Origin of the sequence: Furfurilactobacillus entadae (assembly GCF_045862745.1) — a bacterium.
In the GTDB taxonomy this organism is placed as follows: Bacteria; Bacillota; Bacilli; order Lactobacillales; family Lactobacillaceae; genus Furfurilactobacillus; species Furfurilactobacillus entadae.
Genome location: NZ_BQXN01000008.1, coordinates 1 through 86,833 on the forward strand (window position 1 = coordinate 1; position 86,833 = coordinate 86,833).

Sequence of the window (86,833 nt, forward strand, 5' to 3'; positions counted from 1 at the left end):
GGCAGGTTACCCACGTGTTACTCACCCGTTCGCCACTCATCTCAATGTTTTATCAATCAAGTGCAAGCACCGTCAATCAAAAACGAAGATGCGTTCGACTTGCATGTATTAGGCACGCCGCCAGCGTTCATCCTGAGCCAGGATCAAACTCTCAAATTAATGAGTTATTTGAACTAACTCTTGTTTTTGTTACTTGGTTATAAAGTGAATTGACTTCACAATTGTATTGTTTTGAACTTTCGTTCAAAGACCCTACACATTTGATTCGTCGAAACGTTGTTCAGTTTTCAAAGATCTAACTCGTTGCCTCAAGACAACTATTTAACTATATCATTTTGTCTCAATGTCGTCAAGGAAAAGTTTTAACTTTTTTTGATAACCAATTGATTCAAAACCCCGCCGCAACGCTTCTGCGTTAGCAACGAGTAATACTATATCAATTCCAGCTAAACTGGTCAACCCTATTTTGCAAAAAAGTTCAAAATAACGGTTTAATCTAGCAATGGTGCTGAATCAAATTTCACATCCGTGAACAATTCATGCAGTTCATTACCCTGCACAAACGCCATTTGATGGGCTTCTGCACGCTTTTGCAGTGCTTCATCCACCAGTAAGTGATCGAACACAAAAAGCGACACATTATCCGTGCAAATTTGGCAAGATGTCAGCTCGCTTAATCGCAGCCCCTCTAAATCTAAATCTAGTTGGCCCTTTAATTGATCCAAAATACTGGCTAACGCCGTCTTTCCTTCTTCAACACCAGTTGAAAAGAACCCATACATCTGTTCTTTATCACCCTTTGTGACCAAAAAACTTGGCACATTATCTTCAATCGTTAAAATTGTTCCGGCTACTTGCTTCATAACTTACACGAGCTCCTCTTCTACCGTATCGTTAAAAACCGCTGCCGCGCCTCTGCTAACCACGCGGGCATTTGTTCTTCAATTGGCGTAAAGCCAGTTCGAACGTGACGTGTTGTCCAGTACCGTTTATGTTGTTGCCGCGGATTGATCCCAGGGGTTCGTTCCTGGGCGTCCTCCTCTAAACAACGAATGGACAAACTAATTTTCCCTGAATATTCATCAATATCCAGTACTTTTACCGTCACGGACTCCCCCACCTTTAGAAATGCCCGCATATCACTAACAAACCCCACGTGCATTTCCGAAATGTGAATCAGTCCCTGATGATCTTCATCCAGATTAACAAAGGCACCGTACGGTTGAATCCCCGTTACCGTGCCTTTAACAATCTGACCAATTCGATACTCCATCTCACCGGTCTCCTTAACTAGTCGCTAACTGAAACACTGTTAATGAGAATTGGCACATCTGGACGGTCTTCATAATTTGTTGAAACGGCCCCCATTGCATCCACAACGTCCATTCCTTTGATCACCTGACCAAAGACCGTGTGGTGGCCATCAAGCCATGGTGTGCCCCCTTGCTTATACTGGTTAACAACAGCGTCATCAACACCCATTCCGCTTAATTGTTGCAGCATGTCAGCCGGCACCCGTTTTGCTTGAACAATGAAGAACTGACTTCCATTTGTGTTAGGGCCGGCATTTGCCATGGACAATGCGCCACGGAAGTTAAACAGTTGATCAGAAAATTCGTCTTCAAATGATTGACCATAGATACTTTCACCACCAGCACCCGTTCCAGTAGGATCGCCCCCCTGAATCATAAAGTCACTAATGACACGGTGAAAACTCACACCATCGTAATAACCGTTCTTTGCTAACCCAACGAAGTTTGCAACGGTCTTAGGGGCCTGTTCATCAAATAATTGAACGGTAACATCCCCCATTGTTGTGTGCAGTGTTACTTGTGGGCCTTTTGCTGCCTCGAGTTCAAGTTGTGGATACATATTATTGTCCGCCTTCCATTCATCTATATTAGTTTGGATTCATATCGTCAGCCACGGAATCATCCGAAGCGTTTTTAATAATTTCTTTTTCATTGTAAACAACGTCACCGCCACATGCAATTAACGATTACAAATTGGTGTTAAGGTAAGAATTCTAAGTTGCAATTTCCTTAATTTTCTTATGAAACTAAGCTCACTAGTTTTGCCGCCACCGTTTTTCTGATATAGTAGGCCCATTGTCGCATTATGACAAGCCATAATGGTTGATTATTTAAAATTTTAGTTGTGAAAGGATTGCTCATGTCGACCCTCATTGATTTTGTCTTACACATTGACGCGCACCTTGTTTCCATTGTTAATACGTTTGGTAACTGGACGTACCTCATCCTCTTTGCCATTATCTTCGTGGAAACTGGTGCCGTTATTCTCCCCTTCTTACCGGGAGATTCACTGCTCTTTGCAGCCAGCGCCCTCGCTGCCAACCCTGTTTACCATTTGAACATTTGGACATTCGTGATTTTGTTCCTCATTGCCTGTATCTCTGGTGATTCACTCAACTTCTTCATTGGACAGCGCATTGGTCACGCCCTCTCGAACCACTCGATTTTCGGGAAGCTCATCAAAAAGGAGTCGTTAGAACGCTCCGAAGCCTTCTTTAATGCGCACGGTGCCATGGCGATCATCCTGGCCCGGTTTATGCCGATCATCCGGACGTTTGCACCGTTTGTCGCTGGCGGTAGTAACATGCCTTACCGTCGTTTCATTCGGTTCTCACTAACCGGTTGTGTCGCGTGGGTGGCTTTATGTTCTGCCGGGGGCTTCTTCTTCGGTAACATCCCGTTTGTAAAGGCGCACTTTTCAGCCGTTGTTTTGGGAATTATCGTTATTTCATTAATTCCTGCTGTCGTCGGTTACATCCGCGGCAGAATGAATCGCGCTTAATTAATAACAAAAAAGACCGGTCATGGTCGTCTAGTGGTTATTCACTAAACGACCATGACCGGTCTTTTTATTATCGCAAGCTCCGCCGACTAACCAGATAGCCAGCAATAAGCCAGCCTTCTAGTAAGACAAAGAATAGTGCAAAGCAAGCGAGAAAGAACGACTCTGGTAGTGCATTGATGATCGGATCATAACGTGGATCAAACAGCCAATCGTTATTTCGAAACAAGAGATGATGAAACGTAATAAAAAATTGGTCGAAATTAACGGCCATTAACGCCGCAACAACGGGTGGAAGGGGTAACGCAATCTGCATGGGTAACAACAATTGCCATAGCCGCTCCTCATGCCATAGCCACCACAGCCCCCACCCTACGATGGGCAGTGTCACCAAGCACACCAGATTGTTTAGCAAGAGTAACTGCTTTACATCTGCAAAGTGTTTAAGGGCCCCTACGGAATCCACAAAGTTCGGGAGTCTTAGTTGGGTCACCCACGGCCAGTTAAGGTAGTGCAGGAGTTGCATGTAGTTATGCATCATTTGTGCCCGTGTCAATCCCACCTGTTGCAAAACATCCGTATTGCTTAATGTGACGCGGTACACCCACACCGCGTGAACCGTCAGTGTAATTGCACTAGTCAAAATGAACAGCCAGCCACATAAGTAGCGAAACCAATGTCCTAATCGCTGCCACACCTGGCTCACAGTTGCCACTCCGTTAGGTCGTTAACAATGTGGGTCGGCTCAATTTGAAACGTTTTGATCTGTGCCACCGTGGACAATCCGGTCAACGTGAGCAGCGAATCCATCCCGGCGTTATTAGCCGCCTGGATGTCAGTCCGCAAATTATCACCAATCATGAGGACGGCCTCTTTTGAAAGTCCAATCCGTGCTAACGCTTCATTCATGATGATCGTTGACGGCTTGCCAATCGTAATTGGAGTGACATCCGTCGCATACCGAACAAAGTCCACCACCGCACCAGCGCCTGGTAACATCCCCCGCTGATTGGGAATGTTTGTGTCCAAATTCGTCCCGATAAACGTGGCCCCGTTCTGAATGGCCAAAACCGCCTGCACAAACTTTTCATAGGTGACATCGCGGTCTAACCCCACAACAACAAACGTGGGCTGTTCGGCAGCCGTCGCCACCAGTGTAAACCCGCGGCTCGTCAGCGCGTCACGCAACCCCTGTTCGCCAATCACATAAGCAGTCAACGCCTGACCGTCTGCTTTGCGCACCAGGTAGTCAGCTGTCGCCATTGCCGTCGTATACACATGCGCAGCCGTCGTCTCAATGTGATGATTGCGTCGCAAGTTTTCCGCGACCGCTTCGGGACTTCTGGTGGAGTTGTTCGTCACAAAGAGGTAGGGGCGCCCACTTTCAATTAACCGGCTCATAAACGTTTGCGCCGTTGGTATTGCTGTTGTGCCCTGATAAATGGTGCCATCGAGGTCAATAAAGTACCCTGAATACGTGCTCATTAGTTCTTATTCTCCTGCGGCTTTGCTGGTTGGTTCGCGTGGTCACCTTTTTGGCGAATCGTAAAGTGCCGCCGCCCTGGTTTCCGGTTATTTGAGGACGTTGCTTGTTGCCCCGTCCCGGCCGTCGGTGTGAGCGCCTTTGTTACGACCCGTTCTTCCACATGGGCCTGTTGTTTCCGACCACCACGACTACCATTGGCGCCACGACTCTTTTGGCGCGTCTTAAACTGATGTTTCTCAGGTTGTTCCTGGCCTTTTGCTCGCTGATACTGGGCGGCCTTTTGCTTCGGTGCCGCCTTTTTATTACCAGTTGTCTTTGATTGTGTTGACGTTCGTGGTGCTTTCGCCTCAGCCTTAGGCCGCTGTTTCTGTTCATTGGCCGCGCCATGACGCCCATTGCGGCGGCGCCGTGACCGTTTATGCTCAGCTTTTTGTGGCCGATCTTGTTGCTCAATTTCAACATCCAAGTTATGCAGAACAAAGTAGGCACAACCAAAATTACAGTATTCGTACAGATAATCTTGAATTCCTGTCACCGTCTGGCTAACCGGAACGTTTTCCTTATCGGCAACATAAAAACCCTTCAACCGTAGTTGGTCAAAGCCCCAGTCACCCACAATGAAATCATACTTACTGAGCACGGTACTGTACCGCTCAGCAAATTTATGGACATCAAAGGCGTCGTGAAAGTTGGTCACCAGTTCATATGGATGACCGTTAATAAAAAATTGTTCTTCATTTTCCCGGACGACGGTAAAAACGGCCGCCCGTTTTTCAGCTGCTTCCTGTGCTAACTGCTGAATGTGTTCGCGATCGATGTGAATCACACTCCCCTTTTTAAGCGTTCTTAATTAATGACGTTTTTGAAAATCAACGGCCTTACCCGTGATCATTTGTTCAATTTCAGCAAATGAAAACGGTTGACCAAACGGAACCGTGTGGTCAAGATAGGCCACCTCAGGCGTATCCACACCCACGTTAATGTTTTCCTTAGCTGGCATCGCGTAATGATGGATGTGCCCATGAAGATTGATCACATTGCCAACGATTCCTAATGAAAACGGGTAGTGGGTTAAATAATACTGCCGGTGATCATACTTCAAGTACACACCGACATCCTGAAAACTAAACTTCGGTTCCCCATCTGCCATCAGCTCGTTATGAGCTGCTAGGTACTTAAACAGCGCGCGGTTGTCATGGTTTCCCTTGATAAGAACCAGGTGCCCATGCAACCGGTGCAAGATGTCATTCACCGCGGCCATGGAAAGACTAGCCGGTCGCGTGAAGTACATTGCAATGTCGCCAAGGTGGTACACCGTATCGGCATCCGTTACCACTGCGTTCCAATGTTCAATGATGGTTTCGTTCATGTCGTCAACCGTTAAAAACGGTCGGGGCGCAAACTCGTTATAGCCCAATAACTGTTCATGAAAAAAATGTGTATCCGACGTAAAGTAACGCACCTGTTCGACCTCCCGTTGATTCGTTTCCTTATTGTACCACAATCATTAATCTTCACGGTGACGGCGCACCCCAATGTAAAAGCGGTGACAGGCCCATTGCCCATCACCGCTTTTACTTAATCTTGATTAATCTCACCAACCTGTTGTGCTGCTCGGTTAGTCGTTATTGTTTTAATAACAAATAATGCAATGAACCACGCCACCGCACCAAGAAGTGCAATCAACGTTTCAAGCTTCATGGTCATCACCACCGCAACAAAAGCCAAGAATGCAATCACGAAATAGTCAGACCACGGCATGAACGGCGCCGCAAAGTCACCAAATGGTAATTGCTTTGCCTTTAATTGACGCCGATACCGCAAGTGCGCTACCGCGATCAATCCCCAAATGAGTAAGAAACACGTGGTCGCAATGCTTGAAATAAACGTGAACACCCCAGCGGGAAAGAGGTAGTTCAACACAACCGCCACCGCGATAATGGCCGTTGAAAACCGGAGTGCGTTGGCTGGCACTTGGTGCTTCGATAACCGACTCATCCGTTTAGCAAAGTGGCTTTTCCCACCGTACGTCAAGGAATACAGCATCCGCCCGGTCGTAAACAGTGAACTATTACAAGCTGATGCCGCCGCTGTCAGAACCACAAAGTTAATGATTCCGGCCGCCGCCTTGATGCCCACGTTTTCAAACACTTGCACAAACGGACTGCTATCTGGCGATACCGCTGACCATGGATAAATACTCATGATCACTAACAGTGAGCCAACATAGAATAAAATGATCCGCATTGGAATTTCATTAATGGCCTTTGGAATCACGTGCCGTGGATCTGCTGTCTCTGACGCGGTCATCCCAACCATTTCAATGCCGACAAACGCAAAGACCACCATTTGAAACGACAGCATGAACCCCTTCGCACCCTTTGCAAAGAACCCACCGTCCCGAACCAGGTTTCCAAATGAAGCGTGACCAGCTGGTGTCTTGACGGCAAGCAGCACCATCACGACCCCAACCACAATTAGGGCAATGATTGCCACAATTTTAATAATTGCAAACCAAAATTCTGCCTCACCAAACGCTTTGACCGTAATTAAGTTTAGCAATAACAGGAGCACTAAGATGATAAACCCTGGAATCCACTGGGGGATCGTCGGGAACCAAAAGCGGACGTACAGCCCAGCGGCCGTGATTTCGGCCATGGCAATGGTGATCCACGAGATCCAGTACGTCCAGCCCACTACAAAGCTGGTCCGTTCACCAAGGTACCGTTTAATGAAATCAATGAATGAGTGCTGCGTCAAATCTGACATCAGCAGTTCCCCCAGTGAGCGCATCAACAAGAAACACATCAACCCGGTTAGCATGTATACCAGTAAGATTGCGGGACCAGCCAGGTGGATCGATTGACCAGCACCTAAAAACAGCCCGGTCCCAATCGTACCACCAATAGCAATTAGCTGAACGTGTCGACTCTTTAACGCCCGTGATAATTCCTGCTCATTTTCTTGTGTTTCTTTCATCCTGATCGCTTCTTTCTTCCCACCGTTATTATTTCGTCCGTTTAATTGATTCTAGTATACGGGGCAAGTTAACGTTGAACAAACGAAACCATTTCACGTATAAGGTGAAAGAAATTCACCTTAGACAAATCAACCATAAAAAAAGCGGGGTAACCACTGTGGTTACCCCGCTTTTAACACGTCATCAATTTATTTTTTTAACCGTTCAACGTCACGGGCAATCATTAATTCTTCATCCGTTGGCACTAACAGAACCTTTACAGATGAATCATCAGCTGAAATGATGGTCTCTTTACCACGAACATCGTTTCGTTCTGCGTCAATTTTGACCCCCATGTAGCCAAAGGCGTCGGCAATTGCTTCACGCATTTCCTTCGCATTTTCACCAATTCCGGCCGTGAAGACCATGGCATCCACACCGCCCATTTCAGCAATGTATGACCCCACGTATTTCACGATCCGGTTAACAAAAATCTTCATGGCTAATTCTGCCCGGTGTTCGTCACTGTTTTCCAGATCACGCATATCACCAGAAATCCCAGAAATCCCGAGTAACCCAGACTTTTTGTTCAAGATATCAATCATGGCCTCTGGATTCGTCAGCCCCAACTTTTGTTGAAGGAACGTCACTAACGATGGGTCAATGTCACCGGAACGGGTAGCCATTGTGATCCCAGCCAGTGGCGTAAAGCCCATTGAGGTATCAATTGAGTGGCCATTTTGAATGGCTGCTAATGAAGCACCCGCACCCAAGTGCAGCGTAATTACCTTCAGGTCAGCTAATGGTTTGCCAAGCATTTCAGCAGCGCGCGCGGAAACATACCGGTGACTCGTTCCGTGGGCACCGTAACGCCGGGCGCCATACTTTTCGTAATATTCGTAAGGGATGGAGTACAGGTAGTTTTCTTCAGGCATTGTTGCATGGAACGATGTGTCAAACACAGCAACCGCCGTTGCATCAGGCAACACTTCCCGGAATGCCCGGATCCCCGTTGCATTCGCTGGGTTGTGCAATGGTGCATATTCAGCCAATGAGTCAATCTTAGCTAACACATCGTCATCAATGACCACAGAATCCTTGAAGAATTCACCACCAGCAACCACCCGGTGCCCAACACCGGTAATCTCGTCAAAGCTATCGATGATCTTCAAATCAATCAATTCTTTAAGTAAAACACTAATGGCTACTTTGTGATCCTTGAATGGTTGTTCCAGCTTAAAGTGTTCACCATCGCCGTAAGAAATGGTGAAGGAACCTTCTGCCAACCCGATCCGGTCAACAAGCCCCTTTGCGATAACCGTTTCAGCTGGCATATCGAATAATTGGAACTTTAATGTGGAACTCCCTGCGTTAACTGCGATTGTCTTTGCCATGTTTACACTCCTTTAGTTGTCTGCCTGATCTCAATAACGAACGTTAACCATTTGCAACGACCCATGCATCGATTTGTTGCATGAATTGTTGAACTGCATCTGGTTGCTTAAATGATGGAAATTCACCCAGAAGGACTTGCCCAGCTTGTTTAGCCGTGCCACCCTTCTTTTGTAACAGTAAAATTGCCTTTTGCGCAGACTTATTCATAAACAACTCACCCGGTAAGTTTAATAACCCTTGTAAATGAGCGTGTTCTTGAATCCACGCGACCAGCCCCTTTGCCTCACTCGATGTGAAGAGGTCACTTGGAACCAGGAAGATTCCCCAGCCACCAGGTTTCAGCTGGTGCACGGCCTGTTCAAGTAACAAGTGATGAACATATGAGTGGCCCGTTTTGGCGGCCGTTTCAAACGCCTTTGCGTGTTCATCCAACGGATAATACCCAACTGGTAAGTCGCTGACCACAAGATCCACAGCTGGCATCATCAACGGATCCAACGCATCCTGATGAAACAGTTCCAGATCATGGCGTTGAAGGGCACCATCAATGTTGGCCGCTGCCAGCATTGAATCATCATTATCCACACCAAACCCGTGAATCGTCACCGCTGAATCCGTCATTAACTGGTTCATCACCGTCGTCAATAAGTTCCCAGTTCCCACCGCGAGATCAAGCACCGTTAAGGCTTGTTGTGGGAGTAACCGACTGGCTAAATAGGCAACCAAAAAGCCAATCGCGTCTGGCGTCAATTGATGATTTGCGTCAATAGCGTCTGTTTCAACATCCTTCAACAAAACGAGTTGAAGCGCCTGCCGAATCTCCTCTGGCGTTAACTGATCAAGTGAAATCTTTGCGTATAAATCACGCAATGTTGCCGCCGCCTCAGCCGTTGGACGGCCTTCTTCGATGCGAACCGTTCCGCCATCGATCAGGTCATCACCAACTTCGATGAACGCATCCAAATAACTTGTCTCGAGCTGTTCTTGTAATAGTGAAATTGCTTGATTAAGCGTCTCGTAGAGCGCCTGTACGTCTTCTTGTGCCAGCCCACTTCACCTCTTTGATCGTTTACTCTTAGTTTACATCGTCATAAAAACCGGTGTCCTTATTAAGGATACCGATTCGACGCACTTATTTCAACCGTTGATTACGCTCCCAAACGTGGCGCGACGCGGTTTGACCAGACCGTAAATGAATGGAAATTTGTGAATCATTTAACGTTGCTTCCCCGGTTTGAAATGTAAACTGACTTTTCATCGGATTTTTAAGATGTTCGATTGCCGTTTGTTTTGTGATTGTTTGAATTTGCCAGTAGTCCCGCTCACTTCGTAACGCCCGAACCCCGGCCTCGTTTGCCGCAACATGACCTAACATAATTCCGGTCACTAATAGCAACAGAAAAATTGTTGTGGGTAACATGAAGCCCCTCCGATAGATCATGTAGCACCTCCTAACTCAGCCGTTGGTAGCCACACCATCCGCCGAGCCGTTTGCTGATTTAACCACGTCACCGTGAGCGTCAAGCAATGGGCACTATAGGAAAAATGAACCGTTGAAACACGCTCAACTAAAGGCATGTAACCGCCCTGACTCGTCGTCAGCACTAGCTGATGGTGCGTTAAACGAACCCAGTACTGGCTTGGCTTAACCGCCGTGGCTGCAACCCCAGTAAGTTGGATTGCGGTCGCCGTACCGTTTACATAACGCATGTGTTGGCGGTCATCACTCAAATGAATCATCGCATTATCTAATTGCGTTTGGTTAAGTAACCGTGGCTCTAATTGGCGGCGCAGTTGTTGCACCACAAGGCCAATGGTAAAGAGGATCATTAACCCGATCATCAGTGCCCAGACCGTTTCAACTAAGGTGAAACTTGCTCGCGGCCTAGTCACGCCCATCAACCATGGCCCCTAAAACACGACAACTTGCTTCGTAATCCTGCTGTGCCTGGTGCACGTGTCCTCGTTCAATCGTTAACCGGGCACTCATCGACTGGTTTGTCTCCGCAACAAAGAGACAGGTCCCGCTTGCAAGTGTTAACGCAAGAATAGCTTCCATTAAAACAAATCCTGACCGCTCACATTTTTTCCTCCGTAACATGAACAACCCCCCAGCCTAATTGTGGTTTGATGTGGTAACTAACGCCGCGTGTTGTAACAAAGGCAATGTCTTTTGGCGCTGTCATGGCCTGTGCCATCAAGTTGATCCGCCCAACCATGAGGCAACCGTAAACTTTTTGGCATCGCCAACCGGACCGTGTGATGGGAATCAAATTCTTGATAAACAACACCTGCATCCGTAAAGCTCACCTTCACCAAGAAATTTGATTGCGCCGCATGAGCCCGCCCCTGTTCAATGAGCGCCACCGTTGTTGTTAAAAATTGCCGTTCCGTTTGAATCTGCCGCGTTTGGGCAAACGCCTGGGTGCCCCATAGTATCATTAATGTGGTCACAGCTAACACCACCACCATTTCAATCAGCGTAAACCCCGCTCTATTTTTTGGTCGCAACATTATCCGTGATTTCAATACCGGCATCCTTTGCCTTATCAATCTGTTTGCCCGTTAAGTATTTATCCGCCGCTAATTCATCAAACGTCACCGCCTGAGTTCCGTGATCATTCTGGTATAAATCGACCTGGGTCTGCACCACCTGAGTTAAGGCATCCTGGTGGGTTTTCGTGGCGTTTTTACGCGCTGCCGTGATGTTTGGCAAAATAATCAAAATCAATAACGAAATAATGAACAACACCACCGCCATTTCGATTAGCGTAAAGCCGGTGCGTTGTCCCCGTTTTGCCGGCGTCCGTCGCGTCATGATAATCCTCCAATCGCCTGATACATCGGTAACAGTAAACTCAGGTAAAGACCAATGATTCCTGCCCCAATCACTCCAAACAAGAGGGGCTGAACCAAGCCAATGAGGCTTTCGATCCGCGTAAACAACCGTTGATACGTTAGTTGGGCGTCCGCCCGGAGATCCTTAGCAAGCTGTTGGGTTGTTAACCCCTTGCTGAAAAACATGCTAAACGTTGTCGGCAAAAATGCGTACCGATCGACGAATTGCGCGATGGTCGCCCCCTTTTTCAAATGAACATCAAGTTCGTCCGCTAACTGCCGTAACACAGAGCGTGGCTGATACGTTTTGAGTAAACGAAGCACGTCATGCGATTGCAATCCACTTGCAAGTAGCAAGCCCAGATTAAGTGCCAGATAATAGTGCCAATACAACCTCAACAAGCCGCCAAGAATCGGAAAGTGACAACCAATGACGACCCGCTCTAAGCGTGGGTGCCGCCACAAGCGCCAAATGCCAATAAGGATAACAATCATCATCAAACAACCACCGCCTACCCAAACAAGTGACCAGGGGCCCGTTAACGACGACCGGTGTGGCACTAGCTCGCGTAACTCTGGGGCCAACACCTGTTTGACTGCAAGCATTAACAACAGCAACAATCCTAAAATCGCTAACGGATACCGGAGGACGGCCCTAACTTTTTGTTGTTGCCGATGTTTGACCGCTAAGAAATTCCCCAAGTTTGTTAAAACTAGGTCCAGCGCCCCATTTTCCTCCGCAATTTTCAACTGGTAGTAACAGTCAACGTCCACAAATGGTTGCACCGCATTTGAAAACGTCGTTCCCGCCGAAAGTGACACCTGGATGGCCGTAATCGTCACCCGTTGGCGTGGCAACATGATTCGCGCAAAATTAAGGCCCTCACGAAGCGAAAACCCAACCGCTAACACATCTGCCATCAAACTGAAAAACTGTGCGGCCGGTGCGGCGCGTAACGGTTTTACCTTAGCCGGCTCTGTATGCCGTCGCCACGGTTGCTGCCACTTTTCCATCACTAATTGCCTTGCTGAGCGCATCATGCCACCTCCAGGTCATTTGCTGAGTGAGTGAACGTTCTTGGGTCATGTCATTAAATAAATCGGTGGGCTCCAACCAGTCGTATAGCACCACCGGATGAGTCGTCCCCGGTAACAAGCGTTGGTAACAGACTCCCGTAATGACTTGTTGCAAGTCTGCTAAAGAAATGCCGAGTTGATGCAACCGTGGTAACACACCGTGCGCACTTTGCGCGTGAACCGTTGAAAGGACGACGTGTCCACTAAGTGCCGCTTGAACCGCGATTTTTGCCGTTTGTTCATCACGAATTTCGCCGATCACAAACACATCCGGGCGGTGACGGAGTGCGAGTTTTAGCAGGGATTCATAGTCCATTCCGGCGGGCTTATTGACCTGAAGCTGAATGAATCGTGGCTCACTAATCTCAACTGGGTCCTCAATCGTTAACACAACGGCCTGATCAGCCAACTGCTGTGCTAGTTGGTAAATGGTCGTCGTTTTCCCGGAACCCGTTGGTCCACTGAGAATAAACAACCCCCGTTGTTGCGCCAAATGACTAAGTGCCGCCCACTGAGGCCCTTGATGCACGGTTTGTGTCACTGCTTCCAGTGGATAAATAATCCGAATCACCATTGATTCATGATCCTGAAAATCCCCAACTGTCGATAACCGCAAGTGCACGGTTTGCTTTGCTACCGTCATGGATAACGCCCCCAATTGCGGTCGCCTGTGATCACTAATTGACATGTTCGCTTGATACTTAACGTATGCCATTAGCTGTTCAGCCTGACTGGCCGATAGGTTCATTAACTTTTCGACCCCTGCAACCGTGTGAATAATAATTTCGTAACCCGTTACCTTTGGAAACAGATAGATATCGTTGGCTGTCTTTGCCATGGCCCAGATCAACACCTTGATTAATCGTTCAGCAGGTTGCATCTCTTCCTCACTCCCCTCTATACCGACAACATACGCAAGCACCCGCCATTTATTCGTCATCGTTTCAAAAAATTTGACGGTCAACGTAAAAAAAGACGCTGACTCATTTGAGTCAACGTCTTTCATCGTTACGATAACTAGTCTTCAGCAACTTCTGTTACTTCAGCTGCTTCGTAAACATCCGAAACATCATCGTTATCGTTTAATTCATCAATTAAGTTAATGTATTGCTTAGCCTTATCGGCAGGAACCGCCGTCACGTTTTCAGGAATCATTGTGATTTCTGCAGTGTCTAAAGCAAAGCCTTGTTCTTGCAACGCGTCACGGACAGCAGCCAGTTGACTTGGATCCGTGTAAATTTCAAATGCGTCTTCAGTGGTTGTCATGTCGTCAGCACCAGCATCCAGAGCACTCATTAACATGGTGTCTTCGTCAGCGTCAATCCCATCACGTAAAATGACAATGAACCCGCGACGGTTAAACATGTAAGCCACTGAACCTGAAGCACCTAAGGCACCACCATGGTGAGTGAAAGCGGACCGAATTGCTGAAGCCGTCCGGTTTTTGTTATCCGTCAACGTAGCAACCATCACAGCAGTCCCACCAGGGCCGTAACCCTCGTAAGTGATTTCTTCGAACTTTTGACCACCAGCACCAGTTGCTTTATCCAACGCACGTTTAACAACGTCCTTTGGCATGTTAGCAGCCTTAGCTTTATCCATGACTAACCGTAATTGAGCGTTGCCATCAGGGTCGGCACCACCAGCTTTTGCGGCTTGGTATAAGTCACGTGAGATTTTTTGGAAAATTTTTCCACGCTTAGCATCCTGAGCATTCTTCCGCCCTTGGATGTTATGCCATTTTGAATGTCCTGACATAATCGGCAACTCCTTTATTAGTTGGTTTAATGTGTGTATAAAACACCGAATAATAATATACCACTGGAACGACGCGAGTTCAATCGCTTTCAACGATTGTCACCTAATAATCAGTCATTCATTGATCATTGTGGCAAATCTAAAAGACGTTTACAAACGGATGCGTGATTACCCACACACCGTTATGACGAACGGCTATCATAGCAGCATTTTAGCAATCATCGCGGTACTACCATTTTCATAAATTTCGTGGCATCAAAAAAACGAGTTTGAAAATAACTTACCATTTTCAAACTCGTTTTTGTTCGTTAAAAATTACTTTGTCGAATTCCGCTTTTTTAAGCCGTATGGCAGAACAACAGTCCGTTCGCCAATGTCTTCACCATTCATTAACTTTGTTAATAACCGCATGGACACCGCACCAATATCATACAGTGGTTGCGTAATGGAACTCATCCGCGGACGCGTGATTTCCGTAAAGCGGGTATCGTTACTGGTAATAATTTCAAAGTCTTCCGGAACCCGAATCCCGGCGTCTGTCAATCCGTTTAAGACCCCTGCGGCCAGTTCATCGTCACCCACAAAGGCTGCCGTGGCGTTAACATCTTGCAACGCTTTTGCCAACCCAAACCCAGCTTTGTATGAATAGCCCGTTTGGAATACAAGGCCTTCATCATAGTTGATCCGTGCGCCGCTTAGGGCCTGCTTGTACCCCTTCAACCGGTAATCTCGGTTGATGCTATCATCCATTGAACCAGTGACAAAAGCAATGCGCTTGTTGCCCCGGTCAATTAATTTTGTCACGGCCTGTGTTACGGCAGCAACGTAATCAATGTTAACGGATGGGGCCTGGTGCTCAGGATCCACTGATCCAGCCAAAACGATCGGTGCGTTGGACCGCTTAAAGGCAGCTCGTAGGTCATCACTAATCTGGTTCCCCATGTAAATGATGCCGTCCACTTGCTTCGCCATCAGGTTATCGATCACTTGTAGTTCTTTATCATGATTTTCATCAGAAGAAGCCAAAATGATGTTGTACTTGTACATCAAGGCAACGTCATCGATTCCCCGTGCCAGTTCAGAAAAGTACGAGTTTGTTAAATCAGGAATGATAACCCCGATTGTTGTCGTCTTTTTGGAGGCTAATCCACGGGCAACGGCATTTGGCCGGTAGTCCAATTGATCAATTACATCCAGCACTTTTTGCCGTGTTGCTGGCTTCACGTTTGGGTTACCATTCACGACACGCGAAACGGTGGCCATTGAAACAGCTGCTTCACGAGCAACATCATAGATTGTTACAGTTTGCTTATCCATTGTTACATCCTTTCATTCTTGATTTAATTTGTTTTCATTTATTTTCATAGCTTAACTAATATAACAAAGCAGATACATGAAAGCAATCATGAAACCGCTTACTCCAAATATAAATCAAACAACTGCCGGGTGCAAGCCATGCGACGCCATTGTGCTATACTAGGGACAACATTGAATGATTTAGATGTTTGAGTTTCACAATAATTGAAAATGAGGCGATGTTATGGCAGATTACACACAATTAGCACAAGTTCAACAATGGGTGGCCGACCAGGGCGTGGACGTTGCGTACTTTAGCAATTTCCAAACCATTCAATACTTGACCGGGTTCGGTTCCGATCCCATTGAACGTGTTCTTGCCCTCTTTGTATTTCCAGATCAAGATCCGTTCCTATTTTGTCCGGCACTAGAGGTCGAGGCCGTTAAGGACACTGGGTGGCCTTATGGCGCTTACGGGTATCTTGATCATGAAAACGCCTTTGCAATGATTGCGGACCAAATCAAAAACCGCGTGGCGAACCCGAAAAAGTGGGCCATTGAAATGGGCAACCTAACGATTGACCGCTTCAACGCCATGCACGAACAGTTCCCGAATGCGCTATTTGAAACAGACGCAACGGATTACCTTGCTTCATTACGGGTCATCAAGACACCACATGAAATTGACCTCTTAAACGCCGCCGGTGCCGAAGCCGACTATGCGTTTGAAATCGGCTTCAAGGCCGTTGCTGCTGGCGTACCTGAACAACGGGTCGCCGCAGAATTGCAATATGCCTTAATGAAGCGTGGTGTCATGAACATGAGCTTTGAAACATTGATTCAAGCTGGCGCTCATGCTGCCGAACCTCATGGTGCAACCAGTGACCTCAAGATTCAAAATAATGAATTGGTGCTGTTTGATTTAGGGACCGTTCATGATGGTTACATTTCTGATGCCTCTCGGACCGTTGCCGTTGGGACCCTGACTGATAAACAAGCTGACATTTACAAAGTCTGTTTAGAAGCGCAGCTGGCCGCAATGGAGGCTGCCCGCCCTGGCATCACGGCAGCTGACCTTGATAAGGTTGCTCGTGACATCATCACCAAGGCCGGCTACGGCGAATACTTCATTCACCGGCTCGGCCATGGGATGGGGCAATCTGAACACGAATTCCCAAGTATCATGGAAGGTAATGATATGGTTCTAAAGGAAGGCATGTGCTTCTCCATTGAACCCGGGATCTACATTCCAAACGTTGCTGGTGTTCGGATCGAAGACTGTGTTCACATTACTGCTGATGGCTGTGCACCATTTACCCACACCAGCAAAGATTTAACGTACGTGGGTTAACGCTACCCTCACCTAATCATTAAAAAGTAAGCGACCACCACGGAAATTAATTTCTGCGGTGGTTTTTTATGTACCTAATTTTAGTTTAGCTAAAACGTTTTACGTAAAGCCCTTGCGCGAATTCACCCAATCATTTAACCTATGGACTATGTGTTTGCTGATAAAGGGTTCATTAAATAAAGGGGTTAGTCATCATGAAAATTACAAAAAAAGTCTGGTTTGATTCACTTGGGGTGGGATTCTTCACAATCATCTACAGCCTCATCATGACCGGCTTCTCACTCTGGATGGGCGCTGCAGCCTTTGTGGCGGTCTCCTACTTCTTCGGCGCCGGCTTTCCAAAAAACAAGGTGTGGAACATCTTACTGAGCTTTGCATTAGGAATCTTCTGGGGGCTCATTGCGTTTGCGCTTCTCCACGTCCCGGTGACATCCGGTCTGCTTGGTTCCTCAATTATGTTTGGTGTGCTTACGTTCGTTGTATTGTTCCTTCAAGGAACCATCATGCCCTTCACCCTCGTGCCTGCATGGTTAATTGCATGGGGAACGACAATGCTGATCATTACAAACGTTGCCGTTCACAACTGGCCACTGTTTGCCATTGAACTGTTTACCGCCATGTTCTTGGGCATTTTTGTTATCGGGTACGCCTCCGATTACTTTAACAAACTAATGTTCCACTTCTTCCCTGAAAAGGACGCCACTAATCAGGCCGCTAAAACGGCTAAACGTCAGCCTGATCAAGATATTGACTAACAAAAAAAACGTCTGTGACATCGTCACGGACGTTTTTTTTGATGCTGCCATCATTGAGTTACTTGGCAGACTTATCGTCAGCCGGTGTTTCATCAGTTGGTGCTGAACTGTCATCAGCCGCTTTATCTGAAGCCTTTGAATCGTCTTCTGGTGCGGTGACCATGTCATCCACATTAATGACAATATCTTCGTCGTCATCGTCAAGATCAACGCCGTTTAATTCCTCACGTAATGAAGCTGTCTCGTCGTCGAAATCTTCTTGCTGTTGGTGTAACCGACCACGTAAAGAAGCACTCCGTTCCCCCACTGTTGAAGCGAAGTCACGGGCAGAATCAGATGCTGATTCTGAATAGTCCTGGAATGAATCCTTCGCGTCATCAATGGCGTCTGCTGCGTAAAACGCGTAATCAATCGCGCGGTCACGAAGCTTATGGTATTCCGTATCCGCTGTGTCACGTAATGCATCCCGTTGTTCTTCCGTTAACGCACGGTAAGCTGCGTATGCGGCCGCACCACCTAATAACGCACCAATCCAAAAACCTTTAGCCATCTTCATTCTCCTTCTTTCTAGTCATCCGTCGTTCGTTGACGTTTCTTTTCTTGATGATTATTGTACATCTTAAATGCTGAGCTTGCTGCCCGCGCAGCCATCCCAACTTTACCAGCATTTTTCCCCGTGTCTGTCACCCGGTTTGTTAACCGGTGGGTTGCTGCGTTTAAGTCAGATACACTTTCACCAAGATCTGCCGCCGCCTGAAAAACTGGGTCAATGGTTGCGACCTTGTGGTTAACGTCATCCAATAATTCATTGGCGTTCCCCATGATGTCTTCCATTTGCTTGGACAACACGTCAACGTCGCTCGTAATCACGACCATGCTCTTGTTAATTTCACCAAACGTTTTCGTCAGCCGTAGTAAGAAAATCCAAATGATTCCCACCAATAATAAAAATGCTACGGCAGCGATGATGCCTGCAATTCCGCCAAGTGTCATAAAATTGCCTCCAGTATGAAATAAAAACCTGATGTACTTGAGTTCAGGATACCATAAAACGATCGCTGGATAAAACCGTTTCCATTTAGTAATCATGCTAATCAGTTAAACAATAAATGCCACCTGGATCAGCACTACCGTTACTGAGCCGAACGTCCCCTCGCTAACGTGGTCATTTCTTCGTCTGTTAGTGTAATGCTAGCAGCGGCCGCGTTACTAAAGAAGTGTTGAATGTTAGCCGTTCCGGGAATCGGTAAAATAACGTCAGAGCGCTGAAGCAACCACGCCAGTGCAATTTGTGCTGGGGTTGCTCGATGCGCTTGAGCAATTGAAAGCAAGGGACCATCAGCGGCCGTTAACGTCCCCGTCGCCAGCGGATACCACGGAATAAACGCCATGTGGTGGGCTTCTGCGTAATTCAAAACGTCCTCGTCACTTCGATCCGTCAGGTTATAGCGATTCTGAACGGACGCAATCGGGGTGATGGCCTGCGCCGCTTCTAGTTCCGCAACGCTTACCTGACTGAGGCCAATGTGTTTCACCTTGCCCTCACGCTTCATATCCGCCAAAACGCCCAGCTGATCAGCCAGCGGCACCGTTTTATCGATGCGGTGCAACTGAATGAGATCTAATTGGTCCACCCCTAGTGAAAATAGGTTTAATTCAACCTGTTGCCGTAAATAGGCCGGTTGACCGAGCGGTGTCCACTCGTTCGGCCCCTGTCGGGTAAAGCCAACCTTTGTGGCAATCATCTTGTGGTGCCCTTGATATGTGGATAACGCTTGCTTTAGATAGTCATTTGCAAAGAATGGACCGTAAGCATCCGCTGTATCAATGAAATTGACATCACTATTCAACACGGCATCCATCACGGCGACGGCGTTTTCAGGATCAGTACTTGGCCCCCACACACCTGGTCCGGGTAACTGCATGGTTCCATAGCCCAAGCGATTTACCGTTAGTTCTTCGTCAAACGTAAATGTTTTCGTTGTCATTTCGTGTCCTCTCGGGGAAACGTCACCGTTAGTGCTGGAACCACTTGGCCATCGCGTGTGCAAAAACGGACCTCTGTGTGGGTTGGCAGCACATCTACCAGTGCAAACGTCCCCCCTAGATCAGCATACTGACCCCGTGGCTGGCTAATGCTCCCAGGGTTCAGGAAAAGAGTCCCCGCGTTTTCAACGACGCCCAGTTCATGTGAATGGCCAAAGCAAACAAGTGTGGCCTGTTCTTGCCGAGCAGCCAATGCAAGGGCCGTTAGATCGCGTTTGATGTGATACAGGTGCCCATGCGTTAAAAAGACGCGCTGATCACCAATAGTGACTAATTCCTGATCTAAAAACGCAGGGTCAACATCCATGTTGCCACCAACGACGTGCATGGTCTGCCATAACACATCATCAGCAGCCAATTCAGAATCCCCACAATGAAACCAACCGTCGATAGTTCCGGCAAACTGCTGTTGAAGCCGCACTAAAATTTCGCGGTCGCCATGACTATCACTCACCACCAGTAATCGCATTAATCTTCACGCCACCAGGTTGGGAATTGTTCCATCAGTGAGGCAATCGCCCGGCCACGGTGACTCACCTCATTTTTTTCTGCCGTTGTTAATTCAGCAAACGTCTTTTTCTTCTCGGCCACATAAAATAATGGGTCATAACCAAAGCCATCTGTGCCATGTGGTTCACGCAAAATCAGGCCCGAAACGTCACCACTAACAACCAGGCGCTTTCCGTTGGGCTTCACAGCAACAATGGTCGTGTGAAAGTTAGCCGTTCGTTCAGCATCTGGGACGTTATCCATGGCAGCCAGCAACTTAGCATTGTTCGCTGCGTCATCATGATCGCCCGCATAACGGGCTGAGTGAATACCTGGTTGCCCATTCAAAGCATCTACTTGAAGACCTGAATCATCTGCAATAATGGGAAGTTCCACCAGCTTTGCCAATGCATCCGCCTTGATTTGGGCATTTTCTGCAAAGGAAGTCCCGTTTTCTTCTGGAACCTTAACATCTGGGAAATCTGCTAACGTTAACACCTTAATGTTTAATGGTGCCATTCGTTCTTTATATTCCGCAGCCTTACCTGCGTTGTTGGTTGCGATTACAATTGCGTCTGCCATGGTGCGCCTCCAAGAAGTTTATTTATCTACATCACTAATAATGCCCATTTTCAGTAAAAATATCAATCAATGACTGCTTGATTAACGGTCATTCCGGCTAAGCCCAACCACTGGGTGGCAATGGTCTTAAACATGTCCGGCGAGCCGGTGGTAAAGTAACGATCTGGTGTCAATTTTGTTGGCGCCGCCATGTGGTAAATATCCAGCAACGCCTTAATTTCATCAGCCGTCTCGGTGCCCGGGTCAATCAGCGTAACCCGTTCGCCCATCACGTTTTGAATGATGGGGGCCAACAGCGGGTAGTGGGTACACCCTAAAACAAGTGTATCAATGTCCGTTTGCGTCAACGGTTGGAGGGTTTGGGTAACAATCTGTTTGGCCAGTGGGCCCGTGTATTCATTACTTTCAACGAGTGACACGAACTTTGGACATGCTAAACTCGTGACCGTCATCTCGTGCACTTGCTCATGAATGGTTTTTGCATACGCGTCATTTTTGACGGTTCCCTCTGTTGCAATGACCCCGATGTGCCCATTCTTTGTCGTTCGAATGGCGGCCTTTGCACCGGGTTTAATAACACCGATAATGGGAATCGTTAACTGCGCTTGTAAGTCTGGTAATGCGGCTGCTGTTGCCGTGTTGCAAGCAATCACCAACATCTTGACTGGTTGGGCCTCAAGAAACCGCACCATTTCCCAGGTGAACTCACGCACCTGCTCTGCGGGCCGTGGTCCATACGGGAGCCGGGCCTGATCGCCAATGAAGCGAATCGTTTCGTTTGGCAGCTGGCGTAACGTTTCTTTAACGACCGTTAAACCGCCGACACCAGAATCCATAAACCCAATGGGTAATTCCGGTCGTAACCGTGACCGATCAATTTCTACCATGTCTCTGTCCCTCTGTTTCATGATTAATTGAACCTTTAGCATGACGCTTTCCACCGGACTTTTCAAGCATCAGCGATTAAAGTTCGGTGAAACATGATGATTCTCAGATGAAACTTTCTCAGGACCACGCTATAATGAGTAAAATCAAGGCAATTGGGGAGATAATCATGGATCAAGCAACCTACAACAAATTACTTACACAATCAGCGGTTTCTGCACTCGGTGCGGGCTTCATCCGCGATGAGGTGTTACCCACTATCCTGGGTGACGATCAGCTGACCATTCTGTATTGGATCGGCCGCCAGGTTGCCCGCAATAATCCGTTAGCAGATCGCGATGCCATCACACCACTCTTTGCCCAACTCGACTTTGGGACCCTGACGTTGACACATGACAGTCGCCATCAGCAACACTTTGAGTTAAGTGGTGCGCCGGTTGCCCAGCGATTAGCCGCTTTTCCGAAGGCCAGCTTTGACCTTGAGGCCGGTTTTTTAGCCCAACAAATCGAGCTGATCACTGGGGCCGCAACCGAAGGCACCGTTGACGAAGTTCACAAAGATCACGTCACCTTGCTCATTCAAACGGATCCACATGCCATCGTTGGTGATGTCGCTGCTAATGTCCCAACGTTAACGGTTACTGAGCCCAATGAACCCACCGTTGAATCATAATTAAGTGTGACTAACACGCATAACATCAAAAAACGCCTGCCGTCTCAATTGATTTTGAGACGGCAGGCGTTTTTTGATGGCCTTGACCAACCTTATTTAAACGTTGTGAGATTTTGTTGCGTTGGGGCTAACTGTTGCCAGTCTGTAGAGTAGTAACGGTCATCGATGTGATAATCCGTCGTCCCTGTCTTTGTTGATAAGAACGGACGAACACCCTTATCAACGGCAACCCAGCCACGCCACCCGAGGTGGATGGTGTCTTCCATGAAGTACGGTTGCCCGCCATCATGGCTTAAATCTAACACATTGTTAAACCCTTGGCTTGCCAGCTGGTGTTTGATCTTATTGTTCGTTTGATCAATCATCGTCTGGTTTAAGTCAGTGTAATTGGCCCATCGCTGGTTAATTGGTGGCAAAATGAACAGCACATCGGTATGTGTTTTCGCAAACTGGTTCAAAACCAATTCGAAATCACTATACTCAGGTGACTTCCGGTAATCTAAATTCCGTTGTGCCCCCTTCAAATGGGCCATATTACCCCGTAACCGCTTGTTGTAGAACGTGTTACTGATTTCAAGGTTATTACTGGTGGTGTGTGCCTTACCCAGTTTAGCGGCCGTTTTATCCAGTGCTTGGTAGCTGTCTGACTTCGGCAACTGTTTCATCCCGTCATCAATTTTAACCAAGTGCCGGCCCAAACCATAATTTGAAAACAGTTGGTCTTCATGCGTCAGGATCAACGCTTGAATGGACAACTGGAGCCGATCATAGTTTGATAACGACTGCCCCTTAGCCGTCTTTCTGAGCATCCGTGCAATTGCGTGATCAGAATGTCCAGATGGCATTTCGAGGAGCCGTTTAGCAGCGTAGCGATCCATTTCACTATCTTGGGTCTGCTGAAGCCAGTCAACCGTTTGAAGCTTGGAATAATAAAAACCAAAAGCATCTTTACGGGCACCCTTTGGAACGAACCACTGAGGTGAAACAATGAAAACCGCCTTTTTATGCTGCATTTGTGTCGCAATGGTTTGCATTGAATAATACTGAGTCAATGATTGCGTCCCCGCTGCCCCTAAAAGAAACGGCCGGTAATTACGGTCATATTTTGCTGCTAGCACAGACGGATGCAACGGATCCATCCGCGCTAATTCACTGGAACCAAAAAACGGAACGTACTCACCTTCGAGTGCCTGTTTTTTGATCTGCTGGCCCTTAAACACTTGCGGTGCAAGTGACACTGCCGCCTTCTGCTCTGTCTTTTTTGAGTTACTGGCAAAGTTAATTGGTGAAAGCAGTAACGCCACTAAGATTACAAAGGCTGCAATGACCGGGCCGATAACCAACCAGAGTCGTTTTGCAGAAGTCATCTTACCCCACTAATCCTTCCACCTTAGCCACGATCTTGTTAGGTGTGTCCCATTCCGTCCGTTCAAATTCAGAAACAGGAACGTTAACCCCCAACTGACCTTGTAATTCTAACAACAATTGAACTGATCCCATTGAGTCCAACAACCCAGCGTCAAACAGGTTGGTGTCCATTGCTTCTGAAACGTCATTCCCAGTTAAGTCGTTCAAAATTTCTAATACTGTTTCTTTAACATCCATGATAATAATCCCCTTTAATTTATCTTGTTCAGCACCATTACTGCATCACCCCGTTACGGGTGTTTGAACCATAACGTATCTAAGAACCCGGAAAAGAGTAGGAAGCTCACACACACGACGTTGATCGTAAGGAAAATGGCAAAGGCCTCTGTCAATTTATTGTGCGGAATGGCCTCACGGTGTTTCTTCTTAAAGCGTAGCCACCAGTCATTGATGACTAAGCTAATGCCGTGGAATAACCCATAAGCAATGTAATACCACGTTACACCGTGCCAAAATCCCATAATCAACATGTTCAAAACGTACGCGATGTTACTAACTGTCACCCGGCTCTTGAACAGTTTATTCTTCATCATGGCAAACACTAACCGCATGAAGATGAAGTCACGGAACCAAAAAGACAGACTCATGTGCCAACGGTTCCAGAAATCCTTCAGGTTCTTTGACTGGAACGGCCGGTTAAAGTTCATTGGTGTTTCAATCCCCATTAAGTAAGAAATGGCGACTGCAAACAGTGAATAACCTGCAAAGTCGAAGAACAGGTCCAGTGAATAGGTATACATATACCCAATCAACGGCCAGGATAAGCCCTTGCCGCCGTAGCGGAGGGTCAGCATTCCCAGTTTTGGTAGTAACACGGTCCCAAATAAGTAGGCCAGTAAGAACTTATATAAAAAGCCAAGGAAAATGTAATGCACGGCTTTTCCGATCATCCCAATATAGGTCTCGCGATCTGGCACCTTTTCGTAATCATCCAACCACCGCCGATAACGGTCAATGGGTCCAGATGAAATGGTGGGCATGAACAGTAAAAATTCAAGGAAAAGCAACGGATGGAATTCTTTAATGATTCCATCCCGCATTTCCATAATCATGCCGACCGTTCTAAACGTCAGGTAACTGATTCCCAGAAACCCAAACAGTGAGGAATGACTGGCCGCCACCGCGGGGGTGATTTTGACAAAGGCCAGTGGTAAGGCACTGAGTAACACAGCTAGATAAAAGACCCACCGATTGTTCGATCGGTTTCGGTAAGCCATGTACCCGCCAACTAACAACCACTGCCACGCCACAAACCCAATTAGGGCAACACCTTGCTGCCACTTGGCACCATCAAACATTAAGAAAATAAAGGCTAATGAAACGAGGCTTTGATACCACCGCCACCGATGGCCTGTGTACAACCCAATCATCAATGGGAGTAATCCAATCAGTAAGTACACAAAGTACTGTGGATTACCATACGGCTCTAAATTGATCATGCTGGATTCACCTCAGCAATGATGGTCTTAATGTCCACCTTACCGTTAGCCGTCAATGGTAATGACTCTTGGTAAATGAAGCGGTTCGGGACCATATAATCCATCATAACGCCCTTTAATGACTTTTTGATGGCCGTTGTCCGTTGTAAGTCAGAGGTGAATTCCGTCGTTTCTTCGGGCACAACGTAGGCCCACATTTGGCTAACTTTATGATCAGCATCGTATTTTGGCACTGCAACCGCCTGTTTGATCCACTGATTGTCATTCAAGTAGTGGTTCACCTCTTCAAGCTCGATTCGGTAACCGTGTAACTTGATTTGAAAATCGATTCGGCCAAGGTAATGCAGTAAGCCCTGTTCATCCAAGAACCCAAGGTCACCAGAATGATAAGCAGCTTTGCCGGCTTCCGTAAAGAAGGCCCGGGCCGTTTTCTCTGGGTTATTTAAGTACCCTTTGGAAACACTAGGGCCGCTGATAATGATTTCACCCTGTTCACCGGCAGGTAAGCTATTACCCGCGTCATCCACCACCGTAATGGTGGTGTCTGCTTTAACGGTTCCAATGGGGAGCCGGCCAGCGGCAATCAATTCATCCGTGATTTCAACACCAGTCACAGCAACCGTTGCTTCTGTTGGCCCGTACGTATTAAAGATGTGGGCATGAGGGAACCGTTCACGCAGTTTGGTTGCAGTCGAAACGGTTAGTTCCTCCCCACAAAAGAGGAAGTGCGTCAGGTCTGGTAAATGTTCTTCATCAAATGTTGGTTCTAGCAGACAAATGTCAGCAAACGATGGTGTTGCAACGAAAACATTGAGCTTCATCGTCGGCAACGTTTCAAACAGCCGTTTGAAGTCATCCGTCACCACTTTTGGCAAGGCTGCCAACGTTCCACCAAGTGCCAACGTTGGCGCCCAATCCATTACTGATAAGTCAAACGAGTATGGTGGTTGTGCCATAGTAACCGGCCGGTTGGGGAGCTTAAAGTCATCACTTACCATCCAGTTCACGTAGCTCAATAGGTTTGTGTGACTAATTTGAACACCCTTAGGCCGGCCAGTCGTCCCAGACGTAAAGATGATGTAGTACGTCTGATCGCCACTAACTGCGTGATCCGCGTCATAGGCTGTTTCTGGTGCCGTCAACAATGAGGCTAACGTGCCCCCACCCAAAATTGGTTGGTCGCCCACTTCAACAGGCAACGCGTCAACCGCAATAATGGCGGCTGGTTCAGCAATTTCTGCAATCATCGTTAGCCGGTCATTTGGTGAATGCGTATCCACCGGAATGTAAGCGTGACCTGATTTAACTGTGCCAAGGAAACTGGCGATCATAGCAAACTGCTGACCACCAAAGACAACAACAGGTGCACCGGTTGGCAACCCCAAATCGTCTAAGTAGCGCGCAATGTTATCCGATGCCCGCTTTAAATCTGCGTATGTGTAATGTGTTCCTAACTCATCGTAGGCCACAGCTGTCGGTGTCGTCTGTGCCCATTGGTCGATGGTTTTGATCATGTTCTCAATCATGAAGACCCTCCCAGTCGATCTGCCGTTTAAAACTCGTTGTAGATGAACTTGCTTTGGTTCACACCAGAGTAACTGTACAGATATAGTAGCAGTAATAGAATGACGAAATAAAATACTGTTTTTAGGATAAAGGTGACCCACGGCGTCCTTAGCCAGAGTCTTAATCGTGCCATCCTCATTGCCCCCTTCACTTATACCAATATCATCAGTATAGTGATTTATCACCTTAATAGTGGTAAAAAAAGTGTTAAACTTTTTAGTCCATTTTTTAGATTACCGTTAGTGTACCAGAAATCGCACAAAAAAGCCCCATCGCATACCATTACGATTCTGCGAGGGGCTCTCATTATTCTGTCACATATAAAGCGTTAAGCCGTGTACTGCGCCAACGTCTTTTCGATTTGTTCCTTACTGTGGTAACCAACTAATGTATCAACCACCTGGCCATCCTTCTTAACGATCAGGGTTGGAATCCCCATGATGCCAAACTTTGATGGGGTGTTTGGATTTTCATCAACATCCATCTTTGTGAAGGCCACCTTGTCGCCCATTTCATCCGCTAACTGTTCCACAACGGGTGATTGCATCTTACACGGGCCACACCAAGTTGCCCAAAAATCAGTCACGCTAACACCAGCATTGGTGTCGGCTTCAAACGTTTGATCAGTTGTTACATTTACAGCCATTTTAACGGCCTCCTTATCACATTAGTCTTTAATGCACTAACTTTTAGTATGTAAGTTAGTGTACTCTTTTTTTCAGAACACGCAATCAATTTGCCTGGCATTACCCAAGATGAACAACCGTTGCGCCGTCACCACCAGCATTTGCGGGGGCAAAGCCAAAACTTTTGACCCGGGGGTTCGATTGAAGGTACTCGGTAACCCCTTTTCGAAGAGCCCCTGTTCCCTTTCCATGGACAATCGTGACGTCGTTTAAATTAGCTAACAACGCAGAATCTATGAACCGATCCACTTCACTGATGGCTGCATCATACCGATGACCACGAAGATCTAATTGCGCCTGGGCCCGGGCACCAATGTTACTGTGCACCGTTGGCCGACTGGTCCGCTGTTGCTTTTCATTGGCTGTTGGTGCGGCTGACTTTTCAAGGTCATTGTCGTCAACCTTCATTTTCAGCATCCCAAGCTGAACTTCCCATTCGTGGGCACTCAACTTCCGGTTTAACGTTCCGTGTTGTCCATAAGATTTAACGACCACGTTGTCACCAGGATGAAAATTACGCTTTTTCTTTGCCCGGGCGAGGACCTTATTGTTTGCTAACGACGGTTCCTGACGGAGCGCATTTAATTGTCCCTGTGCATCAATCAATTCGTTTTCACGAACACTAGCCCCCTGCTTCACCTCTAATTGGCGCAGGTGGTGAATGATTTTATCCGATTCCTTTTTAGCGTCAGCAACGATGTGATTGGCCTGTTGCTTAGCAACATCCAGCTCATGCGTCTTTTGTTCAGTGAACCGGTCAAACTGAGCCGTCAGCTCTTCTTGAAGCTTTGTGGCGTCCGCTAACTGTTCAGCTAGCGCTGCCGCCTCATCTGTGGCCCGTTTGCGCTGTTCAACTAAATCACCGATCATGTCGTTTAGATCCTGACTATCCTGACTGGTCAACGTTCGGGCCGCCGCAATGATATCGGACCGTAAGCCTAACCGTTGCGAAATTTCCAACGCGTTTGAACGACCGGGAATTCCGAGTAGTAAGCGGTAAGTTGGCTGCAGGGTCTCCGCGTCAAACTCCATGCTGGCATTAATGGTCCGTTTGCGGTCATACCCATACGCCTTTAGTTCTGGGTAGTGCGTCGTCGCCACAACGGCGGCGCCGATGGTTCCAAACGCATCAAGCATGGCGATCGCCAGTGCAGCCCCCTCTTTGGGGTCAGTTCCGGCACCAATTTCATCAACCAACACTAAGCTTTTGGCCGTCGCCTGATCAAGAATGCGGATCAAGTTGTCCATGTGTGAACTAAACGTACTCAACGATTGCTCAATGGACTGTTCGTCCCCGATATCAGCAAAGACATTGTCGTAAATGGCCACGGTACTTTCTTCACGGGCCGGAATAAACAACCCGGACTGAGCCATTAACTGGCTCAAACCTAATGTCTTTAACGTGATGGTTTTCCCACCAGTATTGGGTCCCGTAATGATGATGGCATCGTAATCATCGCCCAGCGTGATGTCATTTGCCACGGCCGTCGTTTGATCTAACAGTGGGTGACGCGCCTGCCGGAGGTTAACCTTTCCGTCGGGGCTCAGCAATGGTTCCGTTGCCTTTAATTGGTGCGCATACCGGGCCTTCGCGTTCACGAAGTCTAAATGGCCAAGCACACTCGCATTCGCTAAGATCTCCTTGCGGTGTGGTGCCAGCATCCCTGACAATTCCTGTAGAACCCGGGCAATTTCATTTCGTTCCTGAACCTGGCTTTGCCGGAGCCGGTTATTTAAGTCCACCACGTCCTCTGGTTCAACGTACAGCGTTTGGCCAGACTGACTTTCATCATGCACGACACCACCGAAACGATTCCGGTACTCCGTCTTTACTGGGACAACATACCGGTCATTTCGCATGGTAATAATCGGCTCGCTCAAATAGCTTGCCTGGCGCCCACGAACGTATGACTGCATCTTGCTCCGAATCAATGCTTCCGTGCCCTTGATGCGGGTCCGGATGGCCGCTAATTCCTCGCTTGCTGCGTCACTAACACGCCCGTCTGGTTCAATGGCCGTGTTGATTCGCCGGGTCAGGTCCGGGAGTGTCACTAACTGGGCAACAATCGTGCTCAGATGACGTAACGTCACGCCCGTTTCATCCAGTTGATTAAAAAAGGTTCGCGTTGAACTTGCCGTTTGTAAAACCCGGCCAACCGCCGCTAGTTCCGTCCCGTTCAGCGCCGCGTCAATGGCTAACCGTTTCATGTGGGGCGTTAAATCTGCCAGTTCAGGCAACGGAATGCCACCCTTTAGCCGGAGAATGTCCGCACCGTCTTTTGTTTCATCTAAACTTTCTTGGATCACCTCAGCGTCTGTTGCTGGCTGCAAAGACGCCAACTCAGCGCGACCGCCGGGTGAACTCAGTAAGCCCGTCATCTGGGCCTTCACTTTTTCAAATTCGAGGATCGTTAATCCACGTTCATTCATCAATTTTATTCAGTCCTTTTTTATCGAGTTAACCACCACTGATAGATCTGTTCTGACAGTAGTGGCGTTTGGTGGAGAATCCACATGCTTAACGGTGAATGCAGCAGTTGGTCATGAATCCAGGTCGCCGGCCAAACGGACGCAATGGCCAAACCGAAGAAAATCAGGATGTACATCAGGATGCCAGCGACCGCAGCCCCGGCAAGTGCATTAACACCATGAATCACTGGTAAATTTGTAAACAGCTTTAACGACCGGGTCAACAACCGCAAAAGGATGATCCCAATAATCATCAGTCCCCAAAAGGCAATTCCGGCCGCCCAGAAATGGTTGACCTGACTGTTTAGAAGCTGGTCGTTGGCCGTGACTTGGTGATTAGCAGGCAGTAGGTGTTGCACCCCCGTCGCGACCGTTGGCGTTAGTAACCGGGCCAGAAGCAAAATAAACAGGTAACCAACAGTGTTGACCAGTTCAACTACAAAGCCACGGTGAAAGCCGCGCCCTAGTGCACTCACCAATAATAAAATGACAACTAACGTTAAAATCATTCGTCTATCCACCCCTTAATAAGCATTATGACACAAGCGGCGTCATACTCCACCTGAGGAATACGACGCCGCTCTGTCAGTTATTTACTGTCGCTCACGCAACGGTTTTTAAGCCATGTTGGAGTCATCGTCAAGGAATGTGTTAAGCATTTCTTCAACCATGTCCCATTCAGCTTCGTCTTCGATCGGTGAAAGTTCGCCTTCTGTGGAGCCATCTTCCTCTGGATCAAAACCGTAAGCCTGGATGTCCACTTCTTCATCATCCGCAGTGCTTGCTGGATATAAAAGAATATAAGACTTGCCATAGTCTTCTGACGTAAACGTGAAGAGCACGTTATATAACGTCTCGTTGCCGTTATCGTCAACGAGCGTGATTTGTTGTTCGTTATCGTTTTCTGATTCGTGGTTGTGTGTTTCAGCCATTTGTTAGACCCTACTTTCTTCGTGAATGATCATGTGTTGTTGTGAATGTCCCAACCGCTACTTGGTTAGTTTACCATTTGCGTCGAGATAATTCTGCAAAATAAAGGTTGCCGCTAATTTATCAATGACTTGCTTGCGCTTTTTCCGTGAAATGTCGGCCTGCTCAATGAGCATCCGCTCTGCTTCCACCGTCGTCAAACGTTCATCAATAAAATCAATGGGTAAGCCAAAGCGTTCCGTCAACATGTCTCCATACCGTTGAGCGGCCTCTGCACGGGGGCCGAGGGTGTTGTTCATGTTCTTTGGTAAGCCCAAAACGAATCCGCCGGCCCCGGTCTCTTTGACTAACTCAGCGATCCGGTCCAAACCAAACTGGCCCTCATCTTCGTTGATCCGCACAATCTCGACACCCTGAGCTGTCCAACCGAAGGCGTCACTAACAGCGACCCCCACGGTCCGGGAGCCCACATCTAATCCCATTAATTTCATTTAGCTGCGTTATCCGCACTCAGATAAGCCCGGACGAGTTCTTCAATGATCTCATCACGTTCATGCTTACGAATTAAATTCCGGGCATCATTAAGACGGGGAATGTAAGCTGGGTCCCCAGATAACAGGTACCCCACAATCTGATTGATCGGATTGTATCCTTTCTCTTCCAAAGCTGCATAAACTGTTGCTAACGTGTCATGCACGTCTTTTTGTTGCTGGTTACTAAAATCAAAGAACATGGTTTTGTCTGTTGTACTCATTCGTATTCCCTCCATGATCAATCAACCAAACGGCGTGTGTTGCTAACCAATCTGCGTTGGTTGCACTTTCCAACTGCACACTCCAGTTACGACCTATTTTACTTAATCCACCGCCAAATAACAATTATCCAGCACGTTGTAACCATATTGTCAAATAAGCAGTTCGTAATTTTAATGATTGATTGACTAAATAATCATAAAAAACGGAACCAGTCGGCAATTTGCCAAGCTGCTTCCGCTGTTAGCGTCACTCATTTGGACGCCCTGACGTTGCTTATTTGGCTAACCATGCCTTTGCTTGGGCCATCGCATCGTCCAGTCCGGCAGGATTCTTCCCACCAGCCTGAGCCATGTCTGGCCGACCACCGCCACCACCATTAATGGCAGGCGCAATGGCCTTGATCAAGTCACCTGCACGACGACCGGCCTTAACCTGGTCTGGTGCCATTGCAACTAAGAGGCTTGCCTTATCATCAACAGCCGTTCCAAGAACCAAAACATCTGACGGTAACTTCTGTTTCCAGTCATCCGCTAATTGACGGAGCTGGCCCATGCCGGCAACGTTGACTGTTTGTGCGATTACCTTCACGCCGTTGATTTCGTCAACGTTCGTAAAGACATCGCCGGCCTGTTGCGCAGCCATTTTGGCTTGCAGCGCCCGTTGTTCTGCTTCTAACTGCTTAACGTCTGCTTGCAACCCAGCGACCTTCCGAGGAACTTCCTTCACTTGCGGTGCCTTAACCATGGCAGCCGTTTCGTTTAAGAGGGCCTCTTCGTTGTTCAAGTAGGCAAAGGCGTCACCAGCCGTTACGGCTTCGATCCGCCGAACACCGGCACCAACCCCTGTTTCAGAAACAATCTTAAACAAGCCGATTTCATTTGTATTGGTAACGTGATCACCACCACAAAATTCTGTGTTGAACTCACCAATTGAAACGACCCGGACCGTCTTCCCGTACTTCTCGGAGAACATGGCAATCGCGCCCATCTTCTTTGCAGATTCAAGGTCGGTTTCTACCGTTTTGACCGGAATTTCAGCAAAAATCTGGTCGTTGACCATCTGTTCAACCTTTTTCAGGTCGTCTTCTGTTACTTGACCAAAGTGGTTAAAGTCAAACCGCAAGTAGTTTGGTTCAACCAAGGAACCTGCCTGCGCAGTGTGCCCGCCCAAGACGTTTCGCAATGATTGATCCAACAAGTGGGTTGCCGTATGGTTCTTTTCGATCTTACTGTGCCGACCAGCATCCACAACCAGTTTGTACGTTGCGTTCTTCTTTAACATCCCTGTTAACTTAACAGTGTGGAGGTTTTGGCCGTTTGGTGCATGTTGAACGTCCGTTACACTAGCGACCACTTTCCCGTCGGCGTCAATGATCTGACCCATATCAGCAATTTGACCACCCATTTCAGCGTAGAACGGCGTTTGATCAAAGATGACCTCGGCCGTTTCGTCACCTTCTTTGGCCACGTCAACCAACGTTTCGTTAACAATGATGTCCAGTAACTTCGCTGCTGGAACCGTTAACGTCGTGTAACCAACGTATTCACTGTCAGACTTGATGTCCGTGAGCAATGCCCGTTGCACACCCATTGACTTAGCAGATGACCGGGCGCCACGAGCACGCGCACGTTGCTTTTCCATTTCGGCCTTAAAGCCCTCCTGGTCCACAGCTAACCCTTCGTCACCAGCGTATTCAGTGGTTAATTCAACGGGGAAACCATACGTATCAAACAATTTGAACGCGTCGGCCCCGGACAGTTCGGCATTGCCAGCTGCCTTGGTAGCTGCAATCGTGTCGTTTAATAGTGACAGTCCTGTATCAAGCGTCACGTTAAACCGGTCTTCTTCAGAGTGGATCACACCGGCAATGTAGTCAGCCTGTTCCAACACTGCTGGATAATGGCTCTTCATGATTTCGCCAACAACCGGCACCAATTTGTACAGGAAGGCTTCGTTAATACCGAGCTTCTTCCCGTTTAAAATGGCCCGCCGAATTAACCGCCGAATCACGTAACCACGGCCTTCATTTGAAGGCAACGCCGTGTCACCAATGGCAAACGTCACGGCACGCGCGTGATCCGCGATGATCTTAAACGACACGTCGTCAGCCGCGTTGTCACCGTAGTGCTTATCCGCTGACAGTTCTTCCGTCTTTTTAATGATCGGCAGGAATAAGTCTGTTTCAAAGTTTGTCCGGGCGTGCTGGAACACAGACACAACCCGTTCGAGGCCCATCCCCGTATCAATGTTTTTATGAGGAAGTGGTTCGTACGTTCCTTCTGGTGTGTGGTTAAACTGTGAGAACACAATGTTCCACACTTCCAAATACCGTTCGTTTTCCCCACCAGGGAAGTTTTCAGGATCATCTTCAGCGACGTTGTTCATTTCTTGACCACGGTCGTAGAAAATTTCTGAATCAGGACCAGAAGGACCCTGACCAATATCCCAGAAGTTATCTTCGGCTTCCAGAATGTGGTCTGCCTTGACCCCGGCGTCTAACCATTCCGCTTTAGCATCCGTATCCTTGGGGTACACCGTGATGTACAACTTGTCAGGATCAAACGCAAACCAATCAGCTCCGGTTAATAATTCCCAGGCCCAGTGAACGGCTTCCGTCTTGAAGTAATCACCCACTGAAAAGTTACCAAGCATTTCAAACAGCGTGTGGTGTCGGGCTGTTCGACCAACGTTTTCAATGTCGTTTGTCCGAATACTCTTTTGTGAACTCGTCATCCGTGGATTGTCAGGCACGACGGAGCCATCAAAGTACTTCTTCATTGTGGCGACCCCAGAGTTGATCCACAACAAGGTTGGGTCTTCAACGGGGACTAATGACGCACTCGGCATAATTTTATGGCCGTGTTGTTCAAAAAAGTCGAGGTACATTTGCCGTACTTGGCTACTACTTAATTCTTTCATGATTGTCCTTTCATCACTTGTGCGTGAAACACAAAACAACACCCCTGCTTGCAAAGACGGTCAAGGACCGCGGTACCACTTTGCTTGCAACGATGTTGTTCGTTAACCCCTCACTCATAACGCCGAGTCGCGTGTTTTTTAAACAAGTGTGTTATCAAATTTTTCTTCAAGGGAGCACAAGAATCGTTACCTCGCTCTTCACACCAACCAGAGCGTCGCTGAAAAATAACTGATTCCAACATATCCTTGACTGCACTTTAGTATAGCATTCACGGCCAACTTGTCAATTGACTTACCGACTCCGGTTGGCACGACTTGCTGCGCCCTGTTGCCGATTTGCCTTACGCTTCCCACGAGCAGCTTCACGCATCTCAACCCGTTTATCCTGTTGGGCCTTCCGCTTAATGGCTGACTTAATTTGGTTCTTGTAGCCAGGCTTAACCTTCTTCTTCTTTTTCTTAACCATACCGACCATGGTTGGATCAAGCTTATTGTGGGTCGCTGTCCGTTTCGTCCGCCGGTTCCGGTCGTATGAATCAACGATTTCACCCTGACGAATATCCTTCGGCGCAAACTTCACACCCAATTTTTCGATTTCAGCAACCTGATCCTCTTCACCAGGACGGTACAACGTAATTGCCGTTCCAGACATGCCGTTACGGCCGGTCCGGCCAACCCGGTGAATGAAAAAGTCTAGGTCTGCCGGAATGTCATCGTTAATGACGTGTGAAACACCCTTAATATCAATCCCACGCGCTGCCAAGTCCGTTGCAACCACGTATTGGTATTCCAGGTTTTGAACCTGTTTCATCACCCGTTTCCGCTCACGTGACGGCACGTCTCCTGAGATCATGGCCACTTTAAGGCCACGTTCCTTCAGGTACGCCGTTAATTCAGCTGTCCGTTGCTTGGTATTACAAAAGACCAACACAAGGTATGGTTCACCCATTGTCAGTAATTCATAAATCATTTCATTCTTTTTGTGCCCCTTGGTTGACATCAACCAGTTATCAATCGTTGGACTGATAATTGACGTTACCGGGATTTCTTCAATCACCGGGTTCGTCAGGTATTTCCGTAAGAATGGTTGCAGCTTCTGGGGAATCGTTGCGGAAAAGACCAACATTTGGAGGTCCTTAGGCAGGGCCCCCGCAATGTGATCTACGTCGTTTAAAAAGCCCATGTCAAGGGTCATATCCGCTTCATCAACAACCAGTTGGTGGGCGGTGTGTAAGCCCAGGTCATGTTCATCCATGAAGTCACGCAACCGTCCTGGGGTCCCAATCACAATTTGGGGTTGGTGCTTACCCAGTTGGCGTTCTTGCCGTGACCGGTCCGTTCCCCCAACGTAGTTTGCGATCCGAATTGGCTGGTCAAAATGACTCGCCAATTGTTTAGCATCCGCGTAAATTTGACTCGCCAATTCACGTGATGGTGTCGCAATAATGGTCTGCACTTCATCTAAATCAGGCTTGAGCTGGTTAAAGATGGGCAGTAAAAAGGCGTGGGTCTTCCCACTCCCCGTTTGTGATTGACCAATAACAGACCGGCCAGCCATGATAACGGGAATCAACCGCGCTTGAACCGGTGTGGGTTTCACGAAGTTAATTTCCGTTAAGGCGGCCATTAGCTCTGGTCGCAAGTTTAGTTCTGTAAATGTTTCCGTCATAGTTTCTCCTTATTGGGCGCTTGTTAAGGCTTCTAGTTGGCTAATGATTGTTTGAACTTCAGCTTTATCTTTCGCCTTCGCACCACTGGCAAGCGGATGGCCGCCACCGTTGTGTTGCCGGGCCAACCCGTTGATCACGGGACCCTTGGACCGTAAACGAACCCGATAACTGTGGTCGTCTTGTTCCTCAAAAATGGCCCAGGCCCGCACTGAATCAATCTTTCCTGGCATCGGAACTAAGCTTGCAGTTCCGGCGTCACCAAGGTCAAACGACTGAATTGTTTCCGCGCTTAACACAACGTACGCTGCACCACTCGCCGTGATCTCCAGGTGCTCATAGAGGTATGCCGATAACCGTGCGACTGGCACTGGCATTTCATCTTCCAATTGGTTGACGGCCACGGCATCGATCCCCGTGTCCATCAGTTGCGCAGCCACGCGCATGGTCGTCGGGGTCGTATCGGAGTAAAGGAACCGCCCGGTATCCCCAACGATGCCCGCGTACAGTGACCGGGCAGCCGTTGCGTCAATCGTTAAGTCAAACCGGTTTGCAAAGGCCACAACCATTTCTGAGGTGCTGGAGGCTTGGTCATCCACCCAGCTAAGATCACCAAACGGATCGTCATCTGGATGGTGATCAATTTTCACAACTTCCCGACCGTCACGCCACCGTTGGTCATCCACCCGCGGTTCGTTTGCCGTGTCGAGGATCAAAATCAGTGCTTGGTCAAATTGTGAATCAGCCACCTGGTCCATTTCAGCTAACCAGGCCAAACCAGGAACCTGCTTTCCAACGATATAAATCTTCTTTTCAGGATAAGCAACCTGCAAAATCCGGGCAAGGCCTGCCTGTGCCCCGACGGCATCTGGATCAGGTCGTTGATGTCTGTGAATGATGATAATGCGGTTGCGATTAATATCGTCAAAAATTGCTTTTTGCACGTCCATGGTTTTTGGCCCCTCTTTTCGCTACAAGTCTCGTACATGCCAGTATAACGGACATTGTGCGTAAATACAAAGCCTCACAGCGATATCTATGGACCATAATCCGGTTAAAATGCGCGTGAAGACGCCGAAGTAAATAGTGGTAACGTCATATTTTCAAAAGAAAGTGGATCTAAATTTGTCATCGTAATTCCTAGCAACCGGACGCTCGCTGCTAAATCAGCTGTTTCGTCGAACAATTCTTTTGCCGTTTCATAAATGATGTCAGCCGAATTTTCAAAAAATTCAGTTTGCGTTCGCCGCTTGGTAACCGTATTGAACTCAGCATCACGGACCTTCAGGACGATGGTTTTTCCGTGCCGTTGCCGGCTAACCAGGTGTTCCACCAGTTCGGTTGCCAATAATTGTAACTGTGTCTCAACATCCGCTTCATTGGTGATCAGGGTATCGTAAGTTTCTTCACGCCCAATGGATTTACGTTCCCGTTGCCACTCCACCGGTCGGTCATCACTCCCCCGAACGTGACGATATAACGCATAGCCCAGTTTGCCAAAATGTTGAATGAGTTCCGGCTCTGAATGTTTTAATAGATCCGCCCCGGTCATAATGCCCAGGTCGTGCATCTTTGGAACCGTCTTTTTTCCTACACCACGAAATTTTTCAATGGGCAACGGGGCGAGGAAGGTCTCGGCGTCTCCTGGTAAGACAACGGTAACGCCCACTGGTTTTGCATAGTCAGAGGCGAGCTTCGCTAAGAATTTATTGTACGAAATTCCCGTTGAACACGTTAAATGAACCGTTTCAAAAATTTGCGCCTGGAGCTGATGTGCAAGGGCCACAGCGGACTCGATGCCCTGCTTATTGGTCGTCACATCAAGGTACGCTTCATCAAACGCAATCGGCTCAATGTGATCCGTATACTGATGAAAAATTTCGTGAATTTGTGCAGAGACCGCCCGATACTTGGGAAAATCCGGCCGTTTAAAGACAGCCTTGGGCGCCAATTTTCTAGCTTCCTGTGCGCTCATCGCAGAATGAACACCTAGTTTACGGGCGACATAATTCGCCGTTGTCACGACGCCGTGTCCACCGGTCTCCCGTGGATCACGCGCAATGACTAGCGCTTGCTGCTTAAACTCGGGGTGGTCACGGACTTCAATAGAGGCATAAAACGCGTCCATATCCACATGAATAATTTTCCGACTGGCATCCACAACTAGTGGAACCTGCATTAACGTCTGCGCCATGAGTCACCCCTCCTTTTTTCCGCTATTTAGGTTACAGTTTATCAAACATATGTTCGTAATAACAGCAAAAACACCGTCCTTCCGCCACTTTATTCTCAATAAATAAAACCGACGGAGAATCCCCATCCACATGAGGGTCTCCGTCGGTTTTATAATTTCACATCGCCATTAAATGGACAAATGATTAGTCTTTTGGTGCTTCTGATTCAGCAGCACTTGTTGCTTCTGAAGTTGCACTTGTTGCTGCGCTCGCTGCTTCTGAGCTTGCACTGCTCATTGGTGCTGCGGCAGCACTCGTCGTTGCTGCTGGCGTTTCTACGTGGTGAATTGACTGTAAGTCAAACACTAAGTAAATGCCGTCAGCATCGATCGTCACTGTCTTCTTTGTTTCGTCAAGTGCGTCAATAACACCGTGTAACCCACCAATCGTCACCACGTGATCCCCAACGTGAATCCCGTTCATCATTTCTTTACGTTGATCTTGTTGCTTCCGGTTTGGCCGCATAATAAAGAAATAAAAGATCCCCACGAAAAGGACAATCATGATGATTGTACTCCACATGTTGTTTTGCCCGCTCTTAGCGGCTGCTGCTAATAAACTTGTCAATTTCTCCACCTCATTCAAATAGATTCCTTAATGTACTGTACCAGACTTAACGAAGGTTGCCAAATGGAATTCGGCAATTAATTTCGGTCTGGGGCGGGAATGTGCAGGTGCTCATACCCGGCTGATGTCACCATTCTGCCCCGGGGCGTCCGTTTAATGAGCCCCGTTTGTAATAAGTATGGTTCGTACACTTCGGCGATGGTATCCGCTTCCTCACCAATGTTGGCCGCAAGGGTCGTTAACCCAACGGGCCCCCCGTTGTAAAAGTCGATCATCGTGTTCAATAGTTTGATGTCCACTTCATCCAGTCCCAACTCATCCACCCCAAGAACACGGAGCGCATGGTCAACAATTGGCGCATCAATGGCAGCACTCCCATCAACCTCTGCAAAATCACGAACCCGTTTTAATAACCGGTTGGCGATCCGGGGGGTTCCCCGTGAGCGGCGGGCAATTTCATGGGCGCCTGCCTTCACGATGTTACTGGCCAAAATGTTGGCTGACCGTAACGTGATCTCCTCTAAGTCAGCCGTCGTGTAGTAGTTCATGTGTTCGACGATGCCAAACCGATCTCGCAATGGCGCAGATAGCAAGCCAGCCCGGGTGGTTGCCCCAATCAAGGTAAATGGTGGCAACGGAAAGTGAACCGGATGGGCAGTTGGTCCCTGGCCCACAACAATATCCACGAAGAAATCTTCCATTGCAGAATACAACATTTCTTCCACCACTTTTGGTAACCGGTGGATTTCATCAATGAATAAAATATCGCCAGGCTGTAATTCGTTTAACAACGCAATGATGTCACCGGGCCGTTCAATGGCCGGGCCACTCGTTGTCTTAATGTTGACCTGCATTTCATTTGCGATCACCATGGCCAGCGTCGTTTTCCCCAGTCCGGGTGGGCCGTACAATAACACGTGGTCCAGTGACTCTTCCCGTGCATTTGCTGCCGTAATGTAGACCGTGAGTTGCTCCTTCACCGTATCTTGACCGATGTACTGCGCCAAGGTTGTTGGTCGAAGCGACCGTTCTAGCGACGCTTCCTGCTCACTAACCGGTTCATTCGACATCACTTCATCATCCATCTTGTCACTCACCTCCCCAACCATTATTTACCATCATTAACGCGTTAATAACGACAGGGCCACACTTAAGTACTGGTCTGTCGACTTGGCGCTCATGGTCGTTAATTGTTTTTCGACTTTTTTCACTTCTGCTGCACTGTATCCGAGTGCCGTCAGAGCTGCCAATGCATCTGTTAAGGCCTGCGATGTCGTTGGGGCAACTTCCAGATCAAGTTGGCCTGGCAACGCCCCAAGATCACTCAGCTTTCCTTGTAGGTCCAGCACAATTTGTTGCGCCGTCTTCTTCCCAATGCCAGGAAACTTCGTTAAAAAGGCCACGTCGTTATTTTCAATGGCGGCCACTAGGCCACTGTGGTCTTCGTTAGCAAGGATGGCCAGCGCACTTTTGGGCCCGATGCCAGAAACATTGAGTAACTTCAAAAACAGCCGCTTTTCATCCTCGTCAACAAACCCAAACAGGTTCATCTCTGTATCACGAATAACCTGGTGGACGTAGATCTGAACCCCCTCGTCACCCTCGTGAAAGCGGTAGGGGTTCGCCGTTTGAATCAGGTACCCCACCCCATTTACATCGAGGACAACGTATGCGGGTGTTACGGCATTAACCGTTCCCCGTAAATATTCAAACATTTGTGTGCCTCCTAAAATTCGTGATCATCAAATTCAGACCAGGCTTCATGACTATCCTGAATCCGTTTAAACATTTTTTCCATATCTGCGTTCGTAAAGTGGACGACCACTGGCCGACCATGAGGACAGTTAAACGGATTTTGCGTTTGGGCTAAGTCATGCAAGAGCGCTTTGGCCTGCCGATCATCAAGGTGATGATTGGCCTTGATCGACCGTTTACAACTCATCATGATGGCCGTTTTTTCACGGAACTTGGCCACCGTCAGCCCACCATCCGTTAACACCCAATCCACCATTTCACGAACCGTGCTCTCTTCCTGCCCTGAGACAAACCACGTTGGGTGTTGCCGGACAATAAAACTGTTAGCACCAAACGGTTCAAGGATCAGTCCTAATGACCGTAACTCATCCGCAGCATCCCTAATTTTCAAGGCATCACTCACCGGGTAATCTAAAACAATCGGTACCAACAAGCTTTGAAGGTCGTCGCTTACCTCACCGATCTTCACCCGGTAATATTCATACTTGATCCGTTCCTGAGCAGCGTGTTGATCAACTAAGTATAACCCGTCAGCGGCCTGCGCAAACAAAAATGTGCCGTGCATTTGACCAATGTACATCAGTTCTGGAAACCGTGGCTGCGTTGTCGTTGGTTCCGCCACTTCGGGAACCATTTCAAGGCGCTCACTTGGCACCGCAACGGCAGGGGCCTCCTCGTTTGCAAACGGTGCAGGCATCGTCTGGGCCTCATAACGCGCATCAAACGCCGTCATCGACGCACTGGTCATGTCATCGCGTTGATGAATCACCACAGGGGCTAACGCCTGGGTTGGGAGCGCGTCAGGTAACGATGGCGCCTGCTCCTCAGGTAACGCCACCGCTTCATCAGCCGGCGCTGGCATACTTGTGGCAGCTTGCACCGTTTTTTGTGGCTGTGCATAAGTCACGTTAATCCGCGCATCGTGAATGGTCGAGGCCTGTGTCAACTGCTCGCCCAGTGCCACCGGATCCACCGTTTGTTCCCCGTGTAAATTTTGATAAGCATCCGGAATCAAGTTTTCCGTTGCCAGCCGGTTGTAAACTGCTTTATCGATCAGGTCAGCCAGTTGTGGTTCTTTACTCAACCGGACTTCCTGTTTTGTCGGGTGAACGTTTACATCCACCAGCAGTGGATCCATCGTTAAGTTTAGAACCGCGATGGGATAACGCCCAACCATGAGCTTTGAGCCATACCCTTTGATCAACGCCTTCGTCAGTTGAAAGTTTTTAATCGCCCGACCGTTGATCAGCACTGAAATGTAGTTTCGTGAGGCCCGCGTCAATTCTGGAAGGGCAACAAAACCCGTCAGTTGAAAATCCGCGTCTTCTGCCTGAATGGCAACCATTTTCCGGGCCGTTTGAACTCCATAAATCCCGGCAATGACCTGTTGCAGATCACCACGCCCCGCCGTTTTCATTAATTCACGCCCGTTATGCCGCAAACTGAATGCAATTTCCGGGTGCCCCAGGGCCAACCGGTTAACCGTATCAACGATATTGGCTAGTTCCGTTTGTGGCGACTTTAGGTACTTTAACCGTGCTGGTGTATTAAAGAACAGGTCACTAACCGTAACCTCTGTCCCCGGCCGGGACGCGCCTGATGTATGGCTTAGGATCTCGCCACCCTTAACGTGGATTTCACTACCGGCACCACGCCCCGTCGCCGTTTTTAACCACACGTCGGCGACTGACGCAATACTTGGCAACGCTTCACCTCGAAATCCTAATGAGTGAACCCGAAATAGATCCTCACGTGAGGTGATCTTACTGGTTGCATGTCGTGAAAATGCAAGCTCAACATCTTCATCGTCGATTCCTTGACCGTCATCCACAATTTGAATGGACTTTAAGCCGGCCTCTTCAATCAGAATATCAATGGTGGTTGCCTTAGCGTCCACCGCATTTTCAACCAATTCTTTAACGACTGAAGCAGGTCGTTCTACCACTTCACCAGCAGCAATTTGATCCGCCAAAATCGTTGGTAGTTCATGAATTTTACTCATTATTTAGATCCTCTCCGATTCGTTATTAACAAACCGGCTTACTTTAATTGTTGCTGAATTTCATAAAATTTATTCATCACGTCCATCGGTGTCATCGCCATCAGGTTCATTTGTTTCAATTCAGCGATGACCACTGCAACCGCCGGATCTTCGCTGGCCGTGTCAAACAAGGCCAACTGTTCGTTTGCTGCCGGTTGATCGGACACGGGCGCTTCACTTAATGGTTGCTCAACATCCACCGGCGTTGGCGTCTCGCCTGCCTGCGCCTCTAACTGCGTCAAAATCGTGCCTGCCCGGGTCAACAGGTTTGTTGGCATCCCGGCTAGTTTGGCAACGTGAATTCCGTAAGATTTATCGGCAGGTCCCGGTTGAATCTGGTGAAGAAAGACCAGCTGGCCATGTTCTTCCACCGCACCCACGTGCACGTTTTTCAGCGCTGCTAACGACTCTTCAAGCGCCGTCAGTTCATGATAATGCGTGCTGAACAACGTCTTTGCATGAACATGATCGTGCACATATTCAATAATTGCCTGAGCGAGCGCCATCCCATCATACGTCGCAGTTCCACGGCCAATTTCGTCAAACAAAATTAAGCTGTTCGCCGTGGCGTTCATCAACGCAGCATTGGCTTCTTGCATCTCGACCATAAACGTCGAGTTCCCAGAAATCAGGTCATCCGCCGCACCAATACGCGTAAAAATTTGGTCAAAAACGGGCATAGTTGCTGCTTTCGCCGGGACAAAACACCCAATTTGTGCCATCACCACGGTTAGTGCGAGTTGGCGCATGTACGTACTCTTCCCGGACATATTTGGACCGGTAATCAGCAGAATTTCCGTGTCATCCGGCATCCGGACGTCATTTGGTACATACTCTTGCTTGCCCAAGACCTTTTCGACAACCGGGTGCCGCCCCGCTTCAATTTCAAGGTCATGCGCCGTGGTTAGCATTGGCCGAACAAACCGGTAATCTTCTGAAACGACTGCAAAACTTTGTAAAACATCCAGACTGGCAACCGCTTTTGCTAACCGTTGAAGCCGCTCAATGGCGTCTTTAACAACGTTGCGAACCTTCGTAAACAGCTGATATTCCAGTGCTGTGGATTTATCCTGCGCTTCTAAAATCAACGTCTCTTTTTCTTTCAACTCCGGCGTTGAGAACCGCTCAGCATTGGTCAACGTTTGCTTGCGTTCATAACGATCCGCCGGAAGCTTCGCCAAGTTCGCTTTCGTCACTTCGATGTAATAGCCAAAGACCCGGTTATAGCCAATCTTCAACGTGCTGATCCCGGTCGCCGCCCGTTCCTTTGCTTCTAACGCCGCGATCCACTGCTTTCCGTTCTTCATGGCGTCACGGTAGGCATCCAGCTGTTCGTTATAGCCATCCTTGATCACACCACCATCCGTGACGCCAATTGGTGGTTCGTCCATGATGGCCCGTTCAATCAAATCAGCCACATCGTCAACGGGATCAAGATCCGTTACAAGCGAACCAAAAATCGTCTGATCCAGTTCAGCCAACACGTACTTCAACTTTGGAATTTGCAATAACGACGTTTTTAACTGAATCAAGTCACGCCCATTTACGCTCCCAAACGCCACCCGGCCGGCTAACCGTTCCAAGTCGTAGACCTTCACCAGCTCTTCTTGTAGACTTGCCCGTTCAAAGTAGTGTGCCAACAACTCAGCCACCTTATCTTGCCGCGCCTGAATGTCCGTTAGTGATAAGAGCGGCCGGTCGATCCATTGTTTCAACAAACGGCCACCCATGGCTGTCTTTGTTTCATCCAACAACCACAATAACGTGCCCGACTTCTTGCCCGTTCGACTATTGATGACCAGTTCAAGGTTTCTCTTGGCGTGGTGATCCATCTTAAGAAAATAGGAGGGTTCATACGCCACGGCCCGTTGTAAATGCGCAAGGTCCCGTTTTTGCGTTCCCAATAAATAACTCAGCAACATGGTCACGGCTGCGACCTTTGTGTGATCGTCTAACCCCTGGGTTACAAAACTTACCTCAGCGTTCGCCATCATGTTCGTTTGGTGAGACACTAAAATCCCTAGTGGTGCAAACCCCGTTAACGCATCATCCGTCAAGGTATCGTCCACCACGACCTCTTTTGCTTCCACAGCCATGACTTCGTTCATCACAGCCGCAATCGTAGTCAACGTCGCTGTTTGGACTTCACCGGTAGACACATCCGCGTAAGCAAAACCATACTGGTCACCTTGTTTGGTAACGCCAGCAAGATAATTGTTTTGCTTGGCGCCCTTCACACCAGTGGCCATCCGCGTGCCTGGCGTGATCAATTGGATGACATCCCGCTTAACCATGCCCTTAGCAACCGTTGGATCTTCTAACTGTTCACAGATGGCCACTTTATCCCCGTGGTCCACCAAAATATCAATGTAATTTTGAACCGCGTGGTGCGGCACACCACACATCGGGATTGGATCTGCCGCATTATGATTTCTGGCTGTTAACGTCAACTCTAATAACTGTGAGCCCTTCACTGCGTCGTCATTAAACAGCTCATAAAAATCTCCGATTCGATAAAACAAGAAGGCGTCTGGATATTGATCCTTGATGGCCTGATACTGCTTCATCATCGGCGTTTCCATACTTTCTTGAGCCGACTTTTTTGCCATGTGTTCAAACCCCTTTTTCTTCGTTTGTTAATCCTTAAAGCACAGCCCAAACGGATGCTTTAACTCGTTAACCACTTGATTGCAATGTCATAATTTTACCATTTTTTAGCTGGACTGTCTGGTCTCACCACACTGTGCGTAACCACAGCAACATAAAAGAACGACACCCCCACTGCCGCTAAGCAATGTGAGTGCCGTTCAATGATTAATCGTGACTACTTGGCGTATTCAACCGCCCGTGTTTCACGAATAACGGTCACCTTAATGTGACCTGGATACTCAAGATCATTTTCAATTTCGTTCTTAACGTCCCGTGCAATGACGGTCGCTTGCAGATCATCAACGTCTTGTGGTTTAACGATGACCCGCACTTCACGACCAGCTTGAATGGCATAACTATGTGACACACCATCATGCTGGTTCGCGATTTCTTCCAACTGCTTCAACCGTTGAATGTAGTTTTCCAACGATTCAGACCGGGCACCCGGCCGGGCAGAGGAAATTGCGTCCGCTGCGCCGACGAGCACCGCGATGATGGATGTTGGTTCCACATCTCCGTGGTGAGAAGCAATTGTGTTAATAATAACTGGGTTTTCATGGTACTTCGTTGCCAATTCAACCCCTAGTTCAACGTGAGACCCCTCAACTTCGTGGTCCACGGCCTTGCCAATATCGTGTAATAATCCTGCGCGCTTCGCCAGCGCAACATCCTCACCAAGTTCAGCAGCCATCACAGCTGTGAGCTTTGCGACTTCAATGGAATGGTTCAAAACATTTTGACCATAACTCGTCCGGTAATTCATCCGACCAATTGTCTTAATTAAATCTGGATTCATGGACCGAATGCCCAAATCAAAGACGGTTTGTTCACCAATTTCACGGATTTTTTCATCCATTTCCTTACGTGCTTTTTCAACCATTTCTTCAATTCGTGCAGGGTGGATCCGGCCGTCAGCGATGAGTTTTTCCAACGCTAACTTTGCAATTTCACGCCGAACGGGATCAAACCCACTCAGCACAACCGCTTCCGGTGTATCGTCAATGATCAAATCGATTCCGGTTAAGGTCTCTAAGGTCCGAATGTTCCGACCTTCACGACCAATAATGCGGCCCTTCATGTCATCATTTGGCAACGTCACAACGGTCACAGTGTTGTCGGAAACAGTGTCCGCAACACTCCGTTGAATTGCCGTCACGATCAGGTTTTTGGCCTCTTTATCAGCCGCCGCCTTGGCTTCTTCTTCACTTTCTTTGATCAGAACGGCTCGCTCATGAGCAAGCTCATCCTTTGTCTCTTTAATAATCAGGTCGCGGGCATCATCTTGTGATAACGCCGCCACCCGTTCAACTTCTTGTTGCCGTCGATCGATGAGGTCTGCTGCTGCTTGCTGTTGCTGTGAAAGCACATCCCGATCACTGGCCAACTTGTCCTCTTTACGAGTTAACTGGGCTTCACGCTTTTCAAACGTGGCGTCCTTGTGGTCTAATGACTCTTCACGCTGCAATAAACGGTCTTCTTGCTTTTGAACTTCCGCACGTCGATCCTTTAATTCATGTTCGACATCCGTCCGGTACTTGTGGTTTTCCTCACGGGCCTCAAGCAAAGCTTCTTTTTTGGCTGTTTTTGCATCCTGATGAGCTTGATCAAGAATGGCCTTAGCAGATTTGTTGGCATTGTCAATATCGCGTTCCTGACGCTTTTTGGCAACTTCAAGTCCACTGTACAGACCGGCAATAATAGCGATGAGCACGAGGATAATAGTGATAATCACCATTGTAAAGTCCCGCCCTTCATCAAAAATGGCTGACCGCAAAGCCAGCCGCAAACTTTTAAAGATGTTAAATTGATTATTTACACAAGTTCAGTTTACTGATAAATCAGCGCCCTGTCAATAAAAGGAACAACCCTACCCCCAACGTAATCGCAAGAGCTGATTAAAACCGTAACTAATCGCAAGACCAAGGCCGACAAAAACTAAATTTGTCACGATCAAATTCCCCGGATACTGCATTCCGTGGGTTCCGTGAAAACCAAACATCAACCGAACGATTGGTCCCACCCAAGTGTCCATGTAGGAGGTATCGATGCCAGTCATCGCTTTGGCTAACAGTGTTAACATCGCAAGACCCGTGGCACCGCCCGCAACCATGAGAACCATTTTTCCCCGCCAAGCAAACAAACTCATCACGGAGCCAAACACCATTCCAGCGGCCATAACCAGTAACAGCACGCTTAATGAACGGCCCCACTGCCATAACAGTGGTTGAATTTCCTGAACCAGCGGCCGAACCAAACAGTGTCTTACCAACGGCCGCATATGAAGTGGCCCCCAACGGAATCGCCACAAATGCCCGGTACATAACCGCTATCAGCGACGCCAGTAAAGCGATTGTACTTAAACTAGCCACCTTACTTAGCCAGTAAGTCCGCCTTGACAGTCCGTTTTGCATAAAGAGACTGTAGCCCTGATACACCAGCGCCCCCATCGCAAAAATCGCCACCACAAAGTAAAAATCTGGATGTGCCTGCTGGAGCCGGTTTGTGAGTGATGTCATCGTCACCGGTGTTGTCAGACTCTGCAAAACGATTCCAAGCATTCCTAATGCAATTTCAACAAGAATCACGATTCCTAAGAACTGGAGATCCTGCTTTAACCGGTACCGATAGGCCACCTTAAATTTCATGCTCATCCTCCGTTAAAGCCACAAACAGGGCCTGTAGATTCAGTGCCTGTTGGGTTACCGTCGTTGGTAACGTTGGCATTGTTTCAACCATCACGATGGCCGTGGTTTGTTTAGCAAATTGGTGCTGGGCGAGGACGGTGACAGTTTCTAAGATTGGTGCCATCACATCCGCTGGTCCGCTCAGTTGAACGGCCGTTGCCATTAACGTTTCAACCTGCTCGGCCACTTTGATTTTACCATCAGCAATGACCACCACCCCGTTTAAAAGGTGCTCAATTTCTTCAACCAGATGGGTCGAAATAATAAACGTCCGGGGCCGGTCAACATAACTCGCCATGAGCTCATCGTAAAACCGGCTTCGGTGGTTCGCATCCAGCCCCAACACGGGTTCATCCAGTAAAACGTAATCGACTGGTACACACAATGCCACGATGTCCTTAAAAATCGTTCGGTAACCCGTTGAAAGGTTCCGAAAGCGGGCATTCACATCCAAGCCAAACACATTAGCCAACCGGTCAGCATTCTCACGGTCAAACGTTCCGTAAAACTGGGCGGTTAAATCAAATAGTTGTCGCACCCGACGATCACCAGGATATAGGTTATCCTCGCTCATCAAGTATAGCCGTTGTAATTGCTTATCCCGTTCATGGACGGGGGTCCCGTCGATTGTTACCTGACCGCGACTAGCAGGAAGCCGATCTGCAATGATGTTCAGTAGCGTGCTTTTTCCAGCTCCATTACGCCCCAGCAACCCGTAAATCTGGCCGGCTTCAAAATTAAGGTTGATATTTTTTAACCGTGACGTTTTGCCACTGGTCTTACTGATATTAGTTATTGTTAGTGCCATCGTCACGATACCCCCGTTCAATTAATTCAGTGACATCGCCCTGTGTAAGGTCAATGCTTTTGGCCGCGATAATCAGTGGCCGGATTGTTGTTTCATAAAAGCTTCCACGGCGTTTAAGAACAATCCGCTCGCGGGCTCCGTCAAGAACAAACATTCCGAGTCCCCGGCGTTTTTCAATCACCTTATCGGCCACCAAAATGTTCATCCCTTTAAGAACTGTTGCTGGATTGATGTGGAACTCACGCGAAATTTCTGTTGTGGACGGTACCTGTTCACCAGCTCCGTAGCTATTCACTAACACGGCCTCTTCAATTTGCTCGGCCACCTGCAAATAGAGCGGAGTTGTCCCGTCAAAATCAAATTGCATGCGTTTTTCTCCAATATCTTCGTTCATCTGCCTAGGCAATATCTCCAGAATAAGCGATGTTCACTACTTCGTCAATTAACTAGGTGACGGTTTAGGCCGCCAATTGTTCTTCAGGAACAACAATCCGCTCGTACAACCATACAGTGATCAGGTAATACCCGCCGTATAGAATCCAGAAGATCAGCATGGCCCAGCCGGTTGAAGCATACGGATGATACATAAGTGGCTTGAACAATTGTAAACCAAACAGCACGTCGATCATGCCGAGAATCCCGGGAATGAGGTACAAAACGAGCAGTTCACTGCGAATCGCGTGCCGCATTGTCTGCTGACGGACCCCAATGCGATTCAACATGTTGTACCGAATCACATCGTCTGTTGCGCCAGATAAAATCTTGAACATCAAGCAACTTGCTAACATCGCTAAGAAGGCGATCCCGAGGAAGAGCCCCATAAATTCAAGCCCACTAAACAGCGTGTTAAACATGTCATATGCAGCGTACGCTCCGGCACTCATCCCCGCACTTGTTGGGTAACGTCGTTGTTGTTCCTTGTTTAGGTGTGAAAGTGCCACGCGATCCGCCAACAAGTCACTCACGCGAACAGTCGTCACAGTTTGCGGCGTTGCCGTCAATTTGTTAAAGGCTGATGCTGAAACGATTTGGCGCTTTTGTTGCATCCCGGTCGCCGTTAACCCAATAAAATCTAAATCTGTCAATCCTTGCCGTTTCATCTGAGCTAACGATAATGCTTTGACCGAACCATCATTTTTAGGTTTGCTGGAGACCAGCTGTTCAAATGGTTGATCACGAAACTCTTGTTCATTATAAAAAACAGTATTCCCCACCACTTTTTGCGTATACGTTGCTTTATGCGCCACGTGCAGCTGTTTGATCAACTGCCGCTCACGTGAATTGGGGTTGTTAACTGCCACGGTGTACGCACTTGTCGAAACTGCCATGGTCCCAGACTGCTTATGCAACCCGGTCCCCACGCTCAGTGCACCAAGCGCCATGGCGAATAACAGTGAAACCACCGTCAACATTCGCGTATAACTTTGCAGCCGAAATCTAATTTGCGCCAACGTAAAGTTGTGCAACTGATGGCTGGCAAACGACGTCCGTTTTAACCCTGCAAGAACACTCACACTTCCCGCATGGATCACAAAGTAACTCCCACTTGTAATCGTGATCAACGCCACAAAAATTGCATTGATTTGCAGTTGTCGAATGGCTGTAAACGCCCAGTAACCAACCGCCAGCAATAAAATCCCGGCAATGCTTTCAATAACTAAGAGAACGGGACGAATCCGGCTAACCGTAACCCGTTCATCCGCGTGTAACAATGCCAGCACCGGCGTCCGCAGTAGTTTAATCAAGTTGAACGCTGCTGCAAGGATAAACAAGCCAATGTACAAACACCCAGTACCAATCACCGCCGGCCAGTACAGCGCAGTGAAATGGTGAACCGTTAAGCCCAGTTGGTGAAATAACATGCCAGCAACCACCGAACTGGCGCCAATCCCGATGACCACACCTAACGCTGTTGAAAGCACCCCAATAATCAACGTTTCGAGTCCGATCAGTTGGCCAATCCGTTGCTTCTTGGCACCCAACATCATGAACAATCCGTAATCACGTTGGCGCATCTTGAGCAGAAATGAGTTGGCGTACCCAATATAAACAACGGTAATCATGGCCAGTAGAATCATCCCAAAAACAAACACTTGGCTCGCCATTGCAATGGTGGTGTTGGACTTGATGAACGCTTTGTTGGTGGCCAAGTTCATGAACATGTAGAAAATGGCGGCCGACATGACAAGCCCGGTCAAGAGCACTAGGTAGTCCTTAAACCGACTCCGCACACCTGCTAATGATAGTTTTGTTAACATTTTGCCGCCTCCTACCGTTCAAACGTTCCGAGTGCCGTTAAGATCTGTTGATAAAAATCCTGACGTGACGCCTCACCTTTGCTGAGTTCCTGACCAAGTTGCCCATCCTGCATGAACAGGAGCCGGTCACAGAAACTTGCTGAAAATGGGTCGTGCGTGACCAACAAGACGGAAACATGCTGACGCTGATTGATGTCCGTTAGTAAGCTCATCAGATCCCGCGCGGCGGTTGAGTCCAGTGCTCCAGTGGGTTCATCCCCCATGATGATCGCTGGCTCATGAACAATGGCCCGAGCAGCGGCAACCCGTTGCTTTTGCCCACCAGATAATTCTGCAGGGTACTTGTTCAGCAACGGATCGATCCGCAATGTTTCGGCAACCCGTTGAACGGCTTCATCAATTTTACTTTTGCTAACCCCTTGAAGTGACAGCGGCAACGCAATGTTCTCACGGGCCGTTAAACTTTCTAACAGGTTAAAATCTTGGAAAATGAAGCCAATTTCTTCCGAGCGGAAGTCCGATAACGCGCGCCCCTTGTAATGGCTGATTTCTTTACCGTTAACCTTGACGCTACCGCTAGTCGGTACATCCAACGTTGACAGTAAATTCAACAACGTTGTTTTCCCAGAGCCAGAGGCCCCCATGATCCCGACAAATTCACCGGCTTGGACGGTGAAATCTAATCCCTTTAACACTTCATACTGGTGCGTCTTTTTCTGACCGTATGTTTTCCGCAATTCTGAAACTTCAACGACTGGTGTTGTTTTCATATTAATAACCTCTTTCGTCATTCAGTTAGTTACTTGTGTAGTTAACCATACATGTAGCGACATATGATGTCAACCCATCATTAGCATTTTTCATTCAAATTAGCGCCCTCTTCGTCGCGAATACGGTGGTGCTTAACGGTTTAACGAACCGCGTTTACAAAAAAACGCGACCAGTTATTTTCATAACTAGTCGCGCTCACGTTACTATTTAAACATCAAGATCAGTGGTGTCACCATCGGTCTTTGGTGCCTCAGTTGCTGAATCATCCTCAGCGTCACCATCCATGTTGTAGGCCTTACGAACCTTATCATGAATCTCCTGACGCATTGCTGCGTGTTCTGGGTCTTCTAGATAAGCCTTAACGTTTTCACGTCCTTGGCCGATCCGTTCACCATCGTATGAATACCACGCACCTGACTTATCAACGATATCTTTATCCACAGCCATGTCTAACAATTCACCTGACTGTGAAATTCCCTTACCGTACATAATGTCCACTTCAGCCACCCGGAATGGTGAAGCCACTTTGTTCTTCACAACCTTGATCCGGGTTCGGTTCCCCATGACTTCCGTGCCATCTTTAATTTGTTCAGCACGACGAACTTCAAGCCGAATGGTTGAGTAAAACTTCAGGGCTCGACCACCAGGGGTGGTTTCTGGGTTCCCAAACATAACCCCAACCTTTTCACGAATTTGGTTAATGAAAATGGCAATGGTCTTCGTCTTGTTGATGGTCCCAGATAACTTCCGGAGGGCTTGTGACATCAACCGTGCCTGTAACCCAACGTGCGCGTCACCCATTTCACCTTCAATTTCGGCGCGGGGCACCAAGGCAGCGACGGAATCAATCACCACAATATCAATGGCACCAGAAGAAACCAGGGCATCCGTAATTTCCAACCCTTGTTCACCAGTATCTGGTTGTGACAGCAACAGATCGTCAACGTTGACCCCGAGGGATTCGGCATACTGGGCATCCAGGGCGTTTTCAGCATCGATGTAGGCGGCAGTTCCGCCCATCTTTTGGACTTCTGCGACGGCATGCAACGCAATGGTTGTCTTACCAGATGATTCTGGTCCGTACACTTCCACAATCCGACCACGAGGGAAGCCCCCGACACCGAGTGCATCATCAAGCTTCAATGAACCTGACGGAATGGTTGAGATTTGCGTGTTGGCATTTTCACCCAACCGCATAATGGAACCTTTACCAAAATTCTTTTCAATTTTCTTTAAGGCAGCGTCGAGCGCTGCTTGACGTGCATCAGCCAAGGGCAGATCCTCCTTCAATGACATAACCTAATGACATTATGATACCGACTCGCGCACCAAATTGCAAGAAAAATCGAACAAAAGTTCGCATTAGTTCGTGTGTTGTGTTGCCCGTAAAATCATGTTTAAACCACTTAAAACAGCGCGCCACCGGTTTAACTGCCGGTCGTCACCAAAGTGAAATTCTTGGGCAATTACCGGTTGATTGCGATAAGCCAAGCCGATCCACACTGTCCCAGCCGGTTTGTGTTCCAACGGTTCCGGTCCTGCGGCACCAGTAAAGCTGATGCCGATGTCCGTATTAAGCGTTGCTCGGGCCCGAGCAGCCATCTCCTTTGCGGTCGCTTCGCTCACCACGCCGTGTGCATCAATGGTGTGCTGAGAAACGCCCAATAGGTTAGCCTTGGCACTGGCAGCGTAGGTGACAAACCCGCCTGGGAAAATTGCTGAAACACCAGGAATCGTTCCAATCGTACTTTGAAATAAGCCCGCCGTCAGACTTTCGGCCGCCGTTATCGACAGGTTCGCCTTAATCAGCGTGTCGACCACGACCTTCGCCAAACTGTTATCATCGCCATACCCGTAAAAATACTGACCAACCCGGCTTTGAATCGTTTGCTCTAATTGATCTAGTAATTGACCAACCTTAGCTTCACTTTGCCCACTTGCCGTTAACCGCAACGTCACCTCTGCGTCCTTTGCATAGGTTGCTAACGTTGGGTTTGTTTGCGTCTCAATCAGGTCGTCTAACTCACGGGCTAATGATGCTTCACCGATCCCAAAGAAGCGCAGAACGCGCGATGTGAGGTGCTGCCGTGACTGGTAGGTTTTGACCAACAATGGTTTCGTTTCCCGATCAAACATTTCCATCAGTTCACGCGGTGGTCCAGGAAGCACCAAGTAATCAGCCCAATTAGGTTGGTGGACAAAATCGCCCACGGCCATCCCGTTGTGGTTGGGCAAGACCGTTGCACCATCAATGTACAGTGCTTGCAACCGATCATTATTTCCAAGGGTCCGGCCTGTTCGTTGGTAATGTGCTGCAATCTTTTCAAGTGCTGCCTCATCCACAACCAGCTTGCGACCCAATTGCCGTGCCACAAGTTGCTTCGTTAAGTCATCCTTTGTCGGTCCAAGGCCCCCCATCACAACAACAAGGTCACTTCGCTCCTCTGCCAACGTTAGCGCCGCTGCTAGCCGTTCAGGATTATCCCCAACAACCTGTTGGTCATACACATTGATTCCTAGTTCTGCTAACCCACGAGCAACGTAACTGGCATTGGTATTATCAATTTGGCCCAGTAAGATTTCTGTTCCAACAGCAATAATTTCAGCCTTCATTTCTTCACCACTCCTTACATACGGCAACGAACCGTTTTTATTCGTCACTTCTAGTATAAAACGTTTTTAATTGTTCAGCCCACAATAAAAGCGGTAGCCCACACTTTTCGTGTTGCTACCGCTTAATCGGTTATTTAAATCCGTCACTAAAGACACTCCGGTTTTGAACAAAGTAATCAACACCTGAGTAAATGGTGAAGAATAAACAAATGTATAACAGAATCAGGGCCATTGGCACCCCAATGTTATTAAAGAACACATTATTCAACAACAGGAAAATGATGGATAACATTTGGGTCGTGGTCTTGATTTTACCAGGATAAGCAGCCGCCATGACGGTGCCATCGTTTTCAACAATAAGTAACCGCAATCCGGTAATGGCGAGTTCCCGACAGACGATGATGGCAATCACCCATGCAGGTGCCTTGCCCATCTCAACCAAGATGACAAACGCCGTCATGACCAGCATCTTGTCTGCTAACGGATCAGCAAACTTCCCAAAGTTAGTCACAAGGTGTTGCCCCCGTGCGATTCGTCCGTCCAGAAAATCAGTCAGTGACGCCACGATGAAAATAATTGTGGCAATGAGGCTCGTGACCGGAATACTCGTACTTGCCCACACAACTGTCCCCCAGTTAAACGGAACAGCCATAATGATTAAAAAGATTGGAATCAAAATGATTCGAAAGACCGTTAATTTATTCGGTAAATTCACGTTACTGTCCCCCGCCTTTACTTAGTGGTACTTGACGCTGCCTTTAACTGTAACGTCAAGACACCGGTGGTCCCTGTCCCAGTTGTCAAATCAACATTTTTACCGTTGATCTTAACCTTTGATGAAGACCGGTTCCCGTATGAAACGGCAACAGAGGTCGCTGTACTTGGAATCGTCACCGTTTGGTCCTTACCACTGGTCAACGTTCCTTGATAAAGCGAGGTGCCACCAGCAGTAACTGACATCCATGAATCGGCGCCAGCGGCTGCGACCGTCAGTTTACTGTTTGCTGGTGCATTTTCAACGTTATACGTTAAGTTTGCGCCAGTCGTTGTGACACCAACCAATTTTTGCTTACTTGACGACTTGCTTGTTGAACTGCTTGAACTTGACGACGAACTACTTGAGCTCGATGATGAGCTGCTAGAACTTGAACTAGCAGCTGAGCTCGAACTTGATTGGTGACTGCTACTTGATGACTTCTCTGTAGCCGAGCTCACCTTCACGGAGCTACTGGACACAGCACTATGATTGCTTGACTGACGCCCATTCCGGGCGGCAAAGATCCAAATCGTCCCCAAGATCACGACCACAACCAGTGTCACGATCGCAATTGGCATAATGCCACGAACCCGATCCAACCGGGTATCTGCTTGCTCCAATTTCGCAGCCTTTGGTTCCCGCGTAGTTGGCCGCTCTGCCTCTGCTGCAATGACGTTGGCCGCAGCAGCGTGGGGCAATTGATCGTTGTAGTCCTTCAGTAATTCATCGCCGTTTAAGTCAACAGACTGGGCGTACTGCTTAATGAAGGCCCGAACATAAAAATCGCCTGGTAGTTCATCAAACTTACCATCTTCAATAGCAATTAAATAACGCCGTTGAATCTTGGTGGCTTGCTGGACGTCATCAATGGTTAACCCCTTTGCGTTCCGGGCTTCTTGTAACTTTTGACCGATTGTCGGTGTTTCTTCACTCATAAGATCAAAACTCCATCTTTTCTAGAATATACATTAATCCGTTGCTTTTCAGTATAGCATACGACAGTGGCCCGCGTGGTCATCCACCAACCCGGGCCACATCTTTAAGATAATTTTAGGAAGGTTCATTCCCATCGTCCACTGGCATAATGTCAAAAACACTAATACCATCGGACCGAATCAATGACTTCGCAACGCTTTGAATATCTGTCAGGGTCATCGCTTCCAGGACCTTCGTTTCATCCAGGAGATTAGCATTGTCAAACAGTTTTCCCTCATAAGCGTTCGCAATGGCCTCCACCGAATTTAACATCATGACGTGGTGCCCAATGGCTTCACGTTTAACTAGCTCAAAGTTAGCGTCTGCTGCTTCCCCAGTCACATACTCATCGACATGCTCTAACACATCGATCATTGCTTCGGAAAACTCACTCGGTGCCTTTGTATCACTACTGATGGTTAAGAAATGGAACCCCCGCTCAAGGGAGAAGTCATAGTCAAAACTGTCATCAATAATGCCGTCATCGTACAACTTCAGGTAGGCGGTACTGGTATCCGCAAACAACATGTCGAGTAACAAGGAAGCGGCTAAACTGTACGTTAACCCTGCCCGCCCCGTCGGCACATCATCTAACCCCCGCAGCCCAACAATGGACTTTGGCATGGTCACATCTAGGTGTCGGCTTCGATACGGTAAAATTTCCGTTTCGTCGTGGTTTTCAATGATGGTTCGGTCAATTATCTCAGGCGCACTAAACGTCTTTTCCGCCTGGTTTTTCCGAATGATTTCCATCACAGTCGCCGGGTCGAACGCACCAACAACAAATAAATTCATGTTGCTTGGGTGGTAAAAAGTCGCGTAGCTCTGTTGCAGTTGTTCTGCGGTGATTTTTGAAATGGATTCCTTGGTTCCCGCGATGTCAATGTGAACGGGTTCCGTTGGGTACAAGTTGCCAACGATGCCCATGAACAACTGCCAGCTTGGGTCGTCATCATACATCTGAATTTCTTGCCCAATGATCCCCTTTTCCTTTTCCACCGTTGCTGGTGTAAAGTACGGATCTTGAACAAAATCCAGAAGAACATTTAAATTTTCCGTTAAATGGCGACTGGCCGAAAAGAGGTAGCTTGTCCGTGTGAAGCTCGTAAACGCGTTGGCATCCGCCCCGTATTCACCAAACAAATCGAACGCATCATGATCGGCCTTTTCAAACATCTTATGTTCCAAAAAGTGGGCAACACCGTCCGGAATCGTGATGGCTTCCGTCTCGCCACGTGGGACAAACGTCCGGTCGGTGGACCCAAAATCAGTGGTTAACAGCGCGTACGTTTTATGAAAACCGGCCTTGGGCAGCAACTGAACGAAGAGTCCGTTTGGTAACGTCTCTTCAAACAACGACTCGCCAAGTTCTTGATAATCGTGTTTTTCCACAAGCAGCCTCCTAAGCTTTCAATAAATACGTGGTCGCAAGTGTCGCCAACCGTGCCACCATGGTCACGTCGGCCGGTGTCACCGCATTAATCCCGGCAACCCAGTCATCGACAGAAATCTGGTGCCCAGATAAATCATCCAGTAACCGACTCCCAATTTGGAGGCGCGGTGCATCTTGTGCGGCTTCACGCTGGTTAATTAAGGTCTCTTTGACCTGGTGAAAGCGTTGGTCGCTAAAACGACCATTCGTTAAATCGGCCAGCTGTTCACCGATAATCTTTGTCACGAGGTCCGCCTGTTCCCCATCGATTCCCGTCTGAACCGTCATGGTTTGGTTAAAGAAATTGATGCTAGAACTGGCGTAGTAGGCCAGACTCTGCTTTTCCCGAACGTTTGTAAACAGGAGTGATAACGGTGTTCCACCAAATAACCCGTTAAATACCTGGGCAGAATAGTACAACGCCTGCCCATAATCCACTGGTAGGTAGTACAGTAGATCCAACTTTGCCTGAGCCACTGGTTGGTGTTCGACCTTTGCCGTGACCGTTGTTGGAACCGCCGGCTTATACGTCATGGTGCCGGTAACGTGGTCGCGCGCGGCAAAGTCAAGCTGACGCATGGTTGCGCCGACGATGCCTTCATCAACATCACCAATCACGTAGATTCGAACCTCATCCTCTGCAATCATCCGCTGGTACTCTGCATAAACGGACGCCGGTGTTAACGCCGCAACGTCTGCCAGTCGCCCGGCACTCGGATAAGCAGCCACAACGTCCCCAAAATGAAGTTGTTGTGCTTGCAAGCGGGTGTATAACATCTTGTCTTCACTCACGGCTGTCAATGCTGCTGCAAGGTTTTCTTGTTGCCGAGTAAAGGTCGCCGTGTCAAACTGTGGCTCAGTGGCCTTGGCGTCCAGCAACGGATGATGGATCACCTCATCTAAAAAGGTGACACCGCTATTCAACAGGGCGGGATGCCCCTGTAGATACCGGCCGTTTGGCACCGTTAGGGCGAACTGGAATTGGGCAATGTCGCCGCTTTTGGTCACATTTGTACTAAAGTTTGCGCCATACATGTCACTTAACGCACTAGCAAGCGCCGTCTGCGTTGGGTATGCCGCTGAACTTGTTTCCATTAAATCAGCCAATAATGACCGCGTTGTTAATGTCTCTAACCGCGCTTTGGATGAATAACTAATTAAGATGCTAATGGTTTTAAACTGGGTTGTTGGAATGACGGTCAGGTGAACACCTGTCGTTAACTCTTGTTCCACTTTATGCCGCCTCCCGCATTTTTCTCGATATTCTCATTGCTTCATCTTAGCCGAAACGCACGATAAAAACAATCCTCTCCACCATTTCTACGGCCGGATTATTTTGGGTGAAGCTCGCCACTAATCGTCGTTATAACAGCAAACGGACGGTCACATTTTGTGATCGCCCGTTACTTACTTTTTTTCAACATTTGATGAATCTAACGAATTAAGGAGTCCGCATTCGTCCCAAACCACTTCTGATTAATTTTTGCCAACTGGCCATCTTTTGCCAACGCCGTAAACGACGTGTTGATCTTATGACGCAGCGTGACGTCCCCTTTTCGCAACCCCACCGCGTAGTCTTCGCTCGCAAAGTTACCAACGATCGTCCTGTAGGCGGTTGGATCAGCCTCGTGCTTCACGTAGTAACCCGCATACACCTGGTCAATTAAGAGGCCCTGAATTCGGTTCGCATTTAAATCAATAAACGCATCGTTAAACGTGTCGTACTGAACGGGCGCACCCTTAACGTACTGTTTCAGCAATTGTGGTTGCTCGTTAAACAGCGATTGCGCGGACGACCCTGTTTGAAGCCCCAACGTTTTGTCCTTCATCCCGGCAAAACCTGTAATACCTTGTGACCGTTTTGTCACTAACACCTGGCGATTACGTAAGTATGGGTGACTAAATGCCACCTTTGCCTGCCGTTCAGGGGTAATCGTGTATCCGTTCCAAATGGCATCGATCGTCCCGTTACGTAATTCCGTTTCCTTCATTGACCAGTCAATCGTTTGGAAATCAACCTTGATGCCATAGCGGGCAAACACTGCGCGTGCAAGGTCAACGTCATACCCCACCAGCTGACCGTTTTTCTCACGAAATCCCATTGGGACAAAACTATCATCGACCCCGATCACGATTTTGTGCCGGCGTTCAATGCGCTTCCAGGTATCCGTCGTGTCAGCGCGTTGTGTGACGCTTTGACATCCTGACAAAATGACCATTAGCATGATCAAAAGTAAGCCCGTCACCCACGGCAACGGCCGCCTCATTATTTTTCTCATCCCGTGCCTCCTATGCGTCAAGCGGTTCAACGGTCACGATCTGGTCCGCAATTTGGCGTGCAAACGGCAAATCATGGGTCACCACTAACTGGGTAATTCCTTGTTGCTTCAGGTCAACAATGAGTTCCCCGACTGTATCACGGAGCGTTGGGTCTAACGCAGAGGTTGGTTCGTCATAACAAAGAATCGCCGGTTGCATGGCGAGGGCCCGTGCGATGGCCACCCGTTGCTTTTGCCCACCGGATAACTGAAACGGATATTGATCAGCCAACTTGGTCAGGCCAAGCGACGCCATTAAATCGGTAACGGCTGCCTTGGCGTCCGCTTTCGTCCGCCCAGTCACCACCTCGGGAGCCAACATCACATTTTGAGCCACGCTCAGATTGGGGAATAAATTAAAGTCTTGGAAGACAACCCCAATTTTTCGTTCGTGACCACGATCCGTGGCGGGATCAAACGGCTGACCGTTCAGTAAAAACGTCCCCGAATCTGGCGTCTCTAACCCTGCGATACACCGCAATAATGTCGTTTTACCGGCCCCAGATGGACCAACAATGCTGACAATTTCACCATCCGGAATGGTTAACGAAAAGTCGGTTAAGATTTGCCGATTTTCAAAACGTTTATTCAACTTCACTAATTCCAACATTTTGGGACCTCCTAGCGGTAGTAACTGTAGTGTTTTTCCAACGTCCGGAGTCCGTAGGTGCAGACCAGCGTCAGTAATAAGTAAATGATCCCCACTAAAATCAGTGGTACAAGGGTCACGTCACGTGCAGACGCAACGTTTCCGGCCCGAAGTAAATCGCCCAACCCAATCACATAAACCAGTGAGGAATCCTTAACCAGGTTGATAACTTCATTCCCAACGGCCGGAATCACTGACTTAACCACCTGGGGCAAAACGATGCGTCGCAACGTTTGTCCGTAGGTTAACCCCAGCACCTTGGCCCCTTCATACTGACCGGGCGCAATGCCAGCAAACCCGCCCCGAAAAATTTCTGAAAAGTACGCGGCGTAGTTCAGAATGAACGCGAGTAAAGCGGCCGGATACCGTGCAAACACGATGTGAATGTCTGGTAAACCGTAAAAGATAAAAATCAATTGCAACAGTAACGGTGTGCCCCGCATCAGCCACACATAAAAGTTTAGGGCCAACCGGACAAGTCGCCACCGCGATCTCAATCCCACACTCACCAACATCCCCAGCGGAATAGCCCCAATTAATGTCCAAATAAAAATCTTTAACGTCATCCCGGCACCACTAAGCAGTGACGGTAAAATTTGCATTACATATGATAATGACATGGCGCTTCCTCCACATAGCTGATTAATAATTGCAATTAAAAAAGTCCTCCAACCGCTTCAGAATCTTCTGAAAAACGGTTAGAGGACGTTGGTTAACGCGGTGCCACCTCATTTTATTGCCGCTTCACAACGACAAACTCATGGAGTTAATTGATAAAAAAAACGCCCTCCTTGGTCATCAGACCAAAGAGGGCGTTTTCCGCGGTACCACCTCATGAACCCAATCATCTCACAATGACTGGCTTAGCGAGTTATCAATTAACTCCGTGGGATAACGGACCGCTCCGATCTCGCTTACTGTTAACCTACGTTAAGCACTCGGCGAGATGACTCACAGATGTGGTTCGGTCGATTGCTTGGTGATCATCTCAGCAGCGATCACTTTCTGGACAAGCTAACTAACCTACTCTTCTGTTCAATGTCATTTGTTCGTATTTGAAAAGTTGTCAATACTATAAATGTCTTTTGTCTGGCTGTCAAGCATTACCGTGAACTTTGCCGGCGAAGGTACAACTGCCGAAGCGGCAGGTAAAAGATCAACACCATAATTTCGTTGAACGCTAACGTTGGTGCTAACGCGACCACCAAGAAATCAGCAAGTGACGCTGACGTCACCCCAATGATTTGAAAGGCAATCCAGCTTAAAAGTGATTGTAATGCAAAACCCAAAAAGCAGACCAGTAATGTTGCAAATAGATTGACGGGGAGGTAACGCCGGAGCGTTTTTGCAAGCCACACAATGACTGGAAAAATAAAAACATAAATTCCCCAGTAACCCATGTAAAAAATGTCAAAGATAATTCCTGCCACCACTGCAAACCAGTAAGTAGGCATGTGAATGTCATCCTCAAAGAAGGCCGCTGCCATCAACCAGAGTGCTGTAAATTCCGGCACCATACTGGTGGAATGACGAAACAACTGGTTTGCCATTTGTTGGCTGACCGCCCCATCTAAAAAGACACACACAAACAGTCCAATGATAAAGTACCACCGGAGACGTGCAACCTGACGCATTTTCTCACCCTCCGTTAGTTCTTTGCAGCAACTGTTACGACGTTAAGACTACCCAACGTCCCAGCTGGCTTAATGTAGATCTTGTTAGCCAGACCGTAATCATCAGAGCGTGTTTGGGCAACGGTCCCAACGAAGAGCCCCTTTGGCGTAATCCCACCAAGACCACTCGTTGAAACCTTGTCACCGGCATTTAACTTGGTCTTTGATGAGATCTGGGTCATTTCAAGCAGGTTTTTATCACGGTTATACCCGGACAACACCCCGTTGACTGTTTCCCCGTTCTTATTTGTAATCTGGATGGCAAACCGGTTAGCTGAGTCACTGTCATCAGAAAGAAGCTCAACCTTACTGTTCGTCTGGTTGACTTCGGAAACCCGTCCGATGAGGCCCTTGCCGGCCACAACTGGCATGTTCTTCTTAATACCGCTCGACTTCCCCTTACCGATCACCAGCTGGTCCTGCCATGACGATGGTGTCCGGGCAATCACGTTTGCTGTGATGGTGTCGTAATCAGTCAAACTGTCGCTCAGCTTTGCATCCGCCCGCAGCTCCTTATTTTCTTGCCGTGCTGCTTGCAGTTGCACCTTATCCTGTGCCATTTGATCGACTTGCTGCTTTAACTTTTGGTTTTCATCATACGTACTCAACAATTGCGAAATGGCGTTGATCCCTGACCCAACGCCACCAGCTGGCACGCTGATGATCCGGTCCGTTAACCCTGCGACGTCATTGCCAAACTGCTGAATCACTGGCGGTGTGTTTCGTCGATCACGAACCACCACGGACAGTGTCATTAATCCCAGACAGACAATAATTCCGACTGCAACAATCACTAATCGTCTGGTTGAAAAGAATTTGTGCATGCCTTACCTCCACGTGTGCCAAATAAAAAGTGTGGTCCAAAATTGCCAGCCCAATCGTCATCCGTTCACAACTAGCTGGCATCGGTGCAGGTTTACAAAAACAGTCATTCCGTTTATAAACCCTAACCAAAGCTTTTGTCCCACACTGTTCTATTTGTTATTAACGATTGTTCCGACGCTTCATGACTTCGATGCTCTTCAATGATTCGCCAGTTCCGATGGCAACACAGTCCAACGGTTCATTTGCGATAAAGACCGGAACCTTTGTTGCATCAGAGATAACGTCTGGCAGGTTCTTTAAGAGCGCCCCACCACCCGTTAAAACGATTCCGTGATCAATCACATCAGCAGCAATTTCTGGTGACGTTTCTTCTAACGTCTCCTTGATGGCGGCAATGATCTCGTCAACCGTGTCATGAATGGCAATGGCAACATCTTCAGCCGTCACTTCAATGGTCTTTGGCAACCCAGAAATCAGGTCTCGCCCACGAACAGACGCGCCGTCCATGTCAGCAGCAGCTTCAACGGAAGCTGACCCAATTTCAATCTTGAGGTTCTCGGCGGTCGTCTCCCCAATTAACAGGTTGTACTTTTGCCGAACAAACGCCACGATGGATTCATCCAACTTATCACCGGCCATCCGGATGGAACGGCTTGAAACGATCCCACCAAGAGAAATCGTGGCAACGTCCGTTGTTCCACCACCAATATCAACAACCATGCTCCCGGTTGGATCCATTACGGGAAGCCCTGCACCAATGGCAGCAGAAAATGGTTCTTCGATCACGTACGCATCACGTGCCCCGGCAACCCGGGTCGCGTCGATCACGGCACGCTTTTCAACTTCTGTAATGCCACTTGGAACACACACCATGATGTACGGCTTTTCGGTCGTCCGACCCAGGGCCTTTTGAATGTAGTACTTCATCATGGCCACCGTTGTATCATAATCTGCAATAACCCCATTTTTCATTGGTCGAATAGCTGAAATGCTACCCGGGGTCCGACCAAGCATTTTACGCGCTTCTTGTCCAACGGCCACGACGTCACCCGTGCTCGTATTCCGAGCAACAACGGATGGTTCACGCAACACAATTCCCTTACCATCAATGTAAACGAGTGTGTTGGCCGTGCCCAAGTCGATGCCGATGTTTTTTTGTCCTAATCCAAACACTGTACTTCTTCCCTTCAAAAGACCTATGGGCCAAATCATATCGAGAGAAGTATACCATAGAAAAAACAGTGAAAACAGCTCGTTTCCACTGTTAAAGATATTTTTATGCTTCCTTAAACATCAGGGTCGTGTGGCACCGGCTGTAAGGCGTTATCCACCGTCAATCCGTGAAACAGATCATGCTCACCAAAGCTAAAGTAACTGTGCCGACCGACGATGAAACAGTCGAGCAGGTCAATTCCCAATAATTGCCCGCCGAGCCACAGCCGTTGACCAAACATTTCGTCGCTGGACGATGGGCTGGCGATGCCACTGGGGTGATTGTGAGCCACAATAATTCGGGCAGCGTTGGCTAAAATGGCGTAGTAAAACACATCTCGTGGGTGCGCGATACATGCGTCAACCGTTCCCCGAAAGATCTCTCGCCGGGCCACGACCTGATTTTTAACGTTCAGTGACAACAACAATAACGTTTCTTGCCGCGTGTGACTCAGCTCATCACTCAAGTTTATCCCAACCAACCGGCTTGACCCGGCCTGATCCCCCACGGAAAGGCGGTGCGGGACTGGTGCTAAATTAATCTGCTTGCCCATGCGTTGTAACCTCCGTTTACTGGCGTTACATAAACATACGGCAATGGCTCGCCATTATTTTTCAGAATCTGGCGCATCTTTAAATAAATGACGAACGTCACTAATAAAGTACAGGGAACCAGTAATAATCAAAACATCGTCAGCGGACAAGTTTCCTGCCGTTTCAGCCAACGCTACCTGCCAGTCTGTGTACTTTGGCACCGTCGTGGGCAAGTCCTGCGCCAATTCATCAAGGTTCGCCACCTCACGCGCACCCGGTCCAGTAAACTGTGTCAGCACCAGCTGGACGTTTGGGAGCTTTGCCAGGGTCGCCACCATTTGTGAATACGCTTTGTCTGCCAGCGCCGCAAAAATTATGGTCACCTGTTGCTGGGCAAAATGGGTCTTGATTAGTTGCGCGAGTTCCACAACGGCTGGTTCATTATGGGCGCCATCAATCACCACCAACGGCTGCTCATTAACGGGTTCAAATCGTCCTGCCCAAACGGCAGCCGCTAACCCACTGCGAATCGTCGCACCACTAATGGGGAGGCTTTCTTGCTGGTGATACATCAGGTAGGCAGCCAGTGCCGTCGCCGCATTGTCCACCTGGTAACGACCAAGCATGCTGATCGTTAGTTTACTCAGATGTTGGTCAAACCCGGTAAAGTCGAAGCGTTCATGCCATCCCGTTGCCGTTGATCGTTTCACGTGGTAGTCCCGGTCAAGTGCCAGCCATGGCGTTCCAACAGCCGTCGTCACTTCATCCAAGACACGGTTCGCGCCGTCATCGTTAATTCGCCCCGTTATCAACGGCACTCCGGGTTTTGCGATCCCCGCTTTTTGCCAGGCAATCTTTTCCACCGTGTCACCCAACATTTTCATGTGGTCCATGCCGATGGTCGTAATGATCGACAATAACGGTGTGATGACATTGGTTGAGTCGAACCGCCCACCAAGACCGGCCTCCACCAACACAATGTCCGCATGCCCTTCTGCAAAGTACAACAGCATCATGGCCGTTAGGGTTTCAAATTCTGTGGGACCACCCTCTGGCAATTCATCATCCAAAACAGCTTCAACTTCGGCGACTTGTTGAACGAGCCGCAAGATGGTGTCATCGTCCACCGGGGTTCCGTTGACACTGATCCGTTCGTTAAACCGGACCAAAAATGGTGACGTAAAGCTCCCCACCGTTAGGCCATCGGCTTCCAGCAACGACCGAAGAAACGCCAACGTGGACCCCTTTCCGTTAGTTCCGGCGATGTGGATCATTTTCACGTTGGTTTCTGGGTGCCCAAGCCGATCGAGCAAGAGCATCATTCGTGATAACGTCGGTTGCTTCTTAAATTTTGACCGACTGTGGACATAGGCCACGGCTGCTTCATATGTTTCAATCAACTTCATCAACCCCTTACCGTTCCAATTAATGTTCAATGCGTTTATCATACCACGTTGGTTTTGCCCAAGCCGGTGTTGGAACCTAAAAAGACTGATCACCCGCACTCGGGTAATCAGTCTTTTGTGATGCATTTATGCCACTAAGCTTAACGGTTCGCCTTAACTTCAGCTAACCGACTGGTTGCAGCAGCCAACTTTTGTTGCCAATCTGCTTGCTTAGCCCGTTCTTCGTCAACCACCGCTTCCGGTGCATTCGCGACAAAACGTTCATTCCCCAGTTTCTTTTCGGAGCGGTCAACTTCGTTTTGCAAGCTTGCCACTTCTTTTTCTAACCGAGCGATTTCATCATCAAGGTTGATCAATTCTGCTAACGGAATGTACACCTCTGCGTCAGAAATGATTGCTGACATGGACAATTGTGGTGCAGTCACGTCTGCGCCAATTTCCAACCGACTTTGGTGACAGAAACGGTCAATGAATTCCTGATTTGCTTCAAACAAGTCCGTCAGTGCAACACTGTTTGTCTTGATCAGCAGTTCAACGGCACTACTCATTGGTGCGTTTGCTTCGTTTCGAATGTTCCGCACAGCCGTGATCAACTCGATCAGGTGATCCATGTCCGTTTCGGCCTGGTCATCATTAAAGTCAGCGTGCACTTCTGGGTAGGCAGCAACCATGATGGATTCCCCATCATGCGGCATGTCCTGCCAAAGTTCTTCCGTCACAAACGGCATGATTGGGTGCATCAACCGCAACGTTTGGTCCAGCACGTAACCCAGAATGTTTTGGGTGGCGGCCTTTGCGTCTGCGTCGTCGCCGTTCAGCACTTCCTTGGTCATTTCGATGTACCAATCACAGAAGTCATTCCAAATGAAGTTGTACAGGGCCCGGCCCACTTCACCAAATTCAAACTTATCAAACAGCCGGTGAACATCAGCCGTAACCTTGTTCAAGCGGTTTAAGATCCACCGGTCGGCCAAGTTCCACTGGTCCTTTGGTGGCAACACTGGTTTATCCATGTCACCTAGGTTCATGATGACGTAGCGACTGGCGTTCCAGAGCTTGTTGATAAAGTTCCAACCGGCGTCCAGTTTTGCAGAATCATACCGAACATCCTGGCCAGGCGTCGACCCAGTTGCCAAGAACCAGCGCATGGCGTCGACCCCGTACTGGTCGATCACGTCCATTGGGTCGATCCCGTTTCCGAGGGACTTACTCATCTTTCGGCCCTGTGAATCACGCATCAGCCCGTGCATCAGCACGTTTTTAAACGGCCGGCGTCCGGTAAATTCAACGGACTGGAACATCATCCGGGAAACCCAGAAGAAAATGATGTCGTAACCGGTAACCAGGTCATCCGTTGGGAAGTAGCGTTCAAAGTCAGCGCTATCCTCGTTTGGCCAGCCCATGGTCGTCATTGGCCACAATGCAGAACTAAACCACGTGTCCAAGACATCTGGATCTTGTTCCCAGTTGTCCGCATCAGCTGGTGCGTCCATACCAACGTAAGTTTCGCCCGTCGTCTTGTTGTACCACGCTGGGATTCGGTGACCCCACCACAACTGCCGTGAGATAACCCAGTCATGGACGTTTTCCATCCACTGTTCATAGGTATCCTCAAACCGTGATGGCCAGAACGTCACCTTGTCGTCCGTCTTTTGGTGAGCCAGTGCCTGTTCGGCCATTGGCTTCATCTTCACGAACCACTGGGTGGACAGCCGAGCTTCCACTTGAACCCCGGTCCGTTCGGAGTGCCCAACCGAGTGCGTGATTGGTTCGATGTTGATCATCCAGTCGCCCGCTTCAAGGTCAGCCACAATTGCCTTCCGAGCGTCAAACCGGTCCATGCCGTTGTACTTACCGGCATTTTCATTCATGGAGGCATCATCGTTCATCGTGTTAATGCGTTTCAGGTCGTGGCGGTTCCCAACCAAGAAGTCGTTAGGATCGTGCGCCGGCGTAATTTTAACCATTCCGGTCCCAAACTCAGGATCAACGTATTCATCCGCAATGATCGGAATTTCCCGGTCAACCAACGGTACCTTGATGTGTTTGCCCACTAACGCCTTGTAGCGCTCGTCACTTGGGTGAACCGCAACAGCCACGTCACCAAACATTGTTTCTGGCCGGGTTGTTGCGATTTCAATGTAGTCGCGGCCTTCATACGTTGTGCCATCCGTAAACGGATACTTCACGTGGTAAAAGGCGCCTTCGTCGTCCTGGTGCAACACTTCAATGTCAGACAAGGCTGTTCGTGCTTGTGGGTCCCAGTTAATGATGTATTCGCCGCGGTAGATCAAGCCCTTATTGTACATTTCAACAAAGACTTTCCGCACAGCTTCAGAAAGACCGTCGTCTAACGTGAACCGTTCGCGACTGTAATCCATTGACAGCCCTAACTTCGCCCACTGCTTGTGGATGGTGTTTGCGTACTCATCTTTCCAGTCCCAAACCTGTTGAATGAACTTTTCGCGACCAAGGTCGTAACGGGTGATTCCCTGTTCACGGAGCCGCGCTTCAACCTTCGCCTGGGTGGCGATCCCTGCGTGGTCCATTCCTGGAACCCACACAGTGTCGTACCCTTCCATCCGCTTATAACGGACCAACATATCTTGCAATGCGGTGTCCCACGCGTGACCTAAATGAAGTTTCCCGGTCACGTTTGGTGGGGGTAACACAATGGAGTAAGGTTTGGCTTTCTTGTCGCCTGAGGGCTTAAACAGCCCGGCGTCGAGCCACTTTTCATAACGGCCGTCTTCGACCATGTGTGAATCATATTTGGTTGGTAAATCTTTGGTTGTCATGACAATGATCCTTTCTTTACGGCGGCATGGCCACCAATTGATAATCGATTAAGTCCTGAAACAGAAAAATCGTCCTAATTTCATAACGAAATTAGGACGATTACTCGCGGTACCACCTAAATTGGGTGTTATCACCCCACTCAAGCACACTTAACGCGTGTGGGTCGGTCCCGCTTACTACGAATCAAATGACTCATGTTCAGCGACACAGCAAACAAGGTACTTTCGCCGTCCCGGTCACCACTGACTCACATCACCCGTCAGCTTGCTGAAGGTGCCCGCGCGCTACTCTCTTGTTTTTAGCGATTCATAATTCTGTCTGTTTCAGTGTTATTAATGATAGGCTGTCGCCACCACATCGTCAAGCTTAATTATTAAATTGCCCCAGTGCATCAAGGGCAGCTAGATAATCTGGTTCCCGGTGGAGATCTTGGACAACCTGGCGATAGACGGCCTCACCGTCGGCAGTAAAGACGTAAACGGCCCGTGCCAACACGTCAAGGTCTGGAATCAATAGGTTTGTCGCATAACCAAAGGATTGTTCCTGGTCTGACAGAACCGTTAAGTTCGCCACACCTTCGGCAGCACACCAGTTTTGTTGCTCCTGTGGCGTGTTCATTGAAATCGTCACAAAACGCACATTTTTATGATGATCCGCCTGCTGATTAAACTTTTTCGTTTGCAGTGAGCAAACCGGCGTATTTAAATCCGGTACGACACTGATCACCAACGGTTTGCCCAGTAATTCAGCCATTTTGACCTTATTACCATCCGCATCAAAGACCTTAAAATGGGGTAGTGCTTCACCAACAGCTAATGGCTCACCAACAAGTTGAACATTATTACCATCTGCAACGATTTCCACGAGGACCACTCCTTAATTCAATTTAAAATTTAGGCATATTCATTTAACACCGCCTAATTGTGGTTAATTCTAACTCATTTAGACATGATGTAAAACCAAAATGACCTCATCAAAATGCTTTGTTAAGAAAATCGCCAACCGCACATGGCGCTGAACGCATCATTAGATGGTTTGCTCTTGACCATTAAGGATGACGGTCAGCGGTTCACCACTGATTCGGCTAACCGTGGCCCCATTTTGATCCACGTGAACTTCAATTAAGCGGCCCCGGAATAACTGCCGGAACTGGTAACTAGTCCATTTCTTCGGTAAGAACGGTGTGAAGTGCAGCTGATCATCATGGACCCGCATGCCGGCAAACCCTTGAACAATGGCTAACCAACTCCCGGTCATCGAGGTAATGTGTAGCCCATCGTCAGTATCATTATTGTAATTATCAAGGTCTAACCGTGACGTCCGTTCATACATTTCCACAGCCTTATCCTCATAATGAAGATCAGCCGCCAAAATGGAATGGATCGCCGCTGACAAGCTTGATTCATGGACCGTTAGTGGTTCGTAGAAGTCAAAGTTGGCCTTCTTTTCGGCCGGGGTAAAGTCGTCAATGAAATCCCAGACCCCTTGCAAGACATCCCCTTGCTTAATGTATGGAGACCGCAAAATTTTATCCCATGACCAGTGCTGATTGATTGGTAATTGATCTGCCGGAATCGCACTGACGGGTTTAATGTCCTTATCCAAGAACCCATCATGTTGAACGAAAATGCCTAATTCATCGTCTGATGGCAAGTACATTTTGTCCACGATTTTTTGCCATTGTGCCTGTTCGGCCGGTATTACGTTAACCTTAGCCGCTTGTGTTTCATCAAGTTGAGCCAAAATTGACAATGTGTAACGCAAGGTCCACTGGGCCAAGTAGTTGGTGTACCAGTTATTATCAACATTATTTTCATATTCATCAGGACCGGTCACCCCATGAATCATGTACTGCTGGTGCCGTTCTGAAAAGTGAACCCGGTCTGCCCAGAAGCGTGAAATCCCAACCAGTACTTCACTTCCTTCATGTAGAACGTAACTCGTGTCACCCGTGTAACGGGTGTAGTTATAAATCGCAAACGCAATGTCGCCATCACGATGAATTTCTTCAAACGTAATTTCCCATTCGTTATGTGACTCGATCCCGTCAAACGTCACCATCGGGTACAAGGCACCAGCCAGTCCCTGCATCTTGGCGTTGTGGTAAGCACCGTCAAGTTGTTGGTACCGGTACATTAAGAGGTTACGTGTTACCTGTGGATCCGTAACACCAAGGTACACTGGAACTGCAAAGGCCTCTGTGTCCCAGTAAGTCGCACCACCGTACTTTTCACCAGTAAAGCCCTTTGGTCCGATGTTTAACCGCGAATCGTCACCATAGTAGGTTGAAAACAGTTGGAAGAGGTTAAAGCGAATCCCCTGTTGGGCCGCCAGATCGCCGTCAATCTGCACATCACTATTTTCCCAGCGGTCTGTCCAAATGGCAGCATGATCAGCCAATAGGTCTTCGAAACGACGCTTAGAAACCTGGTCCATTAACGTCTGAAGGGCTGCCGATAACGCTACCTGATCAGAGTAATCACGGGATGAAACCACCACCACCCGTTTAGTAAAGGACGTCTCACTTCCGGCGGCAAGGCTTCCGCTAACCGTCGTTGTTGCCGTCAGGTCAGTGGTTGAAGCAGTCGCTGAATCCGTCAAGTCAGTGGTGTTGACCATGCCCATTCCGACCATGAACCGTGGCGTTCCAAACGGATTTTCCTTGGTCATCGAAATAAGTGTGCCCTGATTGCCGGTTGCCTTCTTTTCAAGCACATTCCAGAAGCGCTCGTCGTAGTTTGCATCCTCATTTTGAACATCTGCATCAAGTTCAGAGGTCACCTTTAGATCAACCGCCGTTGCCCCGACGTTTTTCGCTGTGACCCTGATAACGGCCAGCTCTTTTTGTGCAGCACTGATAAACCGTTCGAACGTCAACGCAACCGTGGCGTCGCCTTTGGTCACCGTAAACGACCGGGTTAAGACTGCCCGTTTCATATCAAGGTTCAATTCAAAATCACGAATTTGATCAGTGGCTAAATCAACGGGCGCACCGTTGATCATGATGTTCATTTTGATGAAGTTCGTTGCGTTAATGACCTTCCCAAAGTACTCGGGATACCCATTTTTCCACCAACCAACCCGCGTCTTGTCGGGGAACCACACGCCCCCAATGTACGTGCCGGGAAGTGTGTCACCACCGTAATTTTCTTCAAAGAATCCCCGAAGGCCCATGTTGCCGTTTCCTAAACTTGTCATGGACTCCTGAAGCCGTTTATCGGTGGGATTAAATTCATGTGTGACCACGTTCCATGGTTCAATTTCAAACGTTTGTTTCATCATCTTTTCCTTTCACTCGTCGTCATTAACTTATTCAGCGTACGTTTCGTGCACGATCCCAACGGAGCAAGCGCCCAGAAGAAGTAAGATTCCTGATAGCAAAATCATTACTGGCATGGATGAACCCAGCAGTGGGAACAAGCCAAAACTCAATAAACTGGCAACAATTTGTGGTAAACAGATGGACCCATTGAACAAGCCTAAGTAAGTCCCCATGTTGGCGCCAGAAAGCGCGTTCGTCAAAATGGTGAATGGGAAGGCCATCATGGAAGCCCAGGCGATTCCGATCAGAATAAAGGAAATGATCAGTAACCACCGGTCATGAATGAAGAAGACGGAACCAAAACCAACGGCTCCTAAAGCTAACCCAATTGAGTACGCCTGTTTATGCAAGTTGTTCGGGACCCGTGCAATAACCAGTGACCACACAACGGCGGCCAGTGATTGAACAGCTGACATTACCCCAAACCAGTTACCAGCTGCTTGATACCCTGCGCTGGCAGGATCAACCGCCTGCCACACGTTTTTCGCAATGGCCCCAGTGCCGTATGTCCATAAGTATTGGAATCCCATCCAGCAGAAGAATTGAACCACTGTGACCGTCCAAAAGACTTTTGGTGCCTTCGCCAACAACTTAAACATGTTACCGCTTTGCTTGTTCGCGTCAACATCAATGTTGTGGTAGCGGGCGTACGTTGCTGGATCGTATTCCTTGACCCGGAAAACAGTAAAGAGACTGCAGACAATTAAGATAACCGCCCCAACGTAGAACGAAACAACAACGGATTGAGGGACAACCCCCTTCTTAGCGGTGTTCGCAACCCCAATGGCTGTTAACAAAAATGGGAAGATGGAGGCCAGAACTGCCCCGGTGTTTGATAAGAAACTTTGAACCCCGTAAGCGAACCCCTTTTGGTCATCATTCACCATGTCACCGACCATCATCTTAAACGGTTGCATTGCGACGTTACTAGATAGATCCATAAACAGAATCGTGATTGCACCAAACCACAGTGCGGCTAGTGACGCGTACCCGAACCCGAAACTACCAGCGTTCGGCAGCAAGCACATAACGATCACAGCCACAACCGCCCCAATCAAGAGGTACGGAATCCGGCGGCCATACCGTTTTGACCAAGTCCGGTCAGAAAAGTACCCCACTAATGGTTGAACGACTAACCCGGCTAACGGGGGTAAAATGAAGAACGCCCCGAGCTTTGTTGGATCGGCACCAATCGTTTGAAAGATCCGCCCCATGTTTGAACTTTGCAGTGAAAACGCCATTTGAACCCCAAGAAAACCAAAACTAATCATCCAAATAACGCTAGCAGGTAACGTTGGCAACTTGTGCTTTGCCTGTTCCTGTGGTTTCGTAGCGGTCGTTGCCGCTGGTGATCCGTTGTCTTCTGACATCTTTGTCTCCTCCAACTACTTCCGATAACAATAATAGCAAACAAACAGAATGATCATTCACGCTTAAGCATCTCCTATTATGTAACCGCTTACACAAAAATGCAACCGTTTGCGCAACTTTTCTTTCCCCGTTATTTTGTCATTAACACCTCAATACCATTCCCACCAGCTCTTTAGCGGAACAAAAAAAGTGTTTGTCTTTCCAAAATAATTTTGGAAAGACAAACACTTTTATTTAAACAAATGGCCTGAAGACCATGCGGATAGTTTTAATTCAACGTTTCAAACGGCACGATCAGGCGATTTTCCTCACCGACCGTGGTGGTGTGGTGACGAAAGACCAGCTCAGCCGCCGCCGCACCCAACCGTTCTGGGTAGAGATCAATTGAATGAAACATCACGTTTGGAAGTGACAGCGCCACCGACCGGTTGTAACTCACAACCGGTAACTGATCATGTGGATGAAGCTGTTGCCACTGCTGATAAAAAGCGAGGCCAATCAAATCATCACTGGCAAGGATGCCGTCAATTTGATCATGCTCACTCAACCAGTCGGCTAACGCTGCGTGGGGTAACTGCACTTGTAACGTTGGAACCCCCCGTTTGACCGCGACGCCCATGAACCCGCGACGGCGGTTTTGTTCATATGGCCAGTCAGCCACGGACCCAACAAACACCGGGCGGTTGACGTGCAACCGATCAATAAGGTAAGACGCCCCGGCTGCTCCGGCCGCAACGTTATCATTATCGACATAATCATCCGCGTGGGCTGCGCTTGGTTGCCCAATAATGACAAACCGAAGCCCGGCCTGCCGGAGATAATCTGCCACCGGATCATCCTCATGGGCATACAGCAGGATAAACCGTTTGACCTTCGCCTGATCGACCATGGCCACGACGTTTGCTAACACATCGTCGCTCTCCTGGCCGATAGCAACGGATAACACGTAATGGCGACTCATCAACACGGTGTTGATACCCCGCATTGCGTCAATAAAGAACGGGTTCTCTTGGTCGCTCGCCGCGTTTGGAGGAAACACAACCCCCACCACATTGGCCTCACCGCGGGTCAAACTTTTCGCGTTATAGTTGGGCACGTACCCCAGCCGTGACGCTAAGGACTGAATCTTCCGGCGGGTTGCCATTGAAATGCGCGGATTATCGTTTAAGGCTCGGGACGCCGTTGAAACAGAGACGCCGGCCTGTTCCGCAATATCACGGATTGTTATCATGTTTCCACCTAACTTATGACTAACGACTTACAGCAGCTCGGCGAATACGTCAGCCTGCTGATTCAAGAATGTGTCTCCTGGGCGAATCTCGGTCATCTTCACGCCGGCCAAGGCTTCTTCCAGTAACCCATCAACGTCGATCCGCTTTTCAAATTCACGGGTCCGTTCGAGGTTGGGTTTTGTTTTTGGTGCTGGTGGCGCAAAAATTGTACAACAGTCTTCAAAAGGAAGGACGGACAAATCAAACGTATCAATTTGCTTGGCAATGTCGATAATTTCGTTTTTATCCATCGAAACCAGTGGCCGTAAAATTGGCATCGCCGTCACATCATTAATGGCCATCATGCTTTCCATCGTTTGTGAGGCAACCTGGCCCAGTGATTCGCCGTTAAAAATGCCCAGTCCATGACGTTTTTCGGCTAACGCAACGGTCAACCGGAGCATCATGCGCCGTTGAATGGTCATCAAATACCCTTCTGGCGCCTTTTCCTTAATTTCTTCTTGAATCTTGGTAAACGGCACTTGAATAAACCGAATTTTCCCGGTGTATGGCGTTAACTTACTGGTCAATTCCATTGCCTTATCCAGCGCCTGTTGACTGGTATATGGCGGACTAAAGAAGTGCACCATTTCGACCTGAACGCCCCGCTTCATGGCAAGGTAGGCGGCAACTGGTGAATCGATCCCACCAGATAACATCATCATCCCTTTACCAGCGGTTCCGACTGGCATCCCCATGGCGCCATCAAACGTCTCACTGGATAAAAAGATCCCGTTGTTTCGGACTTCGACCCGCAACGTTAAGTCAGGGTGTTTCATTTGGACATGAATGTCGTCAAACGCGTTTAAAATAACGCCCCCAACGTGGTCATTCATCTCGTACGTGCTTAACCCGAAGTGGTGATTGGACCGGCGGGTATCGATCTTAAACGTCATTCCTGGTTGGTACTGTTCCGTGACCATCTTAACGGCCATTTCATCCACCAACTGTTGATCCAAATCAACCTTTACGGATGGCGAGTAGTTCTCGATCCCGAAAACATTGCTCAGTCGTGCCATCACACCGGCAGAGTCAGCACCATTTAACGTTAAGTGCATCCGGTCATGATCTGGATGCACCTTCACGTCAGGGAAGTCGTGAAGCACGCCACGAACGTTACTCCCAAGTCGGTCAATAAATGACTTTCGGTTTTTTCCCTTGGTGGATAACTCGCCGTAGCGAACCATAATTTCATCGTACTGCATGGACAATCCTCCTTTAATGTTGAACGGCTAATCGTTCATTTTATGAATTAATTTTTTTAAACTGTTCGTATAATTGATCAAAGACCTTGTTAAACGTTTCCGCTTCGGCCAGCGTATTCTTTTCGTCGAGACTCACCCGAACGGCACTCGTAGACACATCATCAGCAACGTGCATTGCTTTTAATGTGCTGGAAGCCAAGTGCTTTTTCGATGAACAAGCACTGGTTGTTGAAATGTAAATATCATGGTCTTCAAACGCGTGCACGATTGTTTCACCACGGACACCCTCAATCGCAAAACACAAAATATGCGGTGCAAAGTGGTCATCATTATCCTGTGAGAACAGCGTGACCTTGGGAAAATCCTTAATGTGATTTAAAATCTTCGCCCGAACGGCTCGTTCAGTGGCCACGTGGGTTGCTTCATCCGTCAGTAAAAGCCGCAGGGCCCGGGCCATTCCAGCAATTGCTGGGAGGTTTTCAGTCCCACTCCGAAGGTTGCGTTCCTGCCCGCCACCGGTCATTAACGGTGCCAATCGCTTGCCTGAACGCGCGTAAATGAACCCGATGCCGCGTGGTGCATGAAATTTATGCCCGGAAAAGGTAATGAAATCGACCCGGTCATTAAAAATCAGGTCTGAAATCCCCTTACCAATGCCTTGAACCGCATCAATATGGAAGTGAATGGTTGGGTAGGGCGTCAGCACATTAGCAATTTCAGTCAGTGGTTGAATGCTACCAACTTCATTATTAACGGCCATTACTGACACTAAAATGGTGTCTGGCCGAATCGCGGCCTTCACATCAGCTGCTGATACACGGCCCTCAGCGTCCACGGGGAGGTACGTAATCTCGTAGCCAAGCTGCGCTAACTGTTCCATAGAATTGTGGATGGCTGGGTGTTCAACCGCGCTGGTGATGATGTGGCGACCAAACGCCCGCTTTTCCATCGCCGTGCCCTTAACGACCCAGTTATCCCCCTCAGTCCCACCACTCGTGAAAAGAATTTCACTCAGATGAACACCAAGTAAGTCGGCAATCTGTTGCCGTGATTGTTCCAGCAGGTTGTAGGCCTGCTCACCAAAATTATGCAAAGACGACGGGTTGCCCCAAATGCTCTCACTCACCTTGGTATAGGTCGTCAAAACAGATGGATCCACTTGTGTTGTTGCACTGTTATCAAAGTAAATCATGTTGTCCCTTCTTCGTTTAAAATTCGGTTCGACTCGAGTTAAAAACTTGAATCAGTATAGCACGTTTTCGCCCAGTCACCTAGCGTTGGTCCTGCGGGTTAGTTTCCAAACAAAAAAGGCGGTCTTAACGCACCGTCTTCTTTGCTCCAGCTATTCCTGAACACCTTGTGAACCGTAGTAGTTATTTTCAATTCGCTTGTAGGCACCAGGTTCAACCTGATCCAACGCGCTCGCCATCGTTTCCAGTGCCTCGGCATACCGATACTGTTGACCAAACTCACGTTGGGCCTTCGTCCAGGCCGTTGCCATAATCTCGTTATTTTGCCGGTAGCGATTGGCATACTGCATGAGTTGTTCAGCAAGCAGCGCACTGTCCCGTAAGTCCTGACTCTTTTCATTTAAGGTCGACATGTCCGCTTGGATCATCACCAATTGTTTTGTAATGTCTTCCATATTAATCCGAGTCCGACTTAACGACTTCCCAAGCTTTTCAACTTCGTCACTGACCACGTAGAAATAGTCCAAGTAATCCTCAGGCAATCCGGGCAGATTTAACCCCTCAATTTGGCGCTTGATCGTGTGCATTTGGTTGTCAAACTGTTGGAACCGGTCCCGGGCGGCCTTTTCATGAGTTCCGAGATCCTGGATGCTTGTGTTAATCTGTCGTTGTCGCTGTTCAATGTTTCTCAACGCCTCCAACTGAGCCAGCTGATGCTTCGCAACCGTTGAAAAACTAACGGTGTGGGTCACAAGCCCGTTTTCATCCGTTTGCTGTTGTTCAACCACCCGTTGAATTTCGTCAGACATCGATTTAGCGTTGTTTTCCTCACCATGATCCAACACGTAACTTTGGCTCAACCGATCAATTTCAATTTGGAGCGCATGATTTTGCCGTTGTGCATGAACAACAAAATCGTGAACCTCTTTTTGCTGTTTGCCGACCGTTTCCTTGGCCGTCATTTCTTGCTCCATGACGTCATACAGCGCATCGATCTGTGCCGCAATGTCTTTATTTGCTGTCGTAACTGTGGTCAGATCTAAGTTCGCCAGCTCCTGGGTCGCCGCTTGGATTTCATGACGAGCCTGGTTGACCTGCCCCAATACATCAACATGATCAAACACATAATTTTGAGCGATCAACTGTTGATACCCTTCGGTAATATCATTCAGCTGATCGTTAAACCCAGTCTTTAAGTCATCATACAATGCCGGAATCGCCGCAATCAGCTGTTCCAACGCGTCCGTATCTGTCGTTAGTTGCTCTAGCACTGCTTGTGCCGCAACGTGGTCACCTTGACTTGATAACGTTGTGAACTCATCAAACTGGTCTTCTAGCTGTGCTAACTGTGCTTCTAACTGATCAATACTGGGACCAAAGCTCAGGTTTTGCGATAGCAACACCTTCCGAAGATCCTGATACTTTTTCTCCAACCGGTCAACGGCTTCATGGTGTTCTTGGTCGACCTTTTTTAACTCGATCAATCCGTTGTGAACGTGTTCTAACCGTTCTTCCGCTAAGGTTGCGAGCTCCTCAGCCTGTTTTTGTTCGTTGTGTGTTTTAACGAAGTTGATGCCACGAACATCTAGCGTCACTTCATCAAGCGTGCGGTTTAACGCTGGTAACGTCCGTTCCATGACGTCACGATATTCCTCAATGAGGCTATCAAACGCCGCCAATGATTGGCCCGTAAGGCTCATTTGTCGACCAGCCTCGACCTGATCCCCCACGCCCAGCTGTTGTAAGTCCACTAAGCGATCACGCAACACACTCACCTTGTGCGTTGTGATCCGTTGAAAGGCAAACACTGAGCCGTATAGAATAACTGCTAAAACAACAATCCCAATTAACACTTGAATCATTATGCACGTCCGTCCCCGTTCGCAAGCACGAATGACTTGCTTTTTTGAATAAAATCTTTACACTTTATGTCATTATTTGACCTTTCGATCAGCTAATGAACGATACCTAATTAAAAGTATAGCATAGCAGGTTTTAGCCGTTAGGTTACGTTTACATGACTTTATCATTATCTTAGAAAATCTGGAGGCCTCATCACATGAATTCTTCCTCACCATCGCTCCTTGCCCAACAATTGGACGCCTTACTCACGGACGAACACGACACCATTGCCAATCTGGCCAACGCGTCAGCACTCCTGATGGAAACTGTCCCTGACCTGAACTGGGCGGGCTTTTACCTCTACCATAAGGCTGATAACGAATTGTGTCTCGGCCCATTTCAGGGACGGGTTGCCTGCGTCCACATTCGCCCAGACCGTGGTGTGTGCGGGGCTGCCTTTACCAGTCAAACGTCACAACGGATTGCAGACGTTCACGCCATTGCCGATCACATTGCCTGTGACGCTGCTAGTAACGCCGAACTGGTCATCCCCCTCACGAAAGATCATGTTCAGTTTGGTGTCCTCGACCTCGACTCACCCACACTGAACCGATTTAGTGCGGATGACGAAACAGAATTAACTGCTTTTGCCGCGGTGTTAATGCGCCACCTTGACATAACGGCGTAAAGCACGGTATACTGTTCCAGTTGTAAAATTTGCAGCAGTAGGTGGTAAGCTCGTCAACAGATTGGTGCTGCGCCGTCAGGTCAGTTCAATTAGTAACCGGGGCTGCTCCGGTGAACCTTGCAAAGCGATCTGCACGAATACCGAACCTACACTTCGCATCTTTTACTCCAAACAAATTATTTGGAGGACATACAATATGTCACGTTATACAGGTCCTTCTTGGAAGATCTCACGTCGTTTAGGCGTTTCTCTTTCAGGAACTGGTAAAGAATTAGCTCGTCGCCCTTATGCTCCTGGTGACCACGGCCAAGGCCGTCGTGCCAAGATTTCAGAATACGGGATGCAATTACGTGAAAAGCAAAAGTTGCGTTTCACATACGGCATGAGCGAACGTCAATTTGCTAACCTTTTCCTTAAGGCTGGTAAGATCCGTAAGGGTACTCATGGTACTAACTTCCTCGTTCTGCTTGAACGTCGTTTAGACAACGTGGTTTACCGTTTAGGTTTGGCAACAACTCGTCGCCAAGCACGTCAATTGGTTAACCATGGTCACATCACTGTTGATGGCAAGCGTGTCGACATTCCTTCATACGAAGTTAAGGTTGGCCAAGAAATCGCCGTTCGTGACAAGTCAAAGAAGATGGTTATTATCCAGGCCGCTGTTGAAGCCGTTGTTGGTCGTCCTTCATACGTTGAATTCGACGCTGACAACTTAAAGGGTTCATTGGTTCGCCTGCCAGAACGTGAAGATCTGGATGCTGAAATTGACGAATCATTAATCGTTGAATACTACAACAAGTTGTAATTTCCTGTTACACCTTGTTACAAAACCGTTGCCAGTTGGCAACGGTTTTTTGTTTGCGTCGGCCCCGCCGTTTGTTCCAAACGGAATGTGCTATACTAACAACATCAAGGAGACAGGAGGCTAGTTTTTTTATGGCTGATAATCAACAAAACACAGGTGACCCCAATCAACGGCTATCAAACGCAATGTACGGGACCCCAAAAATCAATCCCGATGAGCAACGCCACTACCTCGGGACTTTTCGTGAGCGTGTTGCCCTGTCCATGACCGTTGCCCAGTTAGAAAGTGGCGATTATCTAACGGCCCTCGGAACAGATTTAGAACAGCGTGACGAAGCAACTCACACCATTTTTCTAAATGGTAACCTTGGTCAGGAGGCTCTTGGCCCCTACATCCGCCTCGCCACAATGCATGCTGTCGCGTTCACCATCAAAAATGATCCGCAATACAAAACGGCACCAACTGATCTTGCCCTTGTCATCGCAGCCAAAGAGGCCATTGATGTGGACCCGATCGACATTGCCTTAAAGTATCCAGCGGCAACAACTCAATCACAGGCGCCATCATCACAACCTTCCTTTTGGCACCGCCTTTTTAAATGACGGCGCCCTCAATTAGATGACTAACGCCTAAGCGGCTGACTTCCTCGTTCAGGAAATCAGTCGCTTTAATTCACCACTTCATTAATCATCGATTTATTTTCAGTCCACACTATTTCTGATTGGAGGAACTTCATCCATGCAACCCCTCGCCTACCGAATGCGACCAAAGCGCATTGAAGACATCGTTGGGCAACAACACCTGGTTGGTAATGGCAAAATCATCAGCCGAATGGTAAAAGCAAAGATGCTTTCATCCATGATTTTGTACGGCCCACCGGGAACCGGCAAAACCAGTATTGCAAGTGCCATTGCTGGGTCCACAAAATATGCCTTTCGAATGCTCAATGCCGCCACTGACGGTAAGAAGGAACTACAAATCGTTGCCGCTGAGGCTAAAATGAGTGGGACGGTCGTGCTCTTACTTGATGAAATTCACCGGCTCGATAAAACTAAGCAAGATTTTTTACTCCCATTGCTGGAGAGTGGTGCGATTATTTTAATCGGGGCCACCACGGAAAATCCCTACATTAACATTAATCCGGCCATTCGCAGCCGAACCCAAATTTTTGAGGTTCACCCCCTTACCCCCGCAGACATCACGGTCGCCATTGATCGGGCCTTAGATGACACTACAAACGGACTTGGAAACATTAACGTTCACCTTGAGGAGAATGCGAAACAGCACTTGGCCACGACGACAAACGGTGATTTGCGGAGTGCACTAAATGCGCTCGAACTCGCCGTAAAGTCCACAGATCCAGATGAGGATGGCGTAGTGACCATCACGCTCCCAATTATTGAAGAATGTTTGCAACGAAAGGCCCTGTCCGCTGATAAAGATGGCGACGCCCACTATGACGTCATCTCTGCGTTTCAAAAATCGATTCGTGGTTCCGACACGAACGCGGCCCTTCACTACATGAGCCGTTTGGTCGCTGCTGGCGATCTGACGATCATTTGTCGCCGGCTCCTTGTGATTGCTTATGAGGACGTCGGTTTGGCTAATCTTCAAGCGGCGACCCACGCCGTCGCTGCTGTAACCGCGGCACAACAGCTTGGTCTGCCCGAGGCCCGGATTCCGTTGGCGGATGCAGTCATCGAACTGTGCCTGTCACCTAAATCCAATTCCGGCATCAATGCCGTTGATGCTGCCCTTGGTGATGTCACTGCTGGTCATGGTGGCGCTGTTCCGGACCACCTGAAGGATGCCCACTATCAAGGGGCCGCAGCACTCGGTCACGGCACTGATTATCAATTTCCTCATGATCATCCAAACGACTGGGTCAAGCAGCAATACCTACCAGACATGCTCAAAAACGCCGTGTACTACCAGCCAAAGCAAAATGGTCGGTTTGAAACTGCCTTCACTGAACAGTATCAAAAACTCATGGCGGCAAACGGTCACCCACTGACTCAGTCACCGTCGTCAACTAATCATTCTGATAATTAATTTTCAGGCGGTACTAATTGCACGAATTGATCTTTCATGCTATTCTGAGAATGAAATCTAAGGTGTACGCAAGGCTCAACTTACAGTGTTGCCTTACAGTCTTACTACTTTGGGTGCTACTCTAGTCCTGCTGCTGATAAGCCTTTTCTCTTGGTAATCAAACGCACGAACAGCAGCGCCCACCTGCGTTGTCGCGGGTCAACTCTGAAGAGCCGGTTGTCGGCACCACTAGTTTTCTTCAAAGTTCATACTTTGAGATGCCATCCTCCTAGAGGGTGGTTTTTTTAGTCACTGCCCATTCCATGACAGCCGTCACTACCGTCTTCTGCAACAATCCGTTATAATTAAGCTTCATTAGGAGGAACTTCATGGCAATCAAATTATTAATGGCACTTTTTGCACTCGTTTTATTCGTCCTGAGCGGTTACTTATGGCTGCACAGACAAAACGGTTTCTTACTATTTACCACAGACCGGCATCCAGAAATCGCCGGGATCCTTAACTTCTGGGCCATTGAACTGCTCGTGGCAGGCTTGCTTGCCGTTGCCGGTATGTTCAGTTTTTCCGTCATGATCGGCGCCCTCATTGTCGGCTGTTTATCTGGGATGGGACTTGGGCTAACGTTAGTCCACTTTTTAAATTAGCCAATCTTTTTTTAACAAAAAGCGGTCTTTTGTCCCCTTACATGATTTAAAAAAACATTTTTTTACACACCCTGCCCACAAATGCAGCGCTTTCACTTTTGTTTTTCATGATTTTACAGTAAAATAAATGTAGAAAGATAAAGGGGAGTGAAGCTTATGGCACAACAATACAAACGCATCCTGGTTCCAATCGATGGTTCGCGTGAAGCCGAATTAGCATTCAAGAAAGCGGTCGCTGTTACTAAGCGTAATGGTGAAGATGCACAACTGCACCTACTGCACGTTGTTGACACCCGTGCCTTCCAAAACATTTCCAGTTTTGATACCACCATGGTTGAACAGGTAACCGAAACTGCCAAAAAGACACTGGATAAATACGCAGCCGAGGCTAAGGACGCCGGCATCAAGTGTGATTACTCCATCGAATATGGTGCCCCTAAGTCATTGATTGCTCAGGAAGCACCAAAGGAACTGGGGACTGATCTAATCATGATCGGTGCCACTGGGCTTAATGCCGTTGAACGTTTACTGATCGGTTCTGTTACTGAATACGTCACCCGGGCCGCAATCTGTGACGTGCTGGTTGTTCGGACTGATTTGAGTAATCACCCCGTCTCCGCAACTGAAGGCGCTAAAGCAACGAAATAATCCATTCAAAAGGTGAGGTTTCTTCCCCACCTTTTTGTTTGCACAAAAACACCCGTCCTCGATGACCATTGCCTTCGAGAACGGGTGTTTATCAATTTACAGACCGCGGTGCTTAAAGCGCCAACGGCGGAATTTGATACTTAGAAACATTTTGTGTCACACTGGTTAACAACTTTTTATTGTTCGTCACCACGGCCAGTGCATACGCAATGTACAAATTCTTTTGCGCTGCCACCTTATCGGCCAGTTCCAACTGACTAACTGCTTTGGTTTCGTACACTTCTTCCAGTAAAAACAAACTGTGACCAAGTTCACTTAGCTGAATCGCCTTGTCCATTAACACTAACGCGCGCTGGTGGTTTCCGATGTCTTGCAAAAATCGGGCCGCCCGTAGCAAGGTGTAGATTTGATCCTGGACTAAATCATAACTATCGGTATCAAACGACTTTAAGTCTGCAATGGCCTGACTGATAAAGAGTTCACCCTTATCCATGGCACCTTTATCAGCGTATGCTAACCCCAAGCCAACGCGGGCCATGACTGTATACATATCCTTAGTCCGACTCGCATATTCGTTTAGTAGCATCCCAAAATTAAAGATCGCCTCATCCGCATCATGGTGGACGAGCAATTGCAGTTCACCATGATAATAGTAGTACGCCTTAAATTGATCATCTTCTGACAACCGCTGCAACTTAACCGTTGCTAGCCGCGTTGCCGCCCCATCTAGATCCTGGCACCGGATCAACTCACCAACTTGGCGAAAAACCTGTGCCGTCTGGTCATCTGTTTCAATGATCACATCTGCCAGCTGGATGCCTAACCGGCCACATAGCTTAAGCAGGATTTGCATACTTGGAATCTTGTTTCGTTTTTCAACTAAACTAATGGTTGCTTGGGTACAGATGCCCTTTGCCAACTCTTTTTGGGATAGTCCTCTGGTCTTTCGATATGCACGTACGCGTGCTCCTAAAATTCTCATCTTATGCCTCGTCTTGATTGCAACAGACGGGGCATTTTAGTTTGTTAACTCAACCAATGTTCATATGCGCGTCGTGGTGCATTGCCATCAACATAGATGGTTCCACAGGCAATAAACCCGCAACGCGTTAAAATTGTCTGCATTGCCACATTATCAGCATGCGTGTCGACCCGGATGCTTAGCCCTGGTTTGGTTTGTCGCAACCAAGTTATCATGTGGGTCAATAGTTGCTCGCCCACATGTTGCCCATGAAACGCACTGGCAACGGCCAGCCGATGAATGGTCGCATAATCACCGTTATGAAGCCAAGCGCCCCGTTCAATCAACTGGTAGTTTGGCTCCTCGCCCACAATCATTGCGGCAACGGCCATTATTTGATCGGCACTGGTGAGCACAAACAAATGCCCCGCCGTAAGGTCAGCCAACATATCCGTTCGCATGGGGTAGCCATCCTGCCACTGATTAAAATCAGCACGGGCGATTGCCTGTTTGGCCGCCTGAATAATCACCATTATTTGATCCAGATCGGCTTCAGTTGCCCGTCGCAGTTCTCCTTGCCCCAATTGAACACCTTCTTTACTCGTGGTTGTCGCATCAACATTAGGTTTTGGCAAACATCAACGACCGTGGGTCAAAAACCACGGCCATCAATCATTTTGATCACTTGCTTGCAACACCGTGTGTCAGAACGGCCCCTGTTGCATACATGATTATTATGCCGTTATTATTTTCCCATGTTTTAGGAAATTCGTCCAGTGGTATGGCTAGATAAAAATATTTCTTGTCGACGAAAACACTGGTGGTCATGATCGTTAATAAACCCACTGGCCTGTAGAAAACTGCGGGTCGCCTTTTGTCCAAGCCCTTGGAGCCCCCACTCCTTAAACTGCGTACAAACAACGGTCACTAAGCGTGGGGTGTCTAACCCAACCTGTCGTTGAAGCCGCCACAAGGTTGTTGCCGGTGAAACCCCAGCTAACTGTTGGGCCTGCCACACCCGGGCATTATGGATCACCGCCGCCAGTTTACGCCGGTTGCGAATGACCGTGGGGGTGGTTAAGTACATCATCTGATCAACCTCGGTGAACGCCGCCAGGACATCCACATCAAATGCCGCTAACGCTGCTTTTAATGCCGGCCGCCGTTTTAAAATGAGTTGCCAATTCAACCCCGCCTGAAAAAGTTCTAAACTCAAGCATTCGAACAGCGCCTGATCATCTTCCACTGGTACGCCCCACTCTAAATCATGATACACACACAGTTGCACACTCTTTGTTGCCCATGCACAGCGTTCCATCTGCCGGTTCCTCCCGCAGTTATTTGTCACTATCTAAGACATACGGGAAACTCGTGGCATTATTTCTAAACTGTAAAAATTTGTGCGCGCTTGTAAAGATAACCGCTCTGGCATCTACGCCACAGCCTAGAACCATTCGGGCAAATTAAAACGACTGCTTTGAAGTGAACCCCCAGAGTTGGACAAAATCCAACTCTGGGGGTTTTACTATGGCTAAATATAATTATGAATTTAAAGCAAAAATTGTCGCTGAATACTTAGCGGGCATTCGTAGTACGACATTGACCCACAGA

General features: G+C 48.3%; 85 protein-coding genes, 1 rRNA gene, 1 other RNA gene, 1 pseudogene and 2 other annotated features. Of the genes and pseudogenes, 11 read left to right on the top strand and 77 right to left on the bottom strand.

Translation table 11 applies throughout. The annotated features are described in order from the left end of the window. The 4 genes from ACKTR5_RS04960 to ACKTR5_RS04975 all read right to left on the bottom strand — a co-directional run. Positions 1-159 (bottom strand): 16S ribosomal RNA (locus tag ACKTR5_RS04960); the annotation flags it as partial. 332 nt (positions 160-491) lie between these two features. Then, positions 492-863: a hypothetical protein gene (locus tag ACKTR5_RS04965; protein WP_407879693.1), complete on the bottom strand. Its 372-nt coding sequence runs from the start codon at positions 861-863 to the stop codon at positions 492-494. 20 nt (positions 864-883) lie between these two features. Then, positions 884-1,273, bottom strand: coding sequence for a CvfD/Ygs/GSP13 family RNA-binding post-transcriptional regulator (locus ACKTR5_RS04970; RefSeq protein WP_407879695.1), 390 nt, complete (start codon positions 1,271-1,273; stop codon positions 884-886). 17 nt (positions 1,274-1,290) lie between these two features. Next, a complete protein-coding gene (locus ACKTR5_RS04975) occupies positions 1,291-1,872 on the bottom strand; it encodes a peptidylprolyl isomerase (RefSeq protein ID WP_407879697.1) in 582 nt (193 codons plus the stop codon). A gap of 300 nt (positions 1,873-2,172) precedes the next feature. Between ACKTR5_RS04975 and ACKTR5_RS04980 the strand changes: the two genes are divergently transcribed. After that, entirely contained in the window at positions 2,173-2,814 is a 642-nt protein-coding gene (locus tag ACKTR5_RS04980; RefSeq protein WP_407879699.1) for a VTT domain-containing protein, read from the top strand. Between the two features lie 70 nt (positions 2,815-2,884). Here ACKTR5_RS04980 and ACKTR5_RS04985 read toward each other — a convergent pair whose 3' ends face one another. The 16 genes from ACKTR5_RS04985 to ccpA all read right to left on the bottom strand — a co-directional run bounded on the left by ACKTR5_RS04985 (position 2,885) and on the right by ccpA (position 15,644). After that, entirely contained in the window at positions 2,885-3,520 is a 636-nt protein-coding gene (locus tag ACKTR5_RS04985; protein WP_407879701.1) for a TIGR01906 family membrane protein, read from the bottom strand. Beyond that, positions 3,517-4,299 carry a TIGR01457 family HAD-type hydrolase gene (locus tag ACKTR5_RS04990; protein WP_407879703.1) on the bottom strand — a complete coding sequence of 261 codons (783 nt, stop codon included), beginning with the start codon at positions 4,297-4,299 and terminating at the stop codon, positions 3,517-3,519. The genes ACKTR5_RS04985 and ACKTR5_RS04990 overlap by 4 nt, the downstream gene beginning before the upstream one ends. Further along, positions 4,299-5,126, bottom strand: coding sequence for a YutD family protein (locus tag ACKTR5_RS04995; RefSeq protein WP_407879705.1), 828 nt, complete (start codon positions 5,124-5,126; stop codon positions 4,299-4,301). The genes ACKTR5_RS04990 and ACKTR5_RS04995 overlap by 1 nt, the downstream gene beginning before the upstream one ends. 24 nt (positions 5,127-5,150) lie before the next feature. Then, the gene (locus tag ACKTR5_RS05000) at positions 5,151-5,762 is read right to left on the bottom strand and encodes a metallophosphatase (RefSeq protein WP_407879810.1); all 612 of its coding nucleotides are present in this window, start codon (positions 5,760-5,762) and stop codon (positions 5,151-5,153) included. 116 nt (positions 5,763-5,878) lie between these two features. Further along, positions 5,879-7,279: an amino acid permease gene (locus ACKTR5_RS05005; RefSeq protein WP_407879706.1), complete on the bottom strand. Its 1,401-nt coding sequence runs from the start codon at positions 7,277-7,279 to the stop codon at positions 5,879-5,881. Between the two features lie 189 nt (positions 7,280-7,468). Then, positions 7,469-8,653, bottom strand: coding sequence for an acetate/propionate family kinase (locus ACKTR5_RS05010; protein WP_407879707.1), 1,185 nt, complete (start codon positions 8,651-8,653; stop codon positions 7,469-7,471). 43 nt (positions 8,654-8,696) lie between these two features. Next, positions 8,697-9,701 carry a class I SAM-dependent methyltransferase gene (locus ACKTR5_RS05015; RefSeq protein WP_407879812.1) on the bottom strand — a complete coding sequence of 335 codons (1,005 nt, stop codon included), beginning with the start codon at positions 9,699-9,701 and terminating at the stop codon, positions 8,697-8,699. 85 nt (positions 9,702-9,786) lie between these two features. Then, positions 9,787-10,095 carry a hypothetical protein gene (locus ACKTR5_RS05020; RefSeq protein WP_407879709.1) on the bottom strand — a complete coding sequence of 103 codons (309 nt, stop codon included), beginning with the start codon at positions 10,093-10,095 and terminating at the stop codon, positions 9,787-9,789. Continuing rightward, entirely contained in the window at positions 10,092-10,553 is a 462-nt protein-coding gene (locus ACKTR5_RS05025; protein WP_407879710.1) for a competence type IV pilus minor pilin ComGF, read from the bottom strand. The genes ACKTR5_RS05020 and ACKTR5_RS05025 overlap by 4 nt, the downstream gene beginning before the upstream one ends. Continuing rightward, positions 10,540-10,713 carry a hypothetical protein gene (locus ACKTR5_RS05030; RefSeq protein ID WP_407879711.1) on the bottom strand — a complete coding sequence of 58 codons (174 nt, stop codon included), beginning with the start codon at positions 10,711-10,713 and terminating at the stop codon, positions 10,540-10,542. The genes ACKTR5_RS05025 and ACKTR5_RS05030 overlap by 14 nt, the downstream gene beginning before the upstream one ends. An 80-nt stretch (positions 10,714-10,793) precedes the next feature. Beyond that, on the bottom strand, positions 10,794-11,183 hold the full coding sequence (locus tag ACKTR5_RS05035) for a pilus assembly FimT family protein (RefSeq protein ID WP_407879712.1): 390 nt from the start codon (positions 11,181-11,183) through the stop codon (positions 10,794-10,796). Continuing rightward, a complete protein-coding gene (gene comGC / locus ACKTR5_RS05040; protein WP_407879713.1) occupies positions 11,149-11,472 on the bottom strand; it encodes a competence type IV pilus major pilin ComGC in 324 nt (107 codons plus the stop codon). The genes ACKTR5_RS05035 and comGC overlap by 35 nt, the downstream gene beginning before the upstream one ends. Then, positions 11,469-12,530 carry a type II secretion system F family protein gene (locus ACKTR5_RS05045; protein ID WP_407879714.1) on the bottom strand — a complete coding sequence of 354 codons (1,062 nt, stop codon included), beginning with the start codon at positions 12,528-12,530 and terminating at the stop codon, positions 11,469-11,471. Before ACKTR5_RS05045 ends, comGC begins: the two co-directional genes overlap by 4 nt. Continuing rightward, a complete protein-coding gene (comGA, locus tag ACKTR5_RS05050) occupies positions 12,460-13,449 on the bottom strand; it encodes a competence type IV pilus ATPase ComGA (protein WP_407879715.1) in 990 nt (329 codons plus the stop codon). Before comGA ends, ACKTR5_RS05045 begins: the two co-directional genes overlap by 71 nt. Before the next feature lie 137 nt (positions 13,450-13,586). Continuing rightward, positions 13,587-14,327 carry a YebC/PmpR family DNA-binding transcriptional regulator gene (locus tag ACKTR5_RS05055; protein WP_407879716.1) on the bottom strand — a complete coding sequence of 247 codons (741 nt, stop codon included), beginning with the start codon at positions 14,325-14,327 and terminating at the stop codon, positions 13,587-13,589. A gap of 315 nt (positions 14,328-14,642) precedes the next feature. Next, positions 14,643-15,644, bottom strand: a complete 1,002-nt coding sequence (gene ccpA / locus ACKTR5_RS05060) for a catabolite control protein A (RefSeq protein WP_407879718.1) — start codon at positions 15,642-15,644, stop codon at positions 14,643-14,645. Between the two features lie 223 nt (positions 15,645-15,867). Between ccpA and ACKTR5_RS05065 the strand changes: the two genes are divergently transcribed. Together ACKTR5_RS05065 and ACKTR5_RS05070 are read left to right on the top strand one after the other, a co-directional pair. After that, complete coding sequence (locus tag ACKTR5_RS05065; RefSeq protein WP_407879719.1) at positions 15,868-16,974, top strand: M24 family metallopeptidase; 1,107 nt, start codon at positions 15,868-15,870, stop codon at positions 16,972-16,974. A 194-nt stretch (positions 16,975-17,168) separates the two neighbouring features. After that, entirely contained in the window at positions 17,169-17,729 is a 561-nt protein-coding gene (locus ACKTR5_RS05070) for a DUF1097 domain-containing protein (protein ID WP_407879720.1), read from the top strand. A 58-nt stretch (positions 17,730-17,787) separates the two neighbouring features. Here ACKTR5_RS05070 and ACKTR5_RS05075 read toward each other — a convergent pair whose 3' ends face one another. From ACKTR5_RS05075 to racE, 6 genes are all read right to left on the bottom strand, one after another. Beyond that, positions 17,788-18,279: a hypothetical protein gene (locus ACKTR5_RS05075; protein ID WP_407879721.1), complete on the bottom strand. Its 492-nt coding sequence runs from the start codon at positions 18,277-18,279 to the stop codon at positions 17,788-17,790. Between the two features lie 17 nt (positions 18,280-18,296). Further along, positions 18,297-18,722, bottom strand: a complete 426-nt coding sequence (locus ACKTR5_RS05080; RefSeq protein ID WP_407879723.1) for a DUF948 domain-containing protein — start codon at positions 18,720-18,722, stop codon at positions 18,297-18,299. Positions 18,723-18,862: 140 nt separating this feature from the next. After that, positions 18,863-19,717: an aldo/keto reductase gene (locus tag ACKTR5_RS05085; protein WP_407879724.1), complete on the bottom strand. Its 855-nt coding sequence runs from the start codon at positions 19,715-19,717 to the stop codon at positions 18,863-18,865. Next, positions 19,714-20,244, bottom strand: coding sequence for a YfcE family phosphodiesterase (locus tag ACKTR5_RS05090; protein WP_407879725.1), 531 nt, complete (start codon positions 20,242-20,244; stop codon positions 19,714-19,716). The genes ACKTR5_RS05085 and ACKTR5_RS05090 overlap by 4 nt, the downstream gene beginning before the upstream one ends. Further along, positions 20,244-20,846: an XTP/dITP diphosphatase gene (locus ACKTR5_RS05095; RefSeq protein ID WP_407879727.1), complete on the bottom strand. Its 603-nt coding sequence runs from the start codon at positions 20,844-20,846 to the stop codon at positions 20,244-20,246. Before ACKTR5_RS05095 ends, ACKTR5_RS05090 begins: the two co-directional genes overlap by 1 nt. A 62-nt stretch (positions 20,847-20,908) precedes the next feature. Next, on the bottom strand, positions 20,909-21,733 hold the full coding sequence (racE, locus tag ACKTR5_RS05100; RefSeq protein ID WP_407879728.1) for a glutamate racemase: 825 nt from the start codon (positions 21,731-21,733) through the stop codon (positions 20,909-20,911). A gap of 134 nt (positions 21,734-21,867) precedes the next feature. Here racE and ACKTR5_RS05105 point away from each other — a divergent pair, with 134 nt between their 5' ends. Next, complete coding sequence (locus tag ACKTR5_RS05105; protein WP_407879729.1) at positions 21,868-22,404, top strand: DUF2507 domain-containing protein; 537 nt, start codon at positions 21,868-21,870, stop codon at positions 22,402-22,404. Between the two features lie 92 nt (positions 22,405-22,496). Here the strand turns inward: ACKTR5_RS05105 and dltD are convergent, their stop codons facing one another. The 48 genes and pseudogenes from dltD to ezrA form a co-directional block, all read right to left on the bottom strand. Beyond that, positions 22,497-23,771, bottom strand: a complete 1,275-nt coding sequence (gene dltD, locus ACKTR5_RS05110; RefSeq protein WP_407879730.1) for a D-alanyl-lipoteichoic acid biosynthesis protein DltD — start codon at positions 23,769-23,771, stop codon at positions 22,497-22,499. A 1-nt stretch (position 23,772) separates the two neighbouring features. Continuing rightward, complete coding sequence (gene dltC / locus ACKTR5_RS05115) at positions 23,773-24,009, bottom strand: D-alanine--poly(phosphoribitol) ligase subunit DltC (RefSeq protein ID WP_407879731.1); 237 nt, start codon at positions 24,007-24,009, stop codon at positions 23,773-23,775. A 53-nt stretch (positions 24,010-24,062) separates the two neighbouring features. After that, the gene (dltB, locus tag ACKTR5_RS05120; RefSeq protein ID WP_407879732.1) at positions 24,063-25,271 is read right to left on the bottom strand and encodes a D-alanyl-lipoteichoic acid biosynthesis protein DltB; all 1,209 of its coding nucleotides are present in this window, start codon (positions 25,269-25,271) and stop codon (positions 24,063-24,065) included. Next, positions 25,268-26,797, bottom strand: coding sequence for a D-alanine--poly(phosphoribitol) ligase subunit DltA (dltA, locus tag ACKTR5_RS05125; RefSeq protein WP_407879733.1), 1,530 nt, complete (start codon positions 26,795-26,797; stop codon positions 25,268-25,270). The genes dltB and dltA overlap by 4 nt, the downstream gene beginning before the upstream one ends. A 26-nt stretch (positions 26,798-26,823) precedes the next feature. After that, on the bottom strand, positions 26,824-26,970 hold the full coding sequence (locus ACKTR5_RS05130) for a teichoic acid D-Ala incorporation-associated protein DltX (protein ID WP_407879735.1): 147 nt from the start codon (positions 26,968-26,970) through the stop codon (positions 26,824-26,826). Positions 26,971-27,165: 195 nt separating this feature from the next. Beyond that, positions 27,166-27,483, bottom strand: a complete 318-nt coding sequence (gene trxA / locus ACKTR5_RS05135) for a thioredoxin (protein WP_407879737.1) — start codon at positions 27,481-27,483, stop codon at positions 27,166-27,168. Positions 27,484-27,583: 100 nt separating this feature from the next. Next, a complete protein-coding gene (locus ACKTR5_RS05140; RefSeq protein WP_407879739.1) occupies positions 27,584-29,953 on the bottom strand; it encodes an endonuclease MutS2 in 2,370 nt (789 codons plus the stop codon). Between the two features lie 20 nt (positions 29,954-29,973). Next, positions 29,974-30,501, bottom strand: a complete 528-nt coding sequence (locus ACKTR5_RS05145; RefSeq protein ID WP_407879741.1) for a CvpA family protein — start codon at positions 30,499-30,501, stop codon at positions 29,974-29,976. A 108-nt stretch (positions 30,502-30,609) separates the two neighbouring features. Then, complete coding sequence (locus tag ACKTR5_RS05150) at positions 30,610-30,924, bottom strand: DUF1292 domain-containing protein (protein ID WP_407879743.1); 315 nt, start codon at positions 30,922-30,924, stop codon at positions 30,610-30,612. Between the two features lie 57 nt (positions 30,925-30,981). Then, positions 30,982-31,413 carry a Holliday junction resolvase RuvX gene (gene ruvX, locus ACKTR5_RS05155; RefSeq protein ID WP_407879744.1) on the bottom strand — a complete coding sequence of 144 codons (432 nt, stop codon included), beginning with the start codon at positions 31,411-31,413 and terminating at the stop codon, positions 30,982-30,984. Then, positions 31,410-31,676 (bottom strand): IreB family regulatory phosphoprotein, encoded by a 267-nt coding sequence (locus ACKTR5_RS05160; RefSeq protein WP_407879746.1) that lies wholly within the window; start codon positions 31,674-31,676, stop codon positions 31,410-31,412. The genes ruvX and ACKTR5_RS05160 overlap by 4 nt, the downstream gene beginning before the upstream one ends. A gap of 274 nt (positions 31,677-31,950) precedes the next feature. Further along, positions 31,951-34,596: an alanine--tRNA ligase gene (alaS, locus tag ACKTR5_RS05165; RefSeq protein ID WP_407879747.1), complete on the bottom strand. Its 2,646-nt coding sequence runs from the start codon at positions 34,594-34,596 to the stop codon at positions 31,951-31,953. A 292-nt stretch (positions 34,597-34,888) separates the two neighbouring features. After that, positions 34,889-36,265, bottom strand: a complete 1,377-nt coding sequence (locus tag ACKTR5_RS05170; protein ID WP_407879748.1) for a DEAD/DEAH box helicase — start codon at positions 36,263-36,265, stop codon at positions 34,889-34,891. Between the two features lie 9 nt (positions 36,266-36,274). Continuing rightward, positions 36,275-37,213, bottom strand: coding sequence for a DHH family phosphoesterase (locus tag ACKTR5_RS05175; RefSeq protein WP_407879750.1), 939 nt, complete (start codon positions 37,211-37,213; stop codon positions 36,275-36,277). Between the two features lie 104 nt (positions 37,214-37,317). Then, on the bottom strand, positions 37,318-38,457 hold the full coding sequence (gene dinB / locus ACKTR5_RS05180; protein WP_407879751.1) for a DNA polymerase IV: 1,140 nt from the start codon (positions 38,455-38,457) through the stop codon (positions 37,318-37,320). A gap of 184 nt (positions 38,458-38,641) precedes the next feature. Beyond that, entirely contained in the window at positions 38,642-39,064 is a 423-nt protein-coding gene (gene yajC, locus ACKTR5_RS05185) for a preprotein translocase subunit YajC (protein WP_407879753.1), read from the bottom strand. Positions 39,065-39,141: 77 nt separating this feature from the next. After that, on the bottom strand, positions 39,142-40,149 hold the full coding sequence (ruvB, locus tag ACKTR5_RS05190; RefSeq protein ID WP_407879754.1) for a Holliday junction branch migration DNA helicase RuvB: 1,008 nt from the start codon (positions 40,147-40,149) through the stop codon (positions 39,142-39,144). A gap of 36 nt (positions 40,150-40,185) precedes the next feature. Beyond that, positions 40,186-40,779 carry a Holliday junction branch migration protein RuvA gene (gene ruvA, locus ACKTR5_RS05195; protein WP_407879755.1) on the bottom strand — a complete coding sequence of 198 codons (594 nt, stop codon included), beginning with the start codon at positions 40,777-40,779 and terminating at the stop codon, positions 40,186-40,188. A gap of 11 nt (positions 40,780-40,790) precedes the next feature. Next, entirely contained in the window at positions 40,791-42,821 is a 2,031-nt protein-coding gene (gene mutL, locus ACKTR5_RS05200; RefSeq protein WP_407879757.1) for a DNA mismatch repair endonuclease MutL, read from the bottom strand. A gap of 38 nt (positions 42,822-42,859) precedes the next feature. Further along, positions 42,860-45,469: a DNA mismatch repair protein MutS gene (gene mutS / locus ACKTR5_RS05205; RefSeq protein WP_407879759.1), complete on the bottom strand. Its 2,610-nt coding sequence runs from the start codon at positions 45,467-45,469 to the stop codon at positions 42,860-42,862. 215 nt (positions 45,470-45,684) lie between these two features. Then, positions 45,685-47,172, bottom strand: a pseudogene (gene rny, locus ACKTR5_RS05210) (ribonuclease Y); the annotation flags it as partial. A 244-nt stretch (positions 47,173-47,416) separates the two neighbouring features. Next, positions 47,417-48,154 (bottom strand): ABC transporter permease, encoded by a 738-nt coding sequence (locus ACKTR5_RS05215; RefSeq protein WP_407879761.1) that lies wholly within the window; start codon positions 48,152-48,154, stop codon positions 47,417-47,419. Beyond that, positions 48,144-49,001: an ATP-binding cassette domain-containing protein gene (locus ACKTR5_RS05220; protein WP_407879762.1), complete on the bottom strand. Its 858-nt coding sequence runs from the start codon at positions 48,999-49,001 to the stop codon at positions 48,144-48,146. Before ACKTR5_RS05220 ends, ACKTR5_RS05215 begins: the two co-directional genes overlap by 11 nt. Next, positions 48,982-49,368, bottom strand: coding sequence for a GntR family transcriptional regulator (locus tag ACKTR5_RS05225; protein ID WP_407879763.1), 387 nt, complete (start codon positions 49,366-49,368; stop codon positions 48,982-48,984). Before ACKTR5_RS05225 ends, ACKTR5_RS05220 begins: the two co-directional genes overlap by 20 nt. Positions 49,369-49,459: 91 nt before the next feature. Beyond that, entirely contained in the window at positions 49,460-51,259 is a 1,800-nt protein-coding gene (locus ACKTR5_RS05230; protein ID WP_407879764.1) for an FtsX-like permease family protein, read from the bottom strand. An 11-nt stretch (positions 51,260-51,270) separates the two neighbouring features. Then, on the bottom strand, positions 51,271-52,029 hold the full coding sequence (locus tag ACKTR5_RS05235) for an ABC transporter ATP-binding protein (protein WP_407879766.1): 759 nt from the start codon (positions 52,027-52,029) through the stop codon (positions 51,271-51,273). Between the two features lie 208 nt (positions 52,030-52,237). Next, entirely contained in the window at positions 52,238-53,302 is a 1,065-nt protein-coding gene (gene recA, locus ACKTR5_RS05240; protein WP_407879768.1) for a recombinase RecA, read from the bottom strand. 90 nt (positions 53,303-53,392) lie between these two features. Continuing rightward, on the bottom strand, positions 53,393-54,643 hold the full coding sequence (locus ACKTR5_RS05245; protein ID WP_407879769.1) for a competence/damage-inducible protein A: 1,251 nt from the start codon (positions 54,641-54,643) through the stop codon (positions 53,393-53,395). Between the two features lie 130 nt (positions 54,644-54,773). Next, complete coding sequence (gene pgsA / locus ACKTR5_RS05250; RefSeq protein ID WP_407879771.1) at positions 54,774-55,358, bottom strand: CDP-diacylglycerol--glycerol-3-phosphate 3-phosphatidyltransferase; 585 nt, start codon at positions 55,356-55,358, stop codon at positions 54,774-54,776. Between the two features lie 17 nt (positions 55,359-55,375). Continuing rightward, positions 55,376-56,335 (bottom strand): helix-turn-helix domain-containing protein, encoded by a 960-nt coding sequence (locus ACKTR5_RS05255; RefSeq protein WP_407879773.1) that lies wholly within the window; start codon positions 56,333-56,335, stop codon positions 55,376-55,378. Positions 56,336-56,450: 115 nt separating this feature from the next. Further along, on the bottom strand, positions 56,451-57,767 hold the full coding sequence (gene yfmH / locus ACKTR5_RS05260) for an EF-P 5-aminopentanol modification-associated protein YfmH (RefSeq protein WP_407879775.1): 1,317 nt from the start codon (positions 57,765-57,767) through the stop codon (positions 56,451-56,453). 10 nt (positions 57,768-57,777) lie between these two features. Continuing rightward, the gene (gene yfmF, locus ACKTR5_RS05265; protein ID WP_407879777.1) at positions 57,778-59,040 is read right to left on the bottom strand and encodes an EF-P 5-aminopentanol modification-associated protein YfmF; all 1,263 of its coding nucleotides are present in this window, start codon (positions 59,038-59,040) and stop codon (positions 57,778-57,780) included. Positions 59,041-59,240: 200 nt separating this feature from the next. Then, the gene (locus ACKTR5_RS05270) at positions 59,241-60,074 is read right to left on the bottom strand and encodes an amino acid ABC transporter substrate-binding protein (protein WP_407879813.1); all 834 of its coding nucleotides are present in this window, start codon (positions 60,072-60,074) and stop codon (positions 59,241-59,243) included. 22 nt (positions 60,075-60,096) lie between these two features. Continuing rightward, positions 60,097-60,735 carry an amino acid ABC transporter ATP-binding protein gene (locus ACKTR5_RS05275; RefSeq protein WP_407879778.1) on the bottom strand — a complete coding sequence of 213 codons (639 nt, stop codon included), beginning with the start codon at positions 60,733-60,735 and terminating at the stop codon, positions 60,097-60,099. A gap of 11 nt (positions 60,736-60,746) precedes the next feature. After that, positions 60,747-61,394, bottom strand: coding sequence for an amino acid ABC transporter permease (locus ACKTR5_RS05280; protein WP_407879779.1), 648 nt, complete (start codon positions 61,392-61,394; stop codon positions 60,747-60,749). Positions 61,395-61,472: 78 nt separating this feature from the next. Then, positions 61,473-61,822: a binding site (T-box leader), on the bottom strand. Between the two features lie 55 nt (positions 61,823-61,877). Further along, complete coding sequence (gene mreD, locus ACKTR5_RS05285; RefSeq protein WP_407879781.1) at positions 61,878-62,408, bottom strand: rod shape-determining protein MreD; 531 nt, start codon at positions 62,406-62,408, stop codon at positions 61,878-61,880. A 14-nt stretch (positions 62,409-62,422) separates the two neighbouring features. Then, positions 62,423-63,271, bottom strand: coding sequence for a rod shape-determining protein MreC (gene mreC / locus ACKTR5_RS05290; protein ID WP_407879782.1), 849 nt, complete (start codon positions 63,269-63,271; stop codon positions 62,423-62,425). 160 nt (positions 63,272-63,431) lie between these two features. Beyond that, positions 63,432-64,445 carry a rod shape-determining protein gene (locus ACKTR5_RS05295; RefSeq protein WP_407879783.1) on the bottom strand — a complete coding sequence of 338 codons (1,014 nt, stop codon included), beginning with the start codon at positions 64,443-64,445 and terminating at the stop codon, positions 63,432-63,434. 113 nt (positions 64,446-64,558) lie between these two features. Beyond that, positions 64,559-65,038 carry a JAB domain-containing protein gene (locus tag ACKTR5_RS05300; protein ID WP_407879785.1) on the bottom strand — a complete coding sequence of 160 codons (480 nt, stop codon included), beginning with the start codon at positions 65,036-65,038 and terminating at the stop codon, positions 64,559-64,561. Positions 65,039-65,092: 54 nt separating this feature from the next. Beyond that, a complete protein-coding gene (locus tag ACKTR5_RS05305) occupies positions 65,093-66,418 on the bottom strand; it encodes a bifunctional folylpolyglutamate synthase/dihydrofolate synthase (RefSeq protein ID WP_407879786.1) in 1,326 nt (441 codons plus the stop codon). A 146-nt stretch (positions 66,419-66,564) separates the two neighbouring features. Beyond that, positions 66,565-69,222, bottom strand: a complete 2,658-nt coding sequence (locus tag ACKTR5_RS05310) for a valine--tRNA ligase (protein ID WP_407879788.1) — start codon at positions 69,220-69,222, stop codon at positions 66,565-66,567. A gap of 89 nt (positions 69,223-69,311) precedes the next feature. After that, positions 69,312-69,532, bottom strand: a binding site (T-box leader). Between the two features lie 57 nt (positions 69,533-69,589). After that, on the bottom strand, positions 69,590-70,087 hold the full coding sequence (gene tpx / locus ACKTR5_RS05315; RefSeq protein ID WP_407879789.1) for a thiol peroxidase: 498 nt from the start codon (positions 70,085-70,087) through the stop codon (positions 69,590-69,592). A gap of 162 nt (positions 70,088-70,249) precedes the next feature. Further along, positions 70,250-72,502: a glycoside hydrolase family 65 protein gene (locus ACKTR5_RS05320; RefSeq protein ID WP_407879815.1), complete on the bottom strand. Its 2,253-nt coding sequence runs from the start codon at positions 72,500-72,502 to the stop codon at positions 70,250-70,252. A 30-nt stretch (positions 72,503-72,532) separates the two neighbouring features. Then, on the bottom strand, positions 72,533-73,816 hold the full coding sequence (locus tag ACKTR5_RS05325) for an SLC45 family MFS transporter (RefSeq protein ID WP_407879816.1): 1,284 nt from the start codon (positions 73,814-73,816) through the stop codon (positions 72,533-72,535). Positions 73,817-74,184: 368 nt separating this feature from the next. After that, positions 74,185-75,147, bottom strand: coding sequence for a LacI family DNA-binding transcriptional regulator (locus tag ACKTR5_RS05330; protein WP_407879790.1), 963 nt, complete (start codon positions 75,145-75,147; stop codon positions 74,185-74,187). Between the two features lie 27 nt (positions 75,148-75,174). Further along, positions 75,175-76,392 (bottom strand): tRNA uracil 4-sulfurtransferase ThiI, encoded by a 1,218-nt coding sequence (gene thiI, locus ACKTR5_RS05335; RefSeq protein WP_407879791.1) that lies wholly within the window; start codon positions 76,390-76,392, stop codon positions 75,175-75,177. 40 nt (positions 76,393-76,432) lie between these two features. Then, entirely contained in the window at positions 76,433-77,584 is a 1,152-nt protein-coding gene (locus ACKTR5_RS05340; protein ID WP_407879792.1) for a cysteine desulfurase family protein, read from the bottom strand. A gap of 150 nt (positions 77,585-77,734) precedes the next feature. After that, positions 77,735-79,444, bottom strand: a complete 1,710-nt coding sequence (gene ezrA, locus ACKTR5_RS05345) for a septation ring formation regulator EzrA (RefSeq protein ID WP_407879793.1) — start codon at positions 79,442-79,444, stop codon at positions 77,735-77,737. A 197-nt stretch (positions 79,445-79,641) separates the two neighbouring features. On the opposite strand from ezrA, the gene ACKTR5_RS05350 reads away from it, so the two are divergent. The 7 genes from ACKTR5_RS05350 to ACKTR5_RS05375 all read left to right on the top strand — a co-directional run bounded on the left by ACKTR5_RS05350 (position 79,642) and on the right by ACKTR5_RS05375 (position 84,261). Beyond that, positions 79,642-80,112: a GAF domain-containing protein gene (locus tag ACKTR5_RS05350; protein ID WP_407879795.1), complete on the top strand. Its 471-nt coding sequence runs from the start codon at positions 79,642-79,644 to the stop codon at positions 80,110-80,112. A gap of 196 nt (positions 80,113-80,308) precedes the next feature. After that, positions 80,309-80,917 (top strand): 30S ribosomal protein S4, encoded by a 609-nt coding sequence (rpsD, locus tag ACKTR5_RS05355; RefSeq protein ID WP_407879797.1) that lies wholly within the window; start codon positions 80,309-80,311, stop codon positions 80,915-80,917. A 131-nt stretch (positions 80,918-81,048) separates the two neighbouring features. Beyond that, positions 81,049-81,519 carry a YueI family protein gene (locus ACKTR5_RS05360; protein WP_407879799.1) on the top strand — a complete coding sequence of 157 codons (471 nt, stop codon included), beginning with the start codon at positions 81,049-81,051 and terminating at the stop codon, positions 81,517-81,519. Between the two features lie 136 nt (positions 81,520-81,655). Continuing rightward, complete coding sequence (locus ACKTR5_RS05365) at positions 81,656-82,969, top strand: replication-associated recombination protein A (RefSeq protein WP_407879801.1); 1,314 nt, start codon at positions 81,656-81,658, stop codon at positions 82,967-82,969. Positions 82,970-83,020: 51 nt separating this feature from the next. Beyond that, positions 83,021-83,208: non-coding RNA, 6S RNA (ssrS, locus tag ACKTR5_RS11820), on the top strand. Between the two features lie 129 nt (positions 83,209-83,337). Beyond that, the gene (locus ACKTR5_RS05370) at positions 83,338-83,613 is read left to right on the top strand and encodes a hypothetical protein (protein WP_407879802.1); all 276 of its coding nucleotides are present in this window, start codon (positions 83,338-83,340) and stop codon (positions 83,611-83,613) included. Positions 83,614-83,769: 156 nt separating this feature from the next. Then, positions 83,770-84,261 (top strand): universal stress protein, encoded by a 492-nt coding sequence (locus ACKTR5_RS05375; RefSeq protein ID WP_407879804.1) that lies wholly within the window; start codon positions 83,770-83,772, stop codon positions 84,259-84,261. A gap of 112 nt (positions 84,262-84,373) precedes the next feature. Here the strand turns inward: ACKTR5_RS05375 and ACKTR5_RS05380 are convergent, their stop codons facing one another. From ACKTR5_RS05380 to ACKTR5_RS05390, 3 genes are all read right to left on the bottom strand, one after another. Then, positions 84,374-85,243, bottom strand: coding sequence for a helix-turn-helix domain-containing protein (locus ACKTR5_RS05380; protein ID WP_407879806.1), 870 nt, complete (start codon positions 85,241-85,243; stop codon positions 84,374-84,376). A 44-nt stretch (positions 85,244-85,287) separates the two neighbouring features. Further along, positions 85,288-85,806: a GNAT family N-acetyltransferase gene (locus ACKTR5_RS05385; RefSeq protein ID WP_407879807.1), complete on the bottom strand. Its 519-nt coding sequence runs from the start codon at positions 85,804-85,806 to the stop codon at positions 85,288-85,290. A gap of 176 nt (positions 85,807-85,982) precedes the next feature. Then, on the bottom strand, positions 85,983-86,540 hold the full coding sequence (locus ACKTR5_RS05390; RefSeq protein WP_407879809.1) for a DNA-3-methyladenine glycosylase I: 558 nt from the start codon (positions 86,538-86,540) through the stop codon (positions 85,983-85,985). Positions 86,541-86,833: the final 293 nt, after the last annotated feature.

Bases quoted from the DNA above. Each gene is read 5' to 3' on its own strand.
- ACKTR5_RS05225 (WP_407879763.1), bottom strand. From the start codon at position 49,368: ATGCAATTTGATTTTGACGGGACAACTCCGCTCTATTTGCAGGTGGCC.
- ACKTR5_RS05350 (WP_407879795.1), top strand. From the start codon at position 79,642: ATGAATTCTTCCTCACCATCGCTCCTTGCCCAACAATTGGACGCCTTA.
- thiI (WP_407879791.1), bottom strand. From the start codon at position 76,392: ATGCAGTACGATGAAATTATGGTTCGCTACGGCGAGTTATCCACCAAG.
- mreC (WP_407879782.1), bottom strand. From the start codon at position 63,271: ATGCACAAATTCTTTTCAACCAGACGATTAGTGATTGTTGCAGTCGGA.
- ACKTR5_RS05075 (WP_407879721.1), bottom strand. From the start codon at position 18,279: ATGGCTAAAGGTTTTTGGATTGGTGCGTTATTAGGTGGTGCGGCCGCA.
- ACKTR5_RS05275 (WP_407879778.1), bottom strand. From the start codon at position 60,735: ATGTTGGAATTAGTGAAGTTGAATAAACGTTTTGAAAATCGGCAAATC.
- dltD (WP_407879730.1), bottom strand. From the start codon at position 23,771: ATGACTTCTGCAAAACGACTCTGGTTGGTTATCGGCCCGGTCATTGCA.
- ACKTR5_RS05325 (WP_407879816.1), bottom strand. From the start codon at position 73,816: ATGATTAGTTTTGGTTTTCTTGGGGTTCAAATGGCGTTTTCACTGCAA.
- ACKTR5_RS05300 (WP_407879785.1), bottom strand. From the start codon at position 65,038: ATGGGCAAGCAGATTAATTTAGCACCAGTCCCGCACCGCCTTTCCGTG.
- ACKTR5_RS05280 (WP_407879779.1), bottom strand. From the start codon at position 61,394: ATGTCATTATCATATGTAATGCAAATTTTACCGTCACTGCTTAGTGGT.
- ACKTR5_RS05010 (WP_407879707.1), bottom strand. From the start codon at position 8,653: ATGGCAAAGACAATCGCAGTTAACGCAGGGAGTTCCACATTAAAGTTC.
- ACKTR5_RS04980 (WP_407879699.1), top strand. From the start codon at position 2,173: ATGTCGACCCTCATTGATTTTGTCTTACACATTGACGCGCACCTTGTT.
- ACKTR5_RS04990 (WP_407879703.1), bottom strand. From the start codon at position 4,299: ATGAGCACGTATTCAGGGTACTTTATTGACCTCGATGGCACCATTTAT.
- mreD (WP_407879781.1), bottom strand. From the start codon at position 62,408: ATGCGTCAGGTTGCACGTCTCCGGTGGTACTTTATCATTGGACTGTTT.
- ACKTR5_RS04970 (WP_407879695.1), bottom strand. From the start codon at position 1,273: ATGGAGTATCGAATTGGTCAGATTGTTAAAGGCACGGTAACGGGGATT.
- ACKTR5_RS05005 (WP_407879706.1), bottom strand. From the start codon at position 7,279: ATGAAAGAAACACAAGAAAATGAGCAGGAATTATCACGGGCGTTAAAG.
- ACKTR5_RS05130 (WP_407879735.1), bottom strand. From the start codon at position 26,970: ATGGCACGATTAAGACTCTGGCTAAGGACGCCGTGGGTCACCTTTATC.
- ACKTR5_RS05090 (WP_407879725.1), bottom strand. From the start codon at position 20,244: ATGCGATTACTGGTGGTGAGTGATAGTCATGGCGACCGCGAAATTTTA.
- ACKTR5_RS05170 (WP_407879748.1), bottom strand. From the start codon at position 36,265: ATGACGGAAACATTTACAGAACTAAACTTGCGACCAGAGCTAATGGCC.
- comGA (WP_407879715.1), bottom strand. From the start codon at position 13,449: ATGCAACCTGCTGAACGATTAATCAAGGTGTTGATCTGGGCCATGGCA.
- ruvX (WP_407879744.1), bottom strand. From the start codon at position 31,413: ATGAAATTAATGGGATTAGATGTGGGCTCCCGGACCGTGGGGGTCGCT.
- ACKTR5_RS05230 (WP_407879764.1), bottom strand. From the start codon at position 51,259: ATGTTAACAAAACTATCATTAGCAGGTGTGCGGAGTCGGTTTAAGGAC.
- ACKTR5_RS05320 (WP_407879815.1), bottom strand. From the start codon at position 72,502: ATGAAACAAACGTTTGAAATTGAACCATGGAACGTGGTCACACATGAA.
- ACKTR5_RS05235 (WP_407879766.1), bottom strand. From the start codon at position 52,029: ATGAAAACAACACCAGTCGTTGAAGTTTCAGAATTGCGGAAAACATAC.
- dinB (WP_407879751.1), bottom strand. From the start codon at position 38,457: ATGGCGCAGACGTTAATGCAGGTTCCACTAGTTGTGGATGCCAGTCGG.
- ACKTR5_RS05020 (WP_407879709.1), bottom strand. From the start codon at position 10,095: ATGATCTATCGGAGGGGCTTCATGTTACCCACAACAATTTTTCTGTTG.
- ruvA (WP_407879755.1), bottom strand. From the start codon at position 40,779: ATGTTTGAATATTTACGGGGAACGGTTAATGCCGTAACACCCGCATAC.
- ACKTR5_RS05140 (WP_407879739.1), bottom strand. From the start codon at position 29,953: ATGAATGAACGTGGATTAACGATCCTCGAATTTGAAAAAGTGAAGGCC.
- ACKTR5_RS05390 (WP_407879809.1), bottom strand. From the start codon at position 86,540: ATGGAACGCTGTGCATGGGCAACAAAGAGTGTGCAACTGTGTGTGTAT.
- dltA (WP_407879733.1), bottom strand. From the start codon at position 26,797: ATGATTGAGAACATGATCAAAACCATCGACCAATGGGCACAGACGACA.
- ACKTR5_RS05055 (WP_407879716.1), bottom strand. From the start codon at position 14,327: ATGTCAGGACATTCAAAATGGCATAACATCCAAGGGCGGAAGAATGCT.
- ACKTR5_RS05080 (WP_407879723.1), bottom strand. From the start codon at position 18,722: ATGACACTTGGCGGAATTGCAGGCATCATCGCTGCCGTAGCATTTTTA.
- ACKTR5_RS04965 (WP_407879693.1), bottom strand. From the start codon at position 863: ATGAAGCAAGTAGCCGGAACAATTTTAACGATTGAAGATAATGTGCCA.
- ACKTR5_RS05160 (WP_407879746.1), bottom strand. From the start codon at position 31,676: ATGAGTACAACAGACAAAACCATGTTCTTTGATTTTAGTAACCAGCAA.
- ccpA (WP_407879718.1), bottom strand. From the start codon at position 15,644: ATGGATAAGCAAACTGTAACAATCTATGATGTTGCTCGTGAAGCAGCT.
- ACKTR5_RS04975 (WP_407879697.1), bottom strand. From the start codon at position 1,872: ATGTATCCACAACTTGAACTCGAGGCAGCAAAAGGCCCACAAGTAACA.
- ACKTR5_RS05255 (WP_407879773.1), bottom strand. From the start codon at position 56,335: ATGAGTGAAGAAACACCGACAATCGGTCAAAAGTTACAAGAAGCCCGG.
- ACKTR5_RS05065 (WP_407879719.1), top strand. From the start codon at position 15,868: ATGGCAGATTACACACAATTAGCACAAGTTCAACAATGGGTGGCCGAC.
- ACKTR5_RS05375 (WP_407879804.1), top strand. From the start codon at position 83,770: ATGGCACAACAATACAAACGCATCCTGGTTCCAATCGATGGTTCGCGT.
- ACKTR5_RS05095 (WP_407879727.1), bottom strand. From the start codon at position 20,846: ATGGCAGACGCAATTGTAATCGCAACCAACAACGCAGGTAAGGCTGCG.
- ACKTR5_RS05370 (WP_407879802.1), top strand. From the start codon at position 83,338: ATGGCAATCAAATTATTAATGGCACTTTTTGCACTCGTTTTATTCGTC.
- ACKTR5_RS05340 (WP_407879792.1), bottom strand. From the start codon at position 77,584: ATGATTTACTTTGATAACAGTGCAACAACACAAGTGGATCCATCTGTT.
- ACKTR5_RS05150 (WP_407879743.1), bottom strand. From the start codon at position 30,924: ATGGCTGAAACACACAACCACGAATCAGAAAACGATAACGAACAACAA.
- ACKTR5_RS05380 (WP_407879806.1), bottom strand. From the start codon at position 85,243: ATGAGAATTTTAGGAGCACGCGTACGTGCATATCGAAAGACCAGAGGA.
- alaS (WP_407879747.1), bottom strand. From the start codon at position 34,596: ATGAAAGAATTAAGTAGTAGCCAAGTACGGCAAATGTACCTCGACTTT.
- ACKTR5_RS05085 (WP_407879724.1), bottom strand. From the start codon at position 19,717: ATGACAACGAAAACATTTACGTTTGACGAAGAACTAACGGTAAATCGC.
- ACKTR5_RS05215 (WP_407879761.1), bottom strand. From the start codon at position 48,154: ATGAAATTTAAGGTGGCCTATCGGTACCGGTTAAAGCAGGATCTCCAG.
- ACKTR5_RS05330 (WP_407879790.1), bottom strand. From the start codon at position 75,147: ATGATAACAATCCGTGATATTGCGGAACAGGCCGGCGTCTCTGTTTCA.
- ACKTR5_RS05070 (WP_407879720.1), top strand. From the start codon at position 17,169: ATGAAAATTACAAAAAAAGTCTGGTTTGATTCACTTGGGGTGGGATTC.
- dltC (WP_407879731.1), bottom strand. From the start codon at position 24,009: ATGGATGTTAAAGAAACAGTATTAGAAATTTTGAACGACTTAACTGGG.
- ACKTR5_RS05310 (WP_407879788.1), bottom strand. From the start codon at position 69,222: ATGACAACCAAAGATTTACCAACCAAATATGATTCACACATGGTCGAA.
- mutL (WP_407879757.1), bottom strand. From the start codon at position 42,821: ATGAGTAAAATTCATGAACTACCAACGATTTTGGCGGATCAAATTGCT.
- mutS (WP_407879759.1), bottom strand. From the start codon at position 45,469: ATGGCAAAAAAGTCGGCTCAAGAAAGTATGGAAACGCCGATGATGAAG.
- ruvB (WP_407879754.1), bottom strand. From the start codon at position 40,149: ATGGATGATGAAGTGATGTCGAATGAACCGGTTAGTGAGCAGGAAGCG.
- comGC (WP_407879713.1), bottom strand. From the start codon at position 11,472: ATGACGCGACGGACGCCGGCAAAACGGGGACAACGCACCGGCTTTACG.
- ACKTR5_RS05220 (WP_407879762.1), bottom strand. From the start codon at position 49,001: ATGGCACTAACAATAACTAATATCAGTAAGACCAGTGGCAAAACGTCA.
- ACKTR5_RS05245 (WP_407879769.1), bottom strand. From the start codon at position 54,643: ATGAAGGCTGAAATTATTGCTGTTGGAACAGAAATCTTACTGGGCCAA.
- ACKTR5_RS05145 (WP_407879741.1), bottom strand. From the start codon at position 30,501: ATGATTTTAACGTTAGTTGTCATTTTATTATTGGTGAGTGCACTAGGG.
- ACKTR5_RS05045 (WP_407879714.1), bottom strand. From the start codon at position 12,530: ATGCGCTCAGCAAGGCAATTAGTGATGGAAAAGTGGCAGCAACCGTGG.
- ACKTR5_RS05360 (WP_407879799.1), top strand. From the start codon at position 81,049: ATGGCTGATAATCAACAAAACACAGGTGACCCCAATCAACGGCTATCA.
- rpsD (WP_407879797.1), top strand. From the start codon at position 80,309: ATGTCACGTTATACAGGTCCTTCTTGGAAGATCTCACGTCGTTTAGGC.
- ACKTR5_RS05105 (WP_407879729.1), top strand. From the start codon at position 21,868: ATGAGTAAAATCAAGGCAATTGGGGAGATAATCATGGATCAAGCAACC.
- ACKTR5_RS05175 (WP_407879750.1), bottom strand. From the start codon at position 37,213: ATGGACGTGCAAAAAGCAATTTTTGACGATATTAATCGCAACCGCATT.
- trxA (WP_407879737.1), bottom strand. From the start codon at position 27,483: ATGGCTGTAAATGTAACAACTGATCAAACGTTTGAAGCCGACACCAAT.
- ACKTR5_RS05030 (WP_407879711.1), bottom strand. From the start codon at position 10,713: ATGGAAGCTATTCTTGCGTTAACACTTGCAAGCGGGACCTGTCTCTTT.
- ACKTR5_RS05025 (WP_407879710.1), bottom strand. From the start codon at position 10,553: ATGGGCGTGACTAGGCCGCGAGCAAGTTTCACCTTAGTTGAAACGGTC.
- racE (WP_407879728.1), bottom strand. From the start codon at position 21,733: ATGGTAGAAATTGATCGGTCACGGTTACGACCGGAATTACCCATTGGG.
- ezrA (WP_407879793.1), bottom strand. From the start codon at position 79,444: ATGATTCAAGTGTTAATTGGGATTGTTGTTTTAGCAGTTATTCTATAC.
- dltB (WP_407879732.1), bottom strand. From the start codon at position 25,271: ATGATCAATTTAGAGCCGTATGGTAATCCACAGTACTTTGTGTACTTA.
- ACKTR5_RS05270 (WP_407879813.1), bottom strand. From the start codon at position 60,074: ATGAGGCGGCCGTTGCCGTGGGTGACGGGCTTACTTTTGATCATGCTA.
- ACKTR5_RS05365 (WP_407879801.1), top strand. From the start codon at position 81,656: ATGCAACCCCTCGCCTACCGAATGCGACCAAAGCGCATTGAAGACATC.